The organism is Vibrio panuliri (assembly GCF_009938205.1).
GTDB lineage: Bacteria > Pseudomonadota > Gammaproteobacteria > Enterobacterales > Vibrionaceae > Vibrio > Vibrio panuliri.
On record NZ_AP019654.1, the window covers coordinates 57,672 to 173,014 of the forward strand.

Annotated in this window: 96 protein-coding genes, 5 tRNA genes, 3 rRNA genes and 1 riboswitch (2 of these 105 cut by a window edge); of the genes, 56 read left to right on the forward strand and 48 right to left on the reverse strand. The window is 45.5% G+C overall.

Features of this window, described 5'->3' with window-relative positions; all coding sequences use genetic code 11:
• From GZK95_RS00270 to GZK95_RS00305, 8 genes are all read left to right on the forward strand, one after another.
• Positions 1-1,010 (forward strand): 16S ribosomal RNA (locus GZK95_RS00270) (it extends 543 nt beyond the left edge of the window).
• Positions 1,011-1,097: 87 nt separating this feature from the next.
• Positions 1,098-1,173: transfer RNA gene (locus GZK95_RS00275), tRNA-Glu, on the forward strand.
• Positions 1,174-1,175: 2 nt separating this feature from the next.
• Positions 1,176-1,251, forward strand: a tRNA-Lys gene (locus GZK95_RS00280).
• 10 nt (positions 1,252-1,261) lie between these two features.
• Positions 1,262-1,337: transfer RNA gene (locus GZK95_RS00285), tRNA-Ala, on the forward strand.
• Positions 1,338-1,371: 34 nt separating this feature from the next.
• Positions 1,372-1,447, forward strand: a tRNA-Val gene (locus tag GZK95_RS00290).
• 269 nt (positions 1,448-1,716) lie between these two features.
• Positions 1,717-4,606 (forward strand): 23S ribosomal RNA (locus tag GZK95_RS00295).
• Between the two features lie 92 nt (positions 4,607-4,698).
• Positions 4,699-4,815 (forward strand): 5S ribosomal RNA (gene rrf / locus GZK95_RS00300).
• The 16S, 23S and 5S rRNA genes sit together here with 5 tRNA genes alongside, the layout of an rRNA operon.
• A 90-nt stretch (positions 4,816-4,905) precedes the next feature.
• Positions 4,906-4,996, forward strand: a tRNA-Ser gene (locus GZK95_RS00305).
• A 602-nt stretch (positions 4,997-5,598) separates the two neighbouring features.
• Here GZK95_RS00305 and GZK95_RS00310 read toward each other — a convergent pair.
• Positions 5,599-7,587 (reverse strand): LTA synthase family protein, encoded by a 1,989-nt coding sequence (locus GZK95_RS00310; RefSeq protein WP_075714032.1) that lies wholly within the window; start codon positions 7,585-7,587, stop codon positions 5,599-5,601.
• A gap of 897 nt (positions 7,588-8,484) precedes the next feature.
• On the opposite strand from GZK95_RS00310, the gene pdxY reads away from it, so the two are divergent.
• Entirely contained in the window at positions 8,485-9,372 is an 888-nt protein-coding gene (gene pdxY, locus GZK95_RS00315) for a pyridoxal kinase PdxY (protein WP_075710463.1), read from the forward strand.
• Between the two features lie 138 nt (positions 9,373-9,510).
• Here pdxY and add read toward each other — a convergent pair whose 3' ends face one another.
• The 5 genes from add to glnA form a co-directional block, all read right to left on the reverse strand.
• Positions 9,511-10,512 (reverse strand): adenosine deaminase, encoded by a 1,002-nt coding sequence (gene add, locus GZK95_RS00320; RefSeq protein WP_075712911.1) that lies wholly within the window; start codon positions 10,510-10,512, stop codon positions 9,511-9,513.
• Between the two features lie 95 nt (positions 10,513-10,607).
• Complete coding sequence (gene gepA / locus GZK95_RS00325) at positions 10,608-13,145, reverse strand: phosphodiesterase GepA (protein WP_075712909.1); 2,538 nt, start codon at positions 13,143-13,145, stop codon at positions 10,608-10,610.
• 195 nt (positions 13,146-13,340) lie between these two features.
• Positions 13,341-14,744, reverse strand: coding sequence for a nitrogen regulation protein NR(I) (gene glnG, locus GZK95_RS00330; protein WP_075710469.1), 1,404 nt, complete (start codon positions 14,742-14,744; stop codon positions 13,341-13,343).
• Between the two features lie 50 nt (positions 14,745-14,794).
• On the reverse strand, positions 14,795-15,844 hold the full coding sequence (glnL, locus tag GZK95_RS00335; RefSeq protein WP_161987181.1) for a nitrogen regulation protein NR(II): 1,050 nt from the start codon (positions 15,842-15,844) through the stop codon (positions 14,795-14,797).
• A 285-nt stretch (positions 15,845-16,129) separates the two neighbouring features.
• Positions 16,130-17,539 carry a glutamate--ammonia ligase gene (gene glnA / locus GZK95_RS00340; RefSeq protein ID WP_075710473.1) on the reverse strand — a complete coding sequence of 470 codons (1,410 nt, stop codon included), beginning with the start codon at positions 17,537-17,539 and terminating at the stop codon, positions 16,130-16,132.
• Between the two features lie 563 nt (positions 17,540-18,102).
• On the opposite strand from glnA, the gene typA reads away from it, so the two are divergent.
• Entirely contained in the window at positions 18,103-19,935 is a 1,833-nt protein-coding gene (typA, locus tag GZK95_RS00345) for a translational GTPase TypA (RefSeq protein WP_075712907.1), read from the forward strand.
• A gap of 88 nt (positions 19,936-20,023) precedes the next feature.
• Positions 20,024-20,566, forward strand: a complete 543-nt coding sequence (locus GZK95_RS00350) for an AAA family ATPase (RefSeq protein WP_075712905.1) — start codon at positions 20,024-20,026, stop codon at positions 20,564-20,566.
• A gap of 15 nt (positions 20,567-20,581) precedes the next feature.
• Here GZK95_RS00350 and GZK95_RS00355 read toward each other — a convergent pair whose 3' ends face one another.
• Positions 20,582-21,223, reverse strand: coding sequence for a DUF2959 domain-containing protein (locus GZK95_RS00355; RefSeq protein ID WP_075710479.1), 642 nt, complete (start codon positions 21,221-21,223; stop codon positions 20,582-20,584).
• Between the two features lie 103 nt (positions 21,224-21,326).
• Here GZK95_RS00355 and GZK95_RS00360 point away from each other — a divergent pair, with 103 nt between their 5' ends.
• From GZK95_RS00360 to GZK95_RS00370, 3 genes are all read left to right on the forward strand, one after another.
• Positions 21,327-22,262 carry a virulence factor BrkB family protein gene (locus GZK95_RS00360; protein ID WP_404817638.1) on the forward strand — a complete coding sequence of 312 codons (936 nt, stop codon included), beginning with the start codon at positions 21,327-21,329 and terminating at the stop codon, positions 22,260-22,262.
• On the forward strand, positions 22,234-22,668 hold the full coding sequence (gene dtd, locus GZK95_RS00365) for a D-aminoacyl-tRNA deacylase (protein ID WP_075716005.1): 435 nt from the start codon (positions 22,234-22,236) through the stop codon (positions 22,666-22,668). The genes GZK95_RS00360 and dtd overlap by 29 nt, the downstream gene beginning before the upstream one ends.
• A gap of 92 nt (positions 22,669-22,760) precedes the next feature.
• Positions 22,761-23,690: a bifunctional GNAT family N-acetyltransferase/hotdog fold thioesterase gene (locus tag GZK95_RS00370; protein WP_075710485.1), complete on the forward strand. Its 930-nt coding sequence runs from the start codon at positions 22,761-22,763 to the stop codon at positions 23,688-23,690.
• Here GZK95_RS00370 and GZK95_RS00375 read toward each other — a convergent pair.
• From GZK95_RS00375 to hslR, 4 genes are all read right to left on the reverse strand, one after another.
• Positions 23,654-25,555 (reverse strand): AsmA family protein, encoded by a 1,902-nt coding sequence (locus tag GZK95_RS00375; protein ID WP_075716006.1) that lies wholly within the window; start codon positions 25,553-25,555, stop codon positions 23,654-23,656. The genes GZK95_RS00370 and GZK95_RS00375 overlap by 37 nt on opposite strands.
• Positions 25,556-25,665: 110 nt before the next feature.
• Complete coding sequence (gene pckA / locus GZK95_RS00380; RefSeq protein WP_075716007.1) at positions 25,666-27,294, reverse strand: phosphoenolpyruvate carboxykinase (ATP); 1,629 nt, start codon at positions 27,292-27,294, stop codon at positions 25,666-25,668.
• A gap of 356 nt (positions 27,295-27,650) precedes the next feature.
• Positions 27,651-28,526, reverse strand: a complete 876-nt coding sequence (hslO, locus tag GZK95_RS00385; RefSeq protein WP_075710713.1) for an Hsp33 family molecular chaperone HslO — start codon at positions 28,524-28,526, stop codon at positions 27,651-27,653.
• Between the two features lie 29 nt (positions 28,527-28,555).
• Entirely contained in the window at positions 28,556-28,942 is a 387-nt protein-coding gene (gene hslR, locus GZK95_RS00390) for a ribosome-associated heat shock protein Hsp15 (protein ID WP_075710491.1), read from the reverse strand.
• A 212-nt stretch (positions 28,943-29,154) separates the two neighbouring features.
• Here hslR and gspC point away from each other — a divergent pair, with 212 nt between their 5' ends.
• The 13 genes from gspC (at position 29,155) to GZK95_RS00455 (ending at position 41,953) form a co-directional block, all read left to right on the forward strand.
• Positions 29,155-30,015 (forward strand): type II secretion system protein GspC, encoded by an 861-nt coding sequence (gspC, locus tag GZK95_RS00395; RefSeq protein WP_075716008.1) that lies wholly within the window; start codon positions 29,155-29,157, stop codon positions 30,013-30,015.
• Positions 30,016-30,049: 34 nt separating this feature from the next.
• Complete coding sequence (gene gspD, locus GZK95_RS00400; protein WP_075710495.1) at positions 30,050-32,068, forward strand: type II secretion system secretin GspD; 2,019 nt, start codon at positions 30,050-30,052, stop codon at positions 32,066-32,068.
• A 2-nt stretch (positions 32,069-32,070) separates the two neighbouring features.
• Entirely contained in the window at positions 32,071-33,558 is a 1,488-nt protein-coding gene (gspE, locus tag GZK95_RS00405; RefSeq protein WP_404817639.1) for a type II secretion system ATPase GspE, read from the forward strand.
• Positions 33,558-34,790, forward strand: coding sequence for a type II secretion system inner membrane protein GspF (gene gspF, locus GZK95_RS00410; RefSeq protein WP_075710499.1), 1,233 nt, complete (start codon positions 33,558-33,560; stop codon positions 34,788-34,790). Before gspE ends, gspF begins: the two co-directional genes overlap by 1 nt.
• 34 nt (positions 34,791-34,824) lie before the next feature.
• Positions 34,825-35,271, forward strand: a complete 447-nt coding sequence (gspG, locus tag GZK95_RS00415) for a type II secretion system major pseudopilin GspG (protein WP_075710501.1) — start codon at positions 34,825-34,827, stop codon at positions 35,269-35,271.
• A 57-nt stretch (positions 35,272-35,328) separates the two neighbouring features.
• Positions 35,329-35,913, forward strand: a complete 585-nt coding sequence (gene gspH / locus GZK95_RS00420) for a type II secretion system minor pseudopilin GspH (protein ID WP_075716009.1) — start codon at positions 35,329-35,331, stop codon at positions 35,911-35,913.
• Positions 35,900-36,256, forward strand: a complete 357-nt coding sequence (gspI, locus tag GZK95_RS00425) for a type II secretion system minor pseudopilin GspI (protein ID WP_075716010.1) — start codon at positions 35,900-35,902, stop codon at positions 36,254-36,256. Before gspH ends, gspI begins: the two co-directional genes overlap by 14 nt.
• Positions 36,243-36,923, forward strand: a complete 681-nt coding sequence (gene gspJ, locus GZK95_RS00430) for a type II secretion system minor pseudopilin GspJ (RefSeq protein ID WP_075716011.1) — start codon at positions 36,243-36,245, stop codon at positions 36,921-36,923. The genes gspI and gspJ overlap by 14 nt, the downstream gene beginning before the upstream one ends.
• The gene (gene gspK / locus GZK95_RS00435) at positions 36,913-37,926 is read left to right on the forward strand and encodes a type II secretion system minor pseudopilin GspK (protein ID WP_075716012.1); all 1,014 of its coding nucleotides are present in this window, start codon (positions 36,913-36,915) and stop codon (positions 37,924-37,926) included. The genes gspJ and gspK overlap by 11 nt, the downstream gene beginning before the upstream one ends.
• Positions 37,892-39,100: a type II secretion system protein GspL gene (gene gspL / locus GZK95_RS00440; RefSeq protein WP_075716013.1), complete on the forward strand. Its 1,209-nt coding sequence runs from the start codon at positions 37,892-37,894 to the stop codon at positions 39,098-39,100. Before gspK ends, gspL begins: the two co-directional genes overlap by 35 nt.
• A 10-nt stretch (positions 39,101-39,110) precedes the next feature.
• Entirely contained in the window at positions 39,111-39,602 is a 492-nt protein-coding gene (locus GZK95_RS00445; RefSeq protein WP_075716014.1) for a type II secretion system protein M, read from the forward strand.
• Positions 39,603-39,606: 4 nt separating this feature from the next.
• The gene (locus GZK95_RS00450; RefSeq protein WP_075716015.1) at positions 39,607-40,368 is read left to right on the forward strand and encodes a type II secretion system protein N; all 762 of its coding nucleotides are present in this window, start codon (positions 39,607-39,609) and stop codon (positions 40,366-40,368) included.
• 133 nt (positions 40,369-40,501) lie between these two features.
• Complete coding sequence (locus GZK95_RS00455) at positions 40,502-41,953, forward strand: sigma-54 interaction domain-containing protein (RefSeq protein WP_075716016.1); 1,452 nt, start codon at positions 40,502-40,504, stop codon at positions 41,951-41,953.
• 7 nt (positions 41,954-41,960) lie between these two features.
• Here GZK95_RS00455 and GZK95_RS00460 read toward each other — a convergent pair whose 3' ends face one another.
• The 7 genes from GZK95_RS00460 to GZK95_RS00490 form a co-directional block, all read right to left on the reverse strand.
• Entirely contained in the window at positions 41,961-43,346 is a 1,386-nt protein-coding gene (locus tag GZK95_RS00460; RefSeq protein ID WP_075716017.1) for an amino acid permease, read from the reverse strand.
• Positions 43,347-43,367: 21 nt separating this feature from the next.
• Positions 43,368-44,474, reverse strand: coding sequence for an alanine/ornithine racemase family PLP-dependent enzyme (locus GZK95_RS00465; protein ID WP_075716018.1), 1,107 nt, complete (start codon positions 44,472-44,474; stop codon positions 43,368-43,370).
• 52 nt (positions 44,475-44,526) lie between these two features.
• Positions 44,527-45,966 (reverse strand): APC family permease, encoded by a 1,440-nt coding sequence (locus GZK95_RS00470; RefSeq protein ID WP_075716019.1) that lies wholly within the window; start codon positions 45,964-45,966, stop codon positions 44,527-44,529.
• A 58-nt stretch (positions 45,967-46,024) separates the two neighbouring features.
• Complete coding sequence (lysA, locus tag GZK95_RS00475; RefSeq protein WP_075716020.1) at positions 46,025-47,422, reverse strand: ornithine/lysine decarboxylase DokD; 1,398 nt, start codon at positions 47,420-47,422, stop codon at positions 46,025-46,027.
• 248 nt (positions 47,423-47,670) lie between these two features.
• Entirely contained in the window at positions 47,671-48,978 is a 1,308-nt protein-coding gene (gene envZ / locus GZK95_RS00480) for a two-component system sensor histidine kinase EnvZ (protein ID WP_075710518.1), read from the reverse strand.
• A 71-nt stretch (positions 48,979-49,049) separates the two neighbouring features.
• Positions 49,050-49,769, reverse strand: coding sequence for an osmolarity response regulator transcription factor OmpR (ompR, locus tag GZK95_RS00485; RefSeq protein WP_075710520.1), 720 nt, complete (start codon positions 49,767-49,769; stop codon positions 49,050-49,052).
• Between the two features lie 209 nt (positions 49,770-49,978).
• Positions 49,979-50,539, reverse strand: a complete 561-nt coding sequence (locus GZK95_RS00490) for a phosphoribosyltransferase (protein WP_075713998.1) — start codon at positions 50,537-50,539, stop codon at positions 49,979-49,981.
• Between the two features lie 292 nt (positions 50,540-50,831).
• On the opposite strand from GZK95_RS00490, the gene greB reads away from it, so the two are divergent.
• Together greB and GZK95_RS00500 are read left to right on the forward strand one after the other, a co-directional pair.
• Positions 50,832-51,308, forward strand: coding sequence for a transcription elongation factor GreB (gene greB / locus GZK95_RS00495; RefSeq protein WP_075714000.1), 477 nt, complete (start codon positions 50,832-50,834; stop codon positions 51,306-51,308).
• 177 nt (positions 51,309-51,485) lie between these two features.
• Positions 51,486-53,807 (forward strand): Tex family protein, encoded by a 2,322-nt coding sequence (locus tag GZK95_RS00500; RefSeq protein ID WP_075713576.1) that lies wholly within the window; start codon positions 51,486-51,488, stop codon positions 53,805-53,807.
• 96 nt (positions 53,808-53,903) lie between these two features.
• On the opposite strand, the gene GZK95_RS00505 is transcribed toward GZK95_RS00500, so the two are convergent.
• Together GZK95_RS00505 and bioH are read right to left on the reverse strand one after the other, a co-directional pair.
• Complete coding sequence (locus tag GZK95_RS00505) at positions 53,904-54,374, reverse strand: ATP-dependent Lon protease (protein ID WP_075710528.1); 471 nt, start codon at positions 54,372-54,374, stop codon at positions 53,904-53,906.
• A 133-nt stretch (positions 54,375-54,507) separates the two neighbouring features.
• Positions 54,508-55,299, reverse strand: a complete 792-nt coding sequence (gene bioH, locus GZK95_RS00510) for a pimeloyl-ACP methyl ester esterase BioH (RefSeq protein ID WP_075713578.1) — start codon at positions 55,297-55,299, stop codon at positions 54,508-54,510.
• 231 nt (positions 55,300-55,530) lie between these two features.
• Here bioH and GZK95_RS00515 point away from each other — a divergent pair, with 231 nt between their 5' ends.
• The 5 genes from GZK95_RS00515 to GZK95_RS00535 all read left to right on the forward strand — a co-directional run bounded on the left by GZK95_RS00515 (position 55,531) and on the right by GZK95_RS00535 (position 61,694).
• Positions 55,531-56,082: a ComF family protein gene (locus GZK95_RS00515; RefSeq protein WP_225623938.1), complete on the forward strand. Its 552-nt coding sequence runs from the start codon at positions 55,531-55,533 to the stop codon at positions 56,080-56,082.
• Positions 56,083-56,173: 91 nt separating this feature from the next.
• Positions 56,174-56,761 carry a Fe-S biogenesis protein NfuA gene (gene nfuA, locus GZK95_RS00520; RefSeq protein ID WP_075710534.1) on the forward strand — a complete coding sequence of 196 codons (588 nt, stop codon included), beginning with the start codon at positions 56,174-56,176 and terminating at the stop codon, positions 56,759-56,761.
• A 142-nt stretch (positions 56,762-56,903) separates the two neighbouring features.
• Entirely contained in the window at positions 56,904-57,452 is a 549-nt protein-coding gene (nudE, locus tag GZK95_RS00525; RefSeq protein ID WP_075710536.1) for an ADP compounds hydrolase NudE, read from the forward strand.
• A gap of 25 nt (positions 57,453-57,477) precedes the next feature.
• A complete protein-coding gene (gene cysQ, locus GZK95_RS00530) occupies positions 57,478-58,305 on the forward strand; it encodes a 3'(2'),5'-bisphosphate nucleotidase CysQ (protein WP_075713582.1) in 828 nt (275 codons plus the stop codon).
• A 743-nt stretch (positions 58,306-59,048) separates the two neighbouring features.
• Positions 59,049-61,694, forward strand: a complete 2,646-nt coding sequence (locus tag GZK95_RS00535) for a beta-N-acetylhexosaminidase (protein ID WP_075716482.1) — start codon at positions 59,049-59,051, stop codon at positions 61,692-61,694.
• Positions 61,695-61,861: 167 nt separating this feature from the next.
• On the opposite strand, the gene recG is transcribed toward GZK95_RS00535, so the two are convergent.
• The 5 genes from recG to gmk form a co-directional block, all read right to left on the reverse strand.
• Positions 61,862-63,940, reverse strand: coding sequence for an ATP-dependent DNA helicase RecG (gene recG, locus GZK95_RS00540; protein ID WP_075716483.1), 2,079 nt, complete (start codon positions 63,938-63,940; stop codon positions 61,862-61,864).
• Positions 63,941-64,262: 322 nt separating this feature from the next.
• Positions 64,263-64,946, reverse strand: a complete 684-nt coding sequence (gene trmH, locus GZK95_RS00545; RefSeq protein WP_075716481.1) for a tRNA (guanosine(18)-2'-O)-methyltransferase TrmH — start codon at positions 64,944-64,946, stop codon at positions 64,263-64,265.
• Positions 64,947-65,014: 68 nt separating this feature from the next.
• Complete coding sequence (gene spoT, locus GZK95_RS00550; protein ID WP_075710544.1) at positions 65,015-67,135, reverse strand: bifunctional GTP diphosphokinase/guanosine-3',5'-bis pyrophosphate 3'-pyrophosphohydrolase; 2,121 nt, start codon at positions 67,133-67,135, stop codon at positions 65,015-65,017.
• 36 nt (positions 67,136-67,171) lie between these two features.
• Entirely contained in the window at positions 67,172-67,444 is a 273-nt protein-coding gene (gene rpoZ / locus GZK95_RS00555; RefSeq protein ID WP_075710546.1) for a DNA-directed RNA polymerase subunit omega, read from the reverse strand.
• A gap of 122 nt (positions 67,445-67,566) precedes the next feature.
• Complete coding sequence (gmk, locus tag GZK95_RS00560) at positions 67,567-68,190, reverse strand: guanylate kinase (protein WP_075710548.1); 624 nt, start codon at positions 68,188-68,190, stop codon at positions 67,567-67,569.
• Positions 68,191-68,536: 346 nt separating this feature from the next.
• A riboswitch (purine riboswitch) is annotated at positions 68,537-68,636 on the forward strand.
• Positions 68,637-68,700: 64 nt separating this feature from the next.
• On the opposite strand from gmk, the gene GZK95_RS00565 reads away from it, so the two are divergent.
• Complete coding sequence (locus GZK95_RS00565) at positions 68,701-70,071, forward strand: NCS2 family permease (RefSeq protein WP_075716480.1); 1,371 nt, start codon at positions 68,701-68,703, stop codon at positions 70,069-70,071.
• Positions 70,072-70,173: 102 nt separating this feature from the next.
• Positions 70,174-70,599: a phosphate-starvation-inducible protein PsiE gene (locus GZK95_RS00570; protein ID WP_075710552.1), complete on the forward strand. Its 426-nt coding sequence runs from the start codon at positions 70,174-70,176 to the stop codon at positions 70,597-70,599.
• Positions 70,600-70,648: 49 nt separating this feature from the next.
• Here the strand turns inward: GZK95_RS00570 and uxuA are convergent, their stop codons facing one another.
• The 4 genes from uxuA to GZK95_RS00590 all read right to left on the reverse strand — a co-directional run bounded on the left by uxuA (position 70,649) and on the right by GZK95_RS00590 (position 75,609).
• A complete protein-coding gene (gene uxuA / locus GZK95_RS00575; protein WP_075716479.1) occupies positions 70,649-71,836 on the reverse strand; it encodes a mannonate dehydratase in 1,188 nt (395 codons plus the stop codon).
• Positions 71,837-71,931: 95 nt separating this feature from the next.
• A complete protein-coding gene (locus GZK95_RS00580) occupies positions 71,932-72,681 on the reverse strand; it encodes an FCD domain-containing protein (protein ID WP_075710556.1) in 750 nt (249 codons plus the stop codon).
• 94 nt (positions 72,682-72,775) lie between these two features.
• Entirely contained in the window at positions 72,776-74,563 is a 1,788-nt protein-coding gene (locus GZK95_RS00585) for a glycoside hydrolase family 2 protein (protein ID WP_075716478.1), read from the reverse strand.
• A 53-nt stretch (positions 74,564-74,616) separates the two neighbouring features.
• Positions 74,617-75,609 carry a TRAP transporter substrate-binding protein gene (locus GZK95_RS00590; protein WP_075716477.1) on the reverse strand — a complete coding sequence of 331 codons (993 nt, stop codon included), beginning with the start codon at positions 75,607-75,609 and terminating at the stop codon, positions 74,617-74,619.
• 300 nt (positions 75,610-75,909) lie between these two features.
• Here GZK95_RS00590 and GZK95_RS00595 point away from each other — a divergent pair, with 300 nt between their 5' ends.
• The 9 genes from GZK95_RS00595 (at position 75,910) to GZK95_RS00635 (ending at position 86,095) form a co-directional block, all read left to right on the forward strand.
• Positions 75,910-76,404, forward strand: a complete 495-nt coding sequence (locus GZK95_RS00595) for a TRAP transporter small permease (protein WP_075710562.1) — start codon at positions 75,910-75,912, stop codon at positions 76,402-76,404.
• A 45-nt stretch (positions 76,405-76,449) separates the two neighbouring features.
• Entirely contained in the window at positions 76,450-77,751 is a 1,302-nt protein-coding gene (locus tag GZK95_RS00600; RefSeq protein ID WP_075710564.1) for a TRAP transporter large permease, read from the forward strand.
• A gap of 58 nt (positions 77,752-77,809) precedes the next feature.
• On the forward strand, positions 77,810-80,206 hold the full coding sequence (locus GZK95_RS00605; protein WP_075713208.1) for a glycoside hydrolase family 31 protein: 2,397 nt from the start codon (positions 77,810-77,812) through the stop codon (positions 80,204-80,206).
• A 57-nt stretch (positions 80,207-80,263) separates the two neighbouring features.
• Positions 80,264-81,730, forward strand: coding sequence for a fructuronate reductase (locus GZK95_RS00610; protein WP_075713206.1), 1,467 nt, complete (start codon positions 80,264-80,266; stop codon positions 81,728-81,730).
• Between the two features lie 83 nt (positions 81,731-81,813).
• On the forward strand, positions 81,814-83,235 hold the full coding sequence (uxaC, locus tag GZK95_RS00615; RefSeq protein WP_075713204.1) for a glucuronate isomerase: 1,422 nt from the start codon (positions 81,814-81,816) through the stop codon (positions 83,233-83,235).
• Complete coding sequence (locus GZK95_RS00620) at positions 83,235-84,170, forward strand: sugar kinase (protein ID WP_075713202.1); 936 nt, start codon at positions 83,235-83,237, stop codon at positions 84,168-84,170. The genes uxaC and GZK95_RS00620 overlap by 1 nt, the downstream gene beginning before the upstream one ends.
• A gap of 34 nt (positions 84,171-84,204) precedes the next feature.
• Positions 84,205-84,831, forward strand: coding sequence for a bifunctional 4-hydroxy-2-oxoglutarate aldolase/2-dehydro-3-deoxy-phosphogluconate aldolase (locus GZK95_RS00625; RefSeq protein ID WP_075713200.1), 627 nt, complete (start codon positions 84,205-84,207; stop codon positions 84,829-84,831).
• Positions 84,832-84,915: 84 nt separating this feature from the next.
• The gene (locus GZK95_RS00630; RefSeq protein ID WP_151148795.1) at positions 84,916-85,596 is read left to right on the forward strand and encodes a hypothetical protein; all 681 of its coding nucleotides are present in this window, start codon (positions 84,916-84,918) and stop codon (positions 85,594-85,596) included.
• Entirely contained in the window at positions 85,580-86,095 is a 516-nt protein-coding gene (locus GZK95_RS00635) for a YgjV family protein (RefSeq protein WP_075710578.1), read from the forward strand. Before GZK95_RS00630 ends, GZK95_RS00635 begins: the two co-directional genes overlap by 17 nt.
• 67 nt (positions 86,096-86,162) lie before the next feature.
• On the opposite strand, the gene GZK95_RS00640 is transcribed toward GZK95_RS00635, so the two are convergent.
• Together GZK95_RS00640 and GZK95_RS00645 are read right to left on the reverse strand one after the other, a co-directional pair.
• Positions 86,163-86,528, reverse strand: coding sequence for a hypothetical protein (locus tag GZK95_RS00640; protein ID WP_075710580.1), 366 nt, complete (start codon positions 86,526-86,528; stop codon positions 86,163-86,165).
• Between the two features lie 2 nt (positions 86,529-86,530).
• Entirely contained in the window at positions 86,531-87,001 is a 471-nt protein-coding gene (locus GZK95_RS00645) for a YhcH/YjgK/YiaL family protein (RefSeq protein ID WP_075710582.1), read from the reverse strand.
• 345 nt (positions 87,002-87,346) lie between these two features.
• Between GZK95_RS00645 and GZK95_RS00650 the strand changes: the two genes are divergently transcribed.
• On the forward strand, positions 87,347-88,573 hold the full coding sequence (locus GZK95_RS00650) for a flagellin N-terminal helical domain-containing protein (protein ID WP_075715868.1): 1,227 nt from the start codon (positions 87,347-87,349) through the stop codon (positions 88,571-88,573).
• Positions 88,574-88,687: 114 nt separating this feature from the next.
• Here GZK95_RS00650 and GZK95_RS00655 read toward each other — a convergent pair whose 3' ends face one another.
• A complete protein-coding gene (locus GZK95_RS00655; protein ID WP_075710586.1) occupies positions 88,688-89,554 on the reverse strand; it encodes a YicC/YloC family endoribonuclease in 867 nt (288 codons plus the stop codon).
• Between the two features lie 171 nt (positions 89,555-89,725).
• Here GZK95_RS00655 and rph point away from each other — a divergent pair, with 171 nt between their 5' ends.
• Together rph and pyrE are read left to right on the forward strand one after the other, a co-directional pair.
• A complete protein-coding gene (gene rph / locus GZK95_RS00660) occupies positions 89,726-90,442 on the forward strand; it encodes a ribonuclease PH (RefSeq protein ID WP_075715867.1) in 717 nt (238 codons plus the stop codon).
• A 292-nt stretch (positions 90,443-90,734) separates the two neighbouring features.
• On the forward strand, positions 90,735-91,376 hold the full coding sequence (pyrE, locus tag GZK95_RS00665; protein WP_075652123.1) for an orotate phosphoribosyltransferase: 642 nt from the start codon (positions 90,735-90,737) through the stop codon (positions 91,374-91,376).
• A 63-nt stretch (positions 91,377-91,439) separates the two neighbouring features.
• On the opposite strand, the gene lpxM is transcribed toward pyrE, so the two are convergent.
• The 4 genes from lpxM to coaBC form a co-directional block, all read right to left on the reverse strand.
• Positions 91,440-92,432 carry a lauroyl-Kdo(2)-lipid IV(A) myristoyltransferase gene (gene lpxM / locus GZK95_RS00670; protein ID WP_075715866.1) on the reverse strand — a complete coding sequence of 331 codons (993 nt, stop codon included), beginning with the start codon at positions 92,430-92,432 and terminating at the stop codon, positions 91,440-91,442.
• 18 nt (positions 92,433-92,450) lie between these two features.
• Positions 92,451-93,401 (reverse strand): LpxL/LpxP family Kdo(2)-lipid IV(A) lauroyl/palmitoleoyl acyltransferase, encoded by a 951-nt coding sequence (gene lpxL / locus GZK95_RS00675; protein ID WP_075715865.1) that lies wholly within the window; start codon positions 93,399-93,401, stop codon positions 92,451-92,453.
• Between the two features lie 5 nt (positions 93,402-93,406).
• Positions 93,407-93,997: a nucleoid occlusion factor SlmA gene (slmA, locus tag GZK95_RS00680; protein ID WP_075710594.1), complete on the reverse strand. Its 591-nt coding sequence runs from the start codon at positions 93,995-93,997 to the stop codon at positions 93,407-93,409.
• A 94-nt stretch (positions 93,998-94,091) separates the two neighbouring features.
• Positions 94,092-95,291 (reverse strand): bifunctional phosphopantothenoylcysteine decarboxylase/phosphopantothenate--cysteine ligase CoaBC, encoded by a 1,200-nt coding sequence (gene coaBC, locus GZK95_RS00685; RefSeq protein ID WP_075715864.1) that lies wholly within the window; start codon positions 95,289-95,291, stop codon positions 94,092-94,094.
• A 302-nt stretch (positions 95,292-95,593) separates the two neighbouring features.
• Between coaBC and radC the strand changes: the two genes are divergently transcribed.
• The 6 genes from radC to GZK95_RS00715 all read left to right on the forward strand — a co-directional run bounded on the left by radC (position 95,594) and on the right by GZK95_RS00715 (position 99,650).
• Positions 95,594-96,268, forward strand: coding sequence for a RadC family protein (gene radC / locus GZK95_RS00690; protein ID WP_075710599.1), 675 nt, complete (start codon positions 95,594-95,596; stop codon positions 96,266-96,268).
• A 279-nt stretch (positions 96,269-96,547) separates the two neighbouring features.
• On the forward strand, positions 96,548-96,784 hold the full coding sequence (rpmB, locus tag GZK95_RS00695) for a 50S ribosomal protein L28 (protein WP_004728407.1): 237 nt from the start codon (positions 96,548-96,550) through the stop codon (positions 96,782-96,784).
• Between the two features lie 13 nt (positions 96,785-96,797).
• On the forward strand, positions 96,798-96,968 hold the full coding sequence (rpmG, locus tag GZK95_RS00700; RefSeq protein ID WP_075652128.1) for a 50S ribosomal protein L33: 171 nt from the start codon (positions 96,798-96,800) through the stop codon (positions 96,966-96,968).
• Positions 96,969-97,154: 186 nt separating this feature from the next.
• Positions 97,155-97,661 (forward strand): hypothetical protein, encoded by a 507-nt coding sequence (locus GZK95_RS00705; protein WP_075715863.1) that lies wholly within the window; start codon positions 97,155-97,157, stop codon positions 97,659-97,661.
• Between the two features lie 118 nt (positions 97,662-97,779).
• Complete coding sequence (gene mutM, locus GZK95_RS00710) at positions 97,780-98,586, forward strand: bifunctional DNA-formamidopyrimidine glycosylase/DNA-(apurinic or apyrimidinic site) lyase (RefSeq protein ID WP_075715862.1); 807 nt, start codon at positions 97,780-97,782, stop codon at positions 98,584-98,586.
• Between the two features lie 59 nt (positions 98,587-98,645).
• Positions 98,646-99,650 (forward strand): NAD-dependent epimerase, encoded by a 1,005-nt coding sequence (locus GZK95_RS00715; RefSeq protein WP_075715861.1) that lies wholly within the window; start codon positions 98,646-98,648, stop codon positions 99,648-99,650.
• A gap of 49 nt (positions 99,651-99,699) precedes the next feature.
• Here the strand turns inward: GZK95_RS00715 and coaD are convergent, their stop codons facing one another.
• Entirely contained in the window at positions 99,700-100,194 is a 495-nt protein-coding gene (gene coaD, locus GZK95_RS00720; protein ID WP_075710607.1) for a pantetheine-phosphate adenylyltransferase, read from the reverse strand.
• 105 nt (positions 100,195-100,299) lie between these two features.
• Here coaD and GZK95_RS00725 point away from each other — a divergent pair, with 105 nt between their 5' ends.
• The gene (locus tag GZK95_RS00725; protein WP_075715860.1) at positions 100,300-101,337 is read left to right on the forward strand and encodes a glycosyltransferase family 9 protein; all 1,038 of its coding nucleotides are present in this window, start codon (positions 100,300-100,302) and stop codon (positions 101,335-101,337) included.
• A 38-nt stretch (positions 101,338-101,375) separates the two neighbouring features.
• Here the strand turns inward: GZK95_RS00725 and GZK95_RS00730 are convergent, their stop codons facing one another.
• Both GZK95_RS00730 and GZK95_RS00735 read right to left on the reverse strand, forming a co-directional pair.
• Positions 101,376-102,161 (reverse strand): glycosyltransferase family 2 protein, encoded by a 786-nt coding sequence (locus GZK95_RS00730; RefSeq protein ID WP_075710611.1) that lies wholly within the window; start codon positions 102,159-102,161, stop codon positions 101,376-101,378.
• Between the two features lie 68 nt (positions 102,162-102,229).
• Positions 102,230-103,285, reverse strand: a complete 1,056-nt coding sequence (locus tag GZK95_RS00735) for a glycosyltransferase family 9 protein (RefSeq protein WP_075715859.1) — start codon at positions 103,283-103,285, stop codon at positions 102,230-102,232.
• 94 nt (positions 103,286-103,379) lie between these two features.
• Here GZK95_RS00735 and GZK95_RS00740 point away from each other — a divergent pair, with 94 nt between their 5' ends.
• Positions 103,380-104,087: a 3-deoxy-D-manno-octulosonic acid kinase gene (locus GZK95_RS00740; protein ID WP_075715858.1), complete on the forward strand. Its 708-nt coding sequence runs from the start codon at positions 103,380-103,382 to the stop codon at positions 104,085-104,087.
• A gap of 66 nt (positions 104,088-104,153) precedes the next feature.
• Here GZK95_RS00740 and waaA read toward each other — a convergent pair whose 3' ends face one another.
• From waaA to GZK95_RS00785, 9 genes are all read right to left on the reverse strand, one after another.
• Positions 104,154-105,428 (reverse strand): lipid IV(A) 3-deoxy-D-manno-octulosonic acid transferase, encoded by a 1,275-nt coding sequence (gene waaA / locus GZK95_RS00745; protein ID WP_075715857.1) that lies wholly within the window; start codon positions 105,426-105,428, stop codon positions 104,154-104,156.
• A 24-nt stretch (positions 105,429-105,452) separates the two neighbouring features.
• Entirely contained in the window at positions 105,453-106,526 is a 1,074-nt protein-coding gene (locus tag GZK95_RS00750) for a glycosyltransferase family 9 protein (RefSeq protein WP_075715856.1), read from the reverse strand.
• 4 nt (positions 106,527-106,530) lie between these two features.
• The gene (waaF, locus tag GZK95_RS00755) at positions 106,531-107,559 is read right to left on the reverse strand and encodes a lipopolysaccharide heptosyltransferase II (RefSeq protein ID WP_075715855.1); all 1,029 of its coding nucleotides are present in this window, start codon (positions 107,557-107,559) and stop codon (positions 106,531-106,533) included.
• A 3-nt stretch (positions 107,560-107,562) separates the two neighbouring features.
• Entirely contained in the window at positions 107,563-108,441 is an 879-nt protein-coding gene (locus GZK95_RS00760) for an O-antigen ligase family protein (protein ID WP_225623939.1), read from the reverse strand.
• Positions 108,442-108,803: 362 nt separating this feature from the next.
• Positions 108,804-110,570 carry a polysaccharide deacetylase family protein gene (locus GZK95_RS00765; RefSeq protein ID WP_075715853.1) on the reverse strand — a complete coding sequence of 589 codons (1,767 nt, stop codon included), beginning with the start codon at positions 110,568-110,570 and terminating at the stop codon, positions 108,804-108,806.
• Positions 110,571-110,662: 92 nt separating this feature from the next.
• The gene (rfaD, locus tag GZK95_RS00770; RefSeq protein ID WP_075715852.1) at positions 110,663-111,604 is read right to left on the reverse strand and encodes an ADP-glyceromanno-heptose 6-epimerase; all 942 of its coding nucleotides are present in this window, start codon (positions 111,602-111,604) and stop codon (positions 110,663-110,665) included.
• Positions 111,605-111,685: 81 nt separating this feature from the next.
• Positions 111,686-112,852: a nucleotide sugar dehydrogenase gene (locus GZK95_RS00775; protein ID WP_075715851.1), complete on the reverse strand. Its 1,167-nt coding sequence runs from the start codon at positions 112,850-112,852 to the stop codon at positions 111,686-111,688.
• Between the two features lie 119 nt (positions 112,853-112,971).
• On the reverse strand, positions 112,972-114,885 hold the full coding sequence (locus GZK95_RS00780; protein ID WP_075715850.1) for a polysaccharide biosynthesis protein: 1,914 nt from the start codon (positions 114,883-114,885) through the stop codon (positions 112,972-112,974).
• A gap of 2 nt (positions 114,886-114,887) precedes the next feature.
• Positions 114,888-115,343: the 3' portion of a sugar transferase gene (locus tag GZK95_RS00785; RefSeq protein ID WP_075715869.1), read on the reverse strand. Its footprint extends 102 nt past the window's final position; 456 of the gene's 558 nt are visible here — the last part of the coding sequence; the start codon falls outside the window, past its right edge — the gene reads right to left on this strand; its stop codon occupies positions 114,888-114,890.

Genomic DNA, 115,343 nt, shown 5'->3' on the forward strand with positions numbered 1-115,343 from the left:
TACGGAGGGTGCGAGCGTTAATCGGAATTACTGGGCGTAAAGCGCATGCAGGTGGTTAGTTAAGTCAGATGTGAAAGCCCGGGGCTCAACCTCGGAATTGCATTTGAAACTGGCTGACTAGAGTACTGTAGAGGGGGGTAGAATTTCAGGTGTAGCGGTGAAATGCGTAGAGATCTGAAGGAATACCGGTGGCGAAGGCGGCCCCCTGGACAGATACTGACACTCAGATGCGAAAGCGTGGGGAGCAAACAGGATTAGATACCCTGGTAGTCCACGCCGTAAACGATGTCTACTTGGAGGTTGTGGCCTTGAGCCGTGGCTTTCGGAGCTAACGCGTTAAGTAGACCGCCTGGGGAGTACGGTCGCAAGATTAAAACTCAAATGAATTGACGGGGGCCCGCACAAGCGGTGGAGCATGTGGTTTAATTCGATGCAACGCGAAGAACCTTACCTACTCTTGACATCCATAGAACTTAGCAGAGATGCTTTGGTGCCTTCGGGAACTATGAGACAGGTGCTGCATGGCTGTCGTCAGCTCGTGTTGTGAAATGTTGGGTTAAGTCCCGCAACGAGCGCAACCCTTATCCTTGTTTGCCAGCGAGTAATGTCGGGAACTCCAGGGAGACTGCCGGTGATAAACCGGAGGAAGGTGGGGACGACGTCAAGTCATCATGGCCCTTACGAGTAGGGCTACACACGTGCTACAATGGCGTATACAGAGGGCAGCCAACTTGCGAAAGTGAGCGAATCCCAAAAAGTACGTCGTAGTCCGGATTGGAGTCTGCAACTCGACTCCATGAAGTCGGAATCGCTAGTAATCGTGGATCAGAATGCCACGGTGAATACGTTCCCGGGCCTTGTACACACCGCCCGTCACACCATGGGAGTGGGCTGCAAAAGAAGTGGGTAGTTTAACCTTCGGGAGGACGCTCACCACTTTGTGGTTCATGACTGGGGTGAAGTCGTAACAAGGTAGCGCTAGGGGAACCTGGCGCTGGATCACCTCCTTATACGATGATTATTGCGATGAGTGTTCACACAGATTGATGGTTTATAAAGTTTAAGAGAAGAAGAGTACCCATACTCTTCAATCCAGTGTCCCGTTCGTCTAGAGGCCTAGGACACCGCCCTTTCACGGCGGTAACAGGGGTTCGACTCCCCTACGGGATACCATTGGGTCGTTAGCTCAGTTGGTAGAGCAGTTGACTTTTAATCAATTGGTCGCAGGTTCGAATCCTGCACGACCCACCATTTTCTCGATGGGGCTATAGCTCAGCTGGGAGAGCGCCTGCCTTGCACGCAGGAGGTCAGCAGTTCGATCCTGCTTAGCTCCACCATTCGAGACTTCTTCCACAAGAAGTAAAATAATGTGGGCGATTAGCTCAGTTGGGAGAGCACCTGCCTTACAAGCAGGGGGTCACTGGTTCGAGCCCGGTATCGCCCACCATCTTTAAGCGCATTCGATGAGTGCTTTTAAAAATGGTTTCTTTCTTTAAGTAGAAAGTAAAATCTAGCTCTTTAACAATTTGGAAAGCTGACAAAACAACAATTTATTGTTGTTTGTAAAGTTCTCAAAGTATTCATTTATGAATACACAAAAACACATTCAAGTGTTCTTGGAATTTGAGTCCGGCAAAATCGAGTCTGCATCATGTATAAAAATTGCAGACAACTTTGGTGATTTGAACATCAACTCGAAACTCCTTCGGGTTGTATGGTTAAGTGACTAAGCGTACACGGTGGATGCCTTGGCAGTCAGAGGCGATGAAGGACGTATTAACTTGCGATAAGCCCAGATTAGGCAGTAAAAGCCACTTGAGTCTGGGATTTCCGAATGGGGAAACCCACTTACATAAGTAAGTATCGTTATGTGAATACATAGCATAACGAGGCGAACCGGGGGAACTGAAACATCTAAGTACCCCGAGGAAAAGAAATCAACCGAGATTCCGAAAGTAGCGGCGAGCGAAATTGGACTAGCCCTTAAGCTTTATACACGTTAGACGAACGGTCTGGAAAGTCCGACGATACAGGGTGATAGTCCCGTAGTTGACGATGTGTGTTCAGTGAAATCGAGTAGGGCGGGACACGTGTTATCCTGTCTGAATATGGGGGGACCATCCTCCAAGGCTAAATACTACTGACTGACCGATAGTGAACCAGTACCGTGAGGGAAAGGCGAAAAGAACCCCTGTGAGGGGAGTGAAATAGAACCTGAAACCGTGTACGTACAAGCAGTAGGAGCAGGCTTTGTCCTGTGACTGCGTACCTTTTGTATAATGGGTCAGCGACTTATATTCAGTGGCAAGGTTAACCATCTAGGGGAGCCGTAGGGAAACCGAGTCTTAACTGGGCGTTCAGTCTCTGGATATAGACCCGAAACCAGGTGATCTAGCCATGGGCAGGTTGAAGGTTGAGTAACATCAACTGGAGGACCGAACCGACTAATGTTGAAAAATTAGCGGATGACTTGTGGCTAGGGGTGAAAGGCCAATCAAACCTGGAGATAGCTGGTTCTCCCCGAAAGCTATTTAGGTAGCGCCTCGGACGAATACTACTGGGGGTAGAGCACTGTTAAGGCTAGGGGGTCATCCCGACTTACCAACCCTTTGCAAACTCCGAATACCAGTAAGTACTATCCGGGAGACACACGGCGGGTGCTAACGTCCGTCGTGGAGAGGGAAACAACCCAGACCGCCAGCTAAGGTCCCAAATTATAGCTAAGTGGGAAACGATGTGGGAAGGCTTAGACAGCTAGGATGTTGGCTTAGAAGCAGCCATCATTTAAAGAAAGCGTAATAGCTCACTAGTCGAGTCGGCCTGCGCGGAAGATGTAACGGGGCTAAGCTATAAACCGAAGCTGCGGCAATAACTTTTAGTTATTGGGTAGGGGAGCGTTCTGTAAGCCGTTGAAGGTGTGTTGTAAAGCATGCTGGAGGTATCAGAAGTGCGAATGCTGACATGAGTAACGATAAAGGGGGTGAAAAACCTCCTCGCCGGAAGACCAAGGGTTCCTGTCCAACGTTAATCGGGGCAGGGTAAGTCGACCCCTAAGGCGAGGCCGAAAGGCGTAGTCGATGGGAAACGGGTTAATATTCCCGTACTTCTTACAATTGCGATGGGGGGACGGAGAAGGCTAGGTGGGCCTGGCGACGGTTGTCCAGGTTCAAGTGCGTAGGCTTAAGAGTTAGGTAAATCCGGCTCTTTTTAAGGCTGAGACACGACGTCGAGCTACTACGGTAGTGAAGTCATTGATGCCATGCTTCCAGGAAAAGCCTCTAAGCTTCAGATTGTAAGGAATCGTACCCCAAACCGACACAGGTGGTCGGGTAGAGAATACCAAGGCGCTTGAGAGAACTCGGGTGAAGGAACTAGGCAAAATGGTACCGTAACTTCGGGAGAAGGTACGCTCTTGACGGTGAAGTCCCTTGCGGATGGAGCTATTGAGAGTCGCAGATACCAGGTGGCTGCAACTGTTTATTAAAAACACAGCACTGTGCAAAATCGTAAGATGACGTATACGGTGTGACGCCTGCCCGGTGCCGGAAGGTTAATTGATGGGGTTAGACTTAGGTCGAAGCTCTTGATCGAAGCCCCGGTAAACGGCGGCCGTAACTATAACGGTCCTAAGGTAGCGAAATTCCTTGTCGGGTAAGTTCCGACCTGCACGAATGGCGTAATGATGGCCACGCTGTCTCCACCCGAGACTCAGTGAAATTGAAATCGCTGTGAAGATGCAGTGTACCCGCGGCTAGACGGAAAGACCCCGTGAACCTTTACTACAGCTTGGCACTGAACATTGACCCTACATGTGTAGGATAGGTGGGAGGCTTTGAAGCACGTACGCCAGTATGTGTGGAGCCGTCCTTGAAATACCACCCTTGTAGTGTTGATGTTCTAACGTCGACCCCTAATCGGGGTTACGGACAGTGCCTGGTGGGTAGTTTGACTGGGGCGGTCTCCTCCCAAAGAGTAACGGAGGAGCACGAAGGTGGGCTAAACACGGTTGGACATCGTGTGGTTAGTGCAATGGCATAAGCCCGCTTAACTGCGAGAATGACAATTCGAGCAGGTACGAAAGTAGGTCATAGTGATCCGGTGGTTCTGTATGGAAGGGCCATCGCTCAACGGATAAAAGGTACTCCGGGGATAACAGGCTGATACCGCCCAAGAGTTCATATCGACGGCGGTGTTTGGCACCTCGATGTCGGCTCATCACATCCTGGGGCTGAAGTCGGTCCCAAGGGTATGGCTGTTCGCCATTTAAAGTGGTACGCGAGCTGGGTTTAGAACGTCGTGAGACAGTTCGGTCCCTATCTGCCGTGGGCGTTGGAGAATTGAAAGGGGCTGCTCCTAGTACGAGAGGACCGGAGTGGACGAACCTCTGGTGTTCGGGTTGTGTCGCCAGACGCATTGCCCGGTAGCTAAGTTCGGAATCGATAACCGCTGAAAGCATCTAAGCGGGAAGCGAGCCTTGAGATGAGTTCTCCCTGATACTTTAAGTATCCTAAAGGGTTGTCGGAGACTACGACGTTGATAGGTCAGGTGTGTAAGTGCTGTGAGGCATTGAGCTAACTGATACTAATTGCCCGTGAGGCTTAACCATACAACACCCAAGGGGTTTTGATGGACTCAAAGCAAGAACAAAACTTGATTGTGTAGAGAACACAAAAACAGCTTTCCAGATTAAAGAATTTGCTTGGCGACCATAGCGATTTGGACCCACCTGATTTCCATGCCGAACTCAGAAGTGAAACGAATTAGCGCCGATGGTAGTGTGGGGCTTCCCCATGTGAGAGTAGGACATCGCCAGGCTTGCTTACCTGTTTTTAGATTTTGAAAAATCTAAAGGCAAAACTAAAACATAGCATTATTAAGTAAGACTAAGTTTTAGGAACAATTTGTGGAGAGATGGCTGAGTGGTTGAAAGCACCGGTCTTGAAAACCGGCATACGTTAATAGCGTATCTAGGGTTCAAATCCCTATCTCTCCGCCACTATTAAAAAAGCCCGCTAACATCTAGCGGGCTTTTTGCTATGTGCTATTCAGGAAAAGATAGGCTGCAGAACTTTATCTAGGGTTGATTGGAGCGACGCGAAAAACGTTGTTAGCCGATGGCGCTTTAAGACCGCTGCCCATGTGGTTGTGAACCGTGAATCCCTAGTTGTGTTCAACCCGAGCTTTCCGTGACTATTAAAAAAGCCCGCTAATTTCTAGCGGGCTTTTTGCTATTTAACTTTTTGCTATTTAAAATTCTGGCCTATCTTAAAGCTACCCCTCCATCATTGATTCATGCTCGAGTTCCTTCCCTTACTGCACTCTTCATGAAAGCTTGGGTCTAACGAATTGGTATTGAAATACCGCTCTAGCGATGTGAGCACTCAGTTGTCTTACTCTAGACAGTCATATGACTGGTGTATTCGCTGACTTTAACGGCTGAGATATGGTGGTACTAATAACAAGTTTGAGGTGCTCGCTTTATAAGGCGTAATGAGGCGGGTTTACTGCTTTCAGGAAGAGTGGTGCTTTGCAACAAGGCGCTGTTGAGTAGATAAAAGGATGAGAGCAAAGCGCTCTCAACCTTTTAGAGGGAGGGATTTAGTGAGCCTTAAAACCTTTTAACTCAGCATTGATATAAAGCGTTTCTAGCTTCTTAAGTTCGACATCTAAGTTAGGGGTTGGGTTAGCAACACCTTCAATATCAACAGTAAGGTCATGCTCATTTTTCCATGGGTAAATGACCGTTCTATTGGCACCATAGCTCGCCCCTGTACTGGTTAACGTCACCCCATTGTTGTGCGCGTAAGGGGTTTGAATGTCGTTAACAGCAAGCAAGTTGCGGCCCCCAAGAGAGGTGTATGTTGCGTTAGAAAGACTGAACGCATAGAGAGTCGGGAAGATATCTCTATGTGAGCCAATTCGATTGGCTTGATACTTGTGGGGCGTGTGCGCAAGGATACTCTCTGGAACATAGAGATAGAATGGTACTGAGTGCGCAGTGCCGAGATCCTCTGGAAACGAAATTGAAAATTCGCGCAAGCGATGATCGCCAGAAGCGGAAATAAGCGTATTTTCGCCTAAAGACGAACTCTTTATCTCCGACACAAAATCCCCTAGAGCGTCATTTGCGTATTGATATGTTTCGTAGATCTTACGTGCTTTAGGCTCGTCCATATCTACCTTACGCATCATTTTTTCGCTCACTTTGAGCGCTGCTGGCTGATAGTTATCTGGGATTTGATACGGTGGGTGGTTAGTCTGAGTCTGAATCATGATGACTACAGGGCGTTGACTCTGTTTAAGGATTTGCTCAGCAAACTTAAAGGTATACTTATCTGGCGCTCCCCATGTGGCAGAGTATTGCTCCGCTTCTGGAAAAGCTTCATAGATATCTTCTTCTGAGTAGAACTGATCGACACCTTGTAGAGGTAAATAGTGCTTAAGGTTCCGCCATAGTGGACTGCCACCTGTGATATAGACGATGTCATAGCCAGCCTGTTTATAGGGTAAGAACGCCGTCTCTTTGAGCACAGTCTTTTGCTCGCTGCCATGACTAAGCGATGAGATGTTACTATGAAATAGCATCATCGCAATGCTATTGATGGTGCCATCAGTGCCCGATAAGAAGCGTTCAAAATGAAAATCGCTTTGGTAGTGTGGTCGTAGAGAACCTAGTAGGTCAGTCGTCTTCTCGCTGTCATCAACCAGTAGATTTGTCCCCATACTTTCCATTAATGCAAATACAACGTTAGGCTTATTGTCGGCCAGATAGTCGTTGTGTGCGGTGGAGTATACGGCGTCAGCTTGTCCGAGTACTTTTTCCATCTGCTGGTTGTACTCATCTTTCGAAACGCTGTGGAACTTGTCACTCTTTTTGTGGCTACTGCGTGCCCAGTCTAGCGCCAATAAAGCGTTTGGTGTCACCTTGTTTAACACTTCATAGCTAGAGACGTTGGCATGGTATTGTTTTAAAGGGAACGTGCCAATGGAGCCTCGTGCGAAGATAAAGTAGATCGCGATAGTGATAACCAGCGAAATAACTGTGATGATCGGGCTACGTTGCGGCCAAGTCAGCTTGGCAATTTTACGCCAAGCGATCGTCACGAGTTGAGTCGTAATCGCTGTAATGACGATTGCGGCTATAGTGGATGTGACAATTGGGTAATCTTGCCACATGGTCGTTAAAACTGCCGAGGTATCATCTTCGACTAAGCCAAAAATAAAGATATCAAAATGATTGCTGTATGTTTTGTAGTAGTAGTAGTTGCCGATAGAGGCTGCGGCGGCGATAAAATAAACGATACCACTATAAATAGGGATACAACGCGTCAACCTTCCAAATAACTTTGTTCCGGCAAAAATAAGACCGAGCAGAAAAAATGGCGCAAAAGCGATGGTAGCCACGCGCATATCAAAGCGAAAACCAATAACAATTGATTGTAAGTAATCAGGCAGAACTCGCGAGATTTGTGTCAAATCGCCAATAGAGAAAGTAAATAACTGGCGGGATATCGAAAGTATTAAAGCGAGTAGCGCAACTTGAACCCATACCAAGCGAACGAGCTTTTGAGCATTGTTTTGGTACATAAAAAAATTAAGAGAGTATTGAGTGATCAGAATTGTAGTAAACAAAATATAGATATAAAACTACACGCGCATCACCTTGTTGCGTTACATAATGTTAGCATGGTGAATTGCTCAACATTTTACCACAGGAGACGAACAATGCTAAAAGCTTGTTACATAGAATATGTGAGCAAGCATGGCGATTTGGATAATTATTACTAATTATCTCTTTTCTAAACAAAGTGATTATAGTGAGTTTGCAATAAGCTATTGCTATTTAAGATATAAATATATTGATATAGTGATATAAGTTATTGATAATAACTGATGTTAAAGCTATTAATATATGGAGGCCATTGGCCTGTTGTTAATTTGTTTTACTTAGATTATATATTTATTTAACGATTGTCATGCTGTTATTATTTGCTACCGTCTCTCTTCTCTGTTGAATACGAGATTAAAGAATATGCATGACTTCTCTTCATTTTCTCGATGGCAATTAGTTTTTCATTCTAAGTAAGCTAACGTGTTCAATATCGTATAATAATATTTACATCAAAATCCAAAGCTGATGAGTTGAATTTATTCTAAACTTGTTGTTTGGATCACACCCAGTTTTGCTTTGCTAGCAAATTTATATATTTGTTGCAATATTTCTAGATCGTATTTTCTTAACAAATAGTGGTCGTTCGTCATATAAATAAATAAAATGTCTGTGTTTTTATTTATTTACAACATGACTATTTCTATTGAACGCTGAGTTGTTCCTTTGAATAAGTAAATGAACTTTAATAGCAGAAACATTGATACGCAGAGTTACTCTATTGTCACTGAATTTCTAAACGAAATACGAGACAAATATCATTTGTAAGGTGAGAGTTCTTTCGTATTAGCTTTAAAGTTAAGAGGTTTACATAAATGCGCGGTGTGATTTCGATTCAAAGTCATGTGGTATATGGCCATGCGGGAAATAGCTCAGCTGTATTTCCTATGCAACGTATGGGGTTTGAAGTTTTCCCAATTCATACGGTGCAGTTTTCAAATCACACCCAATACTCTGAGGGTTGGACTGGTCATGCCTTTCCTGCTTCGGATATAGAACAACTGACCCAAGGTCTAGAAAAAATCGGTGCGCTGAAAAAATGTGATGCAGTGGTAACGGGTTATCAAGGTAGTGTCGACCAATGTGAGATGGTTGCCGACTTGGTAAGGAAAGTGAAAGCTTATAACCCTGCTTCTATTTATGTCTGTGATCCTGTGATGGGCGCTCCCGATAAAGGCTGTATCGTTAGTGAAGGTATTTCAGATTACCTGCTAAATACTCTGATGCCTATGGCTGACGTTATCGTGCCAAACCAGTTTGAGCTCAGCCAGTTTGTTGGGATGGAAATCCACAATCTGAATGATGCGGTGGCAGCATGTAAGAAAGCTTTGACTCTAGGTCCGCACATTGTGTTAGTAAAACATCTATATTCGATTTCGGATGATAAGTTCTCAATGATGTTAGCGTTTGACGATCAGTGCTTTATTGCACAGCGTCCTCAACTGGATTTCGACAAACCTCTCGTCGGTGTCGGTGATCTAATTTCATCTCTATTCACTGCAGGTTTACTCAAAGAGTGGTCGGTTGCTCGAGCGTTTAAACACTGTAATGAAGCTGCCTATGCCGTAGTGAAGAAGACCCATCAACTAGGTGAATGGGAACTGCAAACTATTGCGGCTCAGGATGAGATTGTTGAGCCAACCGAGAAATTCGAGTTGGGGAAGTGTGTGCAGGATAATTCTTTCACATACTACTCGATCTAAACGCGCATCATTGCCCTCACCCCCTTTTGCTTTTCTAGCCGTTCATTGGACTCTTGCCGCTGATGAACGGCTTTTTTTGTCAGCAATAAAAAAACCGATACAAAGTATCGGTTTAAATCTTATGCATTCCGTAATGAGTTAGCGATCTGCCACTTTTTCTCTCAGAGCTTGTTTCTCTTCTGTTGAGATAAAGGCAAGCTCTAGACCATTGATTTGCGCTCGGCGAATTTGCTCTGCTGTCAGCCCTGCTTGTGGTGCTGCAACTTCGTATTCGTGCGGCAACTCAATACCTTCTACCGCTGGGTCATCCGTATTGATACAAGCCATCACGCCATGGTCAAGGAACTGTTTTAGTGGGTGGTGAGCTAATGATTCAACGGTACTAGTTTGAATATTTGAGGTTAGGCACGACTCGATACCAATTTTGTGCTCTGCCAAGTAATCCATTAGCTTAGGATCGTGAATAGCTTTTACGCCATGACCAATACGGGTGGCACCTAGCTCTTGAATGGCTTGCCACATACTTTCCGATCCTGCCGCTTCACCCGCGTGTACTGTAACGTTAAGGCCGGCATCTTTTACTTGAGCAAAGTGTTTAACAAAGAGCTCACCTGGTTGGCCTAGCTCATCACCTGCTAAGTCGACAGCAACGATATGGTCCTTCTGAGTCAGGATTGCGTCGAGCTCTTGCTGACAAGCTTCTGTGCCGAATGTACGGCTCATGATACCGATAAGATTCGCTTTGATGCCAAAGTCACGAACACCCGCTTTAACGCCATCAACGACAGCTTCTACAACGCCTGCGACAGGAAGATTATGTTTCATTGCCATGTAGTAAGGTGAAAAACGCAGCTCGGTATAGTCAATTTGTGCTTTAAGTGCATCTTCCACGTTCTCATAAGCGACACGGCGGCAGGCGTCAAGATCGCCTAGTACAGCGACACCCCAATCGAGTTTCGACAAGAAAGCGACCAGAGAAGGCTCCGCTTCAACAATTTGTACGTGAGGGGTTAAACCTGCAATGTCGTTCGCTGGTAAAGCAACGCCAAACTTTTGGCCTAACTCAAGAATAGTTTGAGTACGGATATTTCCGTCAAGATGGCGGTGGAGATCGGTGAGGGGCAAATTCTTAGTTATCATTATACTTAGCTCAATTGTGTGATTTGAGCTAAGTATAAGAAGCAAATTACTGAGTGTCAGCCCAATATAACGGCAAAATCAGTGAAAATTGGCCATTACGACTTCATGTTAACTAAATTTGTTGGCCATTGTTCAAAAGGAACTGGGCGGCTATATAAGAAACCTTGTCCTTGTGAACACTCAAGTTGTTTGAGCATTTCAGCTTGTTCATGAGTTTCAATACCCTCAGCAACAATGTCGACTTTCATGCCACGCGTCATGTTAATGATTGCTGCAACAATGGATGTGTCGAGATGGTCATGATCCAATTTGTTGACGAATGTGCGATCAATTTTAAGGCAATCAAAGGGTAATTTATGCAAATAGGCTAAAGAGCTATAGCCAGTGCCGAAGTCATCAATTGCGATTTGAATCCCGAGATCTCTGATCGCCTGCATGTTTTGAATCGTCACAGGGTCGTTGTCAACCAAGCGAGATTCGGTAATTTCTAACGTCAGGTTATGAGCGGGCAGTTTAGACTCGGTGAGAACTTTGGTCAGTTGCTCAACCAGTTTTGCTTGTGATAACTGGTTTACGGACAGATTGACATGTAAGTGGAAATCTTGCTCCCATTTTCCTTGTTGCATCCCTAGAACGGCGTCGTGACATGCTTTGGACAAGACCATTTCACCGATTGAAGAAATAAAGCCGCTCTCCTCTGCCAGAGGAATAAACTCCAGAGGTGAAATCAAACCTTCTGTGGGGGATAGCCAGCGAGCCAAGGCTTCAGCACCAATCACTTTACCTGATTGAATGTCGACGATCGGCTGATAGTAGGGAACAAACTCTTGCAGTTCTATTGCCTGCTTTATTTTCGCGAGCATGCGGGTTTTATTGCGTGATTTATCTGCCATCTCAGGCTTGTAGTAGCTTACAGAAGCCTGTTCTTGCTTGGCATTACTTAAAGCGATGCTGCCATTGCGTAACCATGTTGTCATGGTTTCTTGTTGGTGATCTTTAACCACGCCGAGTGAGACTTGAAGCACAATGCTCTCTTGCATTAGGCAAAATGGAGCGGCAAACATCTGTTGGATACGTGCTATTGCGAAAGAGATCTCTTCGCTACTTTGTACATTCGGTAGGTAGATAGCAAACTCATCTCCCCCAATACGGGCGATTAAAGCATCGTCTTCAAATGTTGATTTCATTCGCTCAGCAACGATCACCAGCAATTGATCGCCACAGAGATGACCGATACTGTCGTTTATATGCCTAAACTTATTGATACCAATTAGGATAAGGCTGCCGTCCAACTGCTCCAGCTTGCTGCAAGTATTGACCAGACCTTCTCGGCTATACAGTTTCGTCAGCGAATCATATAAAAGCTGGTTGCTAATCTCATAAAATGACGCTTTAAGGTTATCTGCCATTTCATTAAAGGCGTGAACGAGCATTGAGGTTTCATAGACGTTACCTGGTTTTGGCAGTTCACTGTCCCAGTTGCCTTGAGCAAGTTGCTTGGCTGCATTTGCGGTGGAGGTTATCGGTGTCACCGTTCGATTGAAGGCAATCAAGCCAAGTATGATGCCAACAGAGCTGACGATAAAGCCAATTAGCCAACTCTCATGCTGATGATCGAGCATTGAGCCAAGCAGCTCATGTTCAGAGATTGAAACGCCAATAAACCAGTTAAGCCCTTCGGCGTTTTTATATGGCGTAACGAGGTGAAAATATCGCTCACCTTCAACATAAGTGGTGAACAGGCGGTGGGCTTGGCTCAGAGCATAAGAATCTGAGTAACTAGCACTGGATTGGATCACTGGATGAGAGCTTTCTGAGGCAAGCAAACGCTGCCCTTTAAGGCTATGTGTCGTCCCCCAAGAGATAATACTGCCGCCAGTTGAATGAGCGATAAGACGACGAGATTCATCGAACAGAAAGATGACCGCACCAGTATCTTTCTGTTGCTGACCTAAAAATGTGTTGAATGTACTCAGTTTAACATCACTAACAACAACCCCTTGCAAAGTGTTGCCATAATAGACGGGCTCGGTAGCGGAAAGAGTCACTTCTTGGCGTTCATCTGCGTTGGCATATATTGGTGACCATCGTGAGTCATTAATGCCAGCATATGGCTTGTACCATGGGCGAAAGCGTGGGTCGTAATCTTTAATTACAGAACGAATATTGTTGCTGATCTCATGGCCTTGATAGATCACCAACCCTCGTTGATGAAGGTGATCTTGCAGCATGAGAGAGTATTCATCATAGGTCTCTTTACGTAGGCCTACATACTCACCGTTTTGTCCGCCAAAGCCGATGTTGTCGAGTTGTGGGACATGACTATACAGGTCGCGAAATTTGCTCAACATCGTATTTTGAATTGCTGAGACATCATAGGGTTTGTACAGATGATGGAGTTCAATACTGTGGCTGAGCGCTAAGCTCGCTTGCATCGGTTGGAATAGGAAGGCTGACAGTTCAAGCTCGACGTTTTCACTCAATGCAGACAGCTGTTTTCGACTGACATCCGAGGCCATTTTCTCATAATTGTTGTTCTGCACGACGGTGAGCACCGTAAACGTTGTCAGAAATATCAACAAAAAAGGCAAAACCACCGCTGTTCTTAACGTAAATTGAGTGTTAAGTGACATTAATATCAGTTCTTTAAATATGATGTACTGTAATTGTATCGATTTTAATCGATAAGGCGAGTGGTTTGTAGACACCCGCCATAAGAAATTGACAGATCTATCATTCTAGAGAATAGGTTAATTTTGTCCTTGAATTGACAAAAAAGTGCTGATTTTGGGTTGTGAAACCCGAGTTAAAATGACAGAACAGAGCGTTTAGTAAAGCTCTTTTAGCTTTCTTGTTAAGGTGTTACGTCCCCATCCTAACACTTTCGCTGCATCTTGCTTGTGTCCATTGGTATGCTCTAACGCCACTTCCAGCAAAATGCGTTCAAACTCCGGTTGTGCCGCGTTCAATAGTTCGGTTTCACCACTGGCAAGAGCGTGTTTGGCCCATTGAGTGAGATGTTGCTGCCAGCCTCCGTCAGTACTAGAGCTGCTAACCGTTTTGGCTTCAAGCAGTTCAGCTGGAAGGTCATTGGGGAGGACTTCACTGCCACTCGCCATAACCGTTAACCAACGACAAATATTCTCCAACTGTCGCACGTTACCCGGCCAGTCGAGTTTGGATAAGGTTTCTATGGTTGAGGGATGTAGGGTTTTTACATCGACGGCTAACTCTTCAGAGGCTAGTTGCAAAAAGTGTAATGCCAATTTCTCTATATCTTGTCGACGTTCGCGCAAGGCTGGTATTTGAATGCGAATAACGTTGAGGCGGTGGAACAAATCCTCGCGAAAGTCACCTTTATGTACCAGTTTTTCGAGATCTTGGTGTGTTGCTGCCACGATTCGAACATCAACACGAATGGGGGAGTGCCCACCGACACGATAGAACTGCCCATCAGCCAAAACACGAAGTAAACGGGTTTGAATATCTAGCGGCATATCCCCAATTTCATCCAGAAACAGTGTGCCGCCATTGGCTTGTTCAAAGCGCCCTTGACGTACGCTATTTGCGCCAGTGAAAGCCCCTTTTTCATGACCAAAGAGCTCTGATTCAATGAGGTCTTTGGGAATCGCAGCCATGTTTAACGCAATAAATGGATTTTGTGCGCGTGGACTGTGTCGATGAAGCGCGTGTGCAACCAGTTCTTTGCCCGTACCAGACTCGCCATTAATTAGCACTGATATTGATGAGCGTGACAGGCGTCCGATGGCACGAAACACTTCTTGCATTGATGGCGCTTCGCCAATGATTTCAGGTGTTGGTTGCAGTTGTGCATCGGCTTTTGCTTGTTGCTGGCGTTGCTCTTGATTGTGGGCGATGGCGCGTTCAACCAAGGTTAAAGTTTCATCCACATCAAAGGGTTTGGGTAGGTATTCAAAAGCACCTTGTTGATAGGCATTGACCGCAGCGTCTAGATCTGAGTGCGCAGTCATTATAATCACCGGCAGATCGGGTGATTGCTCGTGAACTTGGCTAAGCAGTTCTATGCCGCTAATCCCTGGCATACGGATATCTGAGATCAGTACGTCTGGGGTTTCACGTTCTAGAGCAAGTAACACGCTCTCGGCGTCGGCGAAGGTATCGCATTTAATATTGGCTGAAGAGAGTGTCTTTTCCATCACCCAGCGAATGGAACTGTCATCATCGACGACCCATACGTTTCCTTTGCTCATATTTTTGTTCCTCACAGCCGTGCGTTAAATGGAGATTGTTATCAATGGTGTTACTTGATTGGCAGATAAATCGTAAAGCAGGTATGTCCTGGCCAGCTTTCTACGTCTATCTTGCCTTTATGTTGATCGATCAAATTCTGTGATATTGATAGCCCCAAGCCTGTTCCGCCTTCGCGACCACTCACCATTGGGTAAAAGAGCGTATCTTGCAGATCGGTCGGAATCCCTGGGCCGTTGTCGATGACTTCTATACGAGCGGCCAGCTTGTAGCGTTGCCCATGAATATTGGCTTGATGCACTGTTCTGGTGCGAATGGTAATTTGTCCCTGTTCTTGCTTGGAGAGTATCTGCCCTGCATTACTGACAATATTAAGTAGTGCCTGCTCAATTTGCTCTACATCCATCATGATATCCGGCAAGCTCGGATCATAATCCCTCTCAATGACGACCTGATTATCGATATCCAGCTCAACCAACTGGCGGACTTTCTCTAAAATTAGATGTAAGTTCTCGCAACTTTTGGTGCCTGGTTTCTGTGGACCAAGCAAGCGGTCAACCAAAGAGCGTAGACGATCAGCTTGTTCGATGATGATTTGAGTGTATTCCTTGAGATTCGGATCGGGCAGACAGCGTTCCAGTAGTTGGGCTGCTCCACGTAACCCGCCAAGGGGATTTTTGATTTCATGGGCCAGCCCACGAACAAGCAGTTTAGCGGCTTGTTGCTGGGCATGTTGATTGAGCTCTTGCGATAATCGGCGTTGCTGGTCAATTTTGCGCATTTCGACCAGAAGCAGCAGTTCTTTTTGCCATGTAATAGGGCTGATGGTGACTTCCAGCATCAATGGCTTACCATCGACGACAAAGGTGACATCGCTATCAGTGATACTTTGCCCACTTTGTAGTGGTTGTGAAAGTAGCGCTAAATCGAGAGAAGCGTGTTGGATATGTTTGCTTAAGGGGGAATCAATTAAGCGTTTGGCGCTTTGCGAGAATAGTTGTTCAGCCGATGGGTTGGCGTAACGTATCTTAAGCGATTCATTCATGATCAGAACCGCCGTTACTTGATGATTTAAAATAGTCGTATCTAACTCAAAGCTCACCGAAGTCTCCATCCTTGCAATGCACTATATTGGTGCATTATCGCTAATCCTTACTAAATTCTCTATGAGAGAAAGCGACAAATTGTGCAAAATGGCATGTTCTCACCATACTTTTGCACATTACTGGTGAGAAACATCACCACTATTTGCAACTTCTCACCAGTAACAAAGAGTAATGCAATTTACTTGCCGAACATCAGTTAGGTGAAAGGCGTTTTTCTCTGCTTTGAAAGCAAAAAAAAGGCCCGCCGAATGGCGAGCCCAGTCGTTCTAACTAACTCGTGATTACACTGAGTAGTACATTTCAAACTCAAGTGGGTGAGTCGCCATGTTGATGCGCTCTACATCTTGAGATTTCAATGTGATGTATGAATCGATGAAGTCATCAGAGAATACGCCGCCTGCTGTTAGGAACTCACGGTCTTCATCTAGTGCTTTCAGTGCAACTTCTAGCGACTCAGCTACTTTTGGAATCTCTGCTGCTTCTTCAGCTGGTAGGTCGTACAAGTCTTTATCCATTGCTTCGCCTGGGTGGATCTTGTTCTTGATACCGTCAAGACCAGCCATTAGTAGACATGCAAACGCTAGGTATGGGTTTGCCGCTGGATCTGGGAAGCGTGCTTCGATACGACGAGCTTTCGGGCTTGGTACCACTGGGATACGGATAGAAGCAGAACGGTTACGAGCTGAGTAAGCTAGCATTACTGGTGCTTCAAAGCCTGGTACTAGACGCTTGTAAGAGTTAGTCGATGGGTTAGCGAACGCGTTGATTGCGCGAGCGTGCTTGATGATACCACCGATGTAGTAAAGTGCTGTTTCAGATAGACCGCCGTACTTATCACCAGCAAATAGGTTAACGCCATCTTTTGCTAGAGATTGGTGCACGTGCATACCAGAGCCGTTATCGCCTACTAGTGGCTTAGGCATGAATGTCGCAGTTTTGCCAAATGCGTGTGCAACGTTGTGTACTACGTATTTGTAGATTTGGATTTCATCCGCTTTAGTCGTTAGCGTGTTGAAGCGAGTTGCGATTTCGTTTTGACCCGCTGTCGCTACTTCGTGGTGGTGCGCTTCTACGACTAGACCCATTTCTTCCATGATTAGACACATAGCAGAACGGATGTCTTGAGAAGAGTCTACTGGAGCTACTGGGAAGTAACCGCCTTTCACGCCAGGACGGTGACCTTTGTTACCGCCTTCGATTTCAGAACCTGTGTTCCACGCTGCTTCTACGTCGTCGATCTTGAAGAAAGAACCAGACATATCGTTAGAGAACTTCACATCATCAAATAGGAAGAACTCTGGCTCTGGACCAACAAGAACTGTGTCTGCGATACCTGTTGCGCGCATGTAGTCTTCGGCACGCTTAGCGATTGAGCGTGGGTCACGGTCGTAACCTTGCATTGTTGCAGGCTCAAGAATGTCACAACGGATGTTTAGCGTTGCGTCTTCTGTGAATGGGTCAAGAACAGCTGAAGATGCGTCAGGCATCATCACCATGTCAGATTCGTTGATACCTTTCCAGCCAGCCACTGAAGAACCATCAAACATCTTACCTTCTTCGAAGAAGTCTGCGTCGATTTGGTGCGCAGGAATAGAGATGTGTTGCTCTTTACCTTTTGTATCAGTAAAGCGTAGGTCAACAAACTTAACTTCGTTTTCTTGGATCAGCGATAAAACGTTTTCTACTGACATCTTGGATAACCTCCAGTGTTATTAAAGCGGTTTGCAGCTCAGAGCGGTAAATCATCTCAACAGTAAGGTGATTCTTGAGCTAATAAATTATGTTGTGATTACTTTAGCTAATTCCGTGCCAAAAAATTAAATCTTTAAATTACAGTAACTTGGTTTAAGTGTGGTGTGATTTGACCGAGTTGTTGCACCACATTGATCCTTTATTGCACTAAAATGGTGCAAATTAAAGCTTTGCACAATGTTGGCGCATAGCTAACTCGTTCATTCAGCCGATCTTGCTCAACAATGTCAACGACAGAACGATGAATTTGGTATGTGTGCTGATTAAAAAAACACCAATAACGACGTCGGATGTTGGCTATGCTTAGGATGTATTGAGACTTTACGCTTTTTTAGGTTACGCAAATCTCAATTTACTGCTTAAAACCTCAGGATAGATCACATATTTCTAGGTTTTTCGCCAAAATCTGGTACATTATGGCCGTTTTTTTAATCAGAAAATGTCGCTAGGGAGCACCCGTTCCCAATTAGGGGCATTTCATTTAATTAAGTGAATCATATCCATGGCTACTCCACAGATTGATAAATTAAGAAATATCGCGATCATCGCGCACGTTGACCACGGTAAAACCACACTGGTTGATAAGCTACTTCAACAATCAGGTACGCTAGAGTCTCGCGGTGAAGCTGAAGAGCGAGTCATGGACTCGAACGACATCGAGAAAGAGCGCGGCATTACCATCCTTGCTAAAAACACAGCAATTAACTGGAATGACTACCGCATCAACATCGTAGATACTCCGGGACACGCGGACTTCGGTGGTGAAGTAGAACGTATTATGTCGATGGTAGACTCTGTACTACTTATCGTTGACGCAGTTGATGGCCCAATGCCACAAACGCGTTTCGTAACACAAAAAGCATTTGCTCACGGCCTTAAGCCAATCGTTGTAATCAACAAGATTGACCGTCCTGGTGCTCGTCCTGACTGGGTTATGGACCAAGTGTTCGACCTATTCGACAACCTAGGTGCAACTGATGAACAGCTAGACTTTAAAGTAGTTTACGCATCAGCACTTAACGGTTGGGCTACACTAGAAGAAGGCGAAACTGGCGAGAACATGGAACCACTATTCCAAACTATCGTTGAGCAAGTAGCGGCACCTGAAGTTGACCTAGATGGTCCACTACAAATGCAAATCTCTCAGCTAGATTACAGCTCATACGTAGGTGTTATCGGTGTGGCGCGTGTAACTCGCGGTACAGTACGTCCTAACCAACAAGTCACTATCGTAAGTGCTGACGGTAAGAAACGTAACGGTAAAGTTGGTACGGTAATGGGCTACCTAGGTCTTGAGCGTCATGACATTGAGCAAGCAAACGCTGGTGACATCATTGCGATCACAGGTCTTGGTGAACTTAAGATCTCTGACACTATCTGTGATGTAAACCACGTTGAAGCAATGACTCCGCTATCTGTTGATGAACCAACAGTAACGATGACATTCCAAGTAAACACGTCTCCATTTGCAGGCAAAGAAGGTAAGTTCGTAACTTCACGTAACATCCTTGAGCGTCTACAAAAAGAGCTAGTACACAACGTTGCACTACGTGTTGAAGAAACCGACAACCCAGATCGCTTCCGCGTATCAGGCCGTGGTGAACTTCACCTATCTATCCTGATCGAAAACATGCGTCGTGAAGGTTTTGAGCTAGCAGTATCTCGTCCAGAAGTAATCATCAAGCGTGATGAAAACGGCAACCTAGAAGAACCGTTTGAAACTGTAACTATCGACGTTATGGAAGAAAACCAAGGCGGTATCATGGAAGCTATCGGTCTACGTAAAGGTGAACTGACTGATATGTCTCCAGACGGCAAAGGCCGTGTACGCATGGACTTTATGATGCCTTCTCGTGGCCTTATCGGTTTCCAAACTGAGTTCATGACACTGACTTCTGGTTCTGGTCTTCTTTACCATACATTTGACCACTACGGCCCACACAAAGGCGGTACTATCGGTCAACGTAACAACGGTGTTCTAATTTCGAACGCAACGGGTAAAGCACTGACTTACGCACTGTTCAACCTACAAGAACGTGGTCGTCTATTTACAGAGCACGCTGACGAAGTATACGAAGGTCAAGTAATCGGTATTCATAACCGTTCTAACGACCTAACAGTAAACTGTCTGAAAGGTAAGCAGCTAACGAACGTTCGTGCATCTGGTACAGATGAAGCACAAGTACTGACTCCAGCGATCAAATACACGCTAGAGCAAGCACTTGAGTTCATCGATGATGATGAACTAGTAGAAGTAACACCTGTAAGCATTCGTATTCGTAAACGTCACCTGACTGAGAACGATCGTAAACGTGCTTCACGTGATGCAAAATAATTAATCGCTAGTCGATTGTCGAAAGGCTCTGATATTTCTCAGGGCCTTTTTTATACCTGCGTAACAGCGGTGTTTGTAAGGAGAGTAGATGTTACCAATCATTATTACTGGGGGCCCTGGAGCAGGGAAGACCAGTATAGTTAACCATCTGGCCGCGCGCGGTTACGCCACGTTTGCAGAGGTTTCTCGTACCTTAATTGAGCAACAGGCACAACTGGTCGACGGTATTTTGCCTTGGCATGATCTGCCGGGATTTGCCGATTTGTGTTTGACTCATATGGGTGAGCAAAAGCAACAAGCGGCGCAGCACTCAGTGGCATTTTTAGATCGTGCGATCCCAGATATTTGTGGTTATTTAGCTGAGGCTGAGCTGGAGATTGATGCGCGCTATATTGAAGCGAGTGCTGGCTATCATTCGCAGGTGTTTTTTTGTCGCCCACATAAGGCTATCTATGTGCAAGATGATGTGCGTCCCTACCCATTTGATGGCGCATTAGCGATTCACGATGCGCTGGTGGCAATCTATCAGAAGTTGGGCTATCAAGTGGTGGAAGTGCCTTGGGGAACGCTCGAAGAGAGAGCTGCATTTATCGAGAGTACCTTAGCACTCTCGACAGAAACGCTATCTTGACGCGAATTACGTCGATTACTTCGCTTGCAGTTTGTTGAGGAACTTATCTGATTCATCAATGGCTTGATTCATTTGATTAATCGCTTGTTCAATCTCTTTCTCTAAGCTCACAAACTCACCTTGTAGAGAGCCTATCGCACTCGCATTTAGGTTATGCTTTAAGAAGAGCGTGTTGTCTCGCAGCGCGTTTAACACTGGGGTCATGCGTTGTTCAGCTCGTTGCATCGCCTTAATCATGGTGGTGTATGACGTGCGGGTTTCACGTAGCTTTTGCTCACTAGAGCGACGCAGAGAAGCGCTGGTGTATAGGCTCAGTTCTTCTTCCCATTCTGCAAATAGCGCTTCAGAAACATCTTCAATCGCCGCAATACGATCACTGACATCTTGCGCTGCGCTCTCGCTCGCTTCATATTTGTCGTTAATTTGGTTATAAACCGTTTCCAGTTCACCACCATTAAAATTGGTTAGAGCTGACAGAGCTTCTAATGCACTGGTAAACTCTTGTTGTGCTTCCTGTTGAGATTGCTTCGCGTCTTCGACTCGATCGACCATAATATCGCGTTTATGCACGCCAACTTTTTCCATGGCTGCGTAATAAGTCGACTGACAGCCTGTTAAGGTCGTCAGTGCCAGAAGCATCGCAAGAATGTAAGGCATCTTTAAAATCCCTATAATAGTCAATAATGTGTATACCTAAGTGACTTCAAGATGCTGGTTTTTAACTCCTTGAGTTTACTTAGGTATAATTAGGATGAATCAGATGATAGGGAGATACAAGTTGAAAATGGCGGATGTCGTTCAACAGGTTACTCAATTTGTGCGTTATCTCTTAACGCGCATGTTGCATGACCGCATCAATGTGAATGCCGGCTACTTAGCCTATATCACATTGCTTTCCATCGTGCCTATGCTGACAGTTCTGCTCTCGGTACTTTCCTCATTTTCTGTGTTTGCCAATGTTGGTCATATTATTCAAGATTTTGTTATCACACACTTCGTGCCCACGGCGGGAGATGCGGTGAAGTCGGCCTTGCTCGAGTTTATCGCGAACACCGGAAAAATGACGGCGGTAGGTGGGGCATTTTTGTTTATTGCTGCACTGATGCTGATCTCCAATATCGATAAAAACCTTAATTACATTTGGCGAGTCAAACACAAGCGTCGCGCGGTATTTTCGTTTTCGATGTACTGGATGATTCTCACCTTAGGCCCAATATTGGTGGGGGCGAGCATTGCGGTGACTTCTTACGTGACATCTTTGACCGTAATGGATAACCAAGTTCTTTCCAGTGCTTATCAGCTTATGCTGCGTTGGTTGCCGCTGATTTTGTCGTTCTTAGCGTTTGTTGGTTTGTATATGTTAGTTCCCAACAAAAAAGTGCAACTTTCTCATGCGATGATAGGGGCTTTGGTTGCGGCATTGTTGTTTGAACTGAGTAAGAAGGGTTTTGCCGCCTACATTACACAATTTCCGTCTTATCAGTTGATTTACGGTGCATTAGCAACGATTCCAATCTTGTTTATTTGGGTCTACCTCTGCTGGTTGATTGTGCTGGTGGGCGCTGAAGTCACGGCGGCGCTTGGTGAGCAAGAGCACTGGAGTGATGATGCAGACATGGTACACTCGGAGGCTGAATATTTGCTAAGTAATCAAAAAGGAAGTCAAAGTGATAGCTCTGATCCAAAGAGTGAGTGAAGCGGCGGTACGCGTTGATGGTGAAGTGGTTGGTGAAATTGATCGCGGTCTTTTGGTGCTATTAGGCGTTGAGAAAGATGATGATGAAGCCAAAGCAAAACGATTGATGGAGCGAGTGACCACTTACCGCGTGTTTGAAGATCAAGACGGTAAGATGAATCTTAACGTTAAGCAGGTGGAAGGAAAGGTGTTGGTGGTTTCTCAATTTACCCTGCCTGCGGATACTAAAAAGGGCACTCGAGCGGGCTTCTCGCGAGGCGCACATCCAAGTGATGCTGGGCGTTTGTATGATTACTTTGCCGATCAATGTGAGCAAGTTTTGCCGACGCAACGTGGCCGATTTGCCGCCGATATGAAGGTATCACTGGTCAATGACGGCCCAGTGACATTCTGGTTGCAAGTATAACAACTAAAACCCTAATCACTTGGATTGTTAGGGAACCATGGCAGCAATTTGCTGCCTAAATTCATTGATGAGCAGCAATAAAAGGGATTTTTATGTTTAAGCTGATCACGCCGAAAACAGATAACCAACTCAATAAATACTACCAATTTCGCTGGCAAATGTTGCGCGAACCGTGGCGGATGCCGATCGGCTCAGAGCGCGATGAGTTCGATGCAATGAGTCACCATCGCATGATTGTTGATGGTCGTGGACGGCCTATGGCCATCGGGCGACTTTATGTGACGCCAGATAGTGAAGGTCAAATCCGTTATATGGCGGTGAAGAGCAATCGTCGTAGTAAAGGGATGGGATCGCTTATCTTAGTTGCCCTTGAGTCACTGGCGCGCCAAGAAGGTGCGAAGCGTTTAGTGTGTAACGCACGTGAAGAGGCGATCAGCTTTTATGAAAAAAATGGCTTTGAGCGTCGCGGAGAGTTAAACGATCAGCGTGGACCTACCCGTCATCAGCAAATGGTTAAGCCACTCGACCCAATGGCAAACGTCTTACGCCGGCCGGAGTGGTGTGCAGAGCTGCAAGAACGCTGGGAGCATCATATTCCTATCAGTGACAAAATGGGAATTAAGATAAATCAGTACACGGGTTATCAGTTTGAATGCAGCGCCCAATTGAATCCCAATCTCAATCCACACAATACGATGTTTGCTGGCTCAGCATTTACTCTCGCCACTCTCACCGGGTGGGGAATGACGTGGCTGTTGCTGAAAGAGCGTGGCTTGCATGGTGATATTGTTTTAGCGGATAGCCAAATTCGTTACCGTCATCCTGTTGAGCAAAACCCAGTGGCACAAAGCTCACTTGATGGCATCAGTGGGGATTTAGATCGCTTAGCCAGTGGACGTAAGGCGCGGATTATTATTCACGTCACGATATACAGTGGTAAAGTCGCTGCGGTGGAGTTTGTCGGTACCTACATGCTGTTACCAAACTACAATGCCTTACTCGACTCTAGACTGGATTGTTGAGAGTTAAGTTGCGGGCAGACATCGGTTAACTGATGGCTTTTTCCGGCAAGGTCGGCTTGTAGCCTTTGGCACTTATCGTCAATTTGCAGCATTACCGTTGCGAGTTCTGGTTTGGTTAAATCAATTTTGCCTGCGAGTTCAACGCCTTGTCCCTCTTGTGGTGCTGAGAGGGTTATTCTTCCTCGATCTGCAGTGATACTTAGGTTATCTACGTGGAAATCCCGACTAAATTGAGGCTTTTTGTTTGAGTCTGTCAGGGTCAAATGGCTTTCTCGTAACGCAGCAGACACTTGGCCTGAGAGTGAGTGAGCCAACATCGTATAATCTCCGGCTAAGCCATTGAGTTGTGCGTGCGCATCAAGCATCCCTTCAAAATAATACGGCGAGAGTTCTTGATTGATTGGTAGCCCATCAATGGTGAGATTGAGTTGCCATGGTGCACTGATTGGTTGCGTGTTCCACTCTCCAGACGCTTCGATATAACCGCTTTCTAATGGCAGAAATAGCCGATTCAATTGCCACACGTCGTTTTGCTGACGCATTTCGATAATCGCCTGGGTGGTGAGGTATTGAGCATAGCTGGCGCTGTTTGCTGTTAGTTGCAATGAACCCTGCCACAATCCAAGCTGGTTATCTTGTTTCAAGCGTAATTGCTTTCCTTCAACATTGAGCCCAGAGACTTGCCAAAATGGTTTGTCGGTCAGTTGAATCATTTGTGCATTACTGATGTCTAGATGCTCGATGCTCAGCTGCTCTATCTTCTGTGTCCATTGGGAGAGTTGTGCCAGTTGAGAAGGCGTGACATCCAGCCATTTAACGCCAGAGAGTGATAGGGACTTTAGTTGCACACTGTTCGGTGTTATTTGACCTTGCAGTTGCACTCGTCCTTGCTGCCAGTCACTGTCCAGTTCACTGACTTCAATCGTTTGAGAGGAGAACTTGATAGTGGCGCTCGGCTCGACAAATTGTTCGTCTTGGTAGCGCAACGTATCGGCATTAAAAGACAAATACCCGTTGTCTTGCTGCCAAATCGACTGGTTAGGATTGAGTTTCTCAATAGAGAGATCGAGGTTGAGCAGTTCGATGCCATGCCAGTGAATATTGCTTTGCAAGAGATCAAGGCTATTAATATCGGCGATCCAACCTTGTTGCACGACATTGTCCAACCAACGTAGATCAGTCTGCTCATCGGACACGTTGAGGCCATTAACGGTTACGTTGATTAACGACCAGCCCTGCGGATACTGCTCTGCTTGCCCAGAAATTTTGGCACCATTCCATTCGAAAGATGCGCCATAAAGAGTGCTGTCTTTGGTTTGATAATTGAGATCAATCAGCACGTTGTTTAGTGCATTGCCTTGGTAGTAGAGTTGCTCCGCAGCAAATTGAATGTTGCCATAGGGCAGCAGATGGGCATTTTCCCATTGAGGATTTTCAATTTGCACATCGATATTGCGGGCTGATAGCTCACCCCAAGTAAAGTCTGTGTGTTTTAGTGCCAACTGCTTAGTATCGAACTTGAGTGTGCTTAACGTCTGAGCCTGATCAAATGAAAGATTGGCGCCCTCAATCACCAGCGCCTCAAGTTGCCAGCGATGATCTTTGGGCAACTCAGCACTGAGCCACAGTTCGCTGCTCGGCAAGTAGATTGGTGAGTCTTCTTCGATAGTGACACCTTCGAGTTTGAACTGTAACGGAGGGGTATAGCGAACGTTTTCAACTTGAACCTTAAGCGAGGCGAGTGTGAAGGCTTGATTAACAAGAGTCGTGGCATACGAACTGCGCAGAGCCGCATAGAGTGCCACTGCTGTGGCTGCGATGATCAAAAGCAATAGCGCTACAAAATAACTTAGTCGTTTACTCAACGTTCTATCCCACCAATCGTCAGATAAATGATTTTGTGCGGATTTTTGCTTAGCTGCAACAAAAAAGCCCCTCAAAAGAGGGGCTAGTGATTAGAATCAAGCCTTTGTCACTAATCTAGTTGTGGACCAGCTGCAACGAGTGATTTGCCTTCTGCATTGTCAGTGTATTTATCAAAGTTGTTGATAAACCGTTGTGCAAGATCTTGCGCTTTGCTCTCCCACTGAAGTGGGTCAACATATGTATCACGAGGATCAAGAATTGATGGATCAACACCCGGTAGTGAGGTTGGCACCTCGAGGTTAAAGACCGGAATATGTTTGGTTTCAGCTTTTTCGATAGAGCCATCGAGGATGGCGTCAATAATGCCACGCGTATCTTGGATAGAGATACGTTTTCCGCTGCCGTTCCAACCGGTGTTTACAAGGTAAGCTTCAGCACCTGCTGCTTCCATACGTTTCACCAATACTTCAGCGTATTTCGTTGGGTGCAGGGTTAAGAATGCCGCCCCAAAACACGCCGAGAACGTTGGCGTTGGCTCAGTGATACCACGCTCGGTGCCTGCCAATTTAGCAGTAAAGCCCGATAGGAAATGGTACTTGGTTTGCTCAGGGGTTAACTTTGACACTGGCGGTAGCACGCCAAATGCGTCCGCAGAAAGGAAGATAACCTTGTTTGCATGTCCACCTTTTGATACCGGCTTAACGATATTCTCAATATGATGCAGCGGGTAGGATACGCGGGTATTTTCAGTTTTCGAACCATCGTCGAAATCAATCGAACCGTCATTACGCACGGTCACGTTTTCTAGCAATGCGTCACGGCGGATTGCGTTGTAGATATCTGGCTCGGCCTCTTTAGATAGTTTAATGGTTTTCGCGTAACAACCGCCCTCGAAGTTGAATACACCATCATCATCCCAGCCGTGCTCATCATCACCGATCAGTGCACGTTTAGGATCGGTCGAAAGCGTGGTTTTACCTGTGCCAGATAGACCAAAGAAGATCGCAACATCGCCTTCTTCACCCATGTTGGCGCTACAGTGCATTGAGGCAATATCTTTCAATGGCAAGAAGTAGTTCATCATGGCGAACATGCCCTTCTTCATCTCGCCACCATACCAAGTGCCGCCAATGAGTTGCGTGCGCTCAGTTAAATTGAACACGGTAAAGTTTTCTGAGTTCAAGCCATGCTCTTCCCATTTCTGGTTAGTGCATTTAGCGCCATTCATCACCACAAAATCAGGTTCAAAGCTTGCCAGCTCTTCTTCTGTTGGGCGAATGAACATGTTTTTCACAAAGTGAGCCTGCCATGCCACTTCCGTGATGACTCGAATGCTGAGTCGAGTATCAGGGTTAGCACCACAGTAACCGTCAATAACAAATAAGCGTTTACCAGAAAGCTGCGAGGTGACCAATTGCTTGAGATCATTCCACACCGCTTGGTTGATCGGTTTGTTATCGTTTTTCACCGCGTCTGATGTCCACCACATGTGTTCTTCAGTTGTCGCATCTTTAACGATGTATTTGTCTTTTGGTGAGCGTCCAGTAAAGATCCCAGTGTCTACTGCAACAGCGCCAAGCTCGGTAACTACCCCGCGCTCGTAGCCTTGCAAATCGGCACGAGTTTCTTCTTCGAAAAGCATTTCATAGCTCGGGTTTCTAACCACTTCTTTTACGTCATATAACCCATGTTTGGAAAGATCAATTGTTGCAGCCTTAGTATGTTCCATAACGGTCATAGGTGCTCCTTGTGATAAGTTTTTGTAGGGATTTTGTAAGTATGTTTTAATTTTTATATGTACACCATGCTAGCAACGGACCTTCGACAAAACAGGGGCGCAGCTCAAAATTCGCCCATAAATTTTGTAAGGTTTTAGGTGACTCGTCACATATTGGTTCGAGTATTTTATCGTGTGCGCAAACAGTTGCGCTAGATCAAATATATTATTAATATGTAGAAATTAAGTATGGCGTTCGGTGTGCTTGAGGCTAGTTATCGCGGGGAATCAAGAATTTCGTGCTAGATAAAACCATAAAAAAAGCCAGCATATCGCTGGCTTTTGTAACATTTTTGCAACTTGATGTTCAGTGCAAATTAATGCACTGTATCGTTACCATTTTCAGCATTGATAAATAGCTCAGAAATCTGTGCTTCATCAAATGAATATGTTGTACCACAGTAATCACAATGTAAAGATACTGCGCCAGACTCCGCCAAAATGTCATTAATTTCAGCACGTTCTACGGTAATGATCGCGGCACCGCTGCGCTCGCGTGAACAGCCACAGTGGAACTCTACTGGTTGAGGGTCAAATAGACGTACTTTTTCTTGGTTGTATAGACGGTACAACAGTTCTTGCGCGCCAAGGCCAAACAACTCTTCGTCTTTAATCGTATTGGTTAGTTGCTCAAGGTGTTCAAAGTCATCCGGAGTACCTGTACCATCCGGCATCACCTGAATCAGCATACCAGCGGCATGCGCTTTGCCTTCATGTTCACCGGTGCGAATCCAAAGGCGAGTTTTTAGCTGCTCTGAGTTCGCAAAGTAGTTTTCAATCACTTGAGTTAGGTTCTCACCTTCAAGACCGACAACACCTTGGTAGCGTTCGCCTTTCTTCGGTTCGATAGTGATCACAAGGTAACCTTTACCCATCATTTCATGCAGGGTCGCATTCTCGGCGATTTCGCCTTCCCAGCGTGCTACGCCACGGATCTTTTGATCGTGGTCGCCATTGATTACCGCAAGTGATACTGGGCCATCACCTTGAAGTTGGATGGTAATAGAACCTTCAAACTTTAGAGTGGCAGTCAGTAACGTCGTTGAGACGAGTAGCTCGCCAAGTAGCTTTTGTAATGCTACTGGGTATTCCTTGCTAGCAATAATTCGTTGGTATGCTTCATCCAGTTGCACCATTTCGCCACGTACTGATAGTTCTTCGAATAGGTAGCGGTTTAAAACATTGTTTTTGATTACAGTATCAGTCATTTGGAGAGTCCAACTTATTGATGTTTAAACTTGATTATATCGCGGCGCTGCTTCTTATCAGGGCGGCGTTCGGGGCTAGGGTTGTGCGCATTGAGTTTTCGTCTTAGGGCGTTTTCTTCGCGCTTCGCCATACTCTCTGCGGTTTCACTGTAGAGGGTTTGAGCTTCAGGTGCGCCACGACGCTGACCAGAGATCTTCTCAATAGTCACTGTTTTCTCTTCATTACCTTGTCTTAAGGTAATGATGGCTCCTAGCTCAACAGTTTTACTTGGTTTGCTTCGTTGTCCATTATAATGGACTTTACCGCCATCAACCATATTTCGCGCGATGGAGCGCGTTTTGTAAAATCGTGCAGCCCAAAGCCATTTATCCAATCTTACTGCTTCTGCTGGGGAACTCATTTCGTTCACTGCCCTCTAACTAGCTCGAATATCGACCATACAATGGTGATATGGCGCCCACTTTTCAAGTTAACGCTCAAAAAATAATTAACATCACTGTCGGTAGGAATCTTTTTTATATAGCCCAATTCTATAGTTTGTTAGAATTAACGGTTGCTAGTCATATAGATACGGCTAGAACCTATATAAAGCCCATTTATCAAGGAAATTCAGTGAAGCTCAGCCATCGTTCTTCAGCTCTACAAAAGTTTATTGCCAATCAAGCGCGGGTGAGCGCTTTACTGACAATCACCTTATTGTTGCTTACCGCGTGGATCTTAGGGCGTTTAATCTGGTTTCCATATCAACAAGTTGAAGTCACCAAATGGCAGCCAAGTTCATCGGTCAGCCAAGTGAGTGAGACGCGCCTTGATACCGCTAACTTGTACAACAGCCATCTGTTCGGTGAGTTTCAAGCAGCGGTAAAACCTAGCGCAAAGCCCAAGCTTGAAGATGCTCCGAAAAGTCGTCTCAATGTTATTGTGGTTGGCGTGGTGACAAGCTCTGATCCGCAAAAGAGTTTGGCGGTCGTTGCCAAGGGTGGCAAACAGGCGACGTATGGGATTAATGAAGTGATTGAAGGCACACGCGCTAAACTGGTTCAAGTTCAATCGGATCGCATTATTGTTGATAACGCTGGGCGTAATGAAACCGTCATGCTGGAAGGTTTAAAGTTCACCGCTCCAGTCGCTAAGCCTCAAACTAAGGCTGCGACCCCGCTCAGTCAGGATAAGCTGAACAAAATTCGTGTCGATATTACCAGTAATCCACAGCTTCTTTTTGAATATGTTCGTATGTCGCCCCTCAAGCGCGATGGTAAAATCTCAGGCTATCGCTTAAGTCCGGGTAGTAGCCGCGAACTGTTTGACTCGGTCGGCTTGAAAGAGGGCGATGTGGCGACGCATCTTAATGGAAAAGATTTGCGCAATATGTCGGCAATGGCTGAAATCTATAAGAATCTATCAGACTTAACTGAACTGAATTTAACCGTAGAGCGTAATGGACAACCCTACGATATCTATATCGAATTGTAATACGCGCAGAGAACTATCCTTTGAGGAGTAAAAAGTGAAGCATTGGCTTAAAAAAAGCGCATGGTTATTGGCGGCTATGTTGGTCGCCTCTCCGATGGCAACCGCGAGTGAATACAGTGCCAGTTTTAAAGGTACCGATATTCAAGAGTTCATCAATATCGTTGGTCGTAATCTAGAGAAAACCATCATTGTTGATCCATCTGTGCGCGGCAAAATTGATGTTCGTAGCTATGACACCTTGAGTGAAGATCAGTACTACAGCTTCTTTCTTAATGTCCTAGAAGTGTATGGTTACGCCGTTGTTGAAATGGACAATGGCGTACTTAAAGTCATCAAATCAAAAGATGCTAAGACTTCTGCGATTCCAGTTGTGGGTGATGGTAACGTCAAAGGTGACGAAGTCGTCACTCGCGTGGTCGCCGTTCGTAATGTCTCAGTACGTGAGTTGTCGCCTCTATTACGCCAGCTCAATGACAATGCTGGTGCAGGTAACGTTGTGCATTACGACCCTGCCAATATTATTTTGATTACAGGGCGAGCAGCGGTTGTGAATCGCTTAGCCGATATCATCAAGCGCGTAGACCAAGCGGGTGATAAAGAGATTGAGTTGGTTGAGCTAAAGAATGCCTCAGCGGCCGAAATGGTGCGTATTGTGGATGCGCTGAACAAGAGCAGTGAAAATAAAAATACTCCAGAGTTCTTGCAGCCTAAGTTGGTGGCGGATGACCGTACTAACTCGGTTCTAATTTCAGGTGACCCACAGGTGCGTACGCGTCTGCGTAAGCTGATCCAACAACTGGATGTTGAGATGGCAACCAAAGGTAATAACCAAGTGGTTTACCTAAAATACGCCAAAGCGGAAGACTTAGTGGATGTGCTTAAGGGCGTGTCTGATAACCTCCAAGCAGAGAAAACTTCTGGGGCGAAAAATACTCGTTCATCAAATAATGAAGTGGTTATTGCCGCACATGCTTCCACCAACGCATTGGTGATCACGGCACCACCGTCGATTATGGCTGCACTGCAAAATGTGATTGCTCAGCTTGATATTCGTCGTGCCCAAGTGTTGATTGAGGCCTTGATTGTTGAGATGGCGGAGGGTGATGGTATCAACCTTGGCGTTCAATGGGGTTCTCTTGAGACGGGCGCGGTTATTCAGTATGGCAATACTCAAGCGCCGATTGGGAATGTGTTGGTTGGCTTAGAAGAAGCAAAAGATCAAACGCGCACGGAATATTACACGGATAACAATGGTAACCGCAGACCCTATGAAGTGACGGAATCAGGTGACTACAGCACGTTGGCTTCGGCATTAAAAGGGGTGAATGGTGCGGCAGTAAGCCTAGTGATGGGTGACTGGACCGCATTATTGACAGCGGTGTCGAGTGACTCTAACTCTAACATTCTATCCTCGCCAAGCATTACCGTGATGGATAACGGCGAAGCGTCGTTTATTGTTGGTGAAGAGGTGCCTGTTTTGACTGGTTCAGCGGCGGGTTCAAATAACGACAACCCGTTCCAAACCGTTGATCGTAAAGAGGTTGGCATTAAGCTTAAAGTCGTGCCACAAATTAACGAAGGTAACTCTGTTCAACTTAATATCGAACAAGAAGTCTCAAACGTGCTTGGGGCAAATGGTGCGGTGGACGTGCGGTTTGCTAAGCGCCAGTTGAATACATCCGTGATAGTTGAAGATGGTCAAATGATCGTTTTAGGTGGTTTGATTGATGAGCGCGCGTTGGAAAGTGAATCGAAAGTTCCTTTGCTGGGGGATATTCCCGTATTGGGTCACCTGTTTAAATCAACCAGTACTCAGGTTGAGAAGAAAAACCTCATGGTGTTTATCAAGCCAACCATTATTCGCGATGGTGTGACAGCTGATGGTATCACCCAGCGTAAGTACAACTTTATCCGTGCAGAGCAATTGTATAAGTCTGAGCAAGGTTTGAAGTTGATGGATGACAGTCATATTCCAGTATTGCCAGAGTTTGGTCAGGATCGCCAGCACCCAGCTGAAATCCAAGCCTTTATCGATCAAATGGAAAGCAAGTAATGATGGGGATGCCGCGAGTGATGCCTCAGCGCCGTTTGCCGTTTAGCTTTGCTAAGCGTTTTAATCTCGTACTTGAGCGGGAGTCATCCAGAGTGACACTCTATTATGTCGCACCATTAGCAATAGAGGCATTGCTAGAGGTGCGTCGAGTGGTATCGGCGGACTTTGTTTTACAAGCAGTAAGTAGCGATGAGTTTGAGAGAAAGCTGACAGAGGTTTATCAGCGTGACTCTTCTGAAGCGCGGCAGTTGATGGAAGATATCGGCGCAGATAGTGATGATTTCTTCTCTCTGGCTGAAGATCTTCCCCATGATGAAGATTTGCTGGAATCAGAAGATGATGCGCCGATTATCAAGCTGATCAACGCCATGCTCGGTGAAGCGATCAAAGAGGGTGCATCTGATATCCATATCGAGACTTTCGAAAAGAGTTTGCTGATTCGTTTTCGCGTCGACGGCGTGTTACGAGATGTGCTGTCGCCAAGTCGCAAACTTGCGCCACTGTTGGTTTCGCGCGTTAAGGTTATGGCTCGCCTTGATATTGCAGAAAAGCGCGTACCTCAAGATGGTCGTATTTCGCTACGGATTGGTGGTCGAGCGGTGGATGTGCGCGTGTCGACGATGCCATCATCACATGGTGAACGAGTGGTGATGCGTCTGTTAGATAAAAATGCAACGCGCCTTGATTTGCATAGCTTGGGCATGAAAACCAACACTTATCAGCATTTCCATACCATGATTGAGCGACCGCATGGCATCATCTTGGTGACAGGACCAACAGGTTCCGGTAAATCCACCACCTTGTACGCAGGTCTGCAAGAGCTCAATAGTGATGAACGCAATATTCTAACGGTTGAAGACCCAATTGAGTTTGATATTGATGGCATTGGTCAAACACAAGTAAACCCTAAAGTAGACATGACGTTTGCCCGTGGCTTGCGCGCCATTTTACGTCAAGACCCGGATGTGGTTATGGTCGGTGAGATCCGCGACTTGGAAACCGCTCAGATTGCGGTGCAAGCTTCGTTGACCGGTCACCTAGTGATGTCGACATTACACACCAATACTGCGATAGGTGCGATTACCCGTCTGCGCGATATGGGCATTGAACCTTTCTTGATTTCGTCCTCACTACTTGGGGTGTTAGCGCAACGTTTGGTGCGCACCCTATGTTCATGTAAGCAGCCTTATCAAGCGGATAGCGCGCAGAAAGCCTTGTTTGGTTTAACCGCTGACGATGAACTGACCTTATATAAACCTGCAGGTTGCGATAGATGTAGCGGTAAAGGTTATCGTGGTCGTTCAGGTATTTATGAGCTACTGGTAGTGGATGAGCAAGTTCAAGAGTTGATTCACAATGAAGCGGGTGAACAAGCCATCGAGAGAGCGATTCGCGCTAAAACGCCTGCGATTCGTGACGACGGCTTAGAGAAAGTGCGCCAAGGTATCACCTCCCTTGAGGAAGTGATGCGCGTGACTAAGGAAGGCTAATGGCGGCGTTTGAATACAAAGCCCTCAATGCGCAAGGCAAATCTCAAAAAGGTGTGCTTGAGGGGGATAATGCCCGACAGGTACGCAGCCGACTCAAAGAGCAAGGCTTAGTACCGATTGATGTCGTGCCGACGCGAGCAAAAAGTAGTAAAGAAAACGTGTCATCAGCTCAGGCGGCGATGACGTTTAAACGTGGTTTAAGCACACCTGATTTAGCTCTGATCACGCGCCAACTCTCCACGTTAGTCCAATCAGGCATGCCACTTGAAGAGTGTTTACGGGCGGTTTCAGAGCAATCAGAGAAAGCACGAATTCGCACTATGCTATTAGCGGTTCGGGCGAAAGTCGTTGAAGGGCATACGCTAGCAGATGGCCTGGCAGATTACCCTCATATCTTTGATGAGCTTTTTCGCTCAATGGTTGCGGCGGGTGAAAAATCCGGTCACTTAGACAATGTATTAGAGCGCTTGGCGGACTATGCAGAGAATCGACAAAAGATGCGTAGCAAACTTCAGCAAGCTCTGATCTACCCCGTGGTGCTGGTGGTGTTTGCGATCAGTATTGTGGCATTTTTGCTCGCTTCGGTGGTGCCTAAAATTGTTGGCCAGTTTGTGCAAATGGGACAGGCTTTGCCTTTTTCTACTCAGGTATTGATTGCTGCCAGCGAGTTCGTGCAAAACTGGTGGATGCATATTGCGCTGGGCATTATTGCGTTTACCTACCTGTGTCGTTTTGCCCTGACTAAAGCGAGTGTTCGTTTGAGTTGGGATCGTAAAGTGATTGGTATGCCAGTGATTGGTAAAATCGCACGGGGGCTAAATACGGCTCGTTTTGCTCGCACATTGTCGATTTGTACATCGAGTGCGATTCCCATTCTGGAAGGGATGCGGGTAGCGATTGACGTGATGTCGAATCAGTATGTCAAACAGCAGGTGCTGCACGCCGCCGATCGTGTGCGTGAAGGGGCGAGCTTGCGTAAATCACTTGAGCAAACCAAATTGTTTCCGCCAATGATGCTGCATATGATTGCTTCTGGAGAACAGAGTGGTGAACTGGAAGGGATGCTAACGCGTGCCGCCGATAACCAAGATGCCAACTTCGAATCCATGGTGAATATTTCACTCGGGATTTTTACCCCGATTGTGATCGCCCTGATGGCTGGTTTGGTGTTGTTTATCGTGATGGCGACCATGATGCCTATTTTGGAAATGAATAATTTAATGAGTGGTTAATCCACTCAGCGCCGTTGTGTTATTGGAGAATAGAATGAAACACCAACGCAATAAAAAGCAGTCTGGCTTTACCTTGTTAGAACTGATGGTTGTGGTTGTTATCCTTGCGATATTAGCAAGTGTGGTTGCGCCCAACTTGCTGGGTAGTAAAGACACGGCTTCACAGAAAAAAGCCGCCATTGATATTAAGAGCCTAGAGACAGCTTTAGATACCTATCGTTTGAATCACAACGTCTATCCAACGACAGACCAAGGGCTAGAAGCATTGGTTACTGAACCAAGTAACCCAACACCGAAGAACTACCCGAAAGAGGGGTATATTAAGCGTCTACCGCAAGACCCTTGGGGTAACGACTATCAGTACTTGAGCCCTGGCGATAAAGGGACGATCGATATTTTTTCACTTGGTGCCGATGGGCAAGAAGGTGGTGAAGATATCAATGCCGATATTGGTAACTGGAATCTCGAAGACTTCCTTTAATATTTTGACAATCTTGTGGCGACCTTGGTCGCCACTTCTAGCTTAACGTAGTGTGTGATGCCAAAGAATCAAGGTTTTACCTTAATAGAAGTGTTGCTGGTGGTTGCCTTACTGGCAATAACAGTGACCTCGGTTGTGTTGAGCTTACCGAATAACGAGCGAGATGAGGCAAAGCATCAAGCGAATGCATTGTGGCATCGTTTGCAGTTGCTCAACGAAGAAGCACTGCTGAGCGGACGCGATTTTGGTTTACGTGTTGAGCAAGAAAAAGGGATTTATTATTTACAACAACGCGAGGCAGATGGTTGGCAACCGCTCGAACTCGACCGGATTCCTGACCACACGCAACTGGCAGAAGGTGTCAAGTTAGCGCTCAGTTTGGGCGGTTCGATTTGGCAAGATCGCGAACGTTTATTTAACTCTGATTCGCTGTTCGATCAAACCATGTTTGCTGAATTTGAGCAGCAGAAACGACTGCCTCCACCGCAGGTGTTTTTTCTATCAAGTGGTGAAGTCACGCCATTCTCTATTGCTATTTATCCTCAAGATACACAGCTTGAGCAGTCTGCTTGGCAGGTAGTGGCAAAAGAAAATGGGCAAATTATTCTGCTCGCGCCGGGAGAGCAAGATGAAGCGCAATAATCGAGGATTAACGCTGCTGGAAGTGCTGGTTGCATTGGCGATTTTTGCGCTGTCTGCGATGGCGCTAATTCGCTCGGTAGGGCAACACATCAATACGTTAAGTTTAATGGAAGACAAAACGTTTGCAGCAATGGTTGCCGATAATCAAATCGCATTAGTCATGCTCAACCCTAAAGGGTTAAGTAAACGGTCGGGCAAAGAGCAATTGGCGCAACGTGATTGGTATTGGACCATCACCCCAGTCTCTACCCAGCAAGGCTTGATTCGTGCGTTTGATGTAGAGGTGGCTCGTGAAGCAAAAGGTGAAGCGATTGTCTCGGTGAGAAGTTATGTACCGAACTAATCCTATATTTCCATCAGCCCAGCGATTGGCTCGCGTGAAATCGCGTTGGTCTGGATTTACATTAATTGAAGTGCTGATTGCGATGGCGATTTTTGCCTTTCTGGCGATTGGGGCGCAGCAGGTACTGAGCCAAGTGTATCGCAGTAATGATATCTCTCAGCAACGCAGTGATCGAATGAAAACCTTGCAACGCGCTTTGGTTTTTATGGATAACGATTTCCGCCAAATCGCTTTACGTCACATGCGCACTAATGGTGAAGAACCCAGTAGAAAACTGATTGCTTGGGGGGAGTACCTGCTCGATTCTGAACAAAATGGGGTGATGTTTGCTCGTAGTGGTTGGCATAATCCCGCCGCTCAGTTTCCTCGAGGAGAGGTGACCAAGGTGGGTTATCGAATTAGGGCAGGTGTGTTGGAGCGAGTTTGGTGGCATTACGTTGATACACCGACGGGGCAGCAAGGGGCCGTTATGCCGCTTATTGATCAAGTTGAGCGGTTTGAGATGCGTTTTTATGATGGTCAGCAATGGCGTAACGTATGGGATAAAAACGACACCTTGCCGCAAGCTGTTGAAGTGGCGTTGACCTTGCAGGATTACGGGAAAATTAGACGTATCTATCTGACCGGCGGTGGACAAATTAGTCTGGAGAGCAGTGATGAGAGCTAAACAAGGTGGCGTTGCCTTGCTGGTTGTACTGCTAATTCTAGCAATGATGACGGCGGTTGCCGCAACCATGTCTGAGCGACTCTTTGGGCAGTTTAAGCGTTCGATGAATCAAGTTAATTATCAGCAGGCTTACTGGTATGCCATTGGGGCAGAAGCTTTGGCGGTTGAGGGTATTAAACAAAGTTATAAAGATAGTGACACGGTGAACCTGTCTCAGCCTTGGGCCATTGCTGAGCAAAATTTTCCGCTGGATTATGGCACGTTGAAAGGCAAGCTCATTGATCGTCAGGCATGCTTTAACCTCAATGCGTTGGTGGATACTAAGCCGCTAGGTGACTCACAGTCAGCGCCTTACTTAGTGACTGTGTTGCAAGATTTATTGACTGAGATCGATGTGGATAGTTATGTGGCTGAAATTGTGGCTCACTCCACGTGGGAATTTGTGGATAGCAACAGTGTGGTGAACTCTGTTACAGGTGTGGAAGACAGTACCTATGAGGCGATGTCTCCAGATTATATGACCGCAAACAGCGTATTAGCCGATGAAAGCGAGTTACGAGCGATTAATCAGGTATCGGGTGAAGTGATGCATAAAATACGTCCATATGTGTGCGCGATACCGACCTCTGAATTTCGTCTTAATGTGAATACATTGAAACCTGAACAGTCGGCACTTTTGGTGGCAATGTTTGCTAAGCAACTGAGTGAAAGTGACGCTAAAGGCGTGCTAGAAAACCGTCCATTTGATGGTTGGAGTAGTACCGATGAGTTTTTGTCTGAGTCGCCAATCGCCGCGTTGAGCGATGCGGTAAAAAATCAGGCGAAAGGCTATCTAACAGTCGATAGTCGTTATTTTGAATTGGATGCACAAGTAGTCGTTGAGCAATCGCGTGTGCGAGTACGCAGCTTACTATTTAGTGCCAATCGAGAAACTGCAACGGTGATAAGCCGTCGCTTTGGAGGAATCGGTGAGCGAGTACCTAATCGTTCGACTGAGCAATAATCAGCAAGCCAGTAAGCCTTGGCTTGTGTGGTCAGAGAGCCAGCAAGAAGTTATCGCCAGTGGTGAACTGAGTGCGGCTCAAGCACTGACCGAAATAGAAAATTACGCCCAGCAGCGCCCGACCATCGTGTTGCTCAATAGCGCTGATGTGTTGTTAAAACAAGTCACTATCCCTGCCGGTGGTGCAAGACAGTTCAGCCATATGCTGCCATATCTGATTGAAGATGATGTCGCACAGGATGTGGATGAACTGCATATTTCGATTTTAGCCAAACACGCTGATCACGCATTTGTTGCTGCGGTCGACAAAGCATGGCTAGCGGAGCAGTTGTCGATCCTGAGTGATGCAGGCTTTATCGTGACCAAAGTGATGCCAGATGCATTGGCATTACCAGATATAGAGGGCATCAGCGCGGCTGAACTGGCGGGACAATGGTTACTAAAACGAGCACCGTTTCAGGCTATCTCAGTTGAAAGCGCTTGGTTGGGCTTGGTTGCACAATCGGATTGGGCCAAAACGGATCAGCAGTGGCTTAGCTTGCAAGCTTACACTCCACTACCTGAGCTTGAACTAGCGCAAGATCAGCACTGGTCACAGGCGGAACCTCAATTAGTGATGCAGTTGCTTGCGACACAAGCAATCAAGAGTAAAGTCAACTTACTGACCGGCAGTTTTAAACCTAAGTCCTCTTTGGTTAAATACCTTAAAGTGTGGCGTAAAGCCGCGATTGCAGCTGGTGTGCTATTGGCTGTGCTGCTGGCACAGAACCTGATTCATTCTTCGCAAGCTCAGCGTCAAGCTGACCTTTATCGTGCCGAGAGTGAACGTATTTTCCGCACCGTGTTGGCAAAGAGTAGAATTCCAACCACCAGTTACTTAAAACGTGAATTAGACAGTGAAGTGAAGCGTCTATCCGGTGGTGACTCTCAAGCATCTATTTTGCAATGGATGGTGAAACTACCTAATGCCTTGAAGAGCATGCCCAACTTTGAAATGACAGGATTGACCTTTGATAGCAACCGTGAAGAGATTAAGCTTCAAGCTCGCAGCAATGACTTTCAAGCCTTTGAACAAGCTCGCACCCAACTGGAGCAAGTATTTGTGGTTGAGCAAGGTCAATTGAGTAAATCGGGTGATTTCGTCGTTGGTAGTTTTGTTTTGAAGCAGCAGTGAGGAGACGCAGATGAAAAATTTATTAAGCTCGCTGCAAGTTTGGTGGTATCGCATTACACCACGAGAGCAACGTTTAGTCCTCGTCGGGAGTGTTGTTCTTGGTTTTGGGTTGCTCTATTGGGGAATTTATCAACCCGTTGCTCAGCGCGCAGAGCAAGCCCAATTGGCGCTCAATAGTGAAAAACAACTATTAAGTTGGGTGCAAGATAAAGCTGATCAAATTATCGAGCTGCGTGGTAGTGGTGCTAAAGCGATTTCACCGTTGCCTTTGAATCAAGCCATCCCATCTTCAGCGCGTCGCTTCAATGTTGAAATGGTACGAGTGCAACCACGTGGCAATGAAATGCAAGTGTGGGTTCAGCCTCTACCATTCAATCAACTTGTAAGCTGGATTGAGTATATGCAAACACATCATGGGATTGAGGTACTGTTTCTAGATATTGATAAAAGTAACCGAGCCGGTGTGGTTGAGGTTAAACGTCTGCAATTACGCAAAGGATAGCCGAGTGAAATCACGACTGTTATTGATATCGATTGTGCTTATAACATTTTTAGTTAGTGCCGTTGTTCATCTGCCTATTCAAGCATTGCTGGCTTATGCTCCGCTGCCTGCACAGCTGCGGATTTCAGGAGCCAGTGGCTCTCTATGGCAAGGTCAAGTCCAGCAGGTGCAGTGGCAGCGCTACAACCTTGGTCAAGTCTCATGGCAGTTACAACCGAGCAAACTCTTGGCGGGTAAGGTACAAGCGAACGTGCGTTTGGGACAAGGGAATCCTTGGAAGCTGAGAGCGCGTGGTGTAGTTGGGTATGGTTTACAAGGCGCTTATGCTGAAAACGTTATTGCGTCGCTTCCTGCAACAGAAGCGCTTAAGTTTTCGCCGCCATTGCCAGTGCCTTTGACATTAACAGGGCAATTGGAGTTGAGCCTGCAATCTTGGCAGTATGCAGCACCTTATTGTCGTTCCGGTCATGGTCAACTGGTTTGGAATACAGATACGGTGACTACTCCGTTGGCAGACTTAAGATTGGGGCCAGTTGTCGCAGAGTTTTCTTGTCAGGAGAGCATCATTGATGTGACTGGTGAGCAGCAGAGTGAGCAGGTGCAAAGTGCGTTTAGTGCACAACTCAATGCAAAGCGCGAGTACACCGCCAGCGCGTGGTTTAGCCCACAGGCAGAGATGCCAGAAGCATTGCGCGAATCGCTTAAGTGGTTACCTCAACCCAATAGTCAAGGCCGCTACCAGTTTAGCTATCGCGGTCGGATGTAGCTTTTAATCACGCTTTATTGTTGAGTACATTCTGACAACTGGCGATATTATGGGGATGCTGCACAGTTTCCTTTTATTGTTTTTTTTATAATTATATGTCTTTGTCGTACAGTCTTTCGAATAGCACACTCCTATGATTACGCTTGCAAATCTGGTCAATTCCTTTGGCCCATTTTTTGAACTGTTGGATGTCCCAATAGCAATTATCGACACCAACGGTACATACATTTATTACAATGAGGCCAGTGCGCAAATTGACCAAATCCCAAGGCAAGAAGCAATGGGAGCCAATATTCTTAGTCTTTATAAGGATATGGATGCGGATTCTAGTACGATGATGCAAGCCGTAACGCACGGAGCAGAATACCGTTCTTGTACTCAAATTTACTACAACAAGTATGGCAATAAGGTTGAGTACGTTCATTCTACTTCGCCGATCTATGATGATGCTGGCAGTATTATTGGGGCGATAGAAATTGGCTTAAGCAAGAATATTTCTCAGCGCATGACGAAAGAAGTTAATGCGCTTATCCGCACTCTTTCTCGCCACAATAAAACGGGCAACTCCTTACCTATTATTCATCGCTCTAAGCAAATGGCGAATTTGGTTAAACAAGCGACTCGCATAGCTGCGCAAGATGTACCGGTGATGATTTACGGGGCAACTGGCACTGGTAAAGAGTTGTTTGCGCATCTTATTCACGACAATAGTGAACGTCGAGACAAGCCATTTATTGCGGTTAATTGTGCGGCAATTCCCGAGAATCTCATTGAGAGTATGATGTTTGGTACGGAGAAAGGGGCTTATACCGGCGCTGAGAAAAAGCTCGGCTACATCGAAATGGCAGAAGGCGGCACATTGTTTTTGGATGAGTTAAACTCTTTAAATATTGATATGCAACCCAAGTTGTTACGCTACTTACAAGATCGTTCATACTGGCGTTTAGGTGGTAGTAAAGAGCGTAACTCTAACGTTAGGGTGATTGCAGCAGTCAATGAGGCTCCGACACAACTAGTAAGTGAAGGAAGGTTAAGAGAAGACTTGTTTTACCGTCTTTGTGTTGGCTTTATCACTATTCCCAGTCTCTATGAACGAAAAGAAGATATCGTTTTATTGGCTGAGTATTTTATTGAGAAATACCAACCAAGTCTTAACCATATGATTACGGGTATTGCGCCAGAAACGAAGTTACTACTTGAATCGATGGCATGGGACGGAAACGTACGTATGTTGGAAAATACCATCATACGAAGTTTGATTTTTCAGGATATGCCAGGTTTATTATTGCCTTCAAGCATAAACACCATTGATATATCTTTGCCACGCGAAGAACCTATTAGTGTAGAGTCATCGCCGACGATTTCTTTTACTGATGAAGATACTCATTGTTCATCGAATGCTTCCATGAGCAATACACCTGTGAATCTTGATGAAGCGGTTAAATTTTATGAACGCAATATTATCGTACGTGCGTTAAACCGTAATCGTGGCTGTCTATCAAAAGCTGCTCGTGAATTGGGTGTACATCGCTCAACGTTGCAGTACAAAGTTGAGCGGCACAAAATAGAAACGCTTAATTTCTAATTGTTACTTAGGCGGTGGACTTGTGGGCTTCGTTTTCAACAATTTGGCTAACGTTACTACGCTGCCAAAAGAAGTAGCAAATCGATAAAAATGCCACTAATACTAATTCGGCCAGTAAAATCATCACGCCGTTCTTGGCAAACCATAATCCCACAATACTGATCGCATTGAGCGCCATTGCTAGTAAAGGTAGCCAAGGAAAGCAAGGAGCCCGATAGTACAGCGGGTATTGAGGATAGAGCCCTGCTTGTTTAGCTTTACGAAAACGATAGTGACACAGCGCTATGCAGAACCAAGCCAGGCATCCCACTTGTCCAGTGCTAGCAATCAGGAGCAAATAGAGCTGTTTGGGTGCAATATAGGCGCTTATTAGCGCCACAGAGGCAATTGCTGCGGTAAATAAGACCGCATAGTAAGGGCTACCGACGCGACTAGTTTGTGAGAAAAGTTGTGGCGCTATTTTGTCTTTGGACATTGACCAAAGCAAACGTGAACTTGCGTACAGGGCAGAGCTACTTGCGGAAAAGCCACATATCACTATGACAAATTGCATGATTACGTCGGCATTGGCGATACCCATTTGAGCGAAAACCCAAACAAATGGACTAATAGCGGCTTGCGCGCCAGGAGGGTAGACAAACACCAGCATCATCGTAGTAAGAATATAGAATAAGAAGACACGGATAATTAGCATTTTAATGATTTTGTTCATTGAAGCGCCTTTGTCTTCAGCCTCACCCGCTAAGGTGCCAATGATTTCTACTCCCTGAAAGGCATAGGTTACAGTAGACATACTGGCGAGGATGCCAATAATGCCATTGGGTAGGCGGCTTCGCTCATCCATGATACTACTTTGCGAAATGGAGTCGACATCACCAAAAATGATACACAGACATGCGATTAGAAAGGCGATAATCGTGACGATCTTTAGGGAAGCGAATAAGGTTTCACTTTCACCGTAAGCGTTGACCGTGTAGAGGTGGACAGAGCATATAAAGAGTAATATCAAACCAATATAAACGGATGTTGATATATTAGGGAAGAGGTTATTCAACGTCATTGAAGTAGCAGTAAGATCAGCTGAGATGGTTAACACCCAACTTAACCAATACAGCCAGCCTATCATGTAAGACCAATAAGGCCTTTTAAATAATACACGTATATAGTGCTGAAATGAGCCGGAATGAGGCATCGCGCTGCTGAGCTCGCCTAAGCTCAGCATGGTAAGCAGCATGATGATTCCTGCTATAGTATATGCGATAGGTGTGCCAAGGCTTCCTGCAATATCGAGTGGGGAAGAGATACCAACAAATAACCCTGTACCTATGGTGCCACCAATAGAGATCATCATCAGATGGCGCATGTTTAATTTTTTCCCCAACTCGTCTGCCATTACATCAACTCCTTTTGTGACCTAATCTTCGGTAAACAGATATTCGACACCAGTGGTCTGGCATGCCATCAGCAGCGCTGTATAGTCGAGCTCAAATTTAATGTGATCACCCACTTTAAGTGTTTGTTGGCAATCCTCAATGTCTACTAACGTATGGTCACTAGTTTGGCCTAATAACTTGATTGAGTCGTCACATGGATGGCACCCATCATACGGGACATCTTGTAGACCAAACGCAAGTAAAGCACGTTTACGGGTACCATGATCTTCAAACTCTTTGGTTTTCAGAAAGGCATCCACGCCGAGTTCACCAACGGGTACTGTTGGTTTTGCATTGAGTTCAATAATTTCAGCGGAAAGGATATACATATCAGAGCATGCTAGGCCGACATCTTTTTTTGAGTGGTGGTAATTGTCGAGATATTTCATCTCAACGTATTCGATACCAAACTCCTGTAGACCGCCAAGACGAAGGTGATCTAGGCCTACAGGCCAAATACCCTTGTCAATTAGGTGGTAGCTTGTACAGTTACCCGCAGATGCCAACGGGATTGGTTGACCACGATCATGTTCTAAGCGAGATTTGATGCGTTTTAGCATTTCACCATTTGTTACGGTTGGTAATACGGTGCCGTAACAGTTGAAGTTCGAACCAATACCGTAGAGATAAAGATTATCGAGTGACTCAATAAGGTTGATTAGCTCAAGGATTTGCTCATAGTGTTCAAACCATACCCCTTCGCGTAAATCGCCCAAATCAATCATCAACAATACACCGTGTTGGCGATCTTGCTTTTTCGCTTCTGCAGATAAAGCTCGAATAACGGTTTCTTCACTATTTAAGCTTAAGTCTGCTAAGCGAATAACATCCTCAATCTCGCTCAATACAGGACTACGGAGTAGACATTTTAGGCAGTCGATGTGTTTAATTTTTTCTAGGTTGTAAACACGGGATTCAGCAACAACTTGAACACCGCCATCAACGACGGCTTGGGCTGTTTGTGGACAACCATTAAACACTTTGTTTACGGCCATCATTGAGACGCCTGACTCACCAAGATCTTTGATCGCGGCTTGAGTGTTTTCTTTTAGCTTACGGGTATTAATTGTTAGTGTAGGTTTATACATAAAGACTCCTTAACAAGGGAGAAGCAAAGCTTCCCCCCAATAACATTACGCATTAACTTTTTTCTTGAACGAGAGCGTGCTCATGGGATGAATTGCGTTTCTGGCCACGGTTATACAGCACCACTGAGAAGATGATAGCGACAGCTGCACCACCAAAGATTTGCGCAGTATCCAGCCAGAAGTTACCCATTGCGATGCCTTCTGGTGGGATGAATAGAATCGCAATCGCAAAGATGATTGAAGCTAGGCCCATGCCTGAAATTATGTAAGGCAGAACTTTGCCTGGAATTTCAAATGAACGATGAACATCCATGCGAGTTTTACGCAGTACCATGTATGCAGAGAACATCAACAGGTAAGGCACGAAGTAACACACGGTCGTCATCGCAGAAAGAATCCAATAAGCACCTTCAAGTGATTCACTTAAAAATGATGAGAAACACATGATGGTCACCAGAATCGCCTGAATAATCATGGCCATGTAAGGAGTGTCATGTTCAGGGTGCATTCTTACCGCAATACTATTTGGAGCAAGGATATTTGCTTCCGTTGCAGCCTCTTGGAACATGTAGATCGGGCCAACCAGCCATGAGTTAATTTGACCAATTGCACCAAAGAACAAGCAGCCACCGATGACGCCTGATAGCCATGGAACACCCAGCTCTTTACTCGCAAAATCAATTGATTGGCTAATGCCTGACACGACGTTCAGTTGGTTTGCAGGGAAGATGGTGTTAATTGCAATAGTTGCCAACGTGTAGATACCGACAATCAACAATGATGCGATGATCATTGAGCGAGGGAAATCTCGCTGTGGGTTTTTCATTCGCCCTGCTACCATGCCTGTGACTTCTAAGCCAGCAAAAGCAAACATTGCAGAGGATGCTAATACAATATTAGAAAGCTTGGAGAAATCAGGGATAAAGCTTGCTGTTTCAGAGATGTAATCGGTTTGCATTGGGCGGCCGGAAACTAGCCAGTAAATTGCGACTAAGCCGATGATGGCTGCTGGAATGAAAATACCTAAATACACCGAGAGGCTATTGACGATATTCGTGAACTTTAGGCCTCGCACGTTAATCAGCGTTAACACCCAGAAAATTACCGCTGAGCCGACACCAATAAACACTTTGTTCTCAGCAATTTCTGGTGATAGTAGGTTTCCGCTTACCGCTGCAAAACCAAATTGCAGCATTAATGGGAAAAACACTACACAAGAAAACAGGAAGCAAACGGTCGAAACCCAACCGATGCGAGCGCCAAAAGCTTCTTTTACCCACACAAAGATACCACCGTCTTTTGGCCAACCGGTGGCAAGTTCGCCACATACCATAGATAGTGGAATAATCATAAATAATGCGGCAACTAGCCAAATAGCAATAGCTGATGGACCATAGCCCGCAACCATAGGAATAGAACGCAAAGCTAGTACAGCGGCGACTGCCATAAATACGGCTTCTTTCGTTCCCATTAAATTTTTATTTTCTGACATAACAACGTCCTTATACTTTCAAAGACCCCGCGCAATGCTCGGGGTCAATTGATGAGGATTAGTAGATATCTTGACCTACGATGTCTTCATAAGTGTCTTCTCGACGGATTAGACGGTCAGTGCCATCTTTATCAATCATCACAACGGCTGTACGAGGACGGTTGTTGTATACAGTTTGGCTTTCGATGGTGTATGCACCAGCATCTAGGAATACCATTACATCGCCAATTTCAGTGTCGTGAGGTACGGCAAAGAACTCATCTTTAACACCAACGTGGAAGTAGTCACCACCATCACATAGAGGACCTGCTAGTTTCACGTATTTGTCGTGCTTCGCTGCTACTTTTGATGCATTGAATACGTAGAAGAACCAGCTAAAGTGTTGGCTATCAGACAGTTGGCTGTAACCAGCATCAACGAATGTCCAATCAACTAGTTGTTCAACGTTGCCGTCTAAATCGTAGAAAGTTTTGGTTTTTTCACATGAAACTTCAGTAAGAAGAACTGCGGCAGAACCTACAACTTTACGGCCTGGTTCAATGACGATTGCGATATCCTCGCGCCATTTGTGTACTTCAGAAATGATAGCGTCAGCAAAGTCTTGCGACGTGATACCTGCGTACATGTTGTCTTCTAGTGGGTTGCCGTTTTCTTCGTCGTACTTGTATGGTGTTGGGATACCACCACCAACGTTAATTAGTTCGAATTGGATGCCTAGTTTTTCTTCTAAGCGACGACACTCGTCCACCATAACTTTAGTTGCTTTAGCAAATGGTTCAGCTTCTGGTACTTGGTCGCCTACGTGCATGTGTAGACCTTTTAGAGAAACAAAAGGCATTTCCAGAATACGACGACAAGTCTCTTCTGCTTGTTCTAGGTCTAGACCGGATTTTGCGTGGTAAGCGGTCACAAGTTCAGCGTGAGTGGCTGATGGTACGTTAGGTTCAACGCGCACACACACGTTAGCTACTTTTTCTAGGCGACGAGAAATTGCATCGATATGGTCTAACTCGTAAATACTATCTACGTTGATTAGGTATAGGTCGTTTGCGATTGCGAACTCTAGATCTACAGGCTTTTTAACTACGCCGTTGAATACGATTTGTGAACCTGGAAAGCCAACTTCAAGGCATTTGCGTACTTCGTACATAGAGTTTGCTTCTGCGTAAATGCCAGCGTCTTTAATTGCTTTTAGTACTGACATTACAGAGCATGCTTTTGATGCAAAGAAGGTTTTTGTATTTTTGTGCGCAGAGAATGCAGCAGCAATTTCACGAATATTACGGACGATCTCATGCTCAGAGTAAACATATAGAGGTGTACCGTATTTTTTAGCCAGCGATTCTAGTTCTACGCCTTCGAAATGAAGCTTGTTATTGATAGTTTTAAATCGACGGTCAGTGTCGATAATTTTTTCGCGTTGAAGGTTGAAGTTGTTCATTTCAAAATCAGACATTTTTATATTCCTTTCTAAAGTTCGTCTTGTGACATTTCCTATAGAGCAGAAACTGTGCCAAATTTGGTGTGATTATAATTTGCTGATTTTTAAGGATAAAAACAAATTCGTGAGATTGGTCGCCTATGATTGAAATTTAGTAATTTAACGAATTCTACTTAGATTTAACCAAAATTCGTTATTGATTCTAGATGTAAAAAAAGCCCCAACTTTTGGGGCTTTTTGCTATTTCAGACTGCTGTAAATCATTACTTGATGACAGGAAAGCTCACTTGGACTTTTAAGCCGCCTTCACCACGGTTATTGACCACAACCGAGCCACTATGCTGACTAACGATACGTTTGACTATTGCGAGCCCTAAGCCAGTGCCTTCACTGCCGCGCGCGGTATCCCCCCGGGTGAATGGTTCAAATAACTTGGCAACTTCATCTTTTGCAATCCCCGGCCCATTATCTTCAATACAGATCCAGCATAGCTTGTTGTCTGCTGTCATACCGGTTGATACTTTGACCCACCCATTACCATAGCGCACTGCGTTGACCACAAGGTTACTGACTGCGCGTTTGATGGCGATAGGGCTGCCAAATGCTGGTTTGAGGTTGGCTAGTTGTGTCTCGATCTCAACATGGTCGCCATTGCCTTCTGACTGAGCCAAGTCTTGTGCAATATCATTCAAGTCGACTTCAGTAAATGATTGCTTGTTGACCGGTTTTAGGTAGTCCATAAACTGGCTGATGATCTCATTACACTCTTCAGTATCGCTGATAATGCCTTCCGCTAAGTAACTATCTTCTGGGGACATCATCTCTGTGGCGAGGCGAATGCGGGTGAGAGGGGTGCGCAAATCGTGGCTGATACCTGCCATAAGCAATGCGCGATCTTCTTCCAACGCTTGAATGCCTTTTGACATCTGATTAAAAGCCCGAGTGACTGAGCGAATCTCCGTTGAGCCTTTTTCTGGCAGTGGCGGTGGAATTTCACCGCGTCCTACACCTTTAGCCACTTTCTCTAGTGCCAACAATGGTCGGTTTTGCAAACGCATAAACAGCCAACCGCCAGCAATAATCAGTAAGGCCATTAGCAAGCTATTGCGAAACAGTGGAGCAAAATCTTCTTCTTGCAGTTCAGAGAGCGGGATACGGATCAGCGAATCTGGTAGCGCTTCTATATTGAGCCATAATACGTAACTCTCTTCACCCTGCGCCATACGCACATCTGTTGGAATGCCAAGTTCTTGGGTCATTTCCTCGCTCATTAAGTCAATGCTGATGGCATTGTGATACCGCTCGGCGATCTCACTATCTTTGGCATGGATGGTGACACCAAGACGCTCTAACACTTGGCGTCTCGTCGGGGCATCCATCGCCAGTGCATTTTCCGTTGTATCGGAATCGTCCAGCATCAAATTGATTTCGTAGCTTAGAATCTTGTTGAACTGTTGCAGGCTGGGAAGCAGAGCGTAGTTGAAGACTGCGTAATATGAGTAAACCTGACTGGCGATCAGCAAGGTAACAAACAGCAGTAACGACTGAGTAAAGGAGCTGCGAAAACGCATAGAGTTTTCCTGTTAACTGAGAGAGCTAGCAAAAGTGCGAGACAAGGCTCGCACTTAAACTGGGGATTTGATTAGGCTTCTTTACCGTCGGGCACAAACACGTAGCCCAGTCCCCACACAGTTTGAATGTAGCGCGGTTTACTTGGGTCGACTTCCAACATACGGCGAAGGCGTGAGATCTGTACATCGATCGAGCGCTCCATCGCGGAGTATTCACGTCCGCGAGCCATGTTCATTAGCTTGTCGCGTGAGAGGGGCTCACGGGCATTGGTCACTAGCGCTTTTAATACAGCAAACTCCCCTGAGGTGAGCGGCATGGCTTCATCACCGCGGTACATTTCTCGAGTACCTAGGTTTAAGCGAAACTCACCAAACTCAACTACGGATTCCTCAGAGCTTGGTGCTCCCGGTAGCTCAATAGTTTGACGACGCAGGACTGCTTTGATGCGCGCGAGTAACTCACGTGGGTTAAATGGTTTCGGCAGATAGTCATCCGCCCCCACTTCCAAGCCAACGATGCGGTCAATTTCATCGCCTTTTGCAGTTAGCATCAGGATCGGTAATTCATTGTTGGCATTGCGCAGGCGACGGCAGATAGAGAGCCCGTCTTCACCCGGTAGCATTAAATCGAGCACCATCAAATGGAAGTTTTCACGAGTCAGTAAGCGATCCATTTGCTCACCATTCGCGACACTGCGCACCTGAAAGCCTTGCTCTGATAGGTATCGCTCCAACAGGGCACGTAATCGAGCATCGTCATCTACTACGAGTATTTTATGATTTTCTTGCATTGAAACACCTTATCCAAAAGCAAAGCATAGTGACAAAAATGTATCACTGTTTGTAAAAGCGTGCTTGCTCAAATTGTTACTCTTTTTATCTTAACGTCATTTTGCGCGATCTACTCAATATCCAAGTGGGTAGATTTGATACTTGTAACAGTTATTTTAGAGCAAGCACGTTGCCGTTTTGGACTTTGGTGTCGGTGAATTAAAGCTGGTTACTCTTCGCTGACTAGTTTGGCAACGTAAGGCAGGTTGTGGAAATGCTCTTGCCAAGATAAGCCATAGCCAATCAGCATGTCATCGTTCTCCATCTCGTAAGCAAACAGCTGTTGGAACGGAAGATCAATACGACCCGGTTTGACGAACAAAGTGGCGATTGAGACTGATTTGACGCCCTCTTGTGCTGCGAAATAGGCGGCCACTCGCTTCATTGTGCCACCAGACTCAATGGCATCGTCCAATAAAATCACGTGAGCATCGTTAATGCTGACATTCTGCTGATAGATAATTTCCGAGTTATTGGTTCGAGAGCCTGGCGTGTGGTGGCAAGACACATAGTCTAGTTTGACTTGGCCCTCGAGCTTTCTCATCAAGTCGGCAGTGAAAAGAATACCGCCAGGTACCACGGAGACAAATACCACCTTCTCGCCAGCAAACTGCTGGTTAATGCGGTTGGCAACGGTTTGGACACCTTGCGCGATTTGTTCAGTGGAGAGAACGACTTCACCAATAAAATGGTGTGGAGCTGTCGTGTTTTGTGTAGGGGTGTTGCACATAAGACTATCCTTGATTGCAAGTTATCTGAATTGATGAACACCCGACCCAAACGTACTCCTTTCAGTATTCGATTGCTCGTCGAGTGAAAGGATATGCTGCAGCAAAATACCGCGAGATAATAGAGAACAGATTACGTGGCGATTTTTCCTTATTTGGCCCAGCTATTTTTGTAACCAGAGAATGAAAATTAAGTTTTTATCAGCAAAGTTTGTGTTAGTAAGCTCGCTAGCTCTTGCCTAAGGTAAAAAAACAGTGACAATCAAAGGATATTCACTGAAATGGATAAGTAGAGTGAAAACCAACCTAATCACACGCGAAGGCTATGACCGTCTCAAGCAAGAACTTGATTTTTTGTGGCGAGAAGAGCGTCCAGAAGTGACCAAGAAAGTGACTTGGGCTGCCAGTTTAGGCGATCGTAGTGAAAATGCGGACTACCAGTACAACAAGAAACGGTTGCGAGAAATAGATCGCCGAGTGCGCTATCTACGCAAACGCCTTGAACAAGTTAAAGTGGTGGATTACTCCCCGCAGCAAGAGGGCAAAGTCTTCTTTGGCGCGTGGGTGGAAATTGAAAATGAGCAGGGAGACACTAAGTCTTTTCGTATCGTCGGGCCTGATGAAATCTATGGTGATGCCAAGAACTACATCTCGATTGATTCGCCAATGGCACGTGCACTGCTTAAAAAAGAAGTGGATGACGAATTTACCGTGAAAACCCCAGAGGGTTACAAAGAATGGTTCGTGAACCAGATTCGATACCACAAGTAAACGTTAATCCGCATGCTGGGGTAGAAATTATGCTTTTCACCCCGATATACATTGATAGGACTTTAAACCCCAAACCAATTGATACCAGAACGCAGCGCTAAATGTGTTGCGCGTTCGGCCTGTATGGCTCGGAGCAAATCAATCGGGTTTACCACTAATTGACAAGAGATTGCACGGATGAGCCAAGCTATCTGTAAACTAATTGCTCAGGAACTGAATGTACGTCCTGAGCAAGTAACTGCTGCTGTTAACCTAATTGATGATGGTAACACAGTGCCATTTATCGCTCGTTACCGAAAGGAGGTTACGGGCGGTCTAGACGACACCCAACTACGTAACCTAGACAGCCGTTTGGCATACTTACGTGAGCTGGATGACCGTCGTCAAACCATTCTTAAATCGATTCAAGAGCAAGGCAAACTGACGGCTGAGCTTGAGCAAGAGATTCACCAAGCTGATAGCAAAACGCGCTTGGAAGACCTCTACTTACCCTACAAGCCGAAGCGCCGCACCAAAGGGCAAATTGCGATTGAAGCTGGGCTTGAGCCTTTAGCTGATACGCTATGGAATCAGCCACAAACTGAGCCAGAGAGCGAAGCGGCGAAATATCACAATGCAGAGCATGGCATCACGGATAACAAAGCGGCGCTGGATGGCGCGCGTGCAATTATCATGGAGCGTATTGCCGAAGATGCTAACTTGCTTGAGAAAATCCGTAATCACCTTAATCGCAATGCTGAATTAGTGGCTCGCGTAGTGGCAGGACAAGAGCAAGCGGGCGAGAAGTTTAAAGACTACTTTGAACACAATGAAGCGCTTAATAAAGTGCCATCACACCGTGCGTTGGCGATGTTGCGTGGTCGCAATGAGGGCTTCTTAACTCTAGCGATGAATGCCGATCCTGAGCAGGAAGAAGGCGTACGCCAATCTTACTGCGAAACTTTGATCGCCGATCATTACGGTATTTCATTGAGCCAAGCGCCAGCAGATGTGTGGCGTAAACAGGTGATCAGTTGGGCATGGCGCATCAAAGTGTCGATGCACATGGAAACTGAGCTGATGGGGGCGATGAAAGAGCGTGCGGAGATCGAAGCGATAGAAGTGTTCGCGACTAACCTCAAAGACCTATTAATGGCAGCGCCAGCCGGCCCTCGTGCCACTTTGGGCTTAGACCCAGGTTTACGTACTGGCTCAAAAATCGCCATCGTTGATGCGACAGGTAAGCTATTGGCGACGGAAACCATTTATCCTCACCCACCACAAAATCAATATGATAAATCGGCACAAATTGTTGAGCAGTTGGTGCGTAAATACAACGTTGACTTGATTGCGATTGGTAATGGTACCGCTTCGCGCGAAACAGACAGTTTCGTTGCCGATGTGATTAAACGTGGCAACTTAAAAGCGCAGAAAATTATGGTTAGTGAAGCGGGGGCATCGGTGTACTCAGCTTCTGAGTTGGCAGCGAATGAGTTTCCAAACCTCGACGTATCTCTGCGTGGTGCGGTGTCAATCGCTCGTCGTCTGCAAGATCCATTGGCTGAGCTTGTGAAGATTGATCCTAAGTCGATTGGGGTTGGTCAATATCAGCATGACGTTAGCCAATCGATGCTGGCAAAACGTCTTGATGCGGTGGTGGAAGACTGTGTAAACGCCGTTGGTGTGGATGTAAACACCGCTTCGGCAGCACTACTTAACCGTGTGGCAGGCTTGTCGACCACATTGGCACAAAACATTGTCGATTACCGTGATGAAAATGGTCGCTTTGAAAGCCGTACCACATTGAAGAAAGTGGCGCGTCTTGGACCAAAAGCGTTCGAGCAGTGTGCGGGCTTCCTACGTATTATGGATGGCAAAAACCCGCTGGATGCATCTTCTGTTCACCCAGAAGCTTATCCTGTGGTTAAAGCGATTGCTGAGAAGAATGGTAAGCAGGTTAAAGCCCTGATTGGGGATTCTGCTTTTCTAAAAGCGCTACATGCCGTTGACTACACTGACGATAGCTTTGGTCTGCCGACGGTTACTGACATTATCAAAGAGCTGGATAAACCGGGCCGTGACCCGCGCCCAGAGTTTAAGACAGCGACCTTTGCTGATGGCGTTAACTCAGTTTCTGATTTGGAAGTGGGTATGGTTTTGGAAGGCGTGGTGTCTAATGTGGCGAACTTCGGCGCATTTGTTGATATCGGTGTCCACCAAGATGGTTTAGTGCATATTTCCGCTCTAACCGATCGCTTTGTCTCTGATCCACGTGAAGTAGTGAAAGCGGGGGATATCGTCAAAGTCAAAGTAATGGAAGTCGATGTGCAGCGTAAACGTATTGCGTTGTCGATGCGTCTAAATGATGAACCAGGACAAGATAACCGCGCACAGCGCAGTTCTGCCCCTCGCACTAGCAATCATTCACGTCCACAAGGTCAACGCCGCCGTGAAGACACTTCTGGTAACAATGCCATGGGTGGAGCGTTTGCAGCTGCGTTTGCTAAAGCGAAACGCTAAAGTATTGTCAAAATAAAGTGCAATAAAAAGCCCCGCTCAATTGAGTGGGGCTTTTGTCTTTTAGGTATTCACTTAACTAATGGTTAGTTAGAGCGACTACAACACCGCAATGACCTCTGAAGGGGTATTTGGCGCAACCGCATGACCATAACGAAACTTAATTACGACCCGACGCTTGGCCATTTTCCCTTCGGTTATCGCTGCATCGATAACGCGCTTGGGTAAACGAAACCGCATTGCGTAGCCTTTACCTTGCTGATCGCTGTAGCTCGACAACGCGAGCAACTCAAACAAACGATCCAAGCTATTTTTTGGCGGGTCATGTTGAGAGGCATTGATTGCGTGCTCATCATCGGCGCCATAGTTTGGATGTTCTGCGGGATCCCACGCCGACTCTCGTCGGCGCTTATCTTCCGCATTGATTTTACGTTCAGCATTACTTTTGGCTAGTGCAACCGTTGGGACAATTGGCTGACGAATTCGATTGTCTCGCGCAGTTTGTTCCGTATGCACATTCACCGATGGGGCGATAAGTGGCACGCTCACGTTTGTGGGTGACACGATCATAACCGAGACCTCCTCAGTTTCGCCCACTGACATGGCTTGAAGTTATGTCAGTTGAAAATATATCGGCCTAATTGGTTAAAAATTTAGCGTTTAACGCGAAAAATTGTTACTTAAATATGTAAATAGATGTATATCAGCGAGTTAGGTGACAAAAATGGGTGATCTGCTGACAAAACTCTTCTAATTCAGTCATAAAGGGGGCATGGGAAGATTGGCTAAACACATAACTTTGGCTGTTTGGCATCAGTGCTGCCACATCCTCCGCCACTTGAATCGGAACCAGCCCATCTAAGCGGCCATACAGACGCAAGGTTGGGATCTCTACTTGATGCAGTCGCTGTCGGTAGTCAACTTCACCAAGTAAGTTTAACCCTGCCAATAATGCTTGCTGATTAGGCATCGGGCGTGACAGAACCGCTTGTTTGAGTGCCTTGAGATCTTGTCTAGCGGATGGGCTGCCCATTGCTTGCAGGGCAATAAAACGCTCGATAGTAAGCTGAAAATCATCGATTAATTGAGCGGTGAAAGCTTTGAGTACCTTAGCTTGAATGCCTCGCCAAGGTTTCTGTTCGGCAAAGCAAGGAGAACTGGCTACAGTGATTAAAGCGCTAATGCGTTCTGGGTGATGTAAAGCAATATGTGAGGCGACAAGTCCACCGAGTGACCACCCTAGCCAGACGGCTTGTGCAGGGGCCTCATTGAGTACTTGTTGGGTTAAATCTGCGAGAGAACTGAAACTGGCTTGATGACTATGACCAAAGCCAGGTAAGTCGACAATATGGACGCGAAAGTGTTGGCTTAACCGTTGTGCAGTTTGCTGCCATACTGCGCCATTCATTCCCCAGCCATGCAGCAGAACAAGATCTTTGCCTTCACCAAAACTCTGCCAGTGTAACTCTGTTGCTGTTGTCTCAATCTCTACCACTTAAATCGTCCTTTAATGTTTTACTCTGCTTGCACCATGAGATAAATCCTCAATCTGAGCAAAGCTATGTTAACTCAATGGTGGCAGAAAAACAGGCAGCGATTTATTGCGCACTACTGCCAGCACTGTTCACTGCCACTTGAATCGCGAGTCCATCCATCCTCTAAAACTTGGCTACTCTGCCACCGTTGTGTTGCAGCACTGGATATACCTCGGTGCCGGTGTTGCGGCATGCCGTCGACAATAGCGACCGACTTTTGCGGCGAATGTTTAGCGTCGCCGCCACTTTGGCGCAGGCTTTATTGTGTGGGTGATTACGCACCGCCGCTATCGACTTACGTAAAGCAATTGAAATTTCAACAGCAACTACGCCAAGCTGATATGTTGGCGCAGTTGTTATCGAATCAGATTGCTTTGAATGTGGAAGTGATTACTTATGTGCCTTTGCATTGGCGCCGACAATGGTGGCGGGGATTCAACCAAAGTGAATGGTTGGCTAAGGCATTGGCTAAGCGACTAAATATACCCTGCATTGCAATGTTTAAACGGGTGAGAGCGACACAAACACAGCGAGGGATGAGCCGTTCTCAGCGTCAAAAAAATCTCAAAAATGCCTTCCAATTGAGTGGATTGGTGAACTACTCCAGTGTGGCAATTGTTGATGATGTGGTAACGACAGGCAGTACGGTGCGGCAATTGTGTAAATTATTGCTTGATGCAGGAGCCAAAAGCGTTGATATTTATTGTATTTGCCGCACTCCTGATCCGGTTAGCGAACGATAAGTTTGCAATTTCGTCTTAAAGGACTAGATCTGAAAAATTTCAGGAGTAAAATGGTCAACAAATATCCTACAAAATTACTCAGGTATTCGTCGTGTCAAATCCTATTACTATTAGCCAAAGCGCTCAAGAACACTTTGCTAAGCTGCTTGCTCAGCAGCCAGAAGGTACTAACATCCGCGTATTCGTGGTAAACCCAGGAACGCAAAATGCAGAGTGTGGGGTGTCTTACTGCCCACCAGAAGCGGTTGAAGCTACAGATACAGAGTTGAAGTTCGAAGTACTGTCCGCGTACGTAGATGAGCTTAGTCTGCCGTTTCTTGAAGATGCGGAGATTGATTACGTCACGGATAAAATGGGTTCTCAGCTAACACTGAAAGCACCCAATGCAAAAATGCGTAAAGTGGCCGACGATGCTCCACTGGTTGAGCGTGTAGAGTATGTTATCCAAACTCAAGTAAACCCTCAGTTGGCAGGGCATGGCGGTCACGTTAGTTTGATGGAAATTACTGAAGACGGTATTGCTATCGTAGCATTTGGCGGTGGCTGTAACGGCTGTTCAATGGTTGACGTTACGCTTAAAGAAGGCATCGAAAAAGAACTACTGCAACAGTTTGAAGGTGAGTTAACAGCAGTTCGCGACGCTACTGAGCACGATCGCGGTGAGCACTCATACTACTGATTCGAGTCAGTTAATCATTCCAAGGCGCTGTTAAAGCGCCTTTTTTGTATTTAACTTTGCGTAAATTGCTGGTGGATAAACTGGTCTAACGCATTGCATTCTCATATATTAGGAAATAAGCGCCTAGAGAAGGAGAAATCTTGTGAGCAGAAAGACGCTACCAGAGATTCTGGCAAAGCAGACAGTAGCCCAGTCGCGATTGTTTACTATCGAATCGTTGGATCTTCGTTTTAGTAACGGTGAAGAGCGTACCTATGAACGTATGCGTCCGAGTGGTCGCAATGCAGTGATGATTGTACCCGTGACTGCACAAGGTGATTTACTGTTAGTGCGTGAATACGCAGCAGGTACTGAGCGTTATGAGTTAGGCTTTCCTAAAGGATTAATTGATGCTGGGGAAAGCGCGCTAGAAGCTGCAAACCGTGAGTTGAAAGAAGAGATCGGTTTTGGTGCTCAACAGATAGTGCCATTAAAAGAAGTGGTGTTAGCACCATCTTATTTTTCCAGCAAAATGACCCTGTTTGTTGCTCAAGATCTTTACCCTGAGCAGTTAGAGGGGGATGAACCTGAACCTCTAGAGTTGGTTCGCTGGCCACTGGCTCAAGCTGAAGAACTATTAACGCACCTCGACTTTAGTGAGGCGCGCAGTATTACCGCATTGATGCTTGCTCTTAAATACTTAAAATCATAATTGAGCAGTGCGCGAAGGATAATTTATGCCAATAACTCAAGATCTATCTTACCACCTACCAGCAGTGATTGATGTTGCGCGAGCTGCCGGACAGCTGATACTCGATATCTACCAGAAAAAAGAATACGAAGAGTTTGTCAAAGACGATGAAACGCCAGTGACCACTGCAGACTTAGCCGCACATAAGTTCATCGTTGAAAAGCTTTCAGAATTGACCCCTGATATTCCCGTGCTCTCAGAAGAGGCGGCAGATATTAGCTTAGAGCAGCGTTCGCAATGGGACCGTTATTGGCTGGTTGACCCGCTGGATGGTACACAAGAGTTTATCGCTCGCAGTGGTGACTTTGCGACCATTATTGCCTTAATCGAAAACCACAAACCAGTAATGGGTGTCGTCTATGGTCCAGTATCTGGTGTGACTTACTATGCCTACAAAGGTAAAGGGGCGTGGAAAATTCCGGATATGAGCGAAAGTGTGCGTATTACTTCGCATCAACATCCAGGGCCACAACAGCCGATTGCGATTGCGATTAGCCGACGTCAAGATATCAACCGTATTACCAGTCGCATGAGTAGTGCGTGGAATTACGATTTGGTGCCGTTAGGTTCGGCAGCACTTAAAGCATGTTTGGTGGCTGAGGGTGCCGTCGATTGCTATTTACGTCTAGGTCCTACTGGTGAGTGGGATACGGCTGCGACCCAGTGTATCGTAGAAGAGGCGGGTGGACGCATCCTGAGTACTCAATTAGAGCCACTTTCCTATAACGAGCGCGATACACTAGAAAATCCCAATTTCATTGTATTAGGTGACGAGAATTTACCTTGGAATGAGATTTTGTTGGTAAAAGACTAACCGCGTATGGCTCGCCCAGCTTTGCTGGGCTTATGGCGAGAACATCGCCGAGCTAGCTTAATTTCTCTCATCCTCGAGTCGTATAGCCCAGTCGAGGCACTCAAGGTAAGTACTCGCTTTGAGACAATCAAGATTCCCTATCACGCGCTATTGCGCGGTATAGAATGACAATCTTCTGTTTTTGCATCCGCTCTTGCCAACTTGTTAGCCAGCCTCAACAACCTCTTCCTGTCATCCTCGAGCGGCGTAGCCGAGTCGGGGATCTCTAGTTAAGTACTCGCTTGGAGAAAGGCAATATCTCCTATTACGCCTGCCGTGCAGTATTCTTGTATCACTTATTCTCCGGGGTGGAAAAATTGTCAAAATAGCCTCTGTGATGCAAATAATGCGTGCAACAAAATGCGATGTTTAGCACATTTTTGCTTCTCAATCTTAACGTGCTATCGATGCTTCTGATATGAAACCAATCCTCCCAAGTCCTAAGTTATTGATTATCATGAACCCCAGAGTGATATTGATCGCAGAAAAAACGTCAAAATGGTTTTTGTGATTTTAACGTTAAGCGCAAGATATTGAATTTATTGATTTTATGTTTTTTGCTTTTGGTTGAAGTTTGAATTGGATCACTGAATTGAGTTGATTAATTTTACGCTGAAAAATAACTACTTATATTGCCTGCCATTGGATTTTTTTGGTAAGTGCAGCATTTTGGCTGCGAGTTATGTGTTTAAAAGGTAAGTAAGATGTTGAAACCAACTTTGATCGCCGCTTCGGTTTTAGCAACCTTGTCCGGTTGCTCTTCACTGCAAAACTCACAACAAGTGGTCGACTCACTGGCCGATAATTTAGATGTTCACTATCAAGTCGTGACTAACCATGGTGCCAATGAGGGAATTGCCTGTGCGGATCTTGGCGCGGAATGGGCTTCATGTAATCGAGTGATTATGACCATTGAAAACCAAGGTGAAGCCGTCGCAAGTAAGGACTGGACGATCTATTTCCACAGCATTCGTTTAATACTGGATGTTGATAACGACCAGTTTAAGATTACTCGGGTAACAGGTGACCTGCATAAACTAGAGCCGACGGAAAAGTTTGATGGCTTTTCTGCGGGAGAAAAAGTTGAGATTGGCCTAGTCGGTGAGTACTGGCAGTTATTTGCAACTGACTTTATGCCAGGCGCATTTATTACCGCACCGGATGCCGAGCCAAAAATGATCGCATCTTTAAATACTGAAGATGTGGCGAGTTTTGTCTCTGGCTTGGAAGGCAACAATTTAAAACGTACACCAGATGACAACAATGTTTTTGCATCAGCAATCACGCGTTTTGAGAAAAATGCGGATCTTGTTCAGCAAGATGTATCAACGACTCTTATTCCGACCCCATTAATTGTCGAAGAGCGCCATGGTGTTGTCAGCATTGCAAAAGGTATTGAGCTAAGCAGTGCAGATTTCGCTCCTGAGCAATATGCGGCGTTGCAGACTCGTGCGGCACTGCTGGATGTAAACCTATCAGGCAACTTGCCTGTGCATACTGCAATTGTTCCGAGTGAGTTTCCTGAAGATCTCGCTAAGTCCGGAGCATATGAGTTAGTGATTGCCGAAGATGGCATCAAGATTGTCGCATTTGATCAGGCAGGTTTGTTCTACGGCGTGCAGTCAATTTTTGCGTTGACGGGTGAAAAAGAAACTCTGCCGACCATACGTATTATCGACGCACCTCGTTTTGATTACCGAGGTGTCATGGTGGATGTTGCGCGCAACTTCCACAGTAAGCAGGCCATTCTTGCCACACTGGATCAGATGGCTGCGTACAAAATGAATAAGCTACATCTTCATCTGTCTGATGATGAAGGTTGGCGTTTAGAGATCCCAGGCCTTCCTGAGTTAACGGATATCGGCGGCCAGCGTTGTTTTGATTTGGATGAACAACAATGTCTGTTACCACAGTTAGGCTCTGGTCCTTCTTCTGATAACTTTGGCTCCGGTTACTTTACTAAAGCCGACTACATCGACATTTTGAAGTATGCCAAAGCACGTAACATTGAAGTGATCCCTGAGATTGATATGCCAGCACATGCGCGCTCAGCCGTGGTTTCGATGGAGGCGCGTTACGATCGTCTTATGGCGGAAGGGAAAGAGCAGCAAGCGAACGAGTATCGTTTGATGGATCCACAAGACACTTCCAATGTCACGACAGTGCAGTTCTATGACAAGCACAGCTTTATTAACCCATGCTTAGATTCTTCAACGCGTTTTGTCGATAAGGTAATTTCAGAAGTTGCTGCAATGCACAACGAAGCGGGTATGCCACTGACCACTTGGCACTTTGGCGGTGATGAAGCCAAAAACATCAAACTGGGCGCAGGTTTCCAAGATGTGAGTGCAGAAGATAAAGTGGCATGGAAAGGGACGATTGACCTATCTAAACAAGACAAGCCGTTTGCGAAGTCGCCTCAGTGTCAGGCATTGATTAAAGATGGCACAGTAAGTGATTTTGCTCATCTACCAAGTTACTTTGCTGAAGAAGTATCTAAGATTGTCGCGCAAAAAGGCATTGCGAACTTCCAAGCGTGGCAAGATGGCTTGAAGTACAGTCAAGATGGTGAGAAAGCCTTTGCAACTGAAAATACCCGCGTAAATTTCTGGGATGTTCTCTACTGGGGTGGGACTTCTTCAGTGTATGAATGGTCAGCGAAAGGCTATGACGTCGTAGTTTCAAATCCAGATTACGTTTACATGGATATGCCATACGAAGTGGACCCGCAAGAGCGCGGTTACTACTGGGCAACTCGTGCGACAGATACACGTAAGATGTTTGGTTTTGCGCCTGAGAACATGCCACAGAATGCGGAAACTTCTGTAGACCGTGACGGCAATGGTTTTAGTGGCAAAGGTACCATTGAAGCGAAACCTTTCTATGGGTTGTCGGCACAGCTTTGGTCAGAAACGGTTCGTACCGATGAGCAATATGAATATATGGTGTTCCCACGAGTACTCGCTGCCGCTGAGCGTGCGTGGCATCAAGCAGGTTGGGAAAACGATTACCAAGTTGGTGTCGAATACTCACAAGAGACTAACTTAGTCGATAAATCGGCTCGTAACCAAGATTACAATCGCTTTGCAAACGTGCTTGGCCAGCGTGAACTTGCGAAGTTGGAAAAAGCGGGCATCGATTATCGTTTGCCAGTCCCTGGAGCGAAGATCGAAAATGGGCAATTGGCGATGAATAGTGCGTTTCCTGGGATTGAGTTGCAATACTCTATCGATGGTGACAACTGGTTAACTTACAGTGATGCACAGCGTCCAAATGTTGCGGGTAAAGTGTGGATTCGCTCAGTTTCAGCTAGCGGTGACAAAGCGAGTCGTGTTACGTCGCTGAAGTAATTAAAGAGTTAGTTAATCATTAAATGGATTTAAGTTGTTGGTAAGCAAAGCGCTCTGTATCTGCAGGGCGCTTTTTTTTGTTTGGATAAGCGAATGCCCAGCTTTCTCCATTCTTGTCATCCTCGAGAGGCGTAGCCGAGTTGGGGATCTTTAGTTAGGCGCTAGCTTTACGCTTTAGAATAGATATCGCGTTCACCCAGCCAGCGATTGATGATTGCCAAAGCATTTTGTGGGTAATTGTCATGAATATGACGCGCAATGCGCTGAACTTCGGGAACTAAGCGCTGATCTCGAACTAAATCGGCAATCTTGAAATCTGCCATGCCAGTCTGTTTGGTTCCAAGCAATTCACCGGGACCACGAATTTCCAGATCCCGCTGAGCAATCACAAATCCATCATTGCTTTCGCGCAATACGCCAAGGCGTTTTTGGGCTGTCTTTGATAGCGGAGCATGGTAGAGCAACACGCAGTGACTGGCCACCGAGCCCCGACCCACTCGGCCACGTAACTGGTGAAGCTGAGCTAAACCAAGGCGTTCTGGGTTTTCGATGATCATCAAGCTTGAGTTTGGTACATCTACCCCGACTTCGATAACGGTCGTTGCGACCAAAAGGTTCAGCTTGTTGTCTTTGAATGCCTGCATCACGGCTTGCTTTTCTGCTGGTTTCATTCGCCCGTGAACCAAACCAATGCTGACGTCGGGGAGCAGACGCTGTAATTCTTCAGCGGTATCGGCTGCGGCCTGCGCCTCCAACACTTCTGATTCATCAATCAGCGTACATACCCAATACGCTTGTTTGCCTTCATTAAGGCAAGCATGACGTACACGCTCAATGATATCGTTGCGTTTGGTGTCAGGGATCGCGACAGTTTGAATTGGGGTTCGACCCGGTGGTAGTTCATCAATCACCGAGGTTTCCAAGTCTGCGTATGCAGTCATCGCCAGAGTGCGAGGAATCGGCGTGGCAGTCATGATCAACTGGTGTGGGAAGCTACCTTGCTTCTCGCCTTTAGCGCGCAGTTCTAAGCGCTGGTGGACACCGAAACGGTGCTGCTCATCGATGATCACCAAGGCTAAGTTGTGAAACTCGACATGCTCTTGGAATAGGGCATGCGTACCGACCACCATCTGCGCTTCACCACTGGCAATTCGTGCCAGCTCAGTTTCTTTCGCCTTACCTTTCAGTTTGCCTGCTAGCCAGCCGACTTGAATATTCATTGTTTCAAACCAATTAGCAAAGTTGAGCGCATGTTGCTCGGCAAGCAGTTCAGTCGGCGCCATTAATGCCACTTGGTAGCCATGTTCGATCGCGCGCAGCGCTGCCAGCGCAGCAACGAGAGTTTTACCTGAGCCTACATCGCCTTGTACTAAACGCATCATAGGATGGGGTTTAGCAAGATCTTGCTCTATTTCATTAACGACACGCGCCTGTGCATTGGTTGGTGAAAATGGCAGTTGGCTAAGTAGCTGTTGCTTAAGGTGATCAACTGGCGGTAGCGGAATCGCGACATCTTGTTGACCTTTGCTGCGCACGGCTAGCATCGAGAGGTTTTGCGCTAGCAACTCCTCCATAATCAAACGAACTTGTGCTGGGTGTTTTCCTTCATCAAATTGCGCTAAATCGATATCTGGCGGTGGACGATGAATAGTATGCAGCGCCTCTGCCAATGTAATCTGATGTGGATAGAGACCACTTGGTAGCAACTCTTGTACTGCGGCTTTATCAAGTAGTGATAGTGCTTGGTCGGTGAGATTACGCAGGGTAATTTGGCGCAATCCGTCGGTGGTTGGGTAAACCGGTGTTAGGCTTGGCTCACTTTCTACGGCTTGGTTTGGTGCATAGAATTTATAGTCTGGATGAACGATTTCTAAGCCGTAGTTGCCGCGTTTTATCTCACCATAAGCGTGTACGGTTTTGCCTTCAGAAAAGTTGTTTTTCATGCCGGCGGTAAAGTTAAAAAAGCGTAGAGTTAGCGTGCCGTTTCCGTCGCTAATCTTAACCGTCAGCATTTTGCGCTTACCAAATAAGGTATCTACGCTCATCACTTTGCCCTGCACCGCAGCCCAAAGACCCGCATGCAATTTAACGATAGGATAAACACGAGTTCGGTCTTCGTAGCGTAGCGGTAAGTGGAACAATAAGTCCTGTACGCTGCACAAGCCTACTTTTTCCAATTTTTCCGCTACTTTGGCACCGACGCCACTTAAAGACGTAAGCGGAATAGCAGACAGAAGTTGTGACATAACACCAAGCTCATTAACTAAGATGCAGATAGTTAACCATTTGGCTGTGTTTTTGTACAGGGGAAAGTTGGTTGGCAACGCTAAAGGTAAAGGTTGCCATTCCATACCGCGTGAAAGCGCGTGATAGGGGAGCTGACTCTAGTTTTAATATGGCACTTAGCTAGAGATCCCCAACTCGGCTGCGCCTCTTGAGGATGACAAAAGTTGCTGGTTATTGGATTGCGAACTCGGGAAGATGGAAATCGAAAAGGCAAGGTTGTCATTCCATACAGCGCGAAAGCGCGTGATAGGGAATCTGGTTCTACTTTCCAAAATCTCGATGTTATTTTTTCTGCATCTCCGCCCACCAAGCGTCGTCAGCGACGATTTGACCTTCGTCATCGAGTGGTGGGTATGGCAGATTTTTGCGTTTTGCGACTTTGGCTAGTACAGGATGACCACGTTCAAACAGAGTGCGGTGAATCACTTCTTGTGGCAAAGCGCTTTGTTCATTGTTGTACATGCCCGCTTCTTGGCGTTGACGCTGTGCTTCGTAAAGAATGATTGCACTGGCAACGGAAACATTCAGCGACTGCACCATCCCCATCATTGGAATGATAATGTCTTGGTCAGCCAGTTTTTTGGCTTGCTCAGACGCACCAACTTTCTCACTGCCGAGGATAATTGCCGTTGGCTTGGTGTAATCAATTTGGCGAAAGTCGACGGCGGTATCGGACAAGTTGGTGACGAGAATCTGCATCCCTTGCGCTTTGAGCTGTGCAACAGCATCTTCGATGGTGTGATGGTTATCCACCTCAACCCAGTTACGTGCGCCTGCCGAAGTGTGGGTTAAGGTGCGCATTTTATCCGGCCAGATAGCGTGGATCTTATGTAAACCAGCAGCGTCTGCTGTGCGCACAACCGCTGAGACATTATTGGGTTTATGCACTTCTTCCATGCACACGGTTAGGTCGGTTTGGCGAGCCTTGAGTACTTGTTGGATACGTTGGTAGCGTTCTAGATTCATAACTATGGTCATTAAAAATAAGGCCCTTGAAACGGCGAAGTCTCAAGGGCCAGAGTTAGCAATATCTGTTAGTGTTTGCGGCGACGGACACGCAATGTCTGTGGCATCGCTTTAATGCGACGCATAATACTGGCTAGATGCACACGGTCTTTGGTCGTCAGCAACACTGTGACAGTATAAAGGCGACCATCGCGCTCTTTAGTCGAGAGACCATGAATATTTGAGCCCGTCTTAGAGATGACATTGGTGAGTTCTGCCAAAGCCCCTTGGCGGTTTTGCACGTCCACCCGCAGCTCAGCAGTAAACTCTTGGTCATAATCTTCTGACCACGCCACTGCCATGTACTTATCTGGCTCTCGTTGATAACCGCGTACGTTTGGACACGTTTCACGGTGAACGACTAATCCTCGACCCGGAGAGACGTGAGCAATAATGTGATCATCTGGAATTGGATGACAGCAGTTAGCAAACGTCAGCAAAATACCTTCAGCTCCGCGAATCGGCAGCTTCTTGGTTCCGTTGCTAGGGATTGAACTTGTTGTCGTTAACTCATCAGTATCACCGAGCAAGCGACGAGCAATGACGATACTCATCAACTCACCTAGACCGATGGCTGCCAATAGGTCATCAACGCTTTCCAAGCGCAGGTCAGTCAGTACTTCCTGAATGTTCTCTGGATAGATTGAATCAATATTGTGGCGACCAAGTGCATGGTTAAGTAGTCGACGACCTAGGGTAATCGATTCTTCACGACGCATGGTCTTAAGCACTTGACGAATCTTTGTGCGAGCACGCGATGTCACGACGTAGTTTAGCCATGCAGCATTCGGACGCGCACCAGGCGCACTGATGATCTCGACCGTTTGCCCATTCTTCAGCGCTTTGCTTAGTGGGTATGGATTGCGATCCACTCGCGCACCCACACAGGCATTACCAACGTCAGTATGTACCGCATAAGCAAAGTCCACCGCGGTTGCACCCAACGGCAGTTCAACGATACGTCCTTTTGGCGTAAAGACGTAAATCTCATCTGGGAACAGATCGGATTTTACGTTTTCGATAAATTCAAACGAGTTACCAGCGCTTTGTTGCAGTTCCAGCAAGCTTTGCATCCAGCGTTGCGCTTTTACTTGCGCCGTTGTGCCTGTACGCTCGCCGTTGCCTTTGTATGACCAGTGCGCAGCTACACCTTTATCCGCCATTTGATCCATATCTTCAGTACGGATCTGCACTTCTACAGGGACGCCGTGAGGGCCCACCATTGAAGTGTGGATAGATTGGTAGCCGTTTGCTTTAGGTACTGCGATGTAATCTTTCACGCGACCTGGACGCGGCTTATACAAGCTGTGGACTTGACCAAGTACGCGATAACAAGTGTCAGCACTGTCGACAATCACGCGAAATGCGTAGATGTCCATAATGGTGTGGAAACGCTGCTCTTTGGTTTTCATCTTGTTATAGATGGAGAACAGGTTTTTTTCACGACCGACCACGCGAGCTTTAAGACCGACATCTTCTAGACGACCCTCGATTTCACCGTGGATACGTTGGATCATCTCTTTGCGGTTACCGCGCGCCGCTTTGACCACTTCTTTAAGAACGCGGTAGCGGTTTGGATAGAGGGCTTCAAAGCCAAGCTCTTCCAGTTCTGTCTTAATATTATGGATACCAAGGCGGTGTGCTAGAGGTGAATAGATTTCAAGGGTTTCACGGGCGATACGACGCTTTTTGTCAGGGCGCAAAGCACCCAGCGTACGCATATTGTGTGTGCGGTCAGCCAGCTTGATCAGAATAACGCGGATGTCTTGCACCATAGCAAGGACCATCTTGCGGAAGTTCTCTGCTTGAGCTTCTTTGCGATCACGAAATTTAAGCTTATCCAGCTTAGATACACCGTCCACCAATTCAGCGACTGAGTTGCCAAATTGTTCTTCAAGGTCTTCTTTGCTGACGTCACAATCTTCGATGACATCGTGCAGCAGAGCCGCTTGCAGTGTCTCAAGATCCAGACGCATTTCAGCCAGGATGCGAGAAACCGCAACAGGGTGGATGATATAAGGTTCCCCGCTCGAACGGGTTTGCCCTTCATGGGCATTTTTCGCTACCACATAAGATTGACGCAGAGCCTCAATTTGAGGCTCTGTTAGGTATTCTTGGGCAACGTCTTTGAGGCTATCGAATAGATACAAACTTTAGGCCCGGAAGATAGTTGTAGAGAAAGTCTATTAGCGACCGTGAGCGATGCTGCTAACTGCTGCCAGTTCCGCTGCTTCTTGCTCTTGTTGCTCTTGACGCTCACGTGCATCAAGGATTTCTTTCGTGATAAGACCTTCTTCGATTTCGCGCAGAGCGATAACCGTTTGCTTATCGTTCTCTTCTGGCACTAGTGAATCTTTGCCGCCAGTTTGCATTTGACGTGCGCGGCGTGCCGCAATCAGTACTAGGTCGAAACGGTTGCCAACTTTTTCAACAGCGTCTTGAACAGTTACGCGTGCCATGAGGACTCCAAATAGTTAACTAAAATTTTGAATGACGAGAAATTATACAGCTTAAAGTCAGTATATTCTAGCTTAAGCATGATATCGCGGTTTCTCGTCGGTGAATGGCTTTTGGGAGACTCTTACTCAGCCAATAAAGCGTCAAGCATGCCTTTATATTTAGCAGCTTGTTTATCTTGCTTCAATCTTTCTGCACGGATGATTGCTTTAAAGTCCATCAGTGCATTATCAAAGTCGTCGTTCACAATAACGTAGTCATATTCGCTATAGTGAGAAATTTCTGATTTTGCTTCTGCCATGCGTTTCGCAATAACAGCTTCGCTATCTTGACCACGAGTGTTGAGGCGGCGCTCTAACTCACCGTTTGATGGTGGTAGGATGAAGATGCTTTTTGCCAATGGCATTTGCTCGCGAATTTGACGCGCACCTTGCCAGTCGATATCAAGAAATACATCGATACCTTTGTCTAGGTTGTCTTCAATCCAAACTCGTGAAGTGCCGTAGTAGTTACCGAATACTTCAGCGTACTCAAGGAACTGGCCTTGCTCAATCAGTTCTTCAAACAGCTCTTTTTGCACAAAGTGATAGTGCACACCATCTTGCTCACCCGGGCGCATGCCGCGCGTTGTGTGAGACACAGATACTTTCATCGCGTATGTTGGATTAGTTTCCAGCATCGCTGAGATCAAGCTAGATTTGCCCGCGCCACTCGGTGCTGAGACGATATATAGAGTACCTTTGCCCATATGTAACGTTCCACATTAGGTTGGATGGTGTCGAGAAGAGTCGACAGTTTAAAGATAGCACTGACCGAGAAGCATCACTTGAGTGGTGAAAAATAGGTCAGAAAAATGGAGGCGAAGAGTAGCACGATCTTAAGGATCATCACAAGGAAAACCACCAATTGACGCCGTTAACTATGATCTTAGTGTCTTGGTCAGTAAAAACCGTCGAGGATGATTTTAGCTTCGATTGAGTATTATGCGTGTTGTTGTGTAACAAAGGGTTTTTTACTGACTTTTTACGCAAACGTTTGGCTAATTTCGTTATCTGGCGCAAAAATCATTGAATTTTTACTCTAAATCAATACAATCCGCGCAAACGTTTACGTGCTGTATATGTCTAGTGAATTGGACTGGATGTTTCTACCACCGAGCCTATCTTGGTGACTACAGTGAATTTTGGTGTACTCACCAAGATTTCTCTATTCAGCATGTGTATCCATCTACTATTTTTACAGTTGCAAAGGTTACATAGTGAGTCTCGAATCTACCCTTAAAGAGCAAAAATCCCCGCAAATTTTAGAGTCAATCTTTAAGATTTCTGAGCGCAAAACCACCGTCAGTACAGAGCTGTATGCGGGTTTTATTACCTTCCTTGCGATGACCTATATTCTCGCAGTCAACCCTGCGATTCTAGGTGGTATTCCTGGTATGGATAAAGGGGCGGTATTTACGGCTACCGCACTGTCAGCAGCGATCGCGACGTTGATTATGGGTATTTGGGGTAACTACCCTGTGATGTTGGCCCCCGGTATGAGCATGAATGGTTTCTTCAAAGGTATGCTGCTTAGCGGATCGGTGGCCTTGGTCTGGAATGAGGCCCTGTTTGGTATCTTCCTGTCAGGCATCATTTATCTGATTCTCTCGATGACCAATATTCGCAAAACCCTGATTGAATCGATTCCAGAAGACCTTAAATTGGCGATCACGGTTTCGCTTGGCATGTTTATCGCCTTCTTAGGTTTGAAAAACGCGGGCATTATCGTTTCTAACCCGATCATCTTGGTTAGTATGGGTGACATTTCTACTCCACAAGTGCTGATTGCATACATCAGTATCTTTATCGCCTTGGGATGTATGATCCGTGATATTAAGCTCGCGACCTTTATTTCATTTGTCTCTGCGATTCTATTGACCATCATTGCTGACTTGCTGATGGGGACCAATAATGCCCCAATGCCTGAGCAGATTTTCTCGATGCCCCCAAGTATTGAAGGAACGTTTGGTGCAGTATTTGATATTTCGGGCTTAACCGCAGACAAGATGATTGATTTGCTGTTTATCGTTTTGATCTTCCTGATTGTCGATTTCTTTGATGGCTTGAGCACCATCGTTGGTGTGGGGCGTGATGCTGGCATTATTGATGATGATGGCAAAGTGCCGAATGCTCGTTCTGCTCTTGTCGCGGATGCTGGTGGTACGGTAATTGGTTCCATCTTGGGGACCACGTCGATTACCGCATTCTCTGAATCGGGTATTGCTTCTTCACAAGGTGCCAAAACAGGTCTGGCGGCAGTGATGGTTGCTGGTTTATTTGCGCTGTCGCTATTTATGTACCCAATCTTCTCGATTTTCTCTGCAGCGATGGTGGCCCCTGCGATGGTGGTGGTCGGTATCTACATGATTGGGCGTTTAGGACAAATTAGCTGGGATCGCAAAGAATCACGTATTGCTACGTTCTTTACGATTATGTTCACGGTTCTCAGTTTCTCGCCTGCAAATGGTATGGCGATGGGTTTCCTGAGTTACAGCTTCTCGATGTTGGTGGCTGGACGCGGTAAAGAAGTGCACCCAGTGATTTACGTGCTCTCATTGGTGTTCTTAGTTTACCTCGTGATGCTTTAATTGTTAGTACTGCCAATGCTCCTACCAAGGTAGGGGCATTGTTTGTCATATTTCCATGATATTATTAAATGATAGTAATAATAACATTCTGGAAATACTCCAATGCCTTCCCATTTACCTTCTTCGTTTAGTCGACCTTTTCTTAAACTGTTTCATATTTTAGAAGCGGTATTGCTGGTGGCCATTACTTTGGCGACGGTGTGGGCAATGGTCGAAGAGTTCGTGCACATTTATGTGCAAAAGCGCGTGATGCTGGAAGATATTCTCTTGATGTTTATCTATCTTGAAGTGTTGGCGATGGTAGGGCAGTTTGTGATGAACGGTAAAATACCGGTGCGCTACCCGATCTATATCGCGATGATGGCAATCGCGCGCTATATCACGCTGGGTATGAAAGAGCTCGATTCGGTGATGATAGTTTGGTTATCGCTGGCGGCGTTTGTGCTGGCGGCGGCGACGTTACTGATACGCGTTGGTCATCACTATTGGCCATATATTGATGGGCAAACCGCAGAAAAAGACGAATAACTTTTGCCTTTAATGAAAAAGCCCCGCATTGCGGGGCTTTTTTGTCGCGTTATTTGGTAAAGAATGCGCGTTTTAACGCCACTTCTAAACCGCGCACTTCTGCTAGGCCTTTTAAGCGACCAATTGCCGAGTAACCTGGGTTGGTTTTCTTTTTCAGGTCATCCAACATTTGGTGACCGTGGTCTGGGCGCATTGGAATTTTGCGCAGATCGCCAGCTTCTTCACGACGTTGCTCTTCTTCAAGAATCGCCATGACCACACCATACATATCAACATCACCATCTAGGTGTGCCGCTTCGTGGAAGGTCATCGGGTTATGCTCTTCGCGCTTAGTGGAGCGTAGATGCGTAAAGTAAACGCGGTCACCATGCTTTTTGATCATGTTGACTAAGTCATTATCACCACGAACACCATAAGAGCCCGTACACATTGTGATGCCGTTGTTTTGGCTCGGGACTTGTTCAGTTAACCAATCAATATCTTCGATAGTAGAAACGATACGAGGCAAACCTAGGATAGGGCGCGGTGGATCGTCAGGGTGAACCGCCATCTTAATGTTTTCTTCGTCACACACTGGCATTAGCTCAGCTAAGAAGTGACGCATGTGCTCACGCAACTTGTCTTTGTTGATGCCCGCGTAGCGGTCAAGTTGCGCTTGGAATGCTTCTAATGTGTAGCCTTCTTCTGCACCAGGAAGACCTGCGATGATGTTGGCTGTTAGCTGCTTAACTTGCTCTTCAGACATGTTGTTGAAGTATTCAAGTGCTTGCGCTTGCTCTGCTTCAGTGTAGTCGGCGTTTGCACCAGGGCGTTTTAGAATGTGAAGTTCAAAAGCGGCAAACGCGATCTGGTCAAAACGCAGCGCTTTCGAGCCATCAGCCATTTCGTATTCAAGATCAGTACGAGTCCAATCGAGAACAGGCATAAAGTTGTAGCAAACAGTATCGATACCACATTGCGCAAGGTTACGCAGAGTTTGCTTGTAGTTTTCGATCCACTGTTGGTAGTTGCCAGTTTGAGTTTTGATCTCTTCGTGTACAGGAACACTTTCAACCACAGACCAAGTTAAACCTTTCGCTTCAATGATCGCTTTACGCGCGAGAATCTCTTCTTTGGTCCACACTTCACCGTTAGGGATATGGTGCAGTGCGTTGACGATACCAGTTGCGCCAGCTTGGCGAATATCGTCTAGGGATACAGGGTCATTAGGACCGTACCAACGCCACGTTTGTTCCATGGTTTTTTTACCTTCTTATTATTGTGAACTTTTACTTGGGGCAAAAATCACTACATCAAGCGTCGAGGGGAGAGGCTCCCCTCATTAAATTGGGTTTATGGGAACAGATAGCCGTCGAATTTAGGGTCATCGACGTCAGAGAGTTTGAACAGAACTTGTTTTACATTCTCTAAGTGTTCCCACATTGCGTTACGTGCTCCTTCTGGATCACGTTTTTGCAGCGCAATTAGAATTCTCTCGTGATCTAACAACCAAGCTTTGCGGTAATCGTTGTTGCTAATGCGAGAGTGGAGTTGTCGCCACATTGAGCTTTCATGGCGGCGTAGCCAAAGATCATTAGCAATATCGGCTAATACGCTATTCTGAGAAGCTTCAGCGATAACAAGGTGGAAGAGTTCGTCGCTGTCGTAATCTTCGACACCACTTTCTAAATTGTGTTTTTCGCTGTTGAGTGCGTCGCGCAGACGCTGAATATCGTTCTTAGTAATATGGCGAGCTGCGAAGCCAGCGATCTCGCTTTCAATAACTTGGCGAGCTTGTAGCAGTTCAAACGGACCGATATCTGAGCTCGATCTTGGCATTGAAGCTTGGATGTTTTGGCTATCTTTGCTTGGGATATTAATGACATAAACACCAGATCCTTTGCGCACTTCTACCAAGCCTCGTAGTTCCAGCATGATAATAGCTTCGCGTACAACTGAGCGACTGACTTCCATTTCTTCCGCGATGTCACGTTCTGGTGGCAAGCGGTCACCCACTTTGAATTCACCCTTTAAAATGCGTTCCTGCAGTGAAAAGCCAATTTCTTGATACAGTCTTTTTGGTTCTGATATTGCGATGTTCATTGATACTCTCGCCGGTTTGTCATGGTGTAATCATATCATTCCGGATAAATTGGTCAACCAACTGGTTGACCAATTTTGGGGGTTATTACACAGATTAAGATTTTAGTTTTGCGTAGAAGTCTGCAAGCAGATGGAATGACGCCTTCTTCGTGAACTTGTCATTAGAAATCAGACCCTTACGGTTCCATCCTTTCTGGAACATATTTTGACGACGCTCGACACGGAACTCATAGAGAATCCATGGTGAGATGCCTTTGATATAGTCTAATCGCTCTAAGTATTCGATCTGCTTTTGGTATACTTCAGTCATGTAAGCTTCGCTAAAGAAACCAGTTTTTGGTGCGCCTTCACCAATGAAACCATCTGCGCCTGTTTCTGAGATGACTACGGGTTTGCCTGGATTGGAGTTTTCGCCAATTTCAATCAAATCATCAAAGACTTCTTCATACCAACCGTAGTATTCATTGATACCAATGATATCTAAATGTTCGGCTAAGCGATCTTCAATCTTATTTTTCGCGTGGTTAACCAAACAGGCGGCCGAGACTAAGCGGCATGGATCGTTGTCGCGCGCAGTTTTGACCAGATTTGACATGAACGTTAAGCGAGCGTCTGTGTCGGCGTTTTCGTTACCCACTGACCACATGATCACTGAAGCACGGTTGCGGTCACGCTTAATCATTTCAATCAACTGGTTTTCCGCATCGCGGTAAGTGGCTGGGTTTTCAAAGTCAATTGCCCAGTAAACCGGGATTTCAGCCCAAATCAAAAAGCCCAGTTCATCGGCCATTTTCGTCGCCATTTCATGGTGCGTATAGTGCGCAAAACGCATGTAGTTACAGTTCAACTCTTTTGCGTGTTGGAAACGGCGTTTGAGATCTTCAGGTGTCACGACTTTACCTAGGTATTGGTCATCTTCATGCACACTGATACCACGGAGGAAAGTATTAACACCGTTCAGGACGATTTCTGTTCCCTTTACTTCGATTTGACGGAAACCAACGCGGTCAGTCACTTGGTCTTGACCAAAGGTGGCGGTGATGTCGTAAAGTTTTGGGTTTTCAGGCGACCAAAGCTCGGGTTGAGCGGCAATCTCTAATGAACCTTTGCCATCGGTTAGAGCGATGGAAGTGTTAAGCCCAAGCTCTGCAATCGTAATTTCTACATTGTCAGCGGCACCTTCTGCTTCAACATCAATGTGGATTAAGTTGTATTGGTTGTTAGGGACTAGGTAGACGTGTAGATCACGAATGATTGCTGCTGGGGTACGCACGATTTCGATGTCGCGATAAATACCACCATAGTTAAACCAGTCAGTATTGCGCATTGGGACACGGTCAAGAGTACGGTTGTTGTTTACACAACACATAATCCAGTTGCGGCCTGCTTGTAGCTTACCGGTAAATTCTGCGAAGAATGGGGTAGAGCCACCGTAGTGGTTACCAATAAACTCGCCGTTTAGGAAGATCTTACAATCGTATTGAGCTGCGCCGATACGGAGAAACACTCGTTCATCTTGTTCTGCTTCTTGGTAATCCCATGCTTTGGTGTACCAAGCGCTACCTTCAAAGAAATACCATTTTTCTTTTTGCATTTGCCAGCAAGAAGGGACAGGAATTGTCTCTCCAACATATGGGTCGTAGTCCCATGGCTCAATGCGCTGTTCTGCTGGCATGGGTTTCATGTCGTACCAACGTTGGCGCAAACCAGTATCAAGCAAATCGACCGCAAAGTTCCAGTGACCATTAAGAGATTCAGTGTCACGACCACCCATAAATAACATGTTGGTATGGTTAAGATTTTGGAGGTTGAATGGCACATCATACTGCTCATCGTGCAAGCAATTGATAGCGTTTTCAGCGAGTTCAGAACGTTCTAACATCTTGTTTTTATTCCTAAGTATGAGAGCGCGTATTGCGCTCTCGATATTCACTGTTAGTTGGTGCTTACTAGAGCATCAATACCGCGAACATAGTCAGCAATTGCTGGGTTCTGTAATGCTGCGTCATGCATTGGTTTGACGGCATCAACGAATGGCTGTTTCTCAACGGCTACAAACTTCACATCCATCGAAGATTTCGCTTTTTCAATCGACTCAACCGTCATTTCTGTCCATAGGTCTTTATGGAATGCCATGGACTCTTTTGCCGCTTTCTTCATTGCTTGCTGCTCGTCTGCGGATAGTTCATCCCAAACTTTCGAGCTGATGACCAATACGTCAGGAATCATCGTGTGCTCATCCATACTGAAGATTTTCGCTACTTCACCATGGCGAGCTGTTGTTAGAGCGGTTTCGTTGTTTTCAGCACCGTCGACAACGCCTTGTTGCAGTGCTGTGTATAGCTCACCGTAAGACAGAGGAGTTGGAGAACCACCCATCATCTTGATCATTTCAACCGCTGTTGGGCTAGGTTGAACGCGGATTTTAAGACCCGCTAGATCTGCTGGTGTCTTGATTTCTTTGTTGGCGTAGAAGCTACGTGCCCCCGCATCGTAGTAAGTCAGGCCAATAAAGCCTTTGTCGTATGACGCTTCTAGGATTTTCTCACCCACTTCGCCTTCCATTGCACGGTAGTAGTGGTCACGGTCGCGGAAGATGTAAGGGATATTGAATGCGCCGTATGCTGGTTCAAATGCTTCGAGTTCACTCGCGTTAGATTTCGCAATGTGAAGTGCACCGTTTTGAAGAAGCTCCATTGACTCACGCTGTGTTCCTAGCTGGCCGTTTGGATAGATACGGATACGAACTTCACCGTCTGTGTACTCTTTCACTTTGTCAGCCATGTACTGCATTGACTTGTGAACAGGGTGGTTACGGTCTTGGTTGTGGCTCAGCTTCAGCGTTGTTGCCGCAAGAGTAGAGAAAGAGGTGGTCGCTGCTAGGGCACAAGTAACGAATGTCGCCAGCGCTTTTTTGTTAAAAAGCATAGGGTTCTCCATGTTTTATTGTTGTGTTAGTTATTTGTCATTTCTGGTTAACCAATTATTCGTGACCAATCAGAAATCGTTATTGCCTGTTCAATTTGACGCACTAACAACCAATTTTCAATGAGAAAATTGTGACTGGTTGACCAATGTCATACTTTGGTTAACAAAATTGGACTGACCAATCTTAATGTGAGTTTTATCACAAGCGAGATTTTTGCTCTGTGCTTAAATGCGCCACATCCTACTTTTGAATCGCTTTCTACATTTTTAGACGAAAGAATCGTCGCCTAGGAGACTTTAATGAACAAGCTCATCACCGCAATGAATAAAGTGCTCTCTTTATTCTGCATTTCACTAAGTAGTGTATTGGTGTTGTCTGTATCGTGGCAGGTGTTTTCCCGTTACGTGTTGAATAGTCCAAGTACGTTTACGGATGAAGTATCTCGCTTCCTATTTATCTGGGTTGGCTTAATGGGTGCAGCCTACACCATGGGACAAAAGCGCCACCTTGCAATCGATTTATTACCAATGAAGTTGGAAAAAAGCCCACTTAAGCTGAACAACCTAAACATCATTATCAACCTTTTCAGTGTCTCTTTTGCCTTCATCATCATGATCTACGGTGGTGGTAATTTAATGCTTAAAACTCTGGCGACAGGGCAAGTTTCGCCTGCACTTGGCATTGAAATGGGGTTGGTTTACGCCGCGATTCCATTAAGTGGTTTATTTATGGTGGTTTACATCATTCGCGATCTGCTTGAACTGGTTTCTCAACGCCAAAATCTGGCGTCATAACGCCTGACAGAATTTTAATAATTACTTAAATAAGGAATATTAACCGTGGAATGGCAAGTTCTGATTGTTTTATTTGGTAGCTTCTTCCTCTTACTCGGAATTGGTGTGCCAATCTCATTTGCTATCGGTATCGCTTCACTGCTGACCGTTATGATGTCGCTTCCGTTTGATGCTGCGATTGCTGTTATTTCGCAAAAAATGGCCTCGGGTCTCGATAGTTTTGCGCTTTTGGCTATCCCGTTCTTTATCCTTGCGGGCAACATTATGAATCAAGGCGGCATTGCTATTCGTCTGATTGAGTTTGCTAAGGTTCTTGGTGGTCGTTTACCTGGTTCGCTGGCTCACGTTAATGTTATCGCCAACATGATGTTTGGTGCGATTTCGGGTTCTGCTGTCGCTTCTGCTGCGGCCGTTGGTGGCACCATGTCGCCACTACAAAAGAAAGAGGGTTACGATCCTGCTTACTCTGCAGCGGTAAACATTACTTCATGTCCAACCGGCCTACTGATCCCGCCAAGTAATACCTTTATCGTTTACTCTCTGATTTCAGGTGGTACTTCAATCGGTGCACTTTTCCTTGCTGGTTACATCCCAGGCATGTTGATGGGACTGGGTTTGATGATTGTTGCGGGCATTATTGCCAAAAAACGTGGCTACCCAGTGGCACCAAAACCAACACGTTCTGAAGTGATGCAAAAAACGCTAGATGCACTACCAAGCTTGAGCTTAATTGTGGTCATTATGGGCGGCATCATCGGTGGCATCTTTACTGCAACTGAAGCGTCTGCGATTGCGGTTGTTTACACGCTATTGTTAGCGGTCGTTTTCTACCGAGAAGTGAGCATCAAACAACTGCCAAAGATCATTCTAGAGTCTGTGGTTACCACTTCTATCGTATTGCTGCTGATTGGTGCATCAATGGGTATGTCATGGGCGATGGCTAACGCTGACATCCCTTACCTAATCAGTGATGCGTTACTTGCAGTGTCTGAAAATCCATTAATTATCCTGTTGATCATCAACTTAGCTCTGTTGATTGTTGGTATCTTCATGGACATGACGCCAGCGTTATTGATTTTCACGCCGATCTTCCTGCCAATCGCTTTGGACTTAGGTATGGATCCTGTTCACTTTGGCATCATGATGACCTTCAACCTATGTATCGGCATCTGTACACCTCCAGTGGGTAGTGCGCTGTTTATCGGTTGTTCGGTGGGGGATGTGAAGATTGATAAAGTGATTAAACCGCTTCTTCCATTCTACGCAGTACTGGTTGCGGCACTGATGCTAGTTACCTTCATCCCTCAAATCAGCTTGATGCTTCCTCAGCTATTCCTAGGTTACTAATAATAATTATCTTGAGAGAGCCCTTGGGCTCTCTCACATTTGCATGGACACCTTCGCTATGAAATCTCTAAAACAGTGGCAGTTTGAACAACAAAATGGCAATGAAGTGATTCTTCATTGTGATAATAAACACGCGCTTCACCTTTTTATTCTTGAAAACAACCTTATTCGCGTATTAGTAAAACGTGACCAAGCTTTGCGCTTAGATCGCACATGGACGGTCGCTCCTGATGGGCAAGACGTGGCCTGGGAAGGACGAGACCGCCTGTCGACAGAAGGCTTTAGCTGCCCAACTTATCAGTTAGAGCAGTCGGCAGATAAACTGATTGTGACCACAGAACAGTTGCGTTTGACGGTACACCAACCACTTTGGATGGAGTGGGAGCACTGCATTGATGGCGAGTGGTTACCACTGGCTAAAGATCGTAAAACAGGGGCGATTCAAGTTGGAGTAAGCGAATCAGGTATTGCGCACTTTATGAATCGTGAGCTGACTGACCACTATTACGGTTTGGGTGAAAAAACGGGGAACTTGAATCGTGAAGGTCGTCGCTTTGAAATGCGCAACCTTGATGCAATGGGTTATGACGCCAGCAAGACAGATCCACTCTACAAACACATTCCTTTCTACATTACTAAGCCGCAGAGCGAGCAACACAATGCGTCGTTTGGTCTGTTCTACGATAACTTAGCCAGTTGTTGGTTTGATTTAGGTAATGAACTCGACAACTACCATATTAAGTATCGTAGTTACCGTGCTGAAGACGGCGATCTTGATATGTACTTTATGTACGGTGATAGCGTTAAGAGTGTGACCAAACAGTTTGTTCGTTTGACTGGCGGCACCTTGTTCGGGCCGAAATGGAGCTTAGGTTACAGCGGTTCAACCATGCAATATACCGATGCGCCAAACTCTCAAGAGTTGCTTGAAGGTTTTGTTGACCAATGTGCAGAGCACGGTATTCCTTGTGACTCATTCCAACTATCTTCAGGCTACACCTCAATTGGCGACAAACGTTACGTGTTCAACTGGAACTACGACAAAGTGCCAAATCCGAACGGTATGTCCGATCACTTCCATCACCATGGCATGAAATTAGCGGCGAATATCAAACCTTGTTTGTTGCATGACCATCCTCGTTTTGCCGAAGTCAAAGAGAAAGGGCTATTTATTCAGGATTCAGAGTTTGATCAGCCTGAAAATTCGGTGTTCTGGGATGCGGATGGCTCACACCTAGACTTTACCAACCCGGAGACAGTTAAGTGGTGGCAAACGAACGTTAAAGAGCAGTTGCTCGAAAAAGGCATCGACTCAACGTGGAACGACAATAACGAATATGAAATTTGGGATCGCAGAGCACGTTGTTTCGGCTTTGGTAAAGAGATCCCTGTGAGCTTAATCCGCCCGTTGCAACCTTTGTTGATGATGCGTGCTTCATTTGAAGCCCAAGCCGAATTCGCTCCAGAGCTTCGTCCTTATCTGATTTCACGTTCGGGTTGTCCGGGTATGAACCGTTACGTCCAAACTTGGAGTGGCGATAATCGTACTAACTGGACCAGTTTGAAGTACAACATCAAGATGGGCTTAGGTATGAGTTTATCGGGTTTGTACAACGTAGGTCATGATGTGGGTGGTTTCTCAGGAGATAAACCCGATCCTGAACTGTTCGCACGTTGGGTGCAAAATGGGGTTATGAATCCGCGTTTCACCATTCACTCTTGGAACGATGATGGTACGGTTAATGAGCCTTGGATGTACCCAAGCGTGACGCCGATTGTTCGTGATGCCATGCGTCTACGTTACCAACTTATGCCGTATATCTATGATGCTTTACATAAAGCGTCGACCCTAGATGAACCGATGCTGCGTCCTACCTTCCTTGATCATGAACATGACACGCGTACGTTTGCAGAGTGTGATGATTACCTGTTTGGTCAAGATCTACTGGTTGCATCGGTGGTGGAGCAAGGTCAGCGTCTGCGTGATGTTTATCTGCCAGACAACCAAGCAGGTTGGTATGATTTCTATACAGGTCAATGGCACAGCGCTGGTCAAATGATTACGCTCGATGCGCCATTAGAGCGTATTCCACTGTTGGTTCGTGCGGGTTCGATTATGCCAATCAGTGAGCGTGTCGCCCATATTGATGCTACGCAAGATTCGGCGCGAGCATTGAACATCTATCCACTGATGGGCGTCGGTGAGAGTGTTAGTTGTTTGTTTGACGATGATGGTGAAAGCTACGGCTACCGTGAAGGTCAGCATATTACGCTGGATATCAATATGTCCTGTAGCAATCAAGCCATCGAACTTGAGATTGCTCGTCGCGGTGACTATCAACCGGCTTATCAAGCACTAACTCTGCGTTTACCTCAAGGTGAAACGCGTCCTCTTATCGTCAATGGCAAAACCTACCGCTCCGGTGATGCTTTCCCTCTTAGCGAAGCTAAATAACCACAATAACGAATTGAGAGCTCGTGAGGGCTCTCTTGTTCAAGCAAGGAAAATTAAATGAAAAACATCAGCAACAGCCAACTGAACACAAGCGTTATTGTACCTCGCTATGAGCGCAGCCAACTTAGATCTCGTATTGTGCACCTAGGTTTTGGTGCTTTCCATCGTGCGCACCAAGCGCTATTCACTAACGAAATGTTAGAAAAAACCGGCAGTGATTGGGGCATCTGTGAAGTTAACTTGTTCGGCGGTGAAGAGCTGATTGAACAACTTCGCGCGCAAGACCATCTATACACAGTGGCAGAGAAGGGCGCGCAAGCAACAGAAGTAAAGCTGATTGGTTCGGTAACGGAATCACTGCACCCAACGCTAGATGGCAAAGTGGCTGTACTAGCAAAAATGACTGAAGAACAAGTCGCGATTGTTTCTATGACAATCACGGAAAAAGGTTACTGCGCAGACCCTGCAACAGGCCGTTTAGACAAAAACAACGCGCTGATTGTGAGCGATCTGGCTAACCCGCAAGATCCGAGTTCAGCGATTGGTTACATTGTTGAAGCGCTGCGCCAGCGTCGTGAAAAAGGCATTGCGCCGTTTACGGTAATGTCTTGCGATAACGTGCAAGAGAACGGCCATGTTGCTCGCGCAGCCGTACTGGATTTTGCTAACTTGGTAGATGCCGACCTAGCGGCATGGATTGAAGCGAACGTGACCTTCCCATGCACCATGGTTGACCGTATCGTACCAGCGGCGACAGAAGAAACACTCAACGAAATTGCAGAGCTTGTTGGCGTTGCCGATCCTTGTGGTATTGCTTGTGAGCCATTTCGTCAATGGGTTATCGAAGATAATTTCGTTGCAGGTCGTCCTGACTGGAACGTTGTCGGCGCTGAATTTGTTGCTGACGTAGTACCGTTTGAAGAAATGAAACTGCGTATGCTAAACGGTAGTCACTCTTTCCTTGCGTACCTTGGTTTCCTTAGTGGTTACGCGCACATTTCCGACACCATGACTAATGAAGATTACCGCCAAGCGGCATTCGACATGATGATGAAAGCGCAAGCGCCAACGCTAAACATGCCAGAAGGCACTGACTTAGAAGCGTACGCGAAGCTTCTGATTGAGCGCTTTACTAACCCAAGCCTCAAGCATCAGACATGGCAAATCGCGATGGATGGTAGCCAGAAGATCCCACAACGCATGGGTGGCTCACTGCGTCATCACCTAGCGCAAGGCAGTGACTTCAAATGGCTCGCGATGGGTATTGCTGGCTGGATGCGTTATGTTTCTGCACAAACTGAGCAAGGCGAAGCGATTGATGTGCGCGACCCAATGGTTGAGCAATTCCAAGCGATTTACGCAGAGCACGGTTTGAACGTAAGTGTAGTTAAAACGCTACTATCAATTGAAGCGATCTTTGGTACTGATTTAATTAAAAACGACACTTTCGTTACCGCAGTGACTGACGCCTATCAGCGTCTACTGAGTGATGGTGCTCGCGGCGCAGTTGCCTCTCTTATCTAATTTCATATGCCCTCGTGAGTGAGGGCATTTCTATTTCTACCAGATTCTCGGTGTGGGCAGTGCCGACGCCAACGGAGTTAACGATGAAAAATTTTTTGTGTGAAGACTTCTTACTAGCAAATGATACCGCTCGCGAGCTATACCATGATTACGCGAAAGCGATGCCTATCTATGACTACCACTGCCACCTAAACCCTAAAGAAGTAGCGGAAAACCGCCAGTTCGATAACTTGGGTCAAATCTGGCTCGAAGGTGATCACTATAAATGGCGCGGTATGCGTTCTGCTGGGGTGCCAGAGTCACTGATCACTGGTAAAGAAACTTCAGATTACGAGAAGTTCCAAGCGTGGGCGAGAACCGTTCCTCAAACATTGGGTAACCCACTTTACCACTGGACTCACCTAGAACTGCGTCGCCCATTTGGTGTGACGGGTAAGCTATTTGGTCCTGAAACCGCCGATGAAATCTGGCATGAGTGTAATGAGCTATTGGCAACGCCTGAGTTTTCAGCTCGCGGCATTATGAAGCAGATGAATGTGGTGATGGCAGGGACTACGGATGACCCAATTCATACCCTTGAGTACCACAAAGCGATTGCTGAAGATGAAAGTTTTGACGTGGAAGTAGCGCCAAGCTGGCGTCCTGACCGCGCATTCAAAATTGAGCTTGAAGGCTTTGCTGAGTATATGACGTTGTTAGGTGAAGCTGCAGATGTGGAAATCACTCGTTTTGCTGATCTGCTTACTGCGTTAGAACGTCGTCTTGAGCACTTTAGTGCGCACGGTTGTCGCGCCGCTGACCACGGTATCGAGATTGTGCGTTATGCAGCAGTGCCAACAGAAAGCACACTAGATAGTATTCTTGCCCGTCGCCTGTCCGGCGAAGCGCTCTCTGAGCTTGAAATTGACCAGTTCTGTACAGCGGTACAAGTTTGGCTAGGCAAACAATACGCAAAACGTGGCTGGGTGATGCAGCTACATATTGGTGCGCAGCGTAACAACAACACGCGCATGTTCCGCCAGCTAGGTGTGGATTGTGGCTTTGACTCGACTGGCGATCGTCCATTTGCGCTGCAACTGGCTTGCCTAATGGATGCCATGGATGTAACTAACGAGCTGCCAAAAACCATTCTCTACTGCCTAAACCCACGTGATAACGAAATGATGGCAACCATGATTGGTAACTTCCAAGGCGGTGGTATCGCCGGCAAGATCCAATTTGGCTCAGGCTGGTGGTTTAATGACCAAAAAGATGGCATGGAACGTCAAATGCAGCAACTTTCTCAATTGGGATTATTGAGTCAATTTGTAGGAATGCTAACAGATTCTCGTAGTTTTCTTTCATATACTCGTCATGAGTATTTCCGTCGTATTCTTTGTAACATGATGGGACAGTGGGCAGAGAACGGTGAAGTGCCGCGTGACGTACCTATGCTAGGTAAAATGGTGCAAGATATTTGCTATCACAATGCGAAAACGTACTTCACTCTACCAGGAGAGAAATAATGAAACGTATCGCCTTACTAGGTGAATGCATGATTGAACTCAATGGCGCTCCTTTTGGTGCCATGGTTCAAACTTACGGTGGTGACTCATTAAACACCGCTGTCTATCTTGCGCGGTGCACAAAAGGACAAGTTGGCGTGGAGTATGTCTCTGCGCTGGGCACTGATGCGATCAGCGATGGTATGATTTCGCGTTGGCAAGAAGAAGGTGTTGGCACCGAGTTGGTACTGCGCGATGGCACACGTCAACCGGGGCTCTATTTGATTCAGCTTGATGAGCAAGGTGAACGAACCTTTCTTTACTGGCGCAATCAATCGGCGGCGCGCTACATGATGCAACATGCCGACTTTGCAAAGGTAGAAGCAGCACTTGCCAGTGTCGATATGGTTTACCTAAGCGGCATTAGCCTAGCGATTCTTCCAGCAGAAGATCGCCCGCGCTTAGTTGACATGCTGGCCACACTTAGCCAACAAGGTGTTGAGATTGCTTTTGACTCTAACTACCGTCCAGCGTTGTGGCAAAGTGCCGATGAAGCTCGTGACTGTTACCGTCAAATTTTAGCGCTGACAGATCTTGCGCTGGTGACTAACGACGATGAGCAGAACCTATGGGGCGATAGCGATGAAGAGCAAACGCTAGTGCGTTTGCAAGCGGCTGGCGTGAAAAAAGCGGTGGTGAAGATGGGCGCACAAGGGAATCACTACAACGATTTTATCGCAGGTACGCGCCAAACTATCGCAACGACACCGGTTGAAACCGTGGTCGATACAACCTCAGCAGGCGATTCATTTAATGCTGGTTTCCTAGCGGGATACTTACAAGGTAAAGCGCCAGAGCAGTGCTCCCGTCAAGGCCATCAACTTGCAGGTATTGTGATTCAGCACAAAGGCGCAATCATCCCTAAACAAGCCACTGATGCGATTGATTTTGCGTAATAAAATAACCAAATTGAAATAAAGGTACGAAAAAATGACAACTATTGCACAGCAGCTTGCCGCGATTAAAGTAATCCCAGTCATCGCGATTGATCGCGCTGAAGATATCATTCCTTTAGGTAAAGCGTTGGCAGAAAACGGTTTGCCAGCCGCAGAAATTACTTTCCGTTCAGATGCAGCGGTTGAAGCGATTCGTTTATTGCGTGAAGCTCAACCTGAAATGTTGATCGGTGCCGGTACCGTACTCAATCGCGAACAAGCACAAGCGGCGAAAGATGCGGGCGCAACGTTTGTTGTGTCACCGGGTTTTAACCCAAACACAGTAAATGCATGTCGTGAAATCGGCATTGATATCGTTCCGGGTGTGAACAACCCAAGTGCGGTAGAAGCGGCGATTGAAATGGGCCTAACGACATTGAAGTTTTTCCCAGCGGAAGCATCAGGTGGCATCAATATGGTGAAATCTCTGCTTGGTCCTTACACGCAAATCCAATTTATGCCAACAGGCGGTATTAGTCCTAAGAACGTAAAAGATTATTTGGCGATTGACCGTGTTATTGCCTGTGGTGGTACTTGGATGGTTGATAAATCGATGATCAATGAAGGTCGTTGGGACGAAATTGGTCGTCTAGCGCGTGAAGCTGCTGACTTGGTGAAATAAGCCTCGGCTGCCAAGTTTGGTACGGTAATAAAGTGAGTAGAGTAAGGCTTCCATTAGGAAGCCTTTTCTAAAAGAGAGCTAAGCATGAAAGTCGCGTTTTTACATACTTTAGCCGCCAATCAAATCCTGTTTGATGATTGCATCCAAGAGAGTCAGTTAGCCAAATTTGCCGATGTGATGCATTGCTGCGCCCCTGAACTGTTAGAGTACGCAAGCGGTGTTGGTTTTGATGCACATTTGGCAAATCAGGTGGCTGGGCAAGTTCGAGCGCTCGAACAACAAGGTGCGGATTGGATCGTCTGTACTTGTTCGAGCATCGGGCGTTTAGCGGAAAGCAGCTTAACTCATCATGCCAAGGTGCTACGTGTTGATAGACCAATGGCTCAAAAGGCGAGTCAAGCGAAGCAACTTACTGTACTTGCTGCGCTTCCTACTACCATTGAACCAACCATGAGTTTATTGGCAGAGTATCGGGTTGATATTGAGCAGTTTGCTAACGTGCGAGTGATTGATGTCGTGTGGCAACACTATCTTGCTGGTGATTTAGCTACGTACCAGCAAGCGATAGCAAACTACCTCGATCAGTATTGTTCGGATGATGAAGTTGTTTTATTGGCTCAAGCATCGATGGCTCCAGCGATGAAATTGCTGTCTGAGGTTTGGTCGACAAAAGTGCTGACTAGCCCAAGTACGTGTCTTGAATATCTGGTTGGGCAACTTATGTTACCGTCAGAGCAGGGAGAACGTGATGATTGCTCTTCCTGAGTGGAACTTTGCTCAAGCAATTGGCATGGTCGCTTTTGCAATTGGTGCGACGGCATTTTTGCATAGTGATGGACGCAGGTTCCGCCTGCATCTGATGCTATTTCAACTCGTGCTTTGTAGTCACTTCGTCATGATGGGCGCGCTGGTGGCTGCATTCGGTTGTGGGATTAGTGCCATTCGAAGCTATGCATCCACCAAGACCCAGTCGACAGGGGTGATGCTATTTTTTATCGCTATGCTTTGGATTATGGGACTTCCACAGCTTGAGTATAGCTATGAACTTTTGACCATATTTGGTTCATCAGTGGCAACTTGGGCGCTGTTTAAAACCCAAGGTATTCAGATGCGTTTGCTGGTGATGTTCAACTCTTTCTGTTGGGTGACGAATAACTTGTTGCTCGGCTCGATTGGTGGAAGCTTAATGGAGCTCACATTCATTATTGTTAATAGCCTAACTATAGTGCGAATGTATCGGGCGCAGCGGCGAGCATCGGTGTAAGTTTGGCAGTGTGGAAAAACAAAACCGAGCGACAAGGCTCGGTTTTTGTCAGTTGGCGGAAGCGATTTTAAATTGCGACCAATTTACCATCGACGCCATGCATTGCAGGCACCCAAGCGAGACGGTCGGTCGACATTTTTTGACCACAAGGCATTTTGATATGGTTTACTAGCCAAACCACGCAGCCATTTTCTAAGTTAAACAACACACGCACTTGTGAGTAAAGATCACCATCATCATAGGCTTCTGAAACTGGCATCGCAGCGCCTTGCCAAGCCTCAAGCAGAGTTTCGAGTGGCCAATCAACACTTAAACCAATCACTTCTGGCTCAACATCTTTAACAATGCGCATTTCAATTCGCGCGTGCTGCCCTTCGTTTTCGAGTGCGATTTGATGAGGAATATTGCTATCTTTCCAACTTAAAGTTTGCATGGTTACGCCTCCAACCAATCATTAGCGACTTTGATTATTGCTTTGCGTACTGGCATCGGTTGGTTAATTGCCACCAATGGTCGGTGCGGCTGAGCGACATTGAAAATAATAAAATCACCGGGATTGAGGTCGGTAAATTGCTCGTTGACAATATCTTCACTAAACGCGATATCTTTTGCTTCTAAGAGATCTTCAGCAATGGTTTGGAATGGTTGTAGGCTGTAACCGAAGCGCTCTTCACCTGCGAGCAGGATTTGCACATCAACATACTTACGGTGACATTCAGAGCGACGTTCGTTAAGTCGCTGAGTGTTGTCATCCACCACAAAGAAAAATACGTCTTCTCCCTCAAGTGGGTAGCGACCATTTTCTACATTTTCATTAATGCGCTGCTTTACTTGTTGGATAACACTGAGCAGCTTATTCGGTAGGTGCTGGTAACTATCCAGCTCAGACAGGTTGCCTTGAAACACTAAATACCTCAATAACCACATAGGCGGTGGTGTTATAAAGGCTAATTATAAAATGCTCAGCAATATCGGTAGATGAGTTTCTGCAAGGAAGGAGAAGCGGATCAAAAATTAGTTTTGACCTTCAAGCCACGATTGGCGCTCTCTTACTTAAAAACAAGGCGTGATAAGCGATTCCGCGTTACTCAGTACTTGGCGTTTAATGACGCTTAGAGTTTCATCATGTTGTTGTCACCATAAGTGTATTCAATATATTTCCTCTTCAAATACTATTTGCTAAATAAAAAACATATGCAGCCGATAGAGTAATTGTTCACGTAGTTCGTGGTCTATGAGGCTCATCTGGGAATGTTAAGTGTTAATACAAACATCGCTGCTATGAAGGGTTCACAAGGTTTGCACCGAGTAACCAACAGTCAATCGGTTTCTATGGAGCGCTTGTCGTCAGGTAAGAAGATTAATCACGCCAAAGATGATGCTACTGGTCTTCAGATTTCTAATCGATTACTCGCCCAGAGTCGTGGGATGGATGTGGCTATTCGAAACGCGAATGATGGCATATCTATGTTGCAAACGGCCGAAGGTGCGATGAATGAATATACCGAGAACCTGACTCGTATGCGCGACCTTACACTAAGATATGCCAATGGTTCTTTGGCAAAAGAAGACAGATTAGCGATTCAGCAAGAATACGGTGCATTAAAGGATGAGTTAAATCGAATCACTCAAACAACTAGCTACTCAGGAGACAAATTACTGAACGGCAAAAATACCGAACGTGTTTTTCAAATTGGTGCCAGTTCAGGTCAGGCCATTAAGTTGAGTATGCCTTCTTTAGAAAAATTCCAAGAAACGGAAAAGCAAACAACGACAAAGATCACTAGGTTTCAGGCAGTCAAAAAGAACTTACTTGAGGATTGGAGATCGAATACTGACTTTACGATTAATTTCGAAATATTTGAAGGTAACTATACATTGGATGGGAACGAGCACGTATCCATCGATCTCTCCAAAGGGTTATCACTTCACGAAGTCGTTGATGAAATAAACGATAAAGTTGGTAACAAGATGCGAGTTTTTATCGATGAGGAAGATCTATATTTTGATAATGGAAACCTGGCTTCCAAAGGACCACGGCTAAGCTATTACGCATTAGCTGATAATCATCGGGTTTTGTACAGAGGTATTGACTCTGCGGGGTATTTCTATAGTCCATTTCGTTCTTCAGGAGGAGAGTGCGCATTTGATGTAGAGGAGGTGTCTTTCTATGAGATACCTGATTTGGGTAATGTATCAAGCACAGATGCGGTTCTTGAAAAATTGGATGGAGTATTACATTTAGTTGATTCTGAGAGAGCTAAGTTAGGTGCGACTCAAAATCGGTTATTTCATGCAATAAACAACTTATCTCAATCCTCAGAGAATGTCGCTGCCAGCTATAGCCAAATTCGAGATACTGATTTTGCTAAGGAAACGACGAACCTGACTAAACAGTCAATTCTTAAGGAAGCAGAGATGGTTCTGCTTGCTCAAGCTAAGGATTCTCCTCGCAATGCACTTAGTCTTTTAAGCTGAACCTTATTTGTTACGGATATCATCATTGATAGAACAGCAGCAGGAATAAGAATAACAGCCTCGTAAAATAGAGGCTGCGTTGGTGTTTATGGCTCGCTGAAATTGCGCTAAGTCTTATTCTATATTCTGGATCTGTTCGCGCATTTGCTCGATCAGTACTTTTAACTCGACGCCTGATGCAGTGATGTCAGTACTGATAGACTTAGAAGCCAAAGTATTAGACTCTCGGTTGAACTCTTGCATCATAAAGTCGAGACGACGACCAACGGAGCCACCTTTTTTCAAGATATTCGTGGTTTCTTTTACGTGTGAGTCTAGGCGGTCTAGCTCTTCTGCAACATCTGATTTTTGCGCAAGTAAGATCAGCTCTTGCTCCACTCGTGCCGCATCAAGCTCAATTTTTGCTTCTTCAAACTTGTTTAGTAGGCGTTCACGCTGCCAAGTTAGAATTTCTGGCATACGAGCGCGAACTTTAACCACTTCATCGGTAATCGCGGTTAGGCGCTGCTCGATAAGTGCTTTCATGTTGTCGCCTTCACGGCCACGAGCTTCGATAAACTCGCTCAATGCTTCATCAAAGCCACTCAGTAGATCTTTGTTTACCGCATCCATATCTTGCTCAGGGGTTTCCATTACGCCCGGCCATTGCATCACTTGGAATGGATTGATGCGGCTAAGTTCGCCAGTCATATGCATCACTTGTTCAGCGGCTTTGATTACTTGGCTTGCGAGAGTTTCATTGATAGTCAGTTCACCCTGAGCAGCAGGGTTTGCTTCAAAGCGTAAATGGCACTCAACTTTACCGCGAGCAAGGCGTTTACGAAAACGCTCACGCAGCACAGGTTCAAGACCGCGGAACTGTTCTGGTAGGCGGAAATAGGTTTCTAGGTAACGTTGGTTAACGCTACGGATTTCCCATACGGCAGTGCCCCAATCGCCTTTTAACTCTTTGCGAGAGTAAGCCGTCATACTGTAGATCATCGAATTTTCCTGTCTATATATGCTGAAAATTAACCTTGAGATAGTAGCACAACTCCGAGCATTCTCGCTAAGTCGTTGAACTATTGCTGCTACACTCGCCAGCGCAAACCTTTTCCGTTATAATCTTGCTCCAACCAAAACGTCTCCCCCTACAAATAAAGGTAGATGCCCATGCGCCCTAACGATCGCAAGGCGGATCAAGTTCGCCCAATTAAAATTACTCGTAACTACACCGCTTATGCAGAAGGCTCTGTTCTTGTGGAGTTTGGTAACACCAAAGTACTTTGCAACGCATCCATTGAAGAAAATGTGCCTCGTTGGTTAAAAGGCCAAGGGAAAGGTTGGGTTACGGCTGAATATGGCATGCTACCTCGTGCAACTCACTCACGCACACGCCGTGAAGCGACCAATGGTCAGCAAGGTGGTCGTACGATGGAAATTCAACGTCTGATTGCTCGCAGTTTACGTGCAGTTGTTGATTTAAAAGCCATGGGTGAGTTTATGATCACCGTGGATTGTGACGTAATCCAAGCAGATGGCGGTACTCGTACAGCATCTATTTCTGGTGCAAGTGTGGCACTGGCTGACGCATTCCAGCACCTAATTGACAGCGGTAAGCTAAAGAACAACCCAATGAAAGGTCATGTTGCTGCGGTATCTGTGGGCATTTTGGGTGAAGATGTGCTGTGTGATTTGGAGTATGTTGAAGACTCAGCGGCTGATACCGACATGAACGTCGTGATGACTGAAGATGGTCGCATGATTGAAGTGCAAGGTACTGCAGAAGGTGAACCGTTTAGTCATGAGCAGTTGCTTGCGCTGCTAGAGTCAGCGAAGAAAGGCATTGCGGAAATTGTCGTAGCGCAGAAGACGGCGTTAGCCAATTAGTTTTGAGAAATAGCTTCCTTTATCGGAGGCTATTTTTTTACCTTTCTTGTATAAAACTCCACAGCGTTGTTCGCTGCAACTTTTCGACCTAATCACATACTTGAGTATGCTCATCGGCACGAAAAGTCTGGCTGCCTAGCTGTGAAGCTTTCTACTGCAAAGGGTTAATTTTCAATGTCGTTACTATGATGTCGTTGAAAATCATTAATGCGTAACTAAGTGAATGGTTACGACAGTTTTAAGTTGTAAACCATCTAGTGATAGGCACTAGAGTTTAATTAGAGAGTGGATGATGAAAGCATACCAGCGTGAATTTATTGAATTTGCACTAGAGAAAGAAGTTTTAAAGTTTGGTGAGTTTACTTTGAAGTCAGGTCGCAAGAGTCCTTACTTTTTTAACGCTGGCTTGTTCAATACTGGTCGCGATTTGGCGCGTTTAGGCCGCTTCTATGCCGCAGCATTGGCGGATTCTGGTATTGAGTTTGACGTATTGTTTGGTCCGGCATACAAGGGTATCCCAATTGCAACGACGACAGCGGTTGCTCTGGCAGACCACCACGACATTGATACGCCTTACTGCTTTAACCGCAAAGAAGCAAAAGATCACGGTGAAGGTGGCAACCTAGTAGGTAGCGCGTTAGAAGGCCGCATCATGTTAGTGGATGATGTGATTACCGCAGGCACTGCAATCCGTGAGTCTATGGAAATCATCCAAGCAAATGGTGCTGATTTAGCTGGCGTGTTGGTGGCAATCGATCGTCAGGAGAAAGGTAAAGGTGAGCTTTCTGCGATTCAAGAAGTGGAGCGAGACTTTGGTTGCGCAGTCATTTCGATCGTTAGTTTGACTGACCTGATCACTTTCCTCGAAGAGAAAGGCGATAACACTGAGCATCTAGAAGCAGTGAAAGCTTACCGTGCTGAATATGGCATTTAATCTAGGCGCTTAAAATGACAAAGGCTGAGCATTGCTCAGCCTTTTTTATGAGTAGTAATCTGCTTACTGATTATCTAAATCTCGATCGCCTTTATCCGAGTTGTCATAGATCTCACGGCCATCTCGTTGGGTTTTAAGTAGCGATAAGTTCCACATGTATTGCTCAGGGCGTGGAGTGACTAAGTCTTCAATCGCTTTATTCATTGCACGAGCGTCTTGTTCTTCATCGCCTGTAGGGAAATTCTCTAGAGCAGGTAGAATATGGACTTCGTATTTACAGGTTTTATCATTGTAAGCAGGTAAAATAGGAACCACTTTGGCTTTCGATAGGCGAGCCATTTTGCCAAAGCCTTTGAGAGTGGCTTTTTCCGTCGCAAAGAATGGCACAAATACGGAATTAGCAGGACCAAAGTCTTCATCTGGTAGCCAGTAACCCACGTAGCCATCTTTAATCGAGCGCACAAATGGTTTAACGCCAGCCTCACGCGCAAAAATACGACCGCCATATTGCATACGTTGGACCTGCATTAGCCAGTCAGCAATAGGGTTACGCTGCGGTTTCATAATCGTGGTGATTTTATAGCCTTGCGATGCCAGCATTACCGCTGGGTAGTCAACAGCCCAAGCATGTGGGGCAAGGATAATCACAGGCTCTCCAGCGTCGAGCAAAGGCAGCAGATTTTCTTCGCCAATCATTACGCCGCGATCACGGTTATGTTTGGTTGAACGTACAAGAAACTCAGAATAGCCCAGTAGATATTGAGCCGCTTTCACGAAGGTTTCTTCTAAGATGAACTGTCTTTCTTGGTCGGTTTTTTCTGGGAAGCAATACTTTAAGTTCACCCGTGCACGCCTAACAACGCGACCATTTTTTTGAATCACAAATCGAGTGAGCTTTCTTGCCAGTTTATCTCGCCAGCGCGCTGGCACAAATGCAACAAGCGCCGCAAGAAAAATGCCGATCCATGCTCCCCAGTGCTTGGGGTGCAGAAATGACCACTGAAAAGTTGGGTTGTGAATGTATTTATCAATACTATTTTTTTGAGTATCACTCATAGCAGCAAAAACCTAAATTTAGAGGTAGCGAGAGTTGGTTAGTGTTTCATCCGGCAGCGATTTAAAACGCTTATGTAGCCACATCCATTGTTCCGGTGCGCGCATGATAACTTCTTCAATATAATGGTTCATGTACGCAGCGGCGGCGGTTTCATCCTTTTGAGGATAGTCTAAGTCTACCCGTGTATTGGCGATAATCTCGTACTTTCCTGCCGGGTTACGAAAACCCGAGCCAGTCACAATCGCACATTTGCTAGTGTAATGCAGAATGCTAGTGCCTGTAGTGGTGCAAGCTTCATCAACCGCAAAGAACGGTACAAAGACAGATTTGTTGTGACCATAGTCTTGGTCTGGTAAGTAGAACAATCGCTCACCATCACGCAGTATCCGGATCATTTGCTTAAGGTCGCGGCGATAAATCAGTTGGTTGCCATTGCGAGTTCGTCCTCGATATTGGATAAACTCATAAGCAGGATTACTGTGAGGTCGGTAAGCCCCATAACCTGACAGACCTAACACACCAAAAGCGCGAGCGGTAATTTCTAAGTTGAGTGCGTGTACACAACAGAGCAGTACCCCTTTTCCTTCTGCATTTAATGTCTGTAAAGTCTCAATATCTTTTGCAATAAGTATGCGCTTGAAGCGCCATGTCGGCCAGAACCAAGTGATGCCGGTTTCAATTAATGCCATGCCGGTATTTTTGAAATTCTCGATCACTTTGGCGTCAACTTCTTCTGCGCTCATTTGTGGGAAGGCTAGCTCAAAGTTGCGACGAGCAATTGTTACCCGAGATTTAGCGAGCTTCATACCAAGTAACCCGAGCGCACGACCAAGCTTGAGCAATAGTGCATAGGGTAGCAAGTTAACCAGTAGCGCAAGCAGACCGAAGCCTAGCCATACGCCCCAGTGTTTGGGGTGAAGTAAAGCGAGAGAAAACTCAGGCTTTTTAACGTGAGTTCTATTATTCATACAATTTAAGCAATTTGTGCACTCAGTAGTGCCCAGTATTCATCAAAATTCGCTGTTGGCTGATATTTAAAATCAGAACGAACGAAACGGTTGAGGCTGCCTTCTACCTGTCCCAATAGTTGTGCCGCAAGAATGCGTTCATCGACGGGAAAAGACTTTCCTTCACGGAGCTTACGCTCGCGAAGAATCTGGCGTAGTGAGGTTTCAATGCGTTCAAACAACTGGTTGATGCGCTCGCGCAGACGTTCGTTTTCAAACATCAGTGCATGCCCGGAAAGAATTCGAGTTAGTCCTGGGTTTCTTTCTGCAAACACAAGAATTAATTGCAATACCAGACGGATACGGGTCAAGGTATCTTTTTCTTCATCGAGGATACGGTTGATACGCGACATCAAAGATTCTTCGATAAACTCAATCAAACCTTCAAACATACGAGCCTTACTCGGGAAGTGGCGATATAACGCTGCTTCAGAGACGCCGACTTGCTTTGCCAGCTTAGCCGTTGTGATGCGAGAAGCCCCTTCGTTGGACTCTAGCATTTCAGCGAGTGCTTGTAAGATCTCTTCTCGGCGATTGGTTTTTCGTGTTCCAGCCATGAACGCTTCCTTTTGTTACCACTTATAGCAAAGAAATATGGCCCCCGCTTGTGATAAAGCGGGGAGATTAGCTCAAAAAAATAAGAAATTGTGACTATAGCTTGTCGGCGATAATCAGCAGAATTTGTTGTGCAATTTGTTGTTTTGATGCAAGAGTAAGTGATTGCTCACCTTCGTGCCAGTATACGTTAATCGCATTATCGTTACTATTAAACCCTTGACCTTGCTGTGAGACGTCATTCGCACAGATCATATCCAGGTTTTTCCGTGTTAGCTTGCTTAAAGCGTACTGTTTGACGTTCTGGGTTTCAGCAGCAAAGCCTACCGTAAATGGTCGGTTTTCTGCCATTGCTGCAACCGAGGCTACGATATCCGGATTCTTCACCATGGTGACACTCATCGAGTCACTGTCGTCCGTTTTCTTCAGCTTGTTATCAGCAACGGTTTCAGGGCGGTAATCAGCGACAGCTGCGCAGCTAATAAACACATCGTTCTGGCTGGCATGACTCATCACCGCCTGATGCATCTCAAGCGCACTTTCTACATCAACGCGGTGGCATCCTTGTGGCGTTGCAAGAGAGACAGGTCCAGCGACTAAAGTAACATTGGCGCCTAATAGCTGTGCGGCTTGAGCTAATGCAAAGCCCATTTTGCCTGAGCTGTGATTACTGATATAGCGAACAGGGTCGATCGCTTCACGAGTTGGGCCTGCGCTGATTAGGATCGATTTTCCTTCAAGCGGTTTTTTGGCAAAAAATTGCTCACAGAGACCAACCAACTGCATTGGTTCTAACATGCGGCCAGGGCCGACGTCACCGCAGGCTTGTTCGCCCGCAGCTGGTCCCCAAATATGCATACCACGACGACTCAGTGTGGCGATATTCTCTTGGGTTGCTTGGTTGCGATACATCTGTTGATTCATCGCTGGAGAGACCGCAATTGGTGCTTCACTGGCAAGGACTAAGGTTGTGAGTAAATCATTGCCCATACCTGCCGCCATACGTGCAATTAAATCTGCAGTTGCTGGCGCGAGTAGAACAAGATCTGCCCATTTAGCCAACTCGATATGCCCCATAGACGCTTCTGCTGCTGGGTCGAGTAAGCTATCCGAGACAGGACGGCCCGACACTGCTTGCATGGTGAGCGGAGTAATAAACTCTTTAGCCGCTTTGGTCATCACGACTTGCACTTGAGCACCACGCTCAATCAGTCGACGAGTAAGTTCAGCACATTTGTAGGCAGCGATACCGCCGCTAATGCCAAGTAGAATCTTTTTACCTGCGAGTGTTTGCATTGTTGAATCTCCAAAATATTGCTGCAGATAGTATCACAACCTGAATTGTCCATGGGTGGTCAGAATAGGAATCTTAATCAAAGAAATCGAGGTTAACGGGCGGGATAGCGACTCTTGCTGCGATAAAAAGAGTAAAACCAATAAGCGGCGTAAATAGCGCCCTCCGTCTTTTGTTCATACTCAGATAAAAGCTCCAATTACATTGGAGGGCGACTTGTTATGGGAAATTGCCAAATCAATTTCAGCTTTGCTGTGCGCTTTAGTTCAATGCCGTAGAAGAGTCCAACCTGATGAGCTTAACCATGGGTATAAAGTCACTGCCAAATGAATCAATGCCAAGAGAAAAGTTGCTCACACGAGGGCCTCATGCATTAAGCGATGCCGAGTTGTTGGCTATTTTCCTGCGGACTGGCACACAAGGCGTCAATGTGTTGCAACTAGCGGATCACCTTCTGAGTGAGTTTGGTTCATTAAGGTGTTTATTTTCCGCATCCCAACAAGAGTTCTGCTCTCGTAAAGGTTTAGGGGTAGCGAAATATGTGCAACTGCAAGCGTGTTTAGAGATGTCGCAACGCTATCTTGGCGAAACTTTGCAGCGCGGAGAGGCGCTGACCAGTCCACAGCAAACGAAGTTATATTTGTCGAATTTGCTACGTGATCGCCAACGCGAAGTCTTCTATATATTGTTTCTTGATAATCAACATCGGGTGATTTGTTCAGAAGTCATGTTTGAAGGCACGATCGACTCTGCCTCTGTTTACCCGAGAGAAGTGGTGAAACGAGCGCTAGAACATAATGCGGCTGCATTGATTCTCGCTCACAATCACCCGTCCGGTGTTGCGGAACCGAGCCAATCTGATCGCCGGATTACCCGTCGATTAATCGATGCGGTGGCATTAGTCGAGATAAGAATTCTTGACCATTTTGTGGTTGGAGATGGCGAAGTTATTTCGTTCGCAGAGCGTGGTTGGATTTGAATCACAATTTTTGTTGTGACTTTACCTAAATCTAAGTACAATCCCTCGACATTTTTTAGACTAAATTCAGCTCTGCTTAAAAAAAGATCACTGAAATCTGTAAAAAGGATCTGTTCGGGTCTTGAGCAATGCTATTCAAGTTAGTATAATGCGCGACCTTTGATAGCCTTGTATAGACTTTCTATAGCGGATCTAAACCTCTATCCTTCTGTTTAGAAATAGAAGAGGTTCGGCCACCAAGGTTGATATCGAGCTGAAACGATTTTGGAGAAGACATTCATGTCACGAGTATGCCAAGTAACTGGTAAGCGTCCAGTAACGGGTAACAACCGTTCACACGCACGAAATGCTACTAAGCGTCGTTTTCTGCCGAACCTACAAACTCATCGTTTCTGGGTAGAGAGCGAAAAACGTTTTGTTAAACTACGCCTTACTGCAAAAGGTATGCGCATCATTGACAAGAAAGGCATCGATGCTGTTCTTGTTGACATTCGTGCGCGCGGCGAAAACGTTTAAGAGGAAATAGGCAATGGCAAAGAAAGGCGTTCGTGAGAAAATCCGTCTAGTATCAACTGCTGAGACAGGTCACTTCTACACAACTGATAAGAACAAGCGCAACATGCCTGGCAAATTCGAGATCAAGAAATTTGATCCTGTAGTTCGCAAGCACGTTGTGTACAAAGAAGCTAAAATCAAGTAATTGATTTCTTCTTTGTAACTTCTGAATAGAAGTCAATATTGAAAACCCAACTTTCGAGTTGGGTTTTTTATTGTCTAAAATTTGTCAATCGGTGAGACTGGTATCCCTCATTGTTCCAATTTTAAACCAAGCATCTTGAGGTGACTTTTGTATATACTGTTTGCATTAGCTTGAAAGGATTGAAGTATGCAGTCTACATCTCGTCGTCGCCGCTGGAACAACTTCCTCATTCTCGGGGTGGTCGCGTTTATGGTGATTCTAAATTTGCCAACCGTGATTAAAAGCTATTTGATGGATCCCCCTCCAGAGACTCAGTACCCTTATTTGCTTAATCCAGCTTTAGATCTAAAAGCGATTTATGCCACTCAATGGTCATTAACTTATCAAGATGGTGCATGGACATTAACTGTTCCTGCGAAGGTTAACGCAGAAGAACTGGCTTTACGCTGGCAAGGTATCGTCGGCACGGAGGTTCCTGAGGATAATTATCAGGCATTACAGGCAAACTTACCTTCACCAAGTTCGTTGGAAGTGTGGTATACCGATCAAGAAGAGCCACAAAGGATCACCGTGTATCAGTTGCCGCAATTTTGGTTGCTTAAGAACTGGCAAGATAAATGGATTGCAGTCACTCTGGAAGAGAATTATCTGTTTCCCAATGATGCCAATCAGAACCAAAAAACGGCGCCATAATAATCGCTTAGAACGAAGCGTTGATTACCTGACGTAGCGATTTAAATCAGCCAGAGTGCCCAAGTACGTATTCTGGTTGGTAATACACCATCAGCAAATAATATCGACGGAGTTATCTGTGCCTGAACTACCAGAAGTTGAAGTCAGTCGAATGGGAATATCGCCTCACTTGATTGGGGAGACAATTAAGTCACTGACTTTCCGTACACCAAAGTTGCGTTGGGAGATCCCTGCGGAGCTTAAACAATTGGAAGGACAAGTTGTTCGCAATATTCGTCGCAGAGCCAAGTATTTAATCATTGAAACCGATGCTGGTTGTGCGATTGTTCACTTGGGGATGTCAGGGTCATTGCGAGTATTAGATGCTGAAATTGCACCGAGTAAACATGATCACGTTGACCTGAAGCTGAGTAATGGCAAGGTATTGCGTTACAATGACCCTCGGCGTTTTGGCGCTTGGCTTTTTAGTTCAGATGGCAATCATGTGGTGCTGGGGCATATGGGACCTGAACCATTAACTGATGAGTTTAGTGCGCTTTATATGCAAGAAAAGGCCACCAAGAAGCGCGTTGCAGTAAAACAATTTATCATGGACAACAAGGTGGTCGTTGGGGTTGGAAATATCTACGCCAGTGAATCGTTGTTTAGTGCTCGTATCCATCCTACGCGGCCTGCGGGAAGTTTAACTGTTGAAGAGTGGCAACAACTAGTGTCTGAGATTAAGCAGGTGCTTGCTACTTCGATTACACAAGGCGGCACCACACTGAAAGACTTCTCTCAAGCCGATGGTAAACCGGGCTATTTCGCGCAAGAGTTACGTGTATATGGCAAAGGTGGTCAAGCTTGTCCAAATTGTGGCAGTGAGATTGAAGAGTTAAAAATAGGCCAACGGAACACTTTTTTTTGCTCCGTGTGTCAAAAGTAATGTTTAGTTAGTGTGAGTATAGTCCGCACTAAGATGTGGTAGTTTAGAGAGCAATAAGTATGAAATATTTAGTGACAGGTGCAGCAGGCTTTATTGGTTCGGCTGTTGTGGAGCGTTTGTGTGCTTTAGGGCATCGCGTTGTGGGTATTGATAATCTCAATGACTATTATCCGGTGTCACTAAAACATGATCGTTTAGTGCGTGTAGCACACGACTCTTTTACATTTATCGAAATGGATTTGGCGGATCGCGAAGGCATCGCAAAGTTATTTGCGGAGCAGCAGTTTGAACGTGTTATCCATCTTGCTGCACAAGCGGGTGTGCGTTATTCGATTGACAATCCAATGGCGTATGCTGACAGCAATTTGGTTGGGCATCTTACGATTCTCGAAGGTTGCCGACATCACAACATTGAGCATCTGGTCTATGCCTCATCAAGTTCTGTCTATGGGCTTAACCAGAAGATGCCGTTTGCTACGCAAGACTCGGTTGACCATCCCATCTCATTGTATGCTGCAACTAAGAAATCTAATGAGCTGATGGCTCACACATACTCACATCTCTATGGTGTCCCAACGACAGGTTTGCGTTTCTTTACCGTCTATGGGCCTTGGGGGCGTCCTGATATGGCGTTATTTAAGTTTACCAACGCGATTATGAAAGGCGAAACAATCGATGTGTACAATCATGGCGATATGCGCCGAGACTTTACTTATATCGATGATATTGTTGAAGGTATTCTTCGTATCCAAGATATTATTCCGCAAAAGAATACTGACTGGACAGTCGAACAAGGTTCACCTGCCAGTAGCTCTGCACCATACAAAGTGTACAACATCGGCCATGGCAGTCCGGTTAAGTTAATGGACTTTATTGAGTCTCTAGAGAACTCTTTGGGTGTTAAAGCGAAGAAAAATTTGATGCCGATGCAACCAGGTGACGTCTATGCTACTTATGCAGACACTGAAGATTTGTTTAACGTGATAGGCTATCAACCTCAAGTCAAAGTACCACAAGGGGTACAAGCCTTCGTTGATTGGTATCGCGCGTACTATAAGAATTAGTTTCTATTGGCGAGCATTCGCTCGCCTTTTCTTTATGGGGGAGTTGCTGTCATACCTTGGCTTTGCTTTTCAGGGCCTGTGCGACAATTGCGGGCACAAACCCACTTACATCACCGCCATGAATCGCAACTTCACGCACGATTGTCGAGGAGATAAAGGCATGCTCCTCTGCCGGGGTGAGAAACACACTCTCTAATCCCGGTAATAGGCGACGATACATATTGGTCAAACCAAATTCGTATTCAAAATCGACCGTGGTTCTTAAGCCTCGGATTAGCACGTTAGCTTGCTCTTGTTTGGCAAAGTCAACCATGAGTCCGCTGAACCCCTTTGAACTGACATTCTCTAGATGGTTCGTCACTTGTTGCGCGAAATCGACGCGTTCTTGCAAACTAAACATAGTGTTTTTACTTGGGCTTGCGGCAACAGCAATGATGACCTCGTCAAACATGTCAGCTGCGCGTTCAATTAAATCTAAGTGCCCATTGGTAATGGGATCAAATGTGCCAGGGTAAATGACTCGGGATAAATGTTTTTTGCTCACGGCTCTGCACTCAAAAGTCTAACTCCTTCTATAGTAACAAAAAGGCTGACGTTTACCCAAGTAAGCCGTTATCATTGGCAAAGAGAGTTTAGTTAGGAAAAGGCAATGAAAAAAATACTGGTAGTGCGCAACGATAAAATTGGTGATTTTATGCTTGCTTGGCCAAGCTTTGCGATGTTGAAACAATCCCTACCAGATTGTCATATAACAGCTTTAGTGCCGAGTTATACGGTAGCTCTAGCGGAGCTCTGTCCTTGGATTGATCAGGTTATACTTGATCCGACAAAGAAGGGCGAGAAACAGGCGCAACGTGATTTAGTCACTAAGCTTAAGTCGCAGCAGTTTGATGCGGCGATCAATCTGTTCTCTACCACTTACAACGCGAAGTTGGTATGGAAAGCCAAAATTCCTTACCGCTTAGCGCCGGCAACTAAGCTTGCTCAAATCTTTTATAACAAACGCATTAAGCAAAAACGCTCTCAATCAGCGAAACCTGAATACCAGTACAATCTTGATCTGATCCGTGCTTTTTTAGCGGATATCAAAGTTGATATTGTTGAGCCTACAACCCCTTATTTGACGTTTACTCAGGAAGAGTTGGCCACACAAAGAGCTAAGCTCGCGCAATCTTTAACACTTGATATCAATACTCCGTGGTTGTTTGTTCATGCTGGTAGTGGCGGTTCGGCAAATAATCTCACGTTGCAACAATACACCGATCTTGTTTCAGGTATTACCGGTAATTTCTCAGTGGTGTTAACCGCAGGGCCAGGGGAAGAGGAAAAAGCCGCGCAACTTCATGCACTTTTAGCTGCGCAAGGAGTTCGAGTTGCTTTATATGATAAAAACGATGGCTTAGTTGATTTCTCGCGCTCAATTGCGTGCGCAAGTTGCTTTATTGCTGGTTCGACAGGTCCGTTGCACATTGCGGCAACGCTTGATGTTCCGACCGTGGGGTTTTTCCCGAGTAAACGCTCCGCGACACCACTTCGTTGGCGACCAATTAACTCAGAGGGGAGACACATTGCATTTTGTCCACCACAAGCTGAGGATAAGGCGAGCCAAGAAAATATGTCGCGAATTGAAATTGAGCAAGTCGTTAAACAGCTACAGCCATGGATAAACCTATATTTATCCATGTAGATAGAGACAAAAAAGCAGCCGTTTCAGGCTGCTTTTTACTAGAATTTTTCTGGCATTTTTTCGGTTTCAGTGCGAATCCACAAATCGGCATACTTAACGAAAGTGGAGTGAGCGGAGAGCAGGGAGAGCAAAAAGCCTTGTTTGCCGTCTAAGAAACCAGCTTTGACGATGTACATCTTAATAAAGCAGCCAAGTGCATGAAGAATACCTTGTGAGATACTGCTCTTTTTGCCTTTTCTTTCTCTTTGTTCTGCCCAAGCTTGTGCGTAACCAGCAGACTTGACCAAGTAGTGATTCATATCGTTGTAAGTGAAATGAATCAGATCGCCGTTAAGATTTTCTACAGTCATCTCTGATGAGACGACCACTTTTTCGTGTACCAACGAGTCGTTATATTGGGTCAACTTCGTTGGATAAAGGCGAAGAACTCGATCTGGGTACCAACCACAATGTTTGATGTATCGACCAAATACCCAGCTCAAGCGAGCGGTTTGATAAATAGTGTTCGGGGCATTGTTCGCCACGGCTGCTAAAACGCTGGATTTGAGTTCTTCGGTCACGCGTTCATCGGCATCTAACCACAATACATAGTCAGATTCGACGTAAGATTGGGCGAGTTGACGTTGAGGACCAAACCCAGGCCATTGAGCATTCACATAGAATTTGTCGGTAAATTGGCGAGCAATTTCTTCGGTATTGTCGCTGCTACCAGAGTCGAGTACCACAATTTCATCGACCCAATCATGCACAGTTTCTAGGCAAGCTTTTAAATGTTGGGCTTCATTTTTGACAATAAGTGCGACGGCAATAGTCGGTTTGCTCACTCTGGTACCTCTGGCTACTGAATGAAAAGTTCAATTGGGCAATGATTGAAGTGCCCACGGTTATTCGCTTAGTTTAAATTTAGCTCAGTCGTTACTTTATCAAACATTGCAATTACTTGCTGAGGTTTGATTCGTTGCATGGCATGCTTGTCTTTTACTCGTGCGCGCCAATTGAGTTGCTCGGCCGATTTGCCTGTTTCTGCCAAGATGGCCTCTTCGTAAGCAGAGACCACATATTGACGATATTGATAAGGCCCCGTTCTTTGTGGGTTATGATGCGCATATAAACCGATGACAGGCGTATTCATCGCATTGGCCATATGAGTCGGCCCTGTATCTGGGGCAATCACAAGGTCGGCTTTATCAAGTAATGCCAGCATTTCTTTTAGCGAACTTTGACCAACTAAGTTGCAAACAGTGTGGGTTAACTGTGTCTCCACCTCGTTTGCCAACGCTATCTCAATGGGTGCGGGGCTGCCTGCTAGAATGATGTTCCAGTTGTGCTTTTGGGCATGTTGAATGACCTCAGCATAGCCTGTTGCTGTCCAATTTTTATAGGCTTTACTCGCGGCAGGAACGATCACTAAATTCGGCTTGTTGTTGGCGAGTTGCGCATTTGCCCAGTTAGCATCTTGCTCTGAATAGTTTAATTGCCATGATGGTGATACATCCCTAACACCAAGGGTGGTGCCAAACGCCAATAAGCCATCTAACACATGCATGGAATCTGGTGATGGAACTTTAACGTTGGTAAACAAGGTTTGACCATCTTGGCTACGCAACTTATCAAATCCCAGTTTGTACTTCGCTTTGATGCCTAAGGTGGCAATACTCGCGCGAATCGCGTATTGCATATGTAGCAATGCATCAAAATGGTAGCCCTTCAGTTGCTGCCAGAGTTGTTTATAGCCAGCCCAACCTTGTTTTTTATCAAATACAACAACTTTGATACCGTCCAGATCTCCGATTAAATGCGCTTCAAGCTTCCCAGTAATCCAAACAATTTCCGTATTTGGCCACTGGCGTTGGATAGCTTGAACGGCTGCAATAGTATTGCAGACATCACCAATCGCGGATAAACGAAGGACACATATAGATTGAGGCGGTGAGGTAAAAAGCGACATAGTTTATTCTTCTGGCAAGCAATAGCGAAGATTATGCAGAGTGGTTCAATAAATGTAAAATGCCAACCAGCATTGAATGAGAGAAAAGCTCGATATGAAAACCTTGCATGTGGACAACCAAACCATTTGGTATGACGAAACACTACTAAAAGAAGACCCTAAACGGGTATTTAGTCCTGAATTTTGGCAGCAAAATGGTCAGGTTATTGGCAGCGCTCAAGGTCGAGGTACGACATGGTTTGTCAAAACAAAGCTGCTTGATGCTGCTTTGCGCCACTATCGACGTGGCGGTCTGTTTGGCAAAATTGTCAATGATAGTTACCTCTTTAGTTGTTGGGAAAAAACGCGCAGCTACCAAGAGTATCAATTACTTCAGGTGTTAATTGGTGCTGGGGTGAATGTCCCAAGACCGATTGCCGCACGAGCTATCAAGCAAGGTTTGGTCTATCAAGCCGATTTGCTGAGTGAAAAAATCGCCAACGCTAAAGATTTGGTGTCTGTACTCAGTGAAACCGCGTTATCAGACGAAATGTATCAAAAAATTGGGCAAGAAATTAGAAAGATGCATGATGCTCAGGTCAATCATACTGATCTCAATATCCACAACATTTTGATTGACGACCAAGAAAAGGTTTGGATTATCGACTTCGATAAGTGCAACCGCCAGTCTGGTGATGATTGGAAACAGTCTAACTTAGATAGACTAAAGCGTTCATTTGAGAAGGAAGTCGGCAAGAGAGATATTGCATGGCAAGAGCATGATTATGTAACGCTCATTGAGGGATACAATGGTAAGCAATAAAACAGCCTCTCGTTTTGCCACCAATGTTGATGATTGCCTACAAAATTAAGCAGACTAACGACATCGTTAGTCTGCAGAGAGTATGTTATCAATAGTTGTTTTAATTGCACCTTTGTTTTCTGACATATAGTGATAAGCCGTTTGTCCCTGTTGGTGCATATTTTGTGGGTGATCTAACAAAGACCTCAGTTGCTGACTCAGTTCTTCATGAGATGCGGTGATAGTAATGGCTTTGAGATCTTTTAGCTTGTTGACGACCTCAAGAAAGTTATAGTAACTCGGGCCAGAAAGAATCGGTTTAGCGAGTGCCGCTGGTTCGAGAACATTATGACCGCCCACTTTGTCGCCAATTAAGCTCCCACCCATAAAACAGATATCTGCCGCTTGTATCAGGGTTAGCATTTCGCCCATCGTATCGCCAAGGTAGACTTGCGCTGATCCAATGTGAGCAAAATCAGGCAAGGAACGACGCTGTGTAACAAAGCCAAATTGGTTACAAAGATCAAAGACGGAATTAAATCGTTCCGGATGTCTTGGAACAAGAATAAGTAACGCATCTGGAGAGTGTTCTAATAGCGCTTTGTGTGCCTGCAACACTTGCTCATCTTCACCTGTGTGTGTGCTAGATGCAATCCAGATTGGCCGCTTGCTTCCAAGGGACTCTCTCAGTTGGTTGCCCATTGATATGGCATGTGGATCCACATTGATATCGAACTTAATCGAACCGGTGACTAACACCTTACTTGCATCGACGCCCAGTCGAACAAATCGCTCCGCATCCTCCTGGAATTGACACAGTACTAAGTCCAAGTGACGACTTAACTGGTTAAAAATCGATTGTACTTTGGCGTAACGCTGACAAGAACGCTCGGACAAACGAGCATTAATGACCTTGATAGGAACCCCTTGCTGCGCCACGGTATGGAGAGTATTGGGCCATAACTCAGTTTCCATAATGATAAGCTGACAGGGATTAATCGCGCTTAGAAAGCCTTTAACTGCAAAAGGAAAGTCGAGTGGCATATAACGGTGTGTAACAAGATCACCGAGTTTGCTTGCTTGTTCCGCGCCAGTTGCCGTGGTTGTGGTAATTACTATTTCAGTGTCAGGATAGCGCTGTTTGAGTTGCTTAATTAATGGTGTGACAGCAATAGTTTCACCCACCGAGACAGCGTGAATCCAAATAGGTTGGCATTTTGACTGCAATTTAGGAGTGAAACCAAAGTGCTCTTTCCAACGTTTTCCCACACATGGCTTGCCTGCTTTTTTTTTGTATAAAGAAAACAGCAAAAATGGCGATGCGAGTGTGAGCAATAAGGTGTACAACCAGCGAATGAGCACTTTGTTCAATCCTATCTATATTTCTTAAGCCTGTTCGGCAGTATTCTGAGCTTGTTGCTTGCTACTCATATCAACAGCAGTAAGGGATTGCTGCATGGTAGAAAGAATTTGCTCATTGCTTGGAATGCTGCCTGAGGCATTCATAACAATTCGGTGATCGCCTTCTAGTGGGGTGTATCTAAATGGTACCGTCGAGTAGAAGATGCCAACCGTTGGCGTATGTGTCGAGATTGCCACATTTCTAATTCCAGTGTCTGGAGCGACAACTAAGCGAGCTTTGGCTGAAAACTCAACCAACTGTTCCAGTGGTAAACAGTCTTGGATAGAAAAGTTGTTCTTGCCGACTAAATGCTTAAGGAAATCACCTTTTTCAAAGTCATTTTTCCCTTCCAAGTAGACGTGCTGAAACTGAGGGAATTTATCTATCGCTTGTTCGATAAGTTGCTTCATTTGCGACTCAGGTAAAATCTTACTTTTGGTTGAAGCGCCATTAAAGTAGAGAATTTTTGCCTTTTCGTCCTCTTGTTCATGGTAGACATTTAGATGACTTGGGTAGGCAAAATCAAGAGGTCGCTGTGGAACATGGCCAAGCATTTTGAGCATATCCAGCATCACTTCGACTTCTGGTTGATAGTCCGAGCGAAATACTGCGATGTTATATAGGGAACCACATAAGTAAGATTTGTATGGAAAACCAAATTTAAGCTTAGCTTTGCTGAAAAGTGTCATCCAATAGGAGCGACTAGTACCGGCGACATCAAAAATAATGTCTTGCTCTTCAAGTTGACGAAACTCAGCAATCTGCTGTTGCCATGTCAGGTGCTTTTTATCTTCGCGTCCTGCCATAAAAATCGTTTCATCAGCAAGATCAGAGGGTGCACCGTATTGGTAATTCGATACACCAACCAACGTAATTTTTGCATTAGGGAAAAACTTACGAGCTTCGACAAGCATTGGACGGACGATTACTTGATCGCCAAGTGCGGCATGACGAAAAATAGCGATTTTCTTTACTTTTTCTGGTGAGAATTCATTCTCAAGGTAGCGACGAGCTTGCTTCGAAGCATAAGCACCGCGCTCAAACCATAAATGATTCATAGTATTATCCAATAAACTCGTCTAAAGCGTTAATGACAGACTCAGGCATTAGTTTGTTGAGGCAATCTAAATGGCTCAATGGGCACTCGCGTTTGAAGCAAGGTCGACACTCAATATTAGTGTGTACCATTTTTAGCTTGTCGGTTAAAGGTGGCGTGTATTGAGGCGAGCTTGAACCGTATATCGCGACAATATTGCAGCCAACGGCAGCAGAGACGTGCATCAACCCTGAATCATTGCTGATCACGGTATGACAAGCTGCTAGTAAATCGACTGCTTCAATCAATGATGTGTCACCTGCAAGGTTGAAGCATTGCTTTGCATCATCAATAGAGAGTTGCGAGCGGATTAGCTCACACACTTCTCGATCTTTTGCTGAACCAAATAACCAAATATCAAAGCCTTTACTGATTGCATGTTTAGCCACTTGTGCATAGTAGCGATCAGGCCAGCGTTTTGCAGGACCAAACTCTGCACCAGGGCAAAGACCAATTACAGGTCTATCACTGCATAAGTTCAAGCGTTGTCTTGCCGCTTGCTGATTTGAACTATCAACCAATAACTGCGGGCGAGGGCAAGTGTTCAGTGCTACATCGTTTAACATGTTGGCTTGGCTGTGAGCTAAAGCGACATATCTTTCAACCATGTATTGGAACACACGCTTGTCTGGACGCAAATCTGTGAGTAGGCCGTAGCGCATTTCACCTTTCCAGCCAATGCGCTGTTGGATTCTGGCAAAGAAAGGGATCAGAGCTGACTTGGCTGAGTTTGGTAAAATAAAGGCGTGGGTATATCCTTGCTTGCTAAGGGAACGAGCAAGTTGCCAGCGACCTTTGAGATTAAACTGCCCATGACCGATTGGCATTTCTATTGCGTGGTCAATTTCCGGCATGCGTTCTAAGATAGGCTTACACCAAGCTGGGGCAAGCACATCAAGTTGGGCGTGCGGATGGGTTTGCTTTAAAGTCGTGTACAGGCTTTGAGACATTACCATGTCGCCAACCCAGGATGGCCCGATAATCAGCGCTTTCATCAATTATTCTACCGTGAGTTTCTGGTTGTGCTTATCTGCCGCCACAATAGCAAAAAAGACTGCAAGCATAAATCCATAGAAAGAGCCAATTGCGTTTGACGTCAATGGAACCTCTGTGAGTCCAAAAATGCCAAAGCCTGCCACAAACGTAGCTCCTGTTAGTGCCCAAGGGCTTTGGGTGCTGAAAAAGTGCAGGGCAAAAACAAAAAACGGAATCACAAAGATAGTAATTAAGCTTATAATCCCAAGGACACCATTGCTTGCCAGCATTTCAAAATATTGGCTATGGGCATGTCCTCTAGCTATTTTAGATGCTCTTTCTGCGATTTTTCCATCTAAGTATAATTGATGGTTTAAGGTTTCACGTTGTTCGTAAGGCAGACCATAAAGAGGACTTGCCTTAAACGCTTCAATCGCACCATACCAATATTGGAGGCGATCTCCTGATGAGGTAGCTTTGTTGATTTGCCCTTGTTTTATTGAAACAAATTCATTGATAGTGTAATCAATTCTATTCTGAAAACCTGCAAAGTTGTTGTAAGCCAGAGTTGTTGCTAATCCAAAAATAGCAAGAGAAGCGAATACCTTAACTAGGTTAATTTGGCGAATATTTAGTAAGGCGAAGACGATTAAAATTAGAGGAATAGCAAAAATACCACCTCGAGTTAAAGTTAGGCAAACTGATACTACACTCAAAATAAAAGCGGTGAAAAGCAGTATTTTTTTGCTGCTACCCACTATTAGAGTAAAAGCCAAAAACGCAAGTGAGCAGGCGAGATAGCCAAAGTTAATACTAAATAAGAAGCCGTCGACCCGAGGCATTGCTAAATAAAAGTACTGATAGCAAGCAAGCATAAACGTGCCCACTGAACCGATGACCACACCATTCTCTAAGAAAGGTCGCAGCGGAAGGTTACGTTTGATTAAAGTTCTGCTTAAAGCTAAGTAAATGGGTAAACATAACAGTAACCTAATCCCGCCTTGGAAATAGCGAGCGGTACTACCATCAGCAATCGCAACTGGAATCGCGCCAATTAAGTAACAACAAAAGCAGATCGTAGCTAGCGTATCGAACTTTGTCCATTTAAGTGGTTCCGGGTTAAGTTTTAGGTAAGTTAGCGAAAGCAATATCGCGATTATCACGACACCGACACTAAAGTTATTGGTTGTTAGAAGTAATGCTGGAACTAGGGCAAGACACCAACAAATGGCTCTAGGGTAAAAGTCTTTGAACATCATCTTTGTTATTTTGCTTTTCTGAATGTGTAGTTACCAACAATTTTGCGCCATAAACCAAATACAGTGGTTTTTGGGAAAATCGCAATACGACGAATCTGGTATAGGTCTTGGTGGGCAGCAAGTGGGCCACTATTGGTGGCGACAGCAAACTGATAACCAAGCTTTTGCGCAAGTTGCTTTGAGTTATGATCTAAAGATCCATATGGGTAGGCAAATGAAACTAAAGGTTTGCCAGTTACTTGCTCTAACAGTGATTTATTTTCCGCAATTTCTTGTTTTTGTTGTTCGTATGACAAGCTATTTAAATGTGGGTGAGTCATAGTATGACCACCAATTTCAATATGCCCTGATTGAGTTAGAGCTTTCAGTTCCTCGATGTTCATGAGAGGGACCGGCTTTTCTGGATTGCTTGTCACTTCAACATCCCAGCGATTGTAGCTTTCTCCTATCACTGCATACACAACCGCTTTCTGGTTGTACTTTTTCAGCAGTGGGAGCAATAGTTCATAGTTATCTTTATAGCCATCGTCGACAGTGATAATAATATATCGCTTACCGGCCTCAAGACGACTAATGACCCCTTTATTTGCAAGGTCTTCAAAAGTAATGGTTTCAAACCCCATTCGCTTAATGAGCTTTAAGTGTTTCTCCAACATTTCTACGTGTAAGTAGGTACCGTGGACGCCTTTTTCACTATCATCTTTGATAAAGCGGTGATACATGATAATTGGCATCTCTTTGCGGATTTTTTCCACGTAGACGGTTTGATAAATATCTTCGACTTGATCGACAATTTGGGCTAGGTCGTAGTTCTCTCTAACTATTGCCGCGACTTGCTTTGGGCAATGTGGAGAGCGTAGGCCTAGTTCGATTTGTTGGGTGACCGTTTGGTAATCGATATCTAGATCGATGGGGCCTATATCGCCAAAGTTTGTTGCCATGGCTTGCTTAATATTACTCTCGTCAACGACACCAATGGCCGTTGCTTCGCCAATCGCGAGTGTAGGACGTCCGCAAAGTAGAGACTCCATTGCGACTCTTCCAGCACCGATAACAAGATCTGAGTTTGCTAGCACTGCAGCAACATCTTTAGAGTAACCGCAAAACTCAACTTTTGAGGCGAATTTTTCAAAACGTGGCTCGACCTTTGAACCAGAAATGATTTTGATATCATACTTGCTTGTATCTAAGCACTGCTCAAGCAATTGGTAACATAGCTCACCTTTTGGTCCAGTAAGGCGACCAATAATGCTAATAACAGGTTTGCTATTTTTCGGTGCTGTTTGCCAATTGAATGCATTGGTTTCGATGCCATTTCGACTTACTTGGAGCATATTTTCTGGCACATTTAAGTCGTCGATTAGTTGTTTTTTGATGGCTTCACAAACTGGTAAGGCTTTATCACCCATAGCATGGAATTTTTTCCGAGATGCGTGCACAGGTTGGCGACCATGCACGGTGGTTACCATGGGGGTACCAGTTATTTTACAGGCTACGTGGCAACTCCAACTCGACGCTCGAGAGTGGGCGTGAACCAGTTGAATGTTATGTTTTTTGATTAGATAGATAAGATACGCTACGTGCCAAAATCGACGTGGAATACTGCGTTTATTAAATCTGAGTTTAAAAAAATCACCTTGAAAGGGTTTGGTTAAGGTATCAGATACATAGGTGATGTTGTGTCCACGCTTTGTTAACTCGTTACCAACGGTGGTTGCATAAACTTCTGCGCCAGTCACCTCTAATTGTGACAGTGCCATCAAGATATTCATCAATTAACTCTATTCTTAGGGTGTGGCTAATTTGTGATTTGGAAAAGGTAGAGTTGAATGGGACAACTCTACCTTTGATGGAGGTGTCGATCTTATGCGTTAATAATCTGCATATATTCTGCCACGCCTTGAGCGACTGTTTTAAACGTGTGATCACAACCTGTAGCGCGCAGTTTGGTTAAATCTGCTTGCGTATATTCTTGGTATGCGCCTTTCAAGTGTTCTGGGAATGGGATCGTTTCGATTTCGCCTTTGCCGTGAAACTGAATAACAGCCTTGGCAACTTCTTCAAACGACTCTGCGTTACCTGTTCCGAGGTTAAAAATACCTGAAGCTCCGCTTTCTAAGAACCATAGGTTTACTGCAGCGACATCGCCTACATAGACAAAATCGCGTTTGAAGTGTTCACTGCCAGCAAACAGTTTCGGATTTTCACCCGCGTTCATCTGATTGTTTAGGTGGAAGGCGACTGATGCCATTGAACCTTTGTGCTGCTCACGAGGGCCGTAAACATTGAAGTAACGGAAGCCAGTGATTTGAGACAGTTTTTCACCATGCTGCTCAGCGTCAGCCCAGATACGACGCACGTAATTGTCAAACTGTTGTTTAGAGTAACCGTAAACATTTAAAGCACCTTCATACTGTTTTTCTTCAATGAAGGTTTCGGTTTCGCCATATGTCGCCGCAGAGGAGGCGTACAAGAAAGGAATTTCGCGCTCTAAACAGTAATGAAGCAACTCTTTTGAATACTCATAGTTGTTGAGCATGACATACTTGCCATCCCATTCTGTGGTTGCAGAGCATGCGCCTTCATGGAAGATGGCTTCGATAGGGCCGAAGTTTTCCCCAGACATTATCTGCATTAAGAAATCATCACGATCCATGTAGTCAGCGATATCTAAATCAACAAGGTTTTTGAATTTTCGCCCGTTTTTTAGGTTATCAACGACAAGAATATCGTTAATTCCTTTCTCATTAAGCGCCTTAATAATATTGCTGCCAATCATGCCAGCGCCGCCAGTTACGATGATCATATGATAAACCTATCAGTATTAAGTTAATTAGTTACAATATATCACAGTTTAGAGTCAGGTGATTACTTCATATTGCAGACCTTAGTCAGTGCCAAATAGGTCTCGAGTATAAACTTTATCAGAACAAGGCTTGAGCTCATCTGTCAGTCGATTAGATACGATGATATCTGACATCTCCATGAACTTATCCAAGTCGGAAATCACTTTGGAGTTAAAAAAGAGTTCTTCTTGCAATACCGGCTCATAAACGACGACTTCAATACCTTTTGCTTTGAGGCGCTTCATAATTCCTTGAATTGAAGATGCTCTGAAATTGTCAGAACCCGATTTCATAATTAGACGATAGATACCAACAACTTTAGGGTTGCGTTTAATAATACTATCAGCAATGAAATCTTTACGAGTTCTATTAGCGTCTACAATCGCACCAATTATATTGTTTGGCACGTTTTGATAGTTAGCAAGCAGCTGCTTAGTATCTTTTGGTAAGCAGTAGCCACCATAACCAAAAGAAGGGTTGTTATAGTGGTTACCGATTCGCGGATCGAGCCCTACTCCCTCGATAATTTGACGAGAGTTCAAGCCATGAGCCTCTGCGTAAGAGTCGAGCTCATTAAAATACGCTACGCGCATTGCGAGATAGGTGTTGGAGAAGAGTTTGACCGCTTCTGCTTCTGTTGAATTGGTATAGAGTACTTCTATATCTGTTTTCTGCGCGCCCTCTACCAATAAGTTCGCAAAAGTTTCCGCTCGCTCACTTTGTTCTCCCACTATGATGCGAGAAGGATATAGGTTGTCATAAAGCGCTTTTCCTTCTCTGAGAAACTCTGGAGAAAAAATGATGTTTTCGCACTGAAACTCAAGTTTTATTCTTTCTGTGTACCCAACAGGTACCGTTGACTTGATGATCATGATGGCAGAAGGATTGTATAGCAGAACGTCTTTGATTACAGATTCGACAGAGGACGTATTAAAGTAGTTTGTTTTTGGATCATAGTCAGTTGGTGTTGCGATAATTACGTAATCAGCGCCTTGATACGCCTCTTGCTTATCGACGGTTGCTTTGAAATCTAGATTTTTAGTTGATAAAAAATGTTCAATTTCTACATCGGCAATAGGTGATTTTTTGCAATTAAGCATATTCACTTTGTCTTCTAGAATATCAAGAGCAATTACGTGATTTCTTTGCGCCAGTAACATAGCGTTAGACAGACCGACATAGCCTGTACCTGCAACAGCAATTTTCACAGGGGAATCCTCACTAAATATCACTTACCTGCATTGGTAAATGGTTTACGTACATATAGTTATCTTGCGATGTTTTCTAATTCTTGAAAAAACAAATAAGCGCAAAAGAGCCTATCATCTTACTCGCCATTACTTGCTTCGATGCTTTGCTGCTTCCACACTAGATCGCCAATACCATCTGTTGGTTTAAATCCGGTTGGTGCGTCTAGAAGCAATTGCCTAATTTTCTCATGGTCCATATTGTGGCATGCGAAGTCTAGTTGCTCTAACAGTGCGTTGTAGTCACTTTCTGGAAGATACACTTCTTGAGCTGTCATAATCCTTTCGTGAGCGGTTTGCTTCACGTTATCGCCTATGAGTAACTCTTCGAATAGCTTCTCTCCTGGGCGTAGTCCTGAGTATTTAATTTCAATATCACCTCGAGGATTATCGTCTGTTTTGACTTCTAATCCTGAAAGCTTGATAAGTTTCTCAGCCAAATCAGTGATTCTTACAGGGTGTCCCATGTCTAAAACAAATACATCTCCCCCTTCCGCCATTGCTCCCGCCTGAATAACCAACTGAGCAGCTTCTGGGATAGTCATAAAATATCGAGTAATTTCAGGGTGGGTTACCGTTAATGGACCGCCATTTGATATTTGACGTTTAAATAAAGGAATCACAGAACCTGATGAACCAAGAACGTTACCGAATCTAACCATGCAAAAGCGGGTCATATTGTTTGTAAGTTGACAGTTATCATCTAATGCTTGCAAAGCAAGTTCTGCCATGCGTTTAGTTGCACCCATGACGTTGGTTGGGCGCACCGCTTTATCTGTTGAAATTAATACGAAAGATTCAACTTTTGCTTCAATGGCTGCTTTAGCGCAGTAGTATGTACCAAAGGTGTTATTTCTTACTCCCTCTATGACATTAAACTCCACCATAGGGACATGTTTGTAAGCGGCAGCATGGTAGACGGTCTGAACCCCAAATGATTGCATAGTTGTAACTAAGCGATGAAAGCGTTGAACAGAACCTAGTAAAGGAATGATTTCAATGTTGCTATATGTAGCATTGAGCTCTCGGTCAATTTGATATAGGGCGAACTCTGATACCTCAAAAAGGACCAATTTCCTCGGAGCATACTTTGCAATTTGGCGGCAGAGTTCAGAGCCAATTGAACCGCCAGCTCCCGTAACCATCACTATTTTGTTTTTGATATTTGCTTCCATCAGTGATTGTTGCGGTGAAACTGAGTCGCGCCCAAGAAGGTCTTCGATCGGAACCTCTTTAAGTTGGTCAATGCTTGCAATTCCCGCGACAATATCAGTCATATCCGGAACTGTTTGAACTTCAACAGAGAGCTCAGCTAACTGTTCGAGCACTTCTTTTCTTCGAGCTCTTGAAGCTTTGGGTATTGCGAGCAAAACCTGATCTATATGGTATTTTTCGATGAGCTTTTGTGCTTCTTGAATCGGTTTTACTTGAAGTCCAATAATTATTGTATTTGTTAGTGTTTTGTCTTCGTCAATAAAAGCTCTTACTTTGTATTTTCCAGAGGCTCGTAATGCAACAGCTAGTTGGCGACCAGATGAACCTGCACCATAAATTAGAACATTGATTCTATCATCGTTAAATGTCTTAGATACCATTGCTCTAATAATAAACCTAGCCCCTCCGCAAGAGATAATGAGTAAACCTGCATATATCACAGGTACTGAACGAGGCATAAATTGTTGAAAATAATAGGTTGTGACAGCAAGGACAATGGCGGACATTACTGAGCCAAGCGTAATAATGTATAAAGCGTGCGCTGTTAGGTAGCGAAGTATTGCCCTGTAGAGCCCAAGCTTTGTAAAAATGACAACTGTGATGACCCCGGTGACTCCTGCCGTTAGAAAGAGCTCGTGAGTAATCAGGTCAAATGTATCGCCCAACCTAATCCATAACGCCAAATACAGGGAGAAAGAGACTAAAGATAAGTCAATGAATACGCTGAGAATTTGCTTCTTAGTTCTAGAGAGTTGCCAGATAGGCTCAAATCTTATCATCATTATTTTCCAGGTTTTATGGCATCACCACTGCCGCTTCCCATTACAGTCAAGACAATGTACCGGAAATAATTTCGAACACTGAGAGTATCAATCATTTGCTTGTCTATTTGGGCAAGTTGTTTTGGCGTAGACATATCGATATTTTGGATTTGCGCTAAGCCTGTGATTCCCGGCAATACGTCATAAACACCTAGTTTTTGGCGTTCATCCATAAGCTCTGTTTGATTGAAAAGATTCGGTCTTGGCCCAACAAGGCTCATTTCGCCCTTCAATACATTAATTAATTGAGGGAGTTCATCAATTTTGGTTTTTCTCAGAATATTTCCAAGCTTAGTAACCGCAGATTTACTTGCTAAATGACTAGCAACGGATTCGGTATCTTTTGCCATAGTTCTGAATTTTATCAAACGAAACTCGCGTTGGTTCTTTCCAACACGAGTTTGGATAAATATTGG

Excerpts from the sequence above, each read along its gene's own strand:
- ompR (WP_075710520.1), bottom strand. The coding sequence starts at position 49,769 with ATGCAAGAAAATCATAAAATACTCGTAGTAGATGACGATGCTCGATTA.
- GZK95_RS00455 (WP_075716016.1), top strand. The coding sequence starts at position 40,502 with ATGATTACGCTTGCAAATCTGGTCAATTCCTTTGGCCCATTTTTTGAA.
- GZK95_RS00650 (WP_075715868.1), top strand. The coding sequence starts at position 87,347 with ATGTTAAGTGTTAATACAAACATCGCTGCTATGAAGGGTTCACAAGGT.
- GZK95_RS00630 (WP_151148795.1), top strand. The coding sequence starts at position 84,916 with ATGAAAGTCGCGTTTTTACATACTTTAGCCGCCAATCAAATCCTGTTT.
- GZK95_RS00355 (WP_075710479.1), bottom strand. The coding sequence starts at position 21,223 with ATGCCTTACATTCTTGCGATGCTTCTGGCACTGACGACCTTAACAGGC.
- GZK95_RS00735 (WP_075715859.1), bottom strand. The coding sequence starts at position 103,285 with ATGTCGCTTTTTACCTCACCGCCTCAATCTATATGTGTCCTTCGTTTA.
- GZK95_RS00460 (WP_075716017.1), bottom strand. The coding sequence starts at position 43,346 with ATGGCAGACGAGTTGGGGAAAAAATTAAACATGCGCCATCTGATGATG.
- rpoZ (WP_075710546.1), bottom strand. The coding sequence starts at position 67,444 with ATGGCACGCGTAACTGTTCAAGACGCTGTTGAAAAAGTTGGCAACCGT.
- lysA (WP_075716020.1), bottom strand. The coding sequence starts at position 47,422 with ATGTCTGATTTTGAAATGAACAACTTCAACCTTCAACGCGAAAAAATT.
- pyrE (WP_075652123.1), top strand. The coding sequence starts at position 90,735 with ATGAAAGCATACCAGCGTGAATTTATTGAATTTGCACTAGAGAAAGAA.
- GZK95_RS00605 (WP_075713208.1), top strand. The coding sequence starts at position 77,810 with ATGAAATCTCTAAAACAGTGGCAGTTTGAACAACAAAATGGCAATGAA.
- rpmB (WP_004728407.1), top strand. The coding sequence starts at position 96,548 with ATGTCACGAGTATGCCAAGTAACTGGTAAGCGTCCAGTAACGGGTAAC.
- hslR (WP_075710491.1), bottom strand. The coding sequence starts at position 28,942 with ATGAGTTCCCCAGCAGAAGCAGTAAGATTGGATAAATGGCTTTGGGCT.
- glnG (WP_075710469.1), bottom strand. The coding sequence starts at position 14,744 with ATGAGCAAAGGAAACGTATGGGTCGTCGATGATGACAGTTCCATTCGC.
- GZK95_RS00620 (WP_075713202.1), top strand. The coding sequence starts at position 83,235 with ATGAAACGTATCGCCTTACTAGGTGAATGCATGATTGAACTCAATGGC.
- typA (WP_075712907.1), top strand. The coding sequence starts at position 18,103 with ATGGCTACTCCACAGATTGATAAATTAAGAAATATCGCGATCATCGCG.
- gspJ (WP_075716011.1), top strand. The coding sequence starts at position 36,243 with ATGTACCGAACTAATCCTATATTTCCATCAGCCCAGCGATTGGCTCGC.
- GZK95_RS00595 (WP_075710562.1), top strand. The coding sequence starts at position 75,910 with ATGAACAAGCTCATCACCGCAATGAATAAAGTGCTCTCTTTATTCTGC.
- radC (WP_075710599.1), top strand. The coding sequence starts at position 95,594 with ATGGGTATAAAGTCACTGCCAAATGAATCAATGCCAAGAGAAAAGTTG.
- GZK95_RS00535 (WP_075716482.1), top strand. The coding sequence starts at position 59,049 with ATGTTGAAACCAACTTTGATCGCCGCTTCGGTTTTAGCAACCTTGTCC.
- gspG (WP_075710501.1), top strand. The coding sequence starts at position 34,825 with ATGAAACACCAACGCAATAAAAAGCAGTCTGGCTTTACCTTGTTAGAA.
- gspF (WP_075710499.1), top strand. The coding sequence starts at position 33,558 with ATGGCGGCGTTTGAATACAAAGCCCTCAATGCGCAAGGCAAATCTCAA.
- GZK95_RS00370 (WP_075710485.1), top strand. The coding sequence starts at position 22,761 with ATGTTTAAGCTGATCACGCCGAAAACAGATAACCAACTCAATAAATAC.
- glnA (WP_075710473.1), bottom strand. The coding sequence starts at position 17,539 with ATGTCAGTAGAAAACGTTTTATCGCTGATCCAAGAAAACGAAGTTAAG.
- rpmG (WP_075652128.1), top strand. The coding sequence starts at position 96,798 with ATGGCAAAGAAAGGCGTTCGTGAGAAAATCCGTCTAGTATCAACTGCT.
- cysQ (WP_075713582.1), top strand. The coding sequence starts at position 57,478 with ATGCCAATAACTCAAGATCTATCTTACCACCTACCAGCAGTGATTGAT.
- gspK (WP_075716012.1), top strand. The coding sequence starts at position 36,913 with ATGAGAGCTAAACAAGGTGGCGTTGCCTTGCTGGTTGTACTGCTAATT.
- gspI (WP_075716010.1), top strand. The coding sequence starts at position 35,900 with ATGAAGCGCAATAATCGAGGATTAACGCTGCTGGAAGTGCTGGTTGCA.
- recG (WP_075716483.1), bottom strand. The coding sequence starts at position 63,940 with ATGTCACAACTTCTGTCTGCTATTCCGCTTACGTCTTTAAGTGGCGTC.
- rfaD (WP_075715852.1), bottom strand. The coding sequence starts at position 111,604 with ATGATCATCGTAACTGGCGGCGCTGGCATGATTGGCAGCAATATTATT.
- GZK95_RS00350 (WP_075712905.1), top strand. The coding sequence starts at position 20,024 with ATGTTACCAATCATTATTACTGGGGGCCCTGGAGCAGGGAAGACCAGT.
- GZK95_RS00765 (WP_075715853.1), bottom strand. The coding sequence starts at position 110,570 with ATGAATATCTTGATGGCACTGTCACAATTAGAGGTGACTGGCGCAGAA.
- pdxY (WP_075710463.1), top strand. The coding sequence starts at position 8,485 with ATGCGCGGTGTGATTTCGATTCAAAGTCATGTGGTATATGGCCATGCG.
- GZK95_RS00580 (WP_075710556.1), bottom strand. The coding sequence starts at position 72,681 with ATGAACATCGCAATATCAGAACCAAAAAGACTGTATCAAGAAATTGGC.
- GZK95_RS00640 (WP_075710580.1), bottom strand. The coding sequence starts at position 86,528 with ATGCAAACTTTAAGTTGGAAAGATAGCAATATTCCTCATCAAATCGCA.
- slmA (WP_075710594.1), bottom strand. The coding sequence starts at position 93,997 with ATGGCTGGAACACGAAAAACCAATCGCCGAGAAGAGATCTTACAAGCA.
- GZK95_RS00465 (WP_075716018.1), bottom strand. The coding sequence starts at position 44,474 with ATGTATAAACCTACACTAACAATTAATACCCGTAAGCTAAAAGAAAAC.
- GZK95_RS00570 (WP_075710552.1), top strand. The coding sequence starts at position 70,174 with ATGCCTTCCCATTTACCTTCTTCGTTTAGTCGACCTTTTCTTAAACTG.
- gepA (WP_075712909.1), bottom strand. The coding sequence starts at position 13,145 with ATGTCACTTAACACTCAATTTACGTTAAGAACAGCGGTGGTTTTGCCT.
- uxuA (WP_075716479.1), bottom strand. The coding sequence starts at position 71,836 with ATGGAACAAACGTGGCGTTGGTACGGTCCTAATGACCCTGTATCCCTA.
- GZK95_RS00715 (WP_075715861.1), top strand. The coding sequence starts at position 98,646 with ATGAAATATTTAGTGACAGGTGCAGCAGGCTTTATTGGTTCGGCTGTT.
- gmk (WP_075710548.1), bottom strand. The coding sequence starts at position 68,190 with ATGGGCAAAGGTACTCTATATATCGTCTCAGCACCGAGTGGCGCGGGC.
- GZK95_RS00515 (WP_225623938.1), top strand. The coding sequence starts at position 55,531 with ATGCCGTCGACAATAGCGACCGACTTTTGCGGCGAATGTTTAGCGTCG.
- lpxM (WP_075715866.1), bottom strand. The coding sequence starts at position 92,432 with ATGAGTGATACTCAAAAAAATAGTATTGATAAATACATTCACAACCCA.
- GZK95_RS00360 (WP_404817638.1), top strand. The coding sequence starts at position 21,327 with ATGATAGGGAGATACAAGTTGAAAATGGCGGATGTCGTTCAACAGGTT.
- rph (WP_075715867.1), top strand. The coding sequence starts at position 89,726 with ATGCGCCCTAACGATCGCAAGGCGGATCAAGTTCGCCCAATTAAAATT.
- GZK95_RS00310 (WP_075714032.1), bottom strand. The coding sequence starts at position 7,587 with ATGTACCAAAACAATGCTCAAAAGCTCGTTCGCTTGGTATGGGTTCAA.
- GZK95_RS00635 (WP_075710578.1), top strand. The coding sequence starts at position 85,580 with ATGATTGCTCTTCCTGAGTGGAACTTTGCTCAAGCAATTGGCATGGTC.
- trmH (WP_075716481.1), bottom strand. The coding sequence starts at position 64,946 with ATGAATCTAGAACGCTACCAACGTATCCAACAAGTACTCAAGGCTCGC.
- add (WP_075712911.1), bottom strand. The coding sequence starts at position 10,512 with ATGATAACTAAGAATTTGCCCCTCACCGATCTCCACCGCCATCTTGAC.
- GZK95_RS00740 (WP_075715858.1), top strand. The coding sequence starts at position 103,380 with ATGAAAACCTTGCATGTGGACAACCAAACCATTTGGTATGACGAAACA.
- lpxL (WP_075715865.1), bottom strand. The coding sequence starts at position 93,401 with ATGAATAATAGAACTCACGTTAAAAAGCCTGAGTTTTCTCTCGCTTTA.
- GZK95_RS00470 (WP_075716019.1), bottom strand. The coding sequence starts at position 45,966 with ATGTCAGAAAATAAAAATTTAATGGGAACGAAAGAAGCCGTATTTATG.
- GZK95_RS00490 (WP_075713998.1), bottom strand. The coding sequence starts at position 50,539 with ATGTGCAACACCCCTACACAAAACACGACAGCTCCACACCATTTTATT.
- GZK95_RS00625 (WP_075713200.1), top strand. The coding sequence starts at position 84,205 with ATGACAACTATTGCACAGCAGCTTGCCGCGATTAAAGTAATCCCAGTC.
- GZK95_RS00500 (WP_075713576.1), top strand. The coding sequence starts at position 51,486 with ATGAGCCAAGCTATCTGTAAACTAATTGCTCAGGAACTGAATGTACGT.
- GZK95_RS00505 (WP_075710528.1), bottom strand. The coding sequence starts at position 54,374 with ATGATCGTGTCACCCACAAACGTGAGCGTGCCACTTATCGCCCCATCG.
- GZK95_RS00705 (WP_075715863.1), top strand. The coding sequence starts at position 97,155 with ATGCAGTCTACATCTCGTCGTCGCCGCTGGAACAACTTCCTCATTCTC.
- gspE (WP_404817639.1), top strand. The coding sequence starts at position 32,071 with ATGGGGATGCCGCGAGTGATGCCTCAGCGCCGTTTGCCGTTTAGCTTT.
- GZK95_RS00610 (WP_075713206.1), top strand. The coding sequence starts at position 80,264 with ATGAAAAACATCAGCAACAGCCAACTGAACACAAGCGTTATTGTACCT.
- GZK95_RS00780 (WP_075715850.1), bottom strand. The coding sequence starts at position 114,885 with ATGATAAGATTTGAGCCTATCTGGCAACTCTCTAGAACTAAGAAGCAA.
- coaBC (WP_075715864.1), bottom strand. The coding sequence starts at position 95,291 with ATGCAAACACTCGCAGGTAAAAAGATTCTACTTGGCATTAGCGGCGGT.
- GZK95_RS00725 (WP_075715860.1), top strand. The coding sequence starts at position 100,300 with ATGAAAAAAATACTGGTAGTGCGCAACGATAAAATTGGTGATTTTATG.
- GZK95_RS00750 (WP_075715856.1), bottom strand. The coding sequence starts at position 106,526 with ATGAATCATTTATGGTTTGAGCGCGGTGCTTATGCTTCGAAGCAAGCT.
- GZK95_RS00590 (WP_075716477.1), bottom strand. The coding sequence starts at position 75,609 with ATGCTTTTTAACAAAAAAGCGCTGGCGACATTCGTTACTTGTGCCCTA.
- envZ (WP_075710518.1), bottom strand. The coding sequence starts at position 48,978 with ATGCGTTTTCGCAGCTCCTTTACTCAGTCGTTACTGCTGTTTGTTACC.
- GZK95_RS00445 (WP_075716014.1), top strand. The coding sequence starts at position 39,111 with ATGAAAAATTTATTAAGCTCGCTGCAAGTTTGGTGGTATCGCATTACA.
- GZK95_RS00585 (WP_075716478.1), bottom strand. The coding sequence starts at position 74,563 with ATGTTAGAACGTTCTGAACTCGCTGAAAACGCTATCAATTGCTTGCAC.
- gspH (WP_075716009.1), top strand. The coding sequence starts at position 35,329 with ATGCCAAAGAATCAAGGTTTTACCTTAATAGAAGTGTTGCTGGTGGTT.
- uxaC (WP_075713204.1), top strand. The coding sequence starts at position 81,814 with ATGAAAAATTTTTTGTGTGAAGACTTCTTACTAGCAAATGATACCGCT.
- GZK95_RS00655 (WP_075710586.1), bottom strand. The coding sequence starts at position 89,554 with ATGATCTACAGTATGACGGCTTACTCTCGCAAAGAGTTAAAAGGCGAT.
- pckA (WP_075716007.1), bottom strand. The coding sequence starts at position 27,294 with ATGACCGTTATGGAACATACTAAGGCTGCAACAATTGATCTTTCCAAA.
- waaF (WP_075715855.1), bottom strand. The coding sequence starts at position 107,559 with ATGAAAGCGCTGATTATCGGGCCATCCTGGGTTGGCGACATGGTAATG.